105 protein-coding genes and 2 tRNA genes (2 of these 107 cut by a window edge) are annotated in these 111,092 nt (G+C 70.0%); 56 read left to right on the forward strand and 51 right to left on the reverse strand.

Annotated elements, in window-relative coordinates:
* Positions 1-143, forward strand: the 3' portion of a protein-coding gene (locus tag ACYVJJ_RS13385; RefSeq protein ID WP_460834277.1) for a hypothetical protein. The gene continues 157 nt to the left of window position 1, outside the view; the window shows 143 of its 300 coding nt (coding positions 158-300); its start codon lies beyond the left edge, outside the window; its stop codon occupies positions 141-143.
* Between the two features lie 60 nt (positions 144-203).
* Here ACYVJJ_RS13385 and ACYVJJ_RS13390 read toward each other — a convergent pair.
* Together ACYVJJ_RS13390 and uvrB are read right to left on the reverse strand one after the other, a co-directional pair.
* Positions 204-278, reverse strand: a tRNA-Val gene (locus ACYVJJ_RS13390).
* Positions 279-345: 67 nt separating this feature from the next.
* Positions 346-2,373 carry an excinuclease ABC subunit UvrB gene (gene uvrB / locus ACYVJJ_RS13395; protein WP_460834279.1) on the reverse strand — a complete coding sequence of 676 codons (2,028 nt, stop codon included), beginning with the start codon at positions 2,371-2,373 and terminating at the stop codon, positions 346-348.
* 167 nt (positions 2,374-2,540) lie between these two features.
* On the opposite strand from uvrB, the gene ACYVJJ_RS13400 reads away from it, so the two are divergent.
* Positions 2,541-3,059, forward strand: a complete 519-nt coding sequence (locus tag ACYVJJ_RS13400; RefSeq protein WP_460834280.1) for a GspH/FimT family pseudopilin — start codon at positions 2,541-2,543, stop codon at positions 3,057-3,059.
* Between the two features lie 46 nt (positions 3,060-3,105).
* Here the strand turns inward: ACYVJJ_RS13400 and ACYVJJ_RS13405 are convergent.
* From ACYVJJ_RS13405 to ACYVJJ_RS13435, 7 genes are all read right to left on the reverse strand, one after another.
* A tRNA-Asn gene (locus ACYVJJ_RS13405) sits at positions 3,106-3,182 on the reverse strand.
* A 71-nt stretch (positions 3,183-3,253) separates the two neighbouring features.
* Positions 3,254-3,664: a type IV pilin protein gene (locus tag ACYVJJ_RS13410; protein WP_460834282.1), complete on the reverse strand. Its 411-nt coding sequence runs from the start codon at positions 3,662-3,664 to the stop codon at positions 3,254-3,256.
* Positions 3,665-3,666: 2 nt separating this feature from the next.
* The gene (locus ACYVJJ_RS13415; protein ID WP_460834284.1) at positions 3,667-7,236 is read right to left on the reverse strand and encodes a PilC/PilY family type IV pilus protein; all 3,570 of its coding nucleotides are present in this window, start codon (positions 7,234-7,236) and stop codon (positions 3,667-3,669) included.
* Positions 7,237-7,239: 3 nt separating this feature from the next.
* Complete coding sequence (locus ACYVJJ_RS13420) at positions 7,240-7,770, reverse strand: pilus assembly PilX family protein (protein ID WP_460834285.1); 531 nt, start codon at positions 7,768-7,770, stop codon at positions 7,240-7,242.
* Positions 7,770-8,834, reverse strand: a complete 1,065-nt coding sequence (locus tag ACYVJJ_RS13425) for a PilW family protein (protein WP_460834287.1) — start codon at positions 8,832-8,834, stop codon at positions 7,770-7,772. The genes ACYVJJ_RS13420 and ACYVJJ_RS13425 overlap by 1 nt, the downstream gene beginning before the upstream one ends.
* Before the next feature lie 62 nt (positions 8,835-8,896).
* Positions 8,897-9,358, reverse strand: coding sequence for a type IV pilus modification protein PilV (gene pilV / locus ACYVJJ_RS13430; RefSeq protein ID WP_460834288.1), 462 nt, complete (start codon positions 9,356-9,358; stop codon positions 8,897-8,899).
* On the reverse strand, positions 9,355-9,888 hold the full coding sequence (locus tag ACYVJJ_RS13435; RefSeq protein ID WP_460834289.1) for a GspH/FimT family pseudopilin: 534 nt from the start codon (positions 9,886-9,888) through the stop codon (positions 9,355-9,357). The genes pilV and ACYVJJ_RS13435 overlap by 4 nt, the downstream gene beginning before the upstream one ends.
* A 179-nt stretch (positions 9,889-10,067) precedes the next feature.
* Here ACYVJJ_RS13435 and ACYVJJ_RS13440 point away from each other — a divergent pair, with 179 nt between their 5' ends.
* Positions 10,068-11,129, forward strand: coding sequence for a sensor histidine kinase (locus ACYVJJ_RS13440; RefSeq protein WP_460834291.1), 1,062 nt, complete (start codon positions 10,068-10,070; stop codon positions 11,127-11,129).
* A 1-nt stretch (position 11,130) separates the two neighbouring features.
* On the opposite strand, the gene ppnN is transcribed toward ACYVJJ_RS13440, so the two are convergent.
* From ppnN to grxD, 5 genes are all read right to left on the reverse strand, one after another.
* Positions 11,131-12,525, reverse strand: coding sequence for a nucleotide 5'-monophosphate nucleosidase PpnN (ppnN, locus tag ACYVJJ_RS13445; RefSeq protein WP_460834292.1), 1,395 nt, complete (start codon positions 12,523-12,525; stop codon positions 11,131-11,133).
* A 109-nt stretch (positions 12,526-12,634) separates the two neighbouring features.
* Entirely contained in the window at positions 12,635-16,096 is a 3,462-nt protein-coding gene (locus ACYVJJ_RS13450; RefSeq protein ID WP_460834294.1) for a TonB-dependent receptor, read from the reverse strand.
* A 172-nt stretch (positions 16,097-16,268) separates the two neighbouring features.
* Positions 16,269-16,865 (reverse strand): YhgN family NAAT transporter, encoded by a 597-nt coding sequence (locus tag ACYVJJ_RS13455; RefSeq protein ID WP_460834296.1) that lies wholly within the window; start codon positions 16,863-16,865, stop codon positions 16,269-16,271.
* Positions 16,862-17,596 carry an SDR family NAD(P)-dependent oxidoreductase gene (locus ACYVJJ_RS13460; RefSeq protein ID WP_460834297.1) on the reverse strand — a complete coding sequence of 245 codons (735 nt, stop codon included), beginning with the start codon at positions 17,594-17,596 and terminating at the stop codon, positions 16,862-16,864. The genes ACYVJJ_RS13455 and ACYVJJ_RS13460 overlap by 4 nt, the downstream gene beginning before the upstream one ends.
* Positions 17,593-17,913, reverse strand: a complete 321-nt coding sequence (grxD, locus tag ACYVJJ_RS13465) for a Grx4 family monothiol glutaredoxin (RefSeq protein WP_460834298.1) — start codon at positions 17,911-17,913, stop codon at positions 17,593-17,595. The genes ACYVJJ_RS13460 and grxD overlap by 4 nt, the downstream gene beginning before the upstream one ends.
* A 132-nt stretch (positions 17,914-18,045) precedes the next feature.
* On the opposite strand from grxD, the gene ACYVJJ_RS13470 reads away from it, so the two are divergent.
* Positions 18,046-18,624 carry a superoxide dismutase gene (locus tag ACYVJJ_RS13470; RefSeq protein ID WP_460834300.1) on the forward strand — a complete coding sequence of 193 codons (579 nt, stop codon included), beginning with the start codon at positions 18,046-18,048 and terminating at the stop codon, positions 18,622-18,624.
* A 218-nt stretch (positions 18,625-18,842) separates the two neighbouring features.
* Here the strand turns inward: ACYVJJ_RS13470 and ACYVJJ_RS13475 are convergent, their stop codons facing one another.
* Both ACYVJJ_RS13475 and purE read right to left on the reverse strand, forming a co-directional pair.
* Positions 18,843-19,991 (reverse strand): 5-(carboxyamino)imidazole ribonucleotide synthase, encoded by a 1,149-nt coding sequence (locus ACYVJJ_RS13475; RefSeq protein WP_460834301.1) that lies wholly within the window; start codon positions 19,989-19,991, stop codon positions 18,843-18,845.
* A complete protein-coding gene (gene purE / locus ACYVJJ_RS13480) occupies positions 19,988-20,494 on the reverse strand; it encodes a 5-(carboxyamino)imidazole ribonucleotide mutase (RefSeq protein ID WP_460834302.1) in 507 nt (168 codons plus the stop codon). Before purE ends, ACYVJJ_RS13475 begins: the two co-directional genes overlap by 4 nt.
* 55 nt (positions 20,495-20,549) lie before the next feature.
* Between purE and ACYVJJ_RS13485 the strand changes: the two genes are divergently transcribed.
* Together ACYVJJ_RS13485 and nadC are read left to right on the forward strand one after the other, a co-directional pair.
* Positions 20,550-20,813 carry a Trm112 family protein gene (locus tag ACYVJJ_RS13485; RefSeq protein WP_460834304.1) on the forward strand — a complete coding sequence of 88 codons (264 nt, stop codon included), beginning with the start codon at positions 20,550-20,552 and terminating at the stop codon, positions 20,811-20,813.
* Positions 20,810-21,655 carry a carboxylating nicotinate-nucleotide diphosphorylase gene (gene nadC / locus ACYVJJ_RS13490; RefSeq protein WP_460834305.1) on the forward strand — a complete coding sequence of 282 codons (846 nt, stop codon included), beginning with the start codon at positions 20,810-20,812 and terminating at the stop codon, positions 21,653-21,655. Before ACYVJJ_RS13485 ends, nadC begins: the two co-directional genes overlap by 4 nt.
* A gap of 308 nt (positions 21,656-21,963) precedes the next feature.
* On the opposite strand, the gene ACYVJJ_RS13495 is transcribed toward nadC, so the two are convergent.
* A complete protein-coding gene (locus ACYVJJ_RS13495) occupies positions 21,964-22,743 on the reverse strand; it encodes an FHA domain-containing protein (RefSeq protein WP_460834307.1) in 780 nt (259 codons plus the stop codon).
* 62 nt (positions 22,744-22,805) lie between these two features.
* Between ACYVJJ_RS13495 and ACYVJJ_RS13500 the strand changes: the two genes are divergently transcribed.
* Positions 22,806-23,144, forward strand: coding sequence for a DUF3301 domain-containing protein (locus tag ACYVJJ_RS13500; RefSeq protein ID WP_460834309.1), 339 nt, complete (start codon positions 22,806-22,808; stop codon positions 23,142-23,144).
* On the opposite strand, the gene ACYVJJ_RS13505 is transcribed toward ACYVJJ_RS13500, so the two are convergent.
* The 6 genes from ACYVJJ_RS13505 to ACYVJJ_RS13530 all read right to left on the reverse strand — a co-directional run bounded on the left by ACYVJJ_RS13505 (position 23,137) and on the right by ACYVJJ_RS13530 (position 28,295).
* The gene (locus tag ACYVJJ_RS13505) at positions 23,137-23,616 is read right to left on the reverse strand and encodes a ClpXP protease specificity-enhancing factor (RefSeq protein ID WP_460834310.1); all 480 of its coding nucleotides are present in this window, start codon (positions 23,614-23,616) and stop codon (positions 23,137-23,139) included. The two genes, ACYVJJ_RS13500 and ACYVJJ_RS13505, sit on opposite strands and share 8 nt — an antisense overlap.
* A 152-nt stretch (positions 23,617-23,768) precedes the next feature.
* Positions 23,769-24,404 (reverse strand): glutathione S-transferase N-terminal domain-containing protein, encoded by a 636-nt coding sequence (locus ACYVJJ_RS13510; RefSeq protein ID WP_460834311.1) that lies wholly within the window; start codon positions 24,402-24,404, stop codon positions 23,769-23,771.
* A gap of 129 nt (positions 24,405-24,533) precedes the next feature.
* Positions 24,534-25,277, reverse strand: a complete 744-nt coding sequence (locus tag ACYVJJ_RS13515) for a cytochrome c1 (protein WP_460834697.1) — start codon at positions 25,275-25,277, stop codon at positions 24,534-24,536.
* A 49-nt stretch (positions 25,278-25,326) separates the two neighbouring features.
* Positions 25,327-26,616 carry a cytochrome b gene (locus ACYVJJ_RS13520; protein ID WP_460834312.1) on the reverse strand — a complete coding sequence of 430 codons (1,290 nt, stop codon included), beginning with the start codon at positions 26,614-26,616 and terminating at the stop codon, positions 25,327-25,329.
* 1 nt (position 26,617) lies between these two features.
* Entirely contained in the window at positions 26,618-27,238 is a 621-nt protein-coding gene (gene petA / locus ACYVJJ_RS13525) for a ubiquinol-cytochrome c reductase iron-sulfur subunit (protein WP_460834314.1), read from the reverse strand.
* A gap of 118 nt (positions 27,239-27,356) precedes the next feature.
* Positions 27,357-28,295, reverse strand: a complete 939-nt coding sequence (locus tag ACYVJJ_RS13530; protein ID WP_460834315.1) for a lytic transglycosylase domain-containing protein — start codon at positions 28,293-28,295, stop codon at positions 27,357-27,359.
* A 147-nt stretch (positions 28,296-28,442) separates the two neighbouring features.
* Here ACYVJJ_RS13530 and miaB point away from each other — a divergent pair, with 147 nt between their 5' ends.
* Positions 28,443-29,837: a tRNA (N6-isopentenyl adenosine(37)-C2)-methylthiotransferase MiaB gene (gene miaB / locus ACYVJJ_RS13535; RefSeq protein WP_460834317.1), complete on the forward strand. Its 1,395-nt coding sequence runs from the start codon at positions 28,443-28,445 to the stop codon at positions 29,835-29,837.
* Between the two features lie 133 nt (positions 29,838-29,970).
* Here the strand turns inward: miaB and ACYVJJ_RS13540 are convergent, their stop codons facing one another.
* Positions 29,971-31,629 carry an amidohydrolase gene (locus ACYVJJ_RS13540; RefSeq protein WP_460834318.1) on the reverse strand — a complete coding sequence of 553 codons (1,659 nt, stop codon included), beginning with the start codon at positions 31,627-31,629 and terminating at the stop codon, positions 29,971-29,973.
* Between the two features lie 120 nt (positions 31,630-31,749).
* On the opposite strand from ACYVJJ_RS13540, the gene ACYVJJ_RS13545 reads away from it, so the two are divergent.
* The 7 genes from ACYVJJ_RS13545 (at position 31,750) to ACYVJJ_RS13575 (ending at position 39,039) form a co-directional block, all read left to right on the forward strand.
* Positions 31,750-32,733 (forward strand): PhoH family protein, encoded by a 984-nt coding sequence (locus ACYVJJ_RS13545; RefSeq protein ID WP_460834320.1) that lies wholly within the window; start codon positions 31,750-31,752, stop codon positions 32,731-32,733.
* A 12-nt stretch (positions 32,734-32,745) separates the two neighbouring features.
* Positions 32,746-33,216, forward strand: coding sequence for an rRNA maturation RNase YbeY (ybeY, locus tag ACYVJJ_RS13550; RefSeq protein ID WP_460834321.1), 471 nt, complete (start codon positions 32,746-32,748; stop codon positions 33,214-33,216).
* Positions 33,217-33,305: 89 nt separating this feature from the next.
* Complete coding sequence (locus ACYVJJ_RS13555; protein WP_460834323.1) at positions 33,306-34,169, forward strand: HlyC/CorC family transporter; 864 nt, start codon at positions 33,306-33,308, stop codon at positions 34,167-34,169.
* Positions 34,156-35,427 carry a lipoprotein N-acyltransferase Lnb domain-containing protein gene (locus tag ACYVJJ_RS13560; protein ID WP_460834324.1) on the forward strand — a complete coding sequence of 424 codons (1,272 nt, stop codon included), beginning with the start codon at positions 34,156-34,158 and terminating at the stop codon, positions 35,425-35,427. Before ACYVJJ_RS13555 ends, ACYVJJ_RS13560 begins: the two co-directional genes overlap by 14 nt.
* 296 nt (positions 35,428-35,723) lie before the next feature.
* Entirely contained in the window at positions 35,724-36,728 is a 1,005-nt protein-coding gene (locus ACYVJJ_RS13565) for a magnesium and cobalt transport protein CorA (RefSeq protein WP_460834326.1), read from the forward strand.
* 56 nt (positions 36,729-36,784) lie between these two features.
* Positions 36,785-38,839 carry a carbon starvation CstA family protein gene (locus ACYVJJ_RS13570; protein WP_460834327.1) on the forward strand — a complete coding sequence of 685 codons (2,055 nt, stop codon included), beginning with the start codon at positions 36,785-36,787 and terminating at the stop codon, positions 38,837-38,839.
* Complete coding sequence (locus tag ACYVJJ_RS13575; protein WP_460834329.1) at positions 38,836-39,039, forward strand: YbdD/YjiX family protein; 204 nt, start codon at positions 38,836-38,838, stop codon at positions 39,037-39,039. Before ACYVJJ_RS13570 ends, ACYVJJ_RS13575 begins: the two co-directional genes overlap by 4 nt.
* Positions 39,040-39,117: 78 nt before the next feature.
* Here ACYVJJ_RS13575 and ACYVJJ_RS13580 read toward each other — a convergent pair whose 3' ends face one another.
* Together ACYVJJ_RS13580 and ACYVJJ_RS13585 are read right to left on the reverse strand one after the other, a co-directional pair.
* Positions 39,118-40,368: a DUF819 family protein gene (locus tag ACYVJJ_RS13580; protein WP_460834699.1), complete on the reverse strand. Its 1,251-nt coding sequence runs from the start codon at positions 40,366-40,368 to the stop codon at positions 39,118-39,120.
* A 39-nt stretch (positions 40,369-40,407) separates the two neighbouring features.
* Entirely contained in the window at positions 40,408-42,474 is a 2,067-nt protein-coding gene (locus ACYVJJ_RS13585; protein WP_460834331.1) for a S9 family peptidase, read from the reverse strand.
* Between the two features lie 120 nt (positions 42,475-42,594).
* Here ACYVJJ_RS13585 and ACYVJJ_RS13590 point away from each other — a divergent pair, with 120 nt between their 5' ends.
* Positions 42,595-44,415: a peptide MFS transporter gene (locus ACYVJJ_RS13590; protein WP_460834333.1), complete on the forward strand. Its 1,821-nt coding sequence runs from the start codon at positions 42,595-42,597 to the stop codon at positions 44,413-44,415.
* 67 nt (positions 44,416-44,482) lie between these two features.
* On the opposite strand, the gene ACYVJJ_RS13595 is transcribed toward ACYVJJ_RS13590, so the two are convergent.
* The 6 genes from ACYVJJ_RS13595 to ssb all read right to left on the reverse strand — a co-directional run bounded on the left by ACYVJJ_RS13595 (position 44,483) and on the right by ssb (position 50,496).
* Entirely contained in the window at positions 44,483-46,465 is a 1,983-nt protein-coding gene (locus tag ACYVJJ_RS13595) for an alpha/beta hydrolase family protein (protein WP_460834335.1), read from the reverse strand.
* A gap of 76 nt (positions 46,466-46,541) precedes the next feature.
* Positions 46,542-47,459, reverse strand: coding sequence for a dTDP-4-dehydrorhamnose reductase (gene rfbD, locus ACYVJJ_RS13600; protein ID WP_460834337.1), 918 nt, complete (start codon positions 47,457-47,459; stop codon positions 46,542-46,544).
* Entirely contained in the window at positions 47,456-48,013 is a 558-nt protein-coding gene (gene rfbC / locus ACYVJJ_RS13605) for a dTDP-4-dehydrorhamnose 3,5-epimerase (protein ID WP_460834339.1), read from the reverse strand. Before rfbC ends, rfbD begins: the two co-directional genes overlap by 4 nt.
* Complete coding sequence (gene rfbA / locus ACYVJJ_RS13610) at positions 48,010-48,903, reverse strand: glucose-1-phosphate thymidylyltransferase RfbA (RefSeq protein ID WP_460834341.1); 894 nt, start codon at positions 48,901-48,903, stop codon at positions 48,010-48,012. The genes rfbC and rfbA overlap by 4 nt, the downstream gene beginning before the upstream one ends.
* On the reverse strand, positions 48,900-49,952 hold the full coding sequence (gene rfbB / locus ACYVJJ_RS13615) for a dTDP-glucose 4,6-dehydratase (RefSeq protein ID WP_460834343.1): 1,053 nt from the start codon (positions 49,950-49,952) through the stop codon (positions 48,900-48,902). Before rfbB ends, rfbA begins: the two co-directional genes overlap by 4 nt.
* A 43-nt stretch (positions 49,953-49,995) precedes the next feature.
* Positions 49,996-50,496 carry a single-stranded DNA-binding protein gene (gene ssb, locus ACYVJJ_RS13620; protein ID WP_460834345.1) on the reverse strand — a complete coding sequence of 167 codons (501 nt, stop codon included), beginning with the start codon at positions 50,494-50,496 and terminating at the stop codon, positions 49,996-49,998.
* Positions 50,497-50,661: 165 nt separating this feature from the next.
* Between ssb and ACYVJJ_RS13625 the strand changes: the two genes are divergently transcribed.
* A complete protein-coding gene (locus ACYVJJ_RS13625; protein WP_460834346.1) occupies positions 50,662-51,648 on the forward strand; it encodes a polyprenyl synthetase family protein in 987 nt (328 codons plus the stop codon).
* A gap of 134 nt (positions 51,649-51,782) precedes the next feature.
* On the opposite strand, the gene murD is transcribed toward ACYVJJ_RS13625, so the two are convergent.
* From murD to ACYVJJ_RS13640, 3 genes are read right to left on the reverse strand one after another with little or no spacing between them, the layout of a single operon-like run.
* Positions 51,783-53,207: a UDP-N-acetylmuramoyl-L-alanine--D-glutamate ligase gene (gene murD, locus ACYVJJ_RS13630; protein ID WP_460834348.1), complete on the reverse strand. Its 1,425-nt coding sequence runs from the start codon at positions 53,205-53,207 to the stop codon at positions 51,783-51,785.
* On the reverse strand, positions 53,188-54,546 hold the full coding sequence (murL, locus tag ACYVJJ_RS13635) for a UDP-N-acetyl-alpha-D-muramoyl-L-alanyl-L-glutamate epimerase (RefSeq protein ID WP_460834350.1): 1,359 nt from the start codon (positions 54,544-54,546) through the stop codon (positions 53,188-53,190). Before murL ends, murD begins: the two co-directional genes overlap by 20 nt.
* On the reverse strand, positions 54,539-57,130 hold the full coding sequence (locus ACYVJJ_RS13640) for a bifunctional aspartate kinase/diaminopimelate decarboxylase (protein ID WP_460834351.1): 2,592 nt from the start codon (positions 57,128-57,130) through the stop codon (positions 54,539-54,541). Before ACYVJJ_RS13640 ends, murL begins: the two co-directional genes overlap by 8 nt.
* A gap of 168 nt (positions 57,131-57,298) precedes the next feature.
* On the opposite strand from ACYVJJ_RS13640, the gene ACYVJJ_RS13645 reads away from it, so the two are divergent.
* Both ACYVJJ_RS13645 and ACYVJJ_RS13650 read left to right on the forward strand, forming a co-directional pair.
* A complete protein-coding gene (locus tag ACYVJJ_RS13645) occupies positions 57,299-58,156 on the forward strand; it encodes a PhzF family phenazine biosynthesis protein (RefSeq protein WP_460834353.1) in 858 nt (285 codons plus the stop codon).
* A gap of 29 nt (positions 58,157-58,185) precedes the next feature.
* Positions 58,186-59,061, forward strand: coding sequence for a PhzF family phenazine biosynthesis protein (locus tag ACYVJJ_RS13650; RefSeq protein ID WP_460834355.1), 876 nt, complete (start codon positions 58,186-58,188; stop codon positions 59,059-59,061).
* Positions 59,062-59,160: 99 nt separating this feature from the next.
* On the opposite strand, the gene ACYVJJ_RS13655 is transcribed toward ACYVJJ_RS13650, so the two are convergent.
* Complete coding sequence (locus ACYVJJ_RS13655) at positions 59,161-59,592, reverse strand: OsmC family protein (protein WP_460834356.1); 432 nt, start codon at positions 59,590-59,592, stop codon at positions 59,161-59,163.
* A 218-nt stretch (positions 59,593-59,810) separates the two neighbouring features.
* Between ACYVJJ_RS13655 and fusA the strand changes: the two genes are divergently transcribed.
* Together fusA and ACYVJJ_RS13665 are read left to right on the forward strand one after the other, a co-directional pair.
* Positions 59,811-61,850: an elongation factor G gene (fusA, locus tag ACYVJJ_RS13660; RefSeq protein ID WP_460834357.1), complete on the forward strand. Its 2,040-nt coding sequence runs from the start codon at positions 59,811-59,813 to the stop codon at positions 61,848-61,850.
* 73 nt (positions 61,851-61,923) lie between these two features.
* Positions 61,924-62,547, forward strand: a complete 624-nt coding sequence (locus ACYVJJ_RS13665; protein ID WP_460834359.1) for a LysE family translocator — start codon at positions 61,924-61,926, stop codon at positions 62,545-62,547.
* Between the two features lie 56 nt (positions 62,548-62,603).
* Here the strand turns inward: ACYVJJ_RS13665 and ACYVJJ_RS13670 are convergent, their stop codons facing one another.
* Both ACYVJJ_RS13670 and ACYVJJ_RS13675 read right to left on the reverse strand, forming a co-directional pair.
* Positions 62,604-63,293 carry a glycine zipper 2TM domain-containing protein gene (locus ACYVJJ_RS13670; RefSeq protein ID WP_460834360.1) on the reverse strand — a complete coding sequence of 230 codons (690 nt, stop codon included), beginning with the start codon at positions 63,291-63,293 and terminating at the stop codon, positions 62,604-62,606.
* A gap of 111 nt (positions 63,294-63,404) precedes the next feature.
* On the reverse strand, positions 63,405-63,866 hold the full coding sequence (locus ACYVJJ_RS13675; protein WP_460834362.1) for a CHRD domain-containing protein: 462 nt from the start codon (positions 63,864-63,866) through the stop codon (positions 63,405-63,407).
* 133 nt (positions 63,867-63,999) lie between these two features.
* Between ACYVJJ_RS13675 and ACYVJJ_RS13680 the strand changes: the two genes are divergently transcribed.
* The 3 genes from ACYVJJ_RS13680 to ACYVJJ_RS13690 are packed head-to-tail and all read left to right on the forward strand — an operon-like array spanning position 64,000 to position 65,684.
* A complete protein-coding gene (locus tag ACYVJJ_RS13680; RefSeq protein WP_460834363.1) occupies positions 64,000-64,560 on the forward strand; it encodes a DUF1439 domain-containing protein in 561 nt (186 codons plus the stop codon).
* Positions 64,529-65,233 carry a hypothetical protein gene (locus tag ACYVJJ_RS13685; protein WP_460834364.1) on the forward strand — a complete coding sequence of 235 codons (705 nt, stop codon included), beginning with the start codon at positions 64,529-64,531 and terminating at the stop codon, positions 65,231-65,233. The genes ACYVJJ_RS13680 and ACYVJJ_RS13685 overlap by 32 nt, the downstream gene beginning before the upstream one ends.
* Positions 65,234-65,237: 4 nt before the next feature.
* Positions 65,238-65,684 (forward strand): PIN domain-containing protein, encoded by a 447-nt coding sequence (locus ACYVJJ_RS13690; protein WP_460834366.1) that lies wholly within the window; start codon positions 65,238-65,240, stop codon positions 65,682-65,684.
* Here the strand turns inward: ACYVJJ_RS13690 and ACYVJJ_RS13695 are convergent.
* Both ACYVJJ_RS13695 and ACYVJJ_RS13700 read right to left on the reverse strand, forming a co-directional pair.
* Positions 65,666-67,921, reverse strand: coding sequence for a DUF5916 domain-containing protein (locus ACYVJJ_RS13695; RefSeq protein WP_460834367.1), 2,256 nt, complete (start codon positions 67,919-67,921; stop codon positions 65,666-65,668). The genes ACYVJJ_RS13690 and ACYVJJ_RS13695 overlap by 19 nt on opposite strands.
* A 130-nt stretch (positions 67,922-68,051) precedes the next feature.
* Positions 68,052-68,573 carry an SET domain-containing protein gene (locus ACYVJJ_RS13700; RefSeq protein WP_460834369.1) on the reverse strand — a complete coding sequence of 174 codons (522 nt, stop codon included), beginning with the start codon at positions 68,571-68,573 and terminating at the stop codon, positions 68,052-68,054.
* Positions 68,574-68,726: 153 nt separating this feature from the next.
* Between ACYVJJ_RS13700 and ACYVJJ_RS13705 the strand changes: the two genes are divergently transcribed.
* The 10 genes from ACYVJJ_RS13705 (at position 68,727) to ACYVJJ_RS13750 (ending at position 78,746) form a co-directional block, all read left to right on the forward strand.
* Complete coding sequence (locus ACYVJJ_RS13705; protein WP_460834370.1) at positions 68,727-69,176, forward strand: SUF system Fe-S cluster assembly regulator; 450 nt, start codon at positions 68,727-68,729, stop codon at positions 69,174-69,176.
* Between the two features lie 5 nt (positions 69,177-69,181).
* Complete coding sequence (gene sufB / locus ACYVJJ_RS13710; protein ID WP_460834372.1) at positions 69,182-70,630, forward strand: Fe-S cluster assembly protein SufB; 1,449 nt, start codon at positions 69,182-69,184, stop codon at positions 70,628-70,630.
* A complete protein-coding gene (locus ACYVJJ_RS13715; protein WP_460834373.1) occupies positions 70,630-71,160 on the forward strand; it encodes a hypothetical protein in 531 nt (176 codons plus the stop codon). The genes sufB and ACYVJJ_RS13715 overlap by 1 nt, the downstream gene beginning before the upstream one ends.
* Before the next feature lie 12 nt (positions 71,161-71,172).
* A complete protein-coding gene (gene sufC, locus ACYVJJ_RS13720) occupies positions 71,173-71,937 on the forward strand; it encodes a Fe-S cluster assembly ATPase SufC (RefSeq protein ID WP_460834374.1) in 765 nt (254 codons plus the stop codon).
* A gap of 1 nt (position 71,938) precedes the next feature.
* Positions 71,939-73,225, forward strand: coding sequence for a Fe-S cluster assembly protein SufD (gene sufD, locus ACYVJJ_RS13725; RefSeq protein WP_460834375.1), 1,287 nt, complete (start codon positions 71,939-71,941; stop codon positions 73,223-73,225).
* Positions 73,222-74,442: a cysteine desulfurase gene (locus tag ACYVJJ_RS13730; RefSeq protein ID WP_460834377.1), complete on the forward strand. Its 1,221-nt coding sequence runs from the start codon at positions 73,222-73,224 to the stop codon at positions 74,440-74,442. The genes sufD and ACYVJJ_RS13730 overlap by 4 nt, the downstream gene beginning before the upstream one ends.
* Positions 74,439-74,993: a GNAT family N-acetyltransferase gene (locus ACYVJJ_RS13735; protein ID WP_460834379.1), complete on the forward strand. Its 555-nt coding sequence runs from the start codon at positions 74,439-74,441 to the stop codon at positions 74,991-74,993. The genes ACYVJJ_RS13730 and ACYVJJ_RS13735 overlap by 4 nt, the downstream gene beginning before the upstream one ends.
* Positions 74,990-75,322 (forward strand): non-heme iron oxygenase ferredoxin subunit, encoded by a 333-nt coding sequence (locus ACYVJJ_RS13740; RefSeq protein WP_460834381.1) that lies wholly within the window; start codon positions 74,990-74,992, stop codon positions 75,320-75,322. Before ACYVJJ_RS13735 ends, ACYVJJ_RS13740 begins: the two co-directional genes overlap by 4 nt.
* 619 nt (positions 75,323-75,941) lie before the next feature.
* Positions 75,942-78,065: a TonB-dependent receptor gene (locus ACYVJJ_RS13745; protein ID WP_460834701.1), complete on the forward strand. Its 2,124-nt coding sequence runs from the start codon at positions 75,942-75,944 to the stop codon at positions 78,063-78,065.
* A gap of 21 nt (positions 78,066-78,086) precedes the next feature.
* Positions 78,087-78,746, forward strand: coding sequence for a PepSY-associated TM helix domain-containing protein (locus tag ACYVJJ_RS13750; protein ID WP_460834382.1), 660 nt, complete (start codon positions 78,087-78,089; stop codon positions 78,744-78,746).
* A gap of 55 nt (positions 78,747-78,801) precedes the next feature.
* On the opposite strand, the gene ACYVJJ_RS13755 is transcribed toward ACYVJJ_RS13750, so the two are convergent.
* Both ACYVJJ_RS13755 and ACYVJJ_RS13760 read right to left on the reverse strand, forming a co-directional pair.
* Positions 78,802-79,437: a HutD/Ves family protein gene (locus ACYVJJ_RS13755; RefSeq protein WP_460834384.1), complete on the reverse strand. Its 636-nt coding sequence runs from the start codon at positions 79,435-79,437 to the stop codon at positions 78,802-78,804.
* A 227-nt stretch (positions 79,438-79,664) separates the two neighbouring features.
* Positions 79,665-80,036, reverse strand: coding sequence for a ComEA family DNA-binding protein (locus ACYVJJ_RS13760; protein ID WP_460834386.1), 372 nt, complete (start codon positions 80,034-80,036; stop codon positions 79,665-79,667).
* Positions 80,037-80,224: 188 nt separating this feature from the next.
* Here ACYVJJ_RS13760 and ACYVJJ_RS13765 point away from each other — a divergent pair, with 188 nt between their 5' ends.
* Complete coding sequence (locus tag ACYVJJ_RS13765) at positions 80,225-81,715, forward strand: M20 family metallopeptidase (RefSeq protein WP_460834388.1); 1,491 nt, start codon at positions 80,225-80,227, stop codon at positions 81,713-81,715.
* A 121-nt stretch (positions 81,716-81,836) separates the two neighbouring features.
* A complete protein-coding gene (locus tag ACYVJJ_RS13770; RefSeq protein ID WP_460834390.1) occupies positions 81,837-82,100 on the forward strand; it encodes a hypothetical protein in 264 nt (87 codons plus the stop codon).
* 9 nt (positions 82,101-82,109) lie between these two features.
* Here ACYVJJ_RS13770 and cysN read toward each other — a convergent pair whose 3' ends face one another.
* From cysN to ACYVJJ_RS13785, 3 genes are read right to left on the reverse strand one after another with little or no spacing between them, the layout of a single operon-like run.
* Positions 82,110-83,993, reverse strand: a complete 1,884-nt coding sequence (gene cysN / locus ACYVJJ_RS13775) for a sulfate adenylyltransferase subunit CysN (RefSeq protein ID WP_460834391.1) — start codon at positions 83,991-83,993, stop codon at positions 82,110-82,112.
* Positions 83,993-84,901, reverse strand: coding sequence for a sulfate adenylyltransferase subunit CysD (gene cysD / locus ACYVJJ_RS13780; RefSeq protein ID WP_460834393.1), 909 nt, complete (start codon positions 84,899-84,901; stop codon positions 83,993-83,995). The genes cysN and cysD overlap by 1 nt, the downstream gene beginning before the upstream one ends.
* Positions 84,902-84,951: 50 nt before the next feature.
* Positions 84,952-85,698, reverse strand: a complete 747-nt coding sequence (locus ACYVJJ_RS13785; protein WP_460834395.1) for a sulfite exporter TauE/SafE family protein — start codon at positions 85,696-85,698, stop codon at positions 84,952-84,954.
* A 145-nt stretch (positions 85,699-85,843) separates the two neighbouring features.
* On the opposite strand from ACYVJJ_RS13785, the gene ACYVJJ_RS13790 reads away from it, so the two are divergent.
* The 3 genes from ACYVJJ_RS13790 to ACYVJJ_RS13800 all read left to right on the forward strand — a co-directional run bounded on the left by ACYVJJ_RS13790 (position 85,844) and on the right by ACYVJJ_RS13800 (position 90,207).
* Positions 85,844-87,634 carry an assimilatory sulfite reductase (NADPH) flavoprotein subunit gene (locus tag ACYVJJ_RS13790; protein WP_460834396.1) on the forward strand — a complete coding sequence of 597 codons (1,791 nt, stop codon included), beginning with the start codon at positions 85,844-85,846 and terminating at the stop codon, positions 87,632-87,634.
* Between the two features lie 126 nt (positions 87,635-87,760).
* The gene (cysI, locus tag ACYVJJ_RS13795) at positions 87,761-89,464 is read left to right on the forward strand and encodes an assimilatory sulfite reductase (NADPH) hemoprotein subunit (RefSeq protein ID WP_460834398.1); all 1,704 of its coding nucleotides are present in this window, start codon (positions 87,761-87,763) and stop codon (positions 89,462-89,464) included.
* Complete coding sequence (locus tag ACYVJJ_RS13800) at positions 89,461-90,207, forward strand: phosphoadenylyl-sulfate reductase (RefSeq protein WP_460834399.1); 747 nt, start codon at positions 89,461-89,463, stop codon at positions 90,205-90,207. The genes cysI and ACYVJJ_RS13800 overlap by 4 nt, the downstream gene beginning before the upstream one ends.
* 1,197 nt (positions 90,208-91,404) lie before the next feature.
* Here ACYVJJ_RS13800 and ACYVJJ_RS13805 read toward each other — a convergent pair.
* On the reverse strand, positions 91,405-92,391 hold the full coding sequence (locus tag ACYVJJ_RS13805; protein WP_460834401.1) for a LysR family transcriptional regulator: 987 nt from the start codon (positions 92,389-92,391) through the stop codon (positions 91,405-91,407).
* A gap of 251 nt (positions 92,392-92,642) precedes the next feature.
* Between ACYVJJ_RS13805 and cysG the strand changes: the two genes are divergently transcribed.
* The 4 genes from cysG to murU all read left to right on the forward strand — a co-directional run bounded on the left by cysG (position 92,643) and on the right by murU (position 97,050).
* A complete protein-coding gene (cysG, locus tag ACYVJJ_RS13810) occupies positions 92,643-94,088 on the forward strand; it encodes a siroheme synthase CysG (RefSeq protein WP_460834402.1) in 1,446 nt (481 codons plus the stop codon).
* 116 nt (positions 94,089-94,204) lie between these two features.
* Positions 94,205-95,179: a cysteine synthase A gene (gene cysK, locus ACYVJJ_RS13815; RefSeq protein WP_460834404.1), complete on the forward strand. Its 975-nt coding sequence runs from the start codon at positions 94,205-94,207 to the stop codon at positions 95,177-95,179.
* Positions 95,180-95,314: 135 nt separating this feature from the next.
* Positions 95,315-96,328 carry an aminoglycoside phosphotransferase family protein gene (locus ACYVJJ_RS13820; RefSeq protein WP_460834405.1) on the forward strand — a complete coding sequence of 338 codons (1,014 nt, stop codon included), beginning with the start codon at positions 95,315-95,317 and terminating at the stop codon, positions 96,326-96,328.
* Positions 96,325-97,050: an N-acetylmuramate alpha-1-phosphate uridylyltransferase MurU gene (gene murU / locus ACYVJJ_RS13825; RefSeq protein ID WP_460834407.1), complete on the forward strand. Its 726-nt coding sequence runs from the start codon at positions 96,325-96,327 to the stop codon at positions 97,048-97,050. Before ACYVJJ_RS13820 ends, murU begins: the two co-directional genes overlap by 4 nt.
* A gap of 44 nt (positions 97,051-97,094) precedes the next feature.
* Here the strand turns inward: murU and hda are convergent, their stop codons facing one another.
* Genes hda through ACYVJJ_RS13840 form a run of 3 tightly spaced genes read right to left on the reverse strand, consistent with a single transcriptional unit; the run spans position 97,095 to position 100,095 of the window.
* Positions 97,095-97,820: a DnaA regulatory inactivator Hda gene (gene hda, locus ACYVJJ_RS13830; protein ID WP_460834702.1), complete on the reverse strand. Its 726-nt coding sequence runs from the start codon at positions 97,818-97,820 to the stop codon at positions 97,095-97,097.
* Positions 97,821-97,822: 2 nt separating this feature from the next.
* Entirely contained in the window at positions 97,823-98,947 is a 1,125-nt protein-coding gene (locus tag ACYVJJ_RS13835) for an AI-2E family transporter (RefSeq protein ID WP_460834409.1), read from the reverse strand.
* Complete coding sequence (locus tag ACYVJJ_RS13840; RefSeq protein WP_460834411.1) at positions 98,947-100,095, reverse strand: DUF2066 domain-containing protein; 1,149 nt, start codon at positions 100,093-100,095, stop codon at positions 98,947-98,949. The genes ACYVJJ_RS13835 and ACYVJJ_RS13840 overlap by 1 nt, the downstream gene beginning before the upstream one ends.
* A gap of 92 nt (positions 100,096-100,187) precedes the next feature.
* Here ACYVJJ_RS13840 and purM point away from each other — a divergent pair, with 92 nt between their 5' ends.
* Genes purM through ACYVJJ_RS13865 form a run of 5 tightly spaced genes read left to right on the forward strand, consistent with a single transcriptional unit; the run spans position 100,188 to position 103,900 of the window.
* Entirely contained in the window at positions 100,188-101,237 is a 1,050-nt protein-coding gene (gene purM, locus ACYVJJ_RS13845) for a phosphoribosylformylglycinamidine cyclo-ligase (protein WP_460834412.1), read from the forward strand.
* Positions 101,238-101,239: 2 nt separating this feature from the next.
* On the forward strand, positions 101,240-101,860 hold the full coding sequence (locus ACYVJJ_RS13850) for a DUF2238 domain-containing protein (protein ID WP_460834414.1): 621 nt from the start codon (positions 101,240-101,242) through the stop codon (positions 101,858-101,860).
* The gene (gene purN / locus ACYVJJ_RS13855; protein WP_460834416.1) at positions 101,857-102,516 is read left to right on the forward strand and encodes a phosphoribosylglycinamide formyltransferase; all 660 of its coding nucleotides are present in this window, start codon (positions 101,857-101,859) and stop codon (positions 102,514-102,516) included. The genes ACYVJJ_RS13850 and purN overlap by 4 nt, the downstream gene beginning before the upstream one ends.
* Complete coding sequence (locus ACYVJJ_RS13860; RefSeq protein ID WP_460834418.1) at positions 102,513-103,220, forward strand: DUF3108 domain-containing protein; 708 nt, start codon at positions 102,513-102,515, stop codon at positions 103,218-103,220. The genes purN and ACYVJJ_RS13860 overlap by 4 nt, the downstream gene beginning before the upstream one ends.
* Positions 103,221-103,225: 5 nt before the next feature.
* Positions 103,226-103,900: a DUF3108 domain-containing protein gene (locus ACYVJJ_RS13865; RefSeq protein WP_460834420.1), complete on the forward strand. Its 675-nt coding sequence runs from the start codon at positions 103,226-103,228 to the stop codon at positions 103,898-103,900.
* Between the two features lie 68 nt (positions 103,901-103,968).
* Here the strand turns inward: ACYVJJ_RS13865 and murA are convergent, their stop codons facing one another.
* Entirely contained in the window at positions 103,969-105,228 is a 1,260-nt protein-coding gene (murA, locus tag ACYVJJ_RS13870; RefSeq protein WP_460834422.1) for a UDP-N-acetylglucosamine 1-carboxyvinyltransferase, read from the reverse strand.
* Positions 105,228-105,461, reverse strand: coding sequence for a BolA family protein (locus ACYVJJ_RS13875; protein WP_460834424.1), 234 nt, complete (start codon positions 105,459-105,461; stop codon positions 105,228-105,230). The genes murA and ACYVJJ_RS13875 overlap by 1 nt, the downstream gene beginning before the upstream one ends.
* Before the next feature lie 99 nt (positions 105,462-105,560).
* On the opposite strand from ACYVJJ_RS13875, the gene ACYVJJ_RS13880 reads away from it, so the two are divergent.
* The 8 genes from ACYVJJ_RS13880 to ACYVJJ_RS13915 form a co-directional block, all read left to right on the forward strand.
* Positions 105,561-106,559 (forward strand): KpsF/GutQ family sugar-phosphate isomerase, encoded by a 999-nt coding sequence (locus ACYVJJ_RS13880; protein WP_460834425.1) that lies wholly within the window; start codon positions 105,561-105,563, stop codon positions 106,557-106,559.
* A 21-nt stretch (positions 106,560-106,580) separates the two neighbouring features.
* Positions 106,581-107,153, forward strand: a complete 573-nt coding sequence (locus tag ACYVJJ_RS13885) for a KdsC family phosphatase (protein WP_460834427.1) — start codon at positions 106,581-106,583, stop codon at positions 107,151-107,153.
* The gene (gene lptC / locus ACYVJJ_RS13890) at positions 107,150-107,710 is read left to right on the forward strand and encodes an LPS export ABC transporter periplasmic protein LptC (protein ID WP_460834429.1); all 561 of its coding nucleotides are present in this window, start codon (positions 107,150-107,152) and stop codon (positions 107,708-107,710) included. Before ACYVJJ_RS13885 ends, lptC begins: the two co-directional genes overlap by 4 nt.
* A complete protein-coding gene (lptA, locus tag ACYVJJ_RS13895) occupies positions 107,694-108,206 on the forward strand; it encodes a lipopolysaccharide transport periplasmic protein LptA (protein ID WP_460834431.1) in 513 nt (170 codons plus the stop codon). The genes lptC and lptA overlap by 17 nt, the downstream gene beginning before the upstream one ends.
* On the forward strand, positions 108,206-108,925 hold the full coding sequence (gene lptB, locus ACYVJJ_RS13900; protein WP_460834433.1) for an LPS export ABC transporter ATP-binding protein: 720 nt from the start codon (positions 108,206-108,208) through the stop codon (positions 108,923-108,925). The genes lptA and lptB overlap by 1 nt, the downstream gene beginning before the upstream one ends.
* Before the next feature lie 73 nt (positions 108,926-108,998).
* On the forward strand, positions 108,999-110,408 hold the full coding sequence (locus ACYVJJ_RS13905) for an RNA polymerase factor sigma-54 (RefSeq protein ID WP_460834435.1): 1,410 nt from the start codon (positions 108,999-109,001) through the stop codon (positions 110,406-110,408).
* Positions 110,409-110,485: 77 nt separating this feature from the next.
* Positions 110,486-110,812, forward strand: coding sequence for a ribosome hibernation-promoting factor, HPF/YfiA family (gene hpf / locus ACYVJJ_RS13910; RefSeq protein WP_460834437.1), 327 nt, complete (start codon positions 110,486-110,488; stop codon positions 110,810-110,812).
* A gap of 9 nt (positions 110,813-110,821) precedes the next feature.
* Positions 110,822-111,092 carry the 5' portion of a PTS sugar transporter subunit IIA gene (locus tag ACYVJJ_RS13915; protein WP_460834439.1) on the forward strand. It continues 185 nt past the right edge of the window, so 271 of the gene's 456 nt are visible here — the first part of the coding sequence; it begins with the start codon at positions 110,822-110,824; its stop codon lies off the right edge, out of view.

Consider the following 111,092-nt stretch of genomic DNA (forward strand, 5'->3'; position numbering starts at 1 on the left):
CGTGGGCCGCGATGCTGGAGGTCGAGGGGCGGATCGCCGAGCGGGTCGAGCACCTGCCCGGCGCGCGACGCGGCGGGGCGGTCACCGGCGCGCCCGCGCGGCGGCGGCGTCGCCAGCGTGCCGGCCGCAGGAACGCGGCCTAGGACCGCGGATACGAAAACGGCGCGATCCGCGAGGATCACGCCGTCGTCTGTCCACGTAAGTGGTGGGCGGTACAGGGTTCGAACCTGTGACCCCTACCATGTCAAGGTAGTGCTCTACCGCTGAGCTAACCGCCCGTTGCCGGGGCGATGCCTCGGCGAAGGGCGCACAGTGTAGCCAGCCGTCGCGGCCGCGGCAAGCCGGTCAGCTGGCGAAGCCCGCCTCTTTCAGCTTGCGCAGCTGGTCGCGCACCCGTGCGGCCGCTTCGAACTCCAGGTCGCGCGCGTGCTGGTACATCTGCTGCTCCAGCGCCTTGATCTTCGTGGCCAGCTGCACCGGGCTGAGCGCCGCGTAGTCGGTTTCCGATTCGGCCACGCGACGACCCTTGCCCCGGCCCTTGCCCTTCGCATCCTCGGGCTCGGCGCGCGCGCCTTCGAGGATGTCCTTGATCGGCCGCACCACGGACTGCGGCGTGATCCCGTGCGCGAGGTTGTGCTCGACCTGCTTCTGGCGGCGCCGCTCGGTCTCGTCCATCGCCATCTTCATCGAGCGGGTGACGGTGTCGGCGTACAGGATCGCCTTGCCGCGCACGTTGCGCGCCGCGCGCCCGATGGTCTGGATGAGCGAGCCCGCCGAGCGCAGGAAGCCCTCCTTGTCCGCGTCGAGGATGGCGACCAGCGAGACCTCCGGCATGTCCAGGCCCTCGCGCAGCAGGTTGATGCCGATCAGCACGTCGAACTTGCCCAGGCGCAGGTCGCGGATGATCTCCACGCGCTCGACGGTGTCGATGTCCGAATGCAGGTAGCGGACCTTGATCCCGTGCTCGGCCAGGTACTCGGTCAGGTTCTCCGCCATGCGCTTGGTGAGCGTGGTGATCAGCACGCGGTCGCCCATGGCGACGCGCTCGTTGATCTCGCCAAGCACGTCGTCGACCTGCGTGGCGACCGGCTTCACCTCCACGACCGGGTCGACCAGACCTGTCGGCCGCACCACCAGCTCGACGATCTCGCCCTCGGACTTCTGCAGCTCGTACTGGCTCGGCGTGGCGGAGACGTAGATCGCGCGCGGCGCCCGCGCCTCCCACTCCTCGAAGCGCAGCGGCCGGTTGTCCAGCGCCGACGGCAGGCGGAAGCCGAATTCGACGAGCGTCTCCTTGCGCGATCGGTCGCCCTTGTACATCGCACCCACTTGCGGAACCGTCACGTGCGATTCGTCCACCACCATCAGTGCATCCGGGGGGATGTAGTCGAACAGGCACGGCGGCGGCTCGCCCGGCTTCTGGCCGGTCATGTGGCGCGAGTAGTTCTCGATGCCGTTGCAGAAGCCGACCTCCGCGAGCATCTCCAGGTCGAACGTGGTGCGTTGCTGCAGCCGCTGCGCCTCGACCAGCTTGTTCTGCGCATAGAGCTCCTCCAGCCGCTCGCGCAGTTCGGCCTTGATCGTCTCCACCGCCTCCAGCACCGTCTTGCGCGTGGTGACGTAGTGCGATTTCGGATACACGGTGTAGCGCGGCAGCTTGCGCAGCACCTCGCCGGTGAGCGGGTCGAAGCCCGACAACTGCTCGACCTCGCCGTCGAAGAGCTCGATGCGCAGCGCCTCGGATTCGCTCTCGGCCGGATGCACGTCGATCACCTCGCCACGAACGCGGTAGGTGCCGCGGCGCAGCTCGGTGTCGTTGCGGCTGTACTGCATCTCGGTCAGGCGCCGGATCAGGTCACGCTGGTCGATGCGTTCGCCCTTGACCATGTGCAGCACCATCCGGTGGTACTCGGACGGGTCGCCGAGGCCGTAGATCGCCGACACGGTGCAGACGATCAGGGCATCACGCCGCTCGAGCAGCGCCTTCGTCGCCGACAGGCGCATCTGCTCGATGTGCTCGTTCACCGAGCTGTCCTTCTCGATGAACGTATCCGAGGACGGCACATAGGCCTCGGGCTGGTAGTAGTCGTAGTAGCTGACGAAATACTCGACCGCGTTGTGCGGGAAGAACGACTTGAACTCCCCGTAGAGCTGCGCCGCGAGCGTCTTGTTCGGCGCCATGACGATGGTTGGCTTCTGGATCCGCGAGACGACGTTCGCGATCGTGTAGGTCTTGCCCGAGCCGGTGACGCCCAGCAGCGTCTGGTGCGCGAGGCCCGCCTCGAACCCGGCGACCAGGCGCTCGATCGCCGGCGGCTGGTCGCCGGCCGGCGAGTAGGGGGAAACGAGCTGGAAGCGTTGCGATTCGGCCATGGGTGCACCCGTGCGGTCCTCCAAGTCTAGGAGGCTCGCGTCAGCGTTAGGAAAAATCCGCGGGCCGGGGGGATTGAGTCCGACCCGCGTCAGCGCCCCCGCCCGATCGAACGCTCGCCGGGCGCAGCAGAGACTGCTGACATCTTTACGGACATCGGTCTCACGGCATGGAACGCGGATTCACGCTACTCGAACTTCTGATCACGCTCGTGGCCGCGACCGTGCTCGCCGCAGTCACGGTGCCCCCGTTCTCTCGGCTCATCGAGCGTCACCGGACGATGGCCGTCGTGCACGAGGCGACCGGTGCTCTGGCGCTTGCGCGGCTCGAGGCCGTGCGTCGTGGGCGGCCGGTGGCCCTTTGCCCCACCATTGACGGCAAGTCGTGCCGCGACGATCTCCGCTGGGACAGCGGCTGGCTCCTCTTCGTCGACGCGGACCGGAGCGGCCAACCGGAGAGGAACGGCGAAGTCATCCGCGAATTCGAGCCGCTTCGTCATCACCGGATGGCAAGTACCCGCGGCCGGCCGCTCGTCCGTTTCTCACCGAACGGCTGGTCGGCCGGCTCGAACGTCACGCTTTCGCTCTGCGACCGGCAGGGATTGGCGGCGCAAGTCATCGTCAACAACGCGGGCCGGGCGCGGAGCGAGCGCCCCGCCCGTGTTCGTCCCTGCCCGTTCGAGTCATGAGCCGCAAAAAGAAAAAGGCCTGCATTTCTGCAGGCCTTTCGCAATCTGGCGCCCGAAGTTGGACTCGAACCAACGACCCCCTGATTAACAGTCAAGTGCTCTAACCGGCTGAGCTATTCGGGCGGGCCCCGCATTTTAGACGACCTGTGGCGGGGGTCAATCCCCCATTGCGAGGCGACTCCCGCAGCCCCGCATCACCAGCACTCGGTCACGCTGGTCGCGCTCCCCGACTTGGAGCGCGTGCCCACTTGGTTGACGCCGATCGTGCCGCACTTGGCGTCGTTCTGAAGCGCCGTGGGTGCTGCCTGGATCGTGTACGCAGCAGCCGTCGGGGCACCGCTGATCCCGATCGTGTAATGAGGTGCGAGTTCCGTGATGCAGCCCAGGGCAGGCAGCGTCGCGCCGGCATACGTCATCTTCGCCGTGTAATGGCGTTCCATGAACTGAGCCGCCTGCTGCACGCAGGCCGCCGCCGCCGCGCGCCGCGTCTTGACGATGTGCCGCTGGTACGCCGGATAGGCGATCGAGGCGAGGATCGCGATGATCGCGACCACGATCATCAGCTCGATCAGGGTGAATCCACGCTGCATCCGATTAGGGTTCATGTTCAGTCCAATCCAAGGATTTCACGCCAGCCGACCCGTCGTGACGAGGCCGGCGCAGGAACCGGGTCGAGGGCCTCGCAGCGGGCCTGCGAGCCGCAGCTGACGATCTTGCCGCCGCCACGCGCCAACTGGCCGGGCATGCCCACGCCCACGTCGACCGATGTCACGTAGCCGGCACTTCCCGAAGCGCTTTCGCCGTCCAACTTGTCGTCGCCCTTCTTGTTGCCGTTGACGTCAATGAAGGAATACGTGCCGGACGCATTCGCGCCCTTCGCCGGGTTGGTACCGGTGAATGCATCGAGTGCATTGAGATAGCCCGTACCACCCGACTCGCAGCCAACCCCAGGCGACGGAATGATGCTCGCGAACCAGAGCGCGCGACCGATCACCAGCGGCCGCGACACGACGCGCTCGCCCGCCGTCGGCGCGTCGAGATCGACGAACCACCCCTTCTTGCTTCCGATCGTCGCGTACGACTCCCAGGTCCGCGCATTGCGGCCCTTGGAGTCCTTGCCGACCTTCACGATGGTGCGCTCCTGCAAGGCCGTGTCACGGGCACCGATCGGGCCCAGGTCCGCGACGAGGCCGTACATGCTCTGGACGCGGCTGGCCTCGGTGCCGGAGATGTCGTCGGACGAGATGTAGCGACCGGTACCGAAGATGACGAACAGGCGACGCGTCCCGGGCTCGCGGGCCAGCGCGGGCGCGCTGGTGATCGCCTGCGCCTTGCCGTCGGGCCCGACCGCGGCGAACAGTTTGACCGGGGTCTTGGAGCTCCAGCTCGACAGATTGCCGCTGACGTCGAACTTCCACATGTTGCCCTTGAGGTCGCCCGCGAACACGGTGTCGGCCTTTCCGTCACCATCCGTGTCCGCCACGCGCGGCTCGGCGAGGCCATTGCCACCCGTGACGCCCGTCTTGAGCTTGTGCGTGTTCACCACCCAGTTGTTCCCGACCTTGGTCGTCGAGTAGACGAACAGCACTGCCTCGCCGCTCGCGCTCTCGACGCCGTTGCCGACGAACGTCAGGGTCCCGCCGGATCCGTCCGGCAACACCACCGGCGCGCCGAGCACGTAACCGATGTCGGTATCGACCGATGCCGTCTGGTCCCACAGCACCTTGGTGCCGTCACCGCTGGCGAGTCCCGCCGGATCCGTGACGTCGAGCGCGAATACGCCCTTTCCGCCACGACCGAGCGAGGCCACCAGCGTCTTGCGGCCACCCGAGGTGGTTACGTCGATCCCGCCGTCCACGAAGAACCGATGGACGTATTCGGGATGGCTCAGGCTCGCGAGGTCGCTGAAGTTGATGCCTGCCGGGACGTATGAGAAGCGCACTGCACCCGTCGCGCTGTCGATTCCATGCAGCATGCCGTCGTTGGCGCCGACATAGAGCGTTCCGGCACCCGTCGTGGCCACATACACCGGCGTCGAGTTGACAATGTCGCCGATCGGGGATGCACGATCACGCAGCTTGCCGCCGTTGGCGACCTCGCGTGCGTTCGATCCCTTGATGTAGGCGGCGTTATCGTCCCGCGAGACCGGCGCGCCGCCGGTGAGCCGCTCGAGCTGGGCCTTCTGGGTGAGCGTGGGGAACTCGGTGCCGGCGCTGCCGCTCCACGTCAGCACCTTGCGTGACGCGAAGGCCGCACGGTCGAGATTCGCCTTGGCCGCAGCGCTCCAGGAAGTGCCCGAAAGCACGCCAGTGCCGAAATCGATCGATACGACATCGCCCGTCCACTGGCCCGGCGTGTAGGTTGCCTGGAAGATTCGCGAGCCAGCCTCGAGCGCGGGTCCGTTCGACGCCGCACCGGAGCCCGACGCCGGCTTGCCCTTGATCTCGGCCAACGAGGCGCGCAGGGCCTGGGCGAACGCCGAAGGATTCGTCGCCGCCACGAAGCTGCCTCGCCCGTTCACGGCCGAATGCAGCAGGTCATCGATGCGCTCGGAATCCTCCGCGTCGTTCGGATCCGGCCACCCGCCGCTGGTGGCGGCGGTCGCGGGATTGAGCGTGCCCTGCAGGCCGATCGAGATCCCGAAGGTAACCATGTGCTGCCAGAACGCCGGATTCTTCTCGGTCTCGACGACCGAGTTCGCGAGGTCGGGGCGGAGATCGCGCGACCAGTAGTGCATCGCGATGTCGGCGAGCGTGTCGGAGTACGCGTCCTTGAACGGGACGGCCGGCTGGTACTGGTAGGTCTTCTTCCCGTCCGCCGACGTGATCAGGGGCCCGGCCTTGTCGTCGACATTGCCCAAGGCGGTGGTATAGCCGCTCTTGTCGTTCCAATACCCGTCGGTGGTCAGGATCGCGTAGCTCTGGCGGCAGGTCAGCTGCGCGGCCGTGTCCTGGGGACCCCACGGCCCCGAGGTACCGGTCTGCTTCTCGTAGTACTCGCCTGCGCGGGTGAGCGCGCCGTGGAGCGGCGTTCCATTGGAGCCGTCCGCGGCCTGCAGATACTTGAACCAGTTCGCGCGATTGGTGCCTCGGAACAGCCCCCCGTCGTTTCCGACCGGAATCTGGTAGGCGGGAAGCGTCGAGTTCAGGCTCGTCGCGCCGTCACGGTTCCAGATCGAGTCATAGCCAACGCGATAGTTGTCGGACAGCTGGTCGAATGCGTCGGATGCACCGGCCTTGGCTGCCTTCATGCGCGTGCGGTGGTACGAATACCAGGTCGCGAAGTTGGCACGCTCTTCGGCAGCCGTACGGCTGCTCGCGTCCGGCACGGTTGCGCTCGGCGTCCAGAACGACGTGGTATCGACGTTGAGCGTAACGCCGGTGAAGCTGGCGTACGCGTAGATGCTGACGTAGTAGCTGCCCTTCGCGTCGAGGACCGTGCAGGACTCCGCATTGCCGTTCGCATAGGGACGGCAGTCGAAGTTCGTCAGATCGGGGGTCGCGCCCTTCCGGACGTACAGGTCGGCGTCACCGTTTCCGCCGCTGATCGTCACCCGCAACCGGTCGATATCCGTGACGTTGAAGGGACCGTAGTGCAGCCAGCGCGGATTGTTGTTGGTGGCCCGCGCAAGGCCCGTGGAATTCTGGATCGTCACCGGTGTCCCGGCCGAGAAATACGCCTTCTCGATCGTATTGTCCGCCTTGAAGCGGTACCGGTAGTAGTCCGCTTCGGCCGCCGCGTTCCCGTTCGGCTTCAGCATGTAGAACGTCATGTTCTCGTTGGTGAGATCGATGGCGTTCGCCCGCAGGCTCGGGTGGCTGAAGGCAGCGGTGAAGCTCGTGCCGTCGGTGAAACGCTGCCCCGAGGCCTGCATCCACGCTTCGTACTTGGTCTGCGGGTTGTAGGCGAGCGCGTTGCGCGCCACCGTCTTCACCGCGAAATTGAGCGTGGGCCCGACGGCCGGCAGGGGATCCGGCATGTAGTCGAACTCCATCGACCCCGAATCGTCGAGGATGAAGAGGATGTTCGGGGCGACGCCACGGACACCCGTCTGCAACGGGTAATCGGGGAAGCTGGCCGCCGCATGGGCGAGCGTGCCGAGAGCCGCCGTCAGGCAGAGTGCGAGCGCCGATGTAGTGGGCACCGCGATGCGTCGAGTCAAGCTGCGTGCGTTCATCGATTACTCCTTCGAAAGCTCGTACAGCGATTCGAGCTGCACCTGGACGCCGTTGTCGGCATTGGTGCTGGTCACCAGCACGCGGTACACCTTGGACGTCGTCCGGTCCTCCGTGGACTCGATGCGCTCCTTCAGGTCCGGGTTGTCGGCACTGCTGGTGCCACCGGCGCCGGCGCCACCCGAGTTCGCGGCGGGCCCGAGGAGCGTGACGGTGTACTGGGAGGTGATGTCGTTGGCGGTCGTACCCGACGTGAATGCCTGCGCATTGGGCTCCCAGTTCGGGTTCGCCTGCCACGTCTGGGTCACGACGTCCTCCGCCTCGCGCAGCACGGCCTCGGCGGCTTGGAATGCATAGCTGCGTGCGACGGCATTGGCGGCCATACGCTCCTGAAGCAGCGCGCCCCGGATGCCGGCGAGCCCGAGCAGCGTCACCACGAGCAGCAGCAGGAGCACGACGACGAGCGCCGCGCCGCGCTCATGCGCAACCCGCGGTGCCGGTCGCTGCCGTCGACGATCGGTTCGATAGCGTGTCATCAAAGGACTTCCCGATTGCGCAGCGAGACGACGTAGGTGAAGGTCCGCTGCAGTGCCGCATCCTTGTCGGCGTCATTGCTGTCGCTGATCACGGCGACGTCTTTCGACGTCATGCTGCCCGCGACGCCGGTGGTGGTGACGGCGACGCGCACCGCATTCACATTCGGCCACTGCGCCGCAGGGATCGCCGCGGCCTCACGGAAGCCAGCCGCGGGATCGGTCGACAGGCGATAGCGCAGCTGCAGCGCCGTAACGCCCTCGGCGATCTCCTCGCCGGCGCCGGCACTCCACCCGGAGGCATTCAGTGGCGCACGGTAGAGCGATCGACTACCACGCCCGTTGTCGGCGACGTACCAGCGTACTGCGCCGGCCTTCACGAGAATCGGCGAGTACCAGCTCTTCTTGCTGTTCTCCGACGCGTAGCCACCGCACTGGCTCAAGTTGAGGTCGCCGCCGCCGCTCGCCTTGAAGCAGAGGTTGTTCGAGGTTCCGCCCGCTGACCCGGCGCAGTTCGGACCGACGGGTTGGCCCTGCAGATTGGACTCGCAGTTGCCCGGAGTGCCGCCGTTCTTGTGGAACTGGACCTTCTTGTCTGCCGGGGTGCCGGTGATCTGGAAGATCACGCCCTTCTCGCTGTTGCAGGCCATGACGATGTCGCCGTCGACCAGCCCTTCAGGGTCGTCTTCGAGCTCCATCACCGCGGCGGGATTGTCGTATTCCTTGATCTTGTAGCTCTTGCCACCGCCGGTCCCGGCGCTGCCCATCAGGGCGATATCGACGTAGTCGCTGAGGTAGGTACCGCTCGCCGCATATCCGCGAACACCCGTCGTGAAAAGACCCTCGGTCCAGTCCGTCGCCGAGCGCTTGAGCATGTTGACGACGTCGGCGCTGCCACACGGATTGCCGCCCGCCTCGCGGAGATCGCGTGCGAGCAGCTCGAACGAGATGCGCCCGTTCTCCTGCACGCGGTTGAGCGTCTCGCTCGCCGCATAGACCCGGCGATTCGCCAGGAACACGCCGCCGGCCGCGCCGACGACGACGAGGCCGAGCACCAGCGCGATCATCAGCTCGATCAACGAAAGGCCGAGCGCCTTGCGCCGCTGCGGCGCACGAAGTGTCCTACGCATCAGAGCCTGCTCCTCGTCACGATCTCTAGCTGCTTGTCGTCGGCGGCACCGGTGGGTCGGCTGTCATCCCAGCGGATGCCGACCACGCACTCGGCCGCCGTGCAGCTTGCGCGCCCGCAGGCGGAGGGGTCGCCCAGATTCGCCTGCACCTGCGCGAGCCAGCTGTTGAATACGGTGTAGTCGGTCGCGTCGTCGGCCGCCGTCTTGGTGGCGGCCGTGCAGGTCCAGTTCGCAACATTGAACGCGCCTTGGAGCGCGCGCGTGCGGTCCATGCGCATGGTGTCGAACATCGAGTACGCCTGCATGACCGCCTGTGATCGACCCGAGGAACTGTTGCTGTTGCGCAGGGTCACCGACTGCAGCGCCGCCATGCCGAGCATGCCGATCGCCAGCACGAGTACCGCGATCAGGACCTCGAGTAGCGATGTGCCACTCTGCTTGCGTGCATTGAACGATGTCATGGGGGCGTTTCTCCTGCGCACTTCTTGTCGCCGTTCGAATCGCGGCACACGCTGATGCGGCTCGTGTTGACCTCGACGAGGCGCACGCCCTGATTCGCGGGCAACCTAGACGAGACGAAGCCGATGGCCACTGGGAGTGCGGATGCCGCTGTTGCGCGGCCGTCCGGCCGATACGTGATGCCGGTCAAGGCAAGCGCGGCGCCGGCCTGGGTGAACGACGATCCGGAGACGCCGGAATTCGGACGGATAAGTTCCGTTTCACGGATGGGCGCGGCGGACGTCCGCACGACCACGCGGCTCCAGTCCGAACCGCTGCACGTCGCGCCGTCCGCCGTCGGACACACCGTGACGCTGCGATTGCGCCTTACCGCCTCCATGCGGGCCGACTGCAGGACCGCCACGACCTCGTTCGACGCGGCCGCCAGGCGGTTCCGATGCGTCATGGAGACGAACGACGGCACGGCGACGCCGATGATGATCGCCAGCACGGCGATCGTGACCATGAGCTCGATCAGGGTGAAGCCGCGCATGAGCGACTTCTTCGGCGGTGCCGGGGGCGAACGTGGGGGCATGTCGAGCCGCGATGGATTGATCCGACGCCAACATAGCGTGGGAGGTCGTACCGGCCCAGCGCCGACCGATCGACGGGCCCGGCCGGGGCGTGGGCGGCGCCATACCAAGACGGCGGTCACATCGGCATGATGGCCCCATGGCCACGCGATCCCCTCCACGACGTTCGACGCCGTCTCCGAGCCCGCTCGATGCCCTGTGGCAGCCGGACATGCTCGTGCGCGTCGTGCTCGCCGGGGAAGGCCTCGCGCTGATCCTCGCCCTCGCCCCGGCGTCGGGTGCATCGCCGCTGACCTACTTCGGGTCGGCGTCGCTGCTGATCCAGTGGGTGGCGCTGCTCACGCTCGGCGCTCTGTTCGCACTGAGGCGCCAGCTGGCGCGGCTCCCGCCCCAGCGGCTCGCGTGGATCGCACTCGCGCTTCTCATTGCGTCAACCCTTGCCGTGTCGGCCTGGACTGCAAACATCCTCGGGCCGCGATGGCTCGGCGAGGCAGGCGGCTGGTGGGTCTTCTCGCTGCGGATGCTCGCGATGGCGACGACGGTGGGGCTGCTCGGGCTCGTCGCCTTCCAGAACCACTGGCGTGCACGCCAGGCCGCCGTCCGGACCAAGCAGGCCGAGCTGGAGGCGCTGCAGGCCCGGATCCGTCCACACTTCCTCTTCAATACGCTCAACACGGCGACGGCGCTCGTGCATCGCGAGCCGGCACGCGCAGAGGAGATCCTGCTGGATCTCGCCGATCTGTTCCGTGCGGCCCTTGCCGGTCCGCGCGAGATCAGCCTCGATGAGGAACTGCGCCTGGTGCGCCGCTACCTCGAGATCGAAAGCCTGCGCTTCGGCGATCGACTGCGTGTCGACTGGGACCTGCCTGCGTCGATCCCGGCGATCAAGGTTCCATCCCTCTCGGTCCAACCGCTCGTCGAGAACGCCGTCCGTCACGGCGTGGAGCGCGTGGAGCGCGGTGGCCGCATCGAGATCGCGCTCACCACGACCGTCGACCATGTGCTCCTGCGGATCCGCAACCCTCTCGTGCTGGGCGACGCGTCACGACCGACGAGCCACCGCGTCGGCCTCTCCGCATCGCAGGCGCGCATCGAGGCACTCACCGACGGCCGGGGCTCGGTCGAAACCGGCATCCAGGGCGAGCACTACGTCGCGACGATCCGCCTGCCGCGCCCGCGGCCGGCGAATCGCCGCGAGTAACTCAGGTCACCACCCGGTAGCACGGGCGGTAATCGCCGGCGATCTTCATGCGGTGCTGCTGGACGAACGCGCGGAGCAGCGCATCGAGGGCCTGCATCATGTCCGGGTCGCCGTGGATCTCGAAGGGGCCGAATTCCTCGATGCGGCGGATGCCCTCCTCCTTCACGTTGCCCGCGACGATGCCGGAGAACGCGCGCCGCAGGTCGGCCGCGAGCTCGTGCGCCGGGCGGCCCTGGTGCAGGTCGAGCGCGGCCATCGCCTCGTGCGAGGGCACGAAGGGCTGCTGGAAGGCCAGCGGGATGTCGACCGACCAGTTGAAGAAGAACGAGTCGCGGCTCGCGATGCGGTGCTCGCGGACCTTGCGCAGGCCGCGCGCCATGCGCTTGCCGACCTCGGCCGGGTCGCCCACGATGATCTCGTAGCGCGATGTCGCCGCCTCGCCGAGCGTGAGGCGCAGGAACTGGTCGATCTGCTCGAAGTACGGTGCCGAGGCCGTCGGGCCGGTGAGGATCAGCGGGAATGGCAGGCCGGCATTTTCCTCGCGCAGCAGGATGCCGAGCAGGTACAGGATCTCCTCGGCCGTGCCGACGCCGCCCGGGAACACGATGATGCCGTGCGCCATGCGGACGAACGCCTCGAGGCGCTTCTCGATGTCCGGCATGATCACCAGGTGGTTGACGATCGGGTTCGGCGACTCGGCGGCGATGATGCCCGGCTCGGTGATTCCGATGTAGCGCATGCGGCGACGGCGCTGCTTGGCATGCGCGATCGTGGCGCCCTTCATGGGACCCTTCATCGCACCCGGGCCGCAGCCCGTGCAGATGTCGATGCCGCGCAGGCCGAGCTCGTAGCCGACCTGCTTGGTGTAGAGGTACTCGTCGCGATTGATCGAGTGGCCGCCCCAGCAGACGACCAGGTTCGGATCGCCCGGCTGCAGCACGCGTGCATTGCGCAGCAGGCCGAACACAGCGTCCGTGATGCCCTCGCTGCTGTCGAGGTCGCGATTGCAGTGCGGGCCGAGTTCGATCGCCGTGTAGGCGAGGTCGCGCACGACCGCGGCGAGCAGCTCGGCGACGCCCTGGATCAGCTCGCCTTCGACGAAGGCCATGGCCGGCGCCTTGACGAGGTCGATCCGCACGCCCCGGTCCTGCTGCTGCACCTGGATGTCGAAGTCGGGGTATAGCTCGCGCGCGGCGCGCGGGTCGTCGCTCGTGCTGCCGCTGGTGAGCACGGCCAGCGCGCAACGGCGCAGCAGTTCGTGCAGGCCGCCGCTGGAGGCGTCGCGCAGGCGCGCGACCTCCGCGCGGGACAGGATGTCGAGGCCGCCGCGCGGGTAGATGCGCGCATCCACGGTCGGCAGGGTGATCGGGGTGGCGATTTCAGCGGTTACTGCCATTTCTCTGTGTTTCTCTGTCGTTAGTCCCGGGACTCTACCGCGCGGATTCCGCAAAAGAAAACGGCCGGGGCGAGCCCGGCCGTTTCCGTATCGCGTGTCGAGCAGCGGATCAGAACTCGTACTTCAGACCCACCTGGATCGACCACTGCGAGATGCCGTTGGTCTGGCCGTCCGCGTTGGTGGGGATCCCGAGCGAGGTCGTCTGGCCGAACTCCTGGCCGTTCGGACCGTTGCCGCGGTAGCCGTAGACGTACTGGCCCTGGTGGATGCCCACCAGCGTGGCCGCCGCGACGTTGGCATTGAAGCCGTAGTCGACGATGTGGCCCCAGTCCTTGTTGATCAGGTTGCCGACGTTCTGGATGTCCATCCAGATCTTCGACTTGTGACCGCGGAAGAAGCCCGGGAGCTCCTGGCTCACGCGCAGGTCGAACGTGTTCACCCACCCGGCGCGGAACTCGTTCTCCGGCGCGTAGCGGCCGCGGTAGGCCTGCAGCTGCGGCTGGGTTTCGAGCCACGCCCAGAACGCCGCTTCCATCGCCGCGTTCGGGGTGAACGTGCCGTTCGCCGCGATCGAGCCGAACTTGACGTCGCCCGGGCCCTTCGGCACGTAGAACAGGTCGTTGAACGTGCGGTTGTCGCCGTTCGCATCGCCGTTGAAGATGTAGCTGTACGGGCGACCGCTGCGGCCTTCGTAGAACAGGCCGATCTGCGTGGCGTTGTCACCGAAGAACTTGTGCTTCCACTGCAGCACGCCGGTGAAGCGGTCCTTGATCTCGTAGCGCGCCGTACCGACCGTCGGCTCGTTAACGTTGAACGCCAGCTGCGAGCCGAAGCCCGAGCCCGCCGTCGAGCTCGTCAGCGCCGCGACTTCCTCGGCGTTGGTGTACGTGTAGCCCAGCGTCCACGACCAGTCGCTGTCGCGGCTGAAAGGCTTCTCGAGCGACAGGGTCAGCTGCTGGCCACGGCCGTCGCTGGTGTTCTCGAGCAGGTAGACGTCGTTGAAGTAGCTGTTGTTGCCGAAGCGTGCCGGGTTGGCCTGCGTGTTGCCGTTCGCCGCGGCCGGAGCCGCCGTGTTGCCGAACGGACGCGGGCTGTTCGGATTCCAGTACAGCGTGCGGCCGTACGGATCGGTGTAGCCCGGGCCGACGTTGAGCGTGCGGTAGAACAGGCCGTTGCGGACGTCGGTGAGGAGCACCTCGGCCGACGCGACGATGCCGTACCACGGCAGCTCATGATCGAACGCGAGGTTCGCCTTCCACACGGACGGCAGCGCGAAGTCCTCGGCGATCACGTTGACGTTGCGCACGCCCGCGCCACCCGACGGGATCGACGGATTCAGGCCGTTCGCCGTAAACTGCACGCCGTTGTCGCACTGGCCATTGGCCGGGGCGACGTCGACGCAGACGAGGTTCTGGAACGCGACGTAGTTCATGCCCGTGTTGCTGTAGGCATTGCCCACCCACACCTGCGGTGCATCGCCCTGGAACAGGCCGATGCCGCCACGCAGCTGGGTCGGGCGCTCGTAGTCGAACGTGTAGTTGAAGCCGAAGCGCGGCTGGATGACGAACTTGCCGTCATACGTGTTCGTGTTGTCGAGGCCGAAGCCGCCGTTCGGGCAGCTCGCCGGGCCGGTGCCGTTGGCCACGCGCGCCGAAGCGAAGCAGGCGTTGAACGGCGGTGCCGGGTCGGCTTCCGGACGATCACCGCGCACGCCGAGCGTGAGCGTCAGGTTCGGCGTGACGTACCAGGTGTCCTGCACGAACAGGCCGAGGCTCTTGTTCGTGTAGCGCGCCGCGATCGCATCCGGGTTGGTCGGATTGGCCTGCAGGTCGTAGTCGAAGTAGCGACCGTTGATGAGGTTGCTGAAGTTCGACGTGCCGTTCGGCGTGTTCGGAGGCGAGTTCGGAACGTAGAAGCTGTAGTTGCCGTACGCGTCCTGCAGGAAGAAGTTGTAGATCTCGCTGTCGCTGTACTCGGCGCCGAACTTGATGTCGTGGTCGCCGATGGTCCAGGTGGCCGATCCGAAGTAGTTCCAGGTCTCCGTGATCAGCGAGTTGCCGCCCGAGCTGCGCTCGGTGCCGATGCGGATCAGGTCGAGGCCGGCGGTGCTGTTGTTGTTCGTGCCGACGGGGTTGTCATTGCCGTTGACGATGCCGTCGTCGAAGTAGATCTGGATCGTCGGCGCGGTCGTCGGGTTGACGCGGATCGCCGAATAGTCGCGGAAGGAGGCCTTGAACTCCGTCGAGAAGTTGTCGGACCAGTCGCTGAACACCTGGGCGACGTAGCTCTCGACGGTCTTCTCGTGGTTGTACCAGTTCGAGCTCAGCGACAGCGTGCTGGCGCTCGACGCCTCCGGGCGGACGCGGGTCTGCTCGAGCTTGGTGTAGCGGATGTTCGCGCGATGGTCGTCGCTGATGTTCCAGTCGAGCTTGAGGCCGTGCTCCTCAAGCTCCGTATCGCCACCGGCGTTCAGGCTGCCGGCATCGAAGCCCCAGACGTCACGCGCGATGCGCTGCACTTCGGCCACGTCGGCCGCGGAGAAGTCCGCGCCGCTCGCGAGCGGGTTCGTGCCCTGCGTGCCGCCGGCCGGGCCGATGTTGGTCTGGCGCAGCTTCTCGTAGTTCGCGAAGAAGAACAGCTTGTCCTTGACGAGCGGGCCGCCGACGGTCGCGCCGTAGGTCATCTCCTCGGTGAACTCGTCGAACGGCAGGCCGGTGACGTCGAGCGTGCTGCCGGCGATGCGCGCCGGGTAGTCGCCGAACCACTCGCCGTCGCGGTAGCTGCCGTAGACGGAGCCGTGGAACTCGTTGGTGCCCGACTTGGTCACGGCGTTGACGTTCGCACCGGCGGCGCCGGCGATCGTCACGTCGTAGTTCGACAGATCGATGTCGATGGCCTCGATGGCTTCCAGCGAGACCGGCTGGCGCTGGGTCGGCATGTTGTTGCCTTCCAGGCCGAACGTGTCGCTCGCAGAGACGCCGTCGATGGTGATCTTGTTGAAGCGCGGGTTCTGGCCGCCGGCGGAGATGCTGCCCGAGGCCCGATCCGTGAACGCGACGCGCGGATCGGTGCGCATCATGTCCTGGATGTTGCCGTTCATCGACGGCAGCGCTTCGATCGTCTGCTGGTTGACGCTGGTGCCCGAGCCCATCTTCGTGGCGCTGAAGACGCTGGAGCCGCCGGCGACGCCGACGACCGTAACGGTGTCGAGCGTGTCCGAGCCGCCGCCGAGCGCGGCGTCGACCGTGCTGATCTGGTTGAGGTTGAGGTAGACGCCCTCCTCGCGGTCGACGCCGGCGCCGTCCTTGTTCACGACGATGGTGTACGGGCCACCCACGCGCAGGCCGCGCGCGGCGTAACGGCCGCTCGCGTCGGTCACGGCGCGGCTGACGGTGCCGGACTCGACATGCGTGATGGTGACTTCTGCGCCGGCGACCGGTGCGCCCGAGGCATCGGTGACGAGGCCGCCGACACCGGCGGACGTGCTCTGCGCGAAAGCAGGAGCGGCGGCGAGGGCGACGAACAGGCCAAGCGCGAGCTTGGACAGTCGAACGCGATTCGGGTGGGTCATACGAAGGCCTCGATGAGCGGACACGGCAGACGGATAGGCACGACCGGGACTCCCCGCCCCAGCGTGGTTAACATCAGATTAACATGCTATGGCGAATGGATGACAGCGCCATGACACCGGATCTGTTACGGCGGCAGGCGGTCCGACTGAAGTCTTCAGCGCCGGAACCGCGTCACGGACCAGCGGTCCGGAAGTAGGCGCCGAGCCCGTCCAGGAACATCTGGACGGAGATCGCCACGAGCAGCATCCCCATCAGCCGCTCGATCGCGGTCAGCACCCGGCGGCCGAGGAACTTGTAGAGGGCGGTCGCCGAGAACAGGATCGCCGCGGTTGCCGCCCAAGCGATCAGCAGGGCGTAGCTCCACTCGTCCAGTCGTCCCGGCTCGTTGCTGCCCATCAGCATCACGGCCGCCATGCCGGACGGGCCGGCCACGAGGGGGATCGCCATGGGAACGATGAAGGGCTCGCCGTCCGGGATCTCGCCCATCAGCCCTTCCGGCGGCGGGAAGATCATGCGGATGCCGATCAGGAACAACACGATGCCGCCGGCGATGGAGACCGACTCCTGCCGCAGGTGCATCAGCTCCAGCGCGTACTTGCCGCCCCAGAGGAAGGCCATCAGCACGCCGAGGGCGATCAGCAGCTCGCGGGCGAGCACGATGCGCTGGCGCTGCGGCGGCAGAGTGCGCAGCAGGCTCAGGAAGACGGGGATGTTCCCGAGCGGGTCGAGGATCAGGAACAGCAGCAGGGCCGCGGAGGCGATGGTCATGGCGCGGGCACGTCCGGGGTCCAGACCTCGCCGCGTCGCGCCACACCGGCAGGCGAGAGCAGCTCGACCATCGCCGGCGCAAAGGCCGACGGCTCGCGGGCCTGCCGGTCGCCCTCCTCGACCCAGGCACGCGCGCGCAGCGGCGTGCGCATCGGCCCGGGCGCGAGCCCGGCGACGCGGACGGGCCCGTTGGCGAGCTCGCCGTGGAGGATACGCACCACGCCCTCGAGCCCGAACTGGGAGACGCCGTAGCCGCCCCAGTAGGCATGCCCGACCCGCTCCGGGGCATCGAGCGTGAAGACGACGGCCGCATCCGGCGCGCGCGCGAGCAGCGGCAGGGCCGCCTGCGTCAGCCACCAGGGTGCGGTCAGGCCGACGTGCACCGACCGGGCGAACTCGGCGGGATCCGCGTGGACGAGCGGTGTCAGCCCCCGGAACTCGGCCGCGCAGTGCGCGATGCCGTCGAGGCGCCCGAAGCCCTCCTCGATCCGCGCCACGAGGTCCGCGTGGTCGTCCGGCGTGGCGCCCTCGAGGTCCATCGGATAGATCGCGGGTTCCGGCCCGGCCGCGCGCACGCGATCGTAGAGGCGGTTCAGGCGTGGCACCTTGCGCCCGAGCAGCACCACCGTCGCACCCGCATGCGCACAGGCGAGCGCGACCTCGCTGCCGAAGCCGCCGTGCGCGCCCGTCACGAGGACGACGCGGCCGTCGAGCACCCGCCCGGCCGTCACGAGGGCTGCGTCTCGCTGACGATGCGCGCGAGCTCGCCGGACTCCAGCAGCTCGAGCGTGATGTCGCAGCCGCCGATCAGCTCGCCGTGGATGAAGAGCTGCGGGAAGGTCGGCCAGTTTGAGAAGCGCGGCAGGTTCGCCCGCACTTCCGGGTCCTCGAGCACGTTGATGGTGCGCAGCTCCGTCGCGCCCGCCGTGCGTAGCGCCTGCACGGTGCGACTGGAGAAGCCGCACATCGGGAACTGCGGCGTGCCCTTCATGAAGAGCACGACCGGGTGGCGATCGATCTCGGCCTGGATGCGCTCGATCACGTTCATCGCGGGCTCCTGTGCATTGCACCGGCGCGCGGGATCGCGCCGGAGGCGGTGGGGATAGAATGGCGATTGTACGGCCTCGTCCGCCGAACGCCGCGCGCCACCGCTGCCCTCCCCCGCTTTCCAGGAGCCCCCATGGCCATCGAACTGCCGCCCCTCCCGTACGACCGCACCGCCCTCGAGCCGCATATCTCGGGCGAGACGCTCGACTTCCACCACGGTAAGCACCACAAGACCTACGTCGACAACCTCAATAAGATGATCGAGGGGACGGAGTTCGCGGACATGCCGCTGGTCGACATCATCCGCCGCTCGCAGGGCGGGATGTTCAACAACGCGGCGCAGATCTGGAACCACACGTTCTTCTGGAACTGCATGGGCCCCAACGGCGGCGGCGAGCCGACCGGCAAGCTGGCCGACGCGATCAACCTCGCCTTCGGCGACTTCGCCACCTTCAAGGACGAGTTCTCGAAGCTCTGCATCACGACGTTCGGCTCCGGCTGGGGCTGGCTCGTGCAGCGCCCCGACGGCTCGCTCGCGCTGGTGAGCACGCAGAACGCGAACACACCCGTGACCACCGAGGACACCGCGCTGCTCACCTGCGATGTCTGGGAGCATGCCTACTACATCGACTACCGCAATGCCCGCGCGAAGTTCGTGGAGGCGTTCTGGAACGTCGTGAACTGGGACTTCGTGGCCTCGAACATGAAGTGAGCCGCGCGCTCGCGTGTCCGACGAACGGCCGGGGCGACCCGGCCGTTCGTGTTTCGGCCTTCAGGCAAGCCGATGCGCGCGCCCTGGCACGCCGCCATCGATCCCGTCATGCAGGCGTCGCAATGCGCCGCTGCCGCAAGGCCACCCCTCCCCTCGAGGTGCCGTACGGACCGTCACCGCACTCGGAGACGGCCTGCCCCGTCTGGCGGAGCCGTCACTCAGCGCGCTTCGCGCAGCCGCGCGATCACCGGATCGACCTGCCCCTCGCGCCCGAGCGCCGCGCCGACCCTCTGCAATGCGGCAGCGAGCGCCTCGTGCGAGTCCTCGCGGAGCGTGGCATGGCCGACCTTGCGACCCTCGCGCGGCAGCTTGCCGTAGTCGTGCCAATGCCCGCCCGCCTCGTGCAGCACCGCGGCGGCTTCGGGCATCTCACCCACCCAGTTGAGCATGCAGGCCACGCCGCACATGCGCGTGTCACCAAGCGGAAGCCCGAGCACGGCACGCAGGTGGTTTTCGAACTGCGACGTCTCGCTGCCCTCGATCGTCCAGTGGCCGGAATTGTGGACGCGCGGCGCAAGTTCGTTGGCGAGCAGCCCGCCGTCGCGCGCGAACAGCTCGAGTGCGAAGACGCCGACGTAGTCCAGCGCCTCGGCGAGGCGGCGTGCATGGCCGACCGCGAGCGCCTGGGTCGCGTGGTCCACCATCGCGGGCGCCAGGCTCGCCGACAGCACGCCGTCGACGTGCCAGTTCTCCGTGAGCGGCCACGCGCGGAACTCGCCATTGCGCCCGCGCACCGCCACCACCGAAAGTTCGCGGTCGAAGTGCACGAAGCCCTCGAGGATCAGCCCGACGCGCGGCGCCTGTGCACCGAGCGCGGCCCATGCGGTGTCGACGTCGGCCTCGCTGCGCAGACGGAACTGCCCCTTGCCGTCGTAGCCGAGCCGGCGGGTCTTGAGGATGCACGGCGTGCCGATGGCCGCGACGGCCGCACGCAGCTCGTCGAGGCTGTCGACCGCCGCGAACGGTGGCACCGGGATGCCCAGCTCGCGGAAGAGCGTCTTCTCGGCGAGGCGGTCCTGCGCGGTACCGAGCGCACGTGGATTGGGGAACACCGCGACGCGCCCGCTCAGCCAGCGCGCGGACTCGGCGGGCACGTTCTCGAAATCGAAGGTGGCCACGTCGACGCGCGAGGCGAACTCGGCGAGCGCCGCCTCGTCGCGATAGTCGCCGACGACCATTGGCGCGAACTGCCCCGCGCAGGCATCGGCGACATTGTCCATCACCAGGAAGCGCAGCCCGAGCGGTGCGCCCGCCAGGGCCATCATGCGGGCGAGCTGGCCGCCTCCGAGGATGCCGACGGTGGTCATCGGCGCGGGTCGTCGCTGGCCATCACGTCGGCGGTCTGCTTCTCGCGGAACGACTCCAGCGCGGCGCCGACCTCCGGCAGCTCGCGCGCGAGCATCGCCGCGGCGAACAGGCCGGCATTCGCCGCGCCTGCCGCGCCGATCGCGAAGGTGGCGACGGGGATGCCGGCCGGCATCTGCACGATCGAAAGCAGCGAGTCGAGGCCGTTGAGCGCACGGCTCTGCACCGGCACGCCCAGGACGGGCACCGCCGTCTTCGACGCGAGCATGCCCGGCAGGTGCGCCGCGCCGCCGGCGCCCGCGATAATCGCGCGCAGCCCGCGCGAGGCGGCGGTGGCGGCGTAGTCGAAGAGCACATCGGGCGTGCGGTGCGCGGAGACCACGCGTACCTCGTGCGGCACGCCGAGCGCCTCGAGCCGGTCCGCTGCGGGCTTCATCGTCTCCCAGTCGGAACGCGAGCCCATCACGATGCCGATCAGGGGTGGGGCCGACGGAGTCGCTGACATGGTCCTGCCTCGGGGCAAAGACGTATTCTAATCGGCCCGCCCGCCGACGCCGACCATGGACCGCAAACTGCTCGACCTGCTGGCCTGCCCCGTCACGCGCCAGCCGCTGCAGATCCTCGACGGCACGCGCCTGCGCGCGCTCAACGATGCCATCGCCGCCGGCCACGCGCGCCGTGGCGACGGCCAGCCGCAGGCGCAGGCCGTCGACGCCGCGCTCGCCACGGCCGATGGCCGCTGGATCTACCGGATCGACGACGGCATCCCGGTGCTGCTCGCCGAAGAGGCGATCGACGGCGCCGCCTTCGCCGCGCAGCCGTGATCCCGCTGCCGCCCGCGGAGAGCATCGACGCCGACGTGCGTCGCGCGCTCGACGAGGATATCGGCAGCGGCGACGTCACCGCTGCCCTGCTTCCCGACATCGCCGACACCGCCTACCTGCTCTGCAAGGAAGCCGCCATCGTCTGCGGCCGGCCGTGGTTCGACCGCTGCCACCAGGCGCTCGATCCCGACGTGCAGATCGACTGGCACGTCGACGAAGGCGCGCGGGTTCCCGCGGGCACCCTGCTCGCCACCCTTCGCGGCCGGGCGCGCGCCCTGGTCACGGCCGAGCGGGCGTCGCTCAACTTCATGCAGACGCTGTCGGCGACAGCGACCGTCACCGCCGCCTACGTCGATGCGGTGCGCGGCACGCGCGCGCGCATCCTCGACACGCGCAAGACGATCCCCGGCCTGCGCCAGGCGCAGAAGTACGCGGTGCGCGTCGGCGGCGGTTCCAACCACCGCTTCGGGCTTTTCGACGCGGTGATGCTCAAGGAGAACCACATCCGCGCGGCGGGCTCGATCGCGCGCGCCGTCGCGGCGTCGCGCGTGCGCCATGCGGGCGTACCGGTCATCGTCGAGGTCGAATCGATCGAGCAGCTGCGCGAGGCGCTCGACACGGGCTGCGACCGCATCCTGATCGACGATTTCGATGCGCAGATGCGCCGCGAGGCCGTGCGCGTCGCGAACGGGCGTATCCCGCTCGAGGTGTCGGGCGGCGTCGATCTCGCCACGCTCCGCGCCATCGCCGAGGACGGCGTCGACTGCATCTCGATCGGCGCACTGACCAAGCACGTGCGCGCGATCGATCTCTCGCTCAAGCTGGGGCGCAAGCCGGGCTAGAGCGCACCGCGGCGCGGTCCTGCTGCCGGCGCGACGGTCGGGCCGTGCAGAGGTTCGGCGGCTATTGCGTTCGACGCTGCGCTGGCGGCATTCGCGCGCGGAGGATTGGGCTCGGCAATGTGGATGTGTACCGACAGCGGAGGCTCCGCATCGCAATCCGGCTCGTGCGGTCGCACGCGGCGCAGCGATGACGATGCGCGACAGCGAATCACCCACTCGCTCCGCGATTCGCCGCAGTGGGGCGTTGTCCGCCGGGTACTCGCTTCGACATCGGCGACGGTCGGCGTCGCAAGCGCCCGACGATCCGGTTAGAGCGCGAGCACCATCGCACCCGCGAGCAGCACGATGCCGACCACCAGCCCCCACATCAGGCGCGGATCGAAGCGCACGCGCGGGGCCTCGGCCGCGGCCTCGTTGCCCTCTTCCGACAACGCGGTCGCGACGATGCGGAAGCGCAGCGTGTCGAAGCCGATCTCGTCGCCCGCCTTGGCCTCGGCGCGCAGCACGCGCTTGCCGTTGAGGAACGTTCCGTTCGTGGAGCCGAGGTCCTCGACCTGCACCCCGGCGTCGGTCGGGATCAGGCGCGCGTGGTTGCGCGAGATGCCGTTCTCGTCGAGATGCAGCGACGATTCCGGCGCCCGTCCGACGGTCATCGCGGTCGGCAGCGCGAAGCTGCGGCCGAACAGCGGGCCGGATACCGCGCGCAGCATGAACTTCGGCAATGCGGGGCGGACGGTCGTCGCAAACATGTCGTCGTTCGCGGATGCCGCTACGCCACCGCGACCACCCGCACGTGCCGCGGCGACGTTCTCCATCGCCGCGAGCCGTGCTTCGAAGCGGTCGAACGCGACGCGGTCACCGTCACGCAGTGCGATCAGGCCGTTGACCTGTGCGCCGTTGACGTAGACGGCGGCGTCGGCGGGCACGTCGAGCATCACGCCGCCGGGCGTGACGTGCAGCTGCGCATGGCGCGGCTGGACCCCGGGGCGGTCGAGGACGATGTTCGCATCCGGGGCCGAGCCGACGCTGTTCACGCCAGGCTGCAGCACCACCTGCGGATGTTCACCGCCTGGAAAAACCAGCTTCATCGCACGCCCCCTGTCGGCCTGCCGGCCTTGTCCGCGGCCGTTGGAGCCCGCACAGTAGCAAAATGCCGACCGTGATCGTATTGATGGTCGTCGCGGCTCTGGCCGCGGCGTTCTGGAATTCAGCGCGTGCCGCCGCCGAGCGCGCCGGGGTGCTGGGTCGTGATGCCTGCCGCGCCGCCGGCGTGCAGTGGCTCGACCAGAGCGTGCACGCCACCGGCCTGCGCCTGTGCCGCCTGGAGAGCGGTCGGCTGGGCTGGGAGCGCACGTTCCGCTTCGACTACTCGCACGACGGGCTGGACCGGCACTCGGGCCGCCTCGTGCTGCGCGGCGATCGCCTCGTCGGTTTCAGCGGGCCGGTGACGCCGGCGCCCGTCGTTTTCGAGCGGAATACGTCTATTTGACGATGCGCAGGTGGCCGCCGCGCCGGGGCGGCGGCGGCGCGTCGCCACCGTCGTCCGGCGGCGTGTCGTCCGCGGAGCCGGGGACGAGCTCGAGGCCGGGCACGGTCGCCTCGTCGAGCAGTTCCGTGGCGTCGTCCGCTTCGCCCGCATCGGGCGGCAGCGCCATGCCCTGCCCGTTCTCGCGCGCGTAGATCGCAAGCACCGCACCGACCGGCACGTGGACTGCGTGGCTCACGCCGCCGAAGCGGGCGCTGAAGCGGATCGAGTCGTTCGTCATCTCGAGCCCGGCCACGGCCCGCTGGGCCACGTTGAGCACGATGCGTCCGTCCTTGACCGCATGGCGCGGAACCTGGACGCCGGGCCGCGACGCGTCGACCAGCAGGTGTGGCGTGAGCGCGTTGTCGGCGATCCACTCGTACAGCGCCCGCAGCAGGTACGGACGGTGGCTGGTCATCGGAATCTCGTCACTCATGCGCCGCAGTTTAAGCCACGCAGGGCGACCGGGCTGCGCCGGATCGCCGTCGACGCGCCGCCCCGCGCGCATCCGGTCGCGCATCGCGAAGGATCACGCCTTCACTGCACCGGCGCCCGAAGCGACGAACCCGCCTCGCGGCGGGTCCGGGATCAGGCCGGCAGGTCGCGCAGCTTGCGCTCCTGCTCGGTAAGGCTCCGGGCAAAACCGGGATTGCGGAAGATCCGATTGCCGTAGTCCTCGATGACCTTGCCGTCCTTGGGCAGCGGAACGCCGAGCGCCGGCAGGCGCCAGATGATCGGCGCCATCGCGCAGTCGGCGAGGCTCATCTCGGGGTTCAGGAAGAACTTGCTCGCCTTGAACAGCGGGACCGAGGCGGTCAGCAGTTCCTTGAGGCGCTTGCGCCCGGCCTCCTGCTGGGCGCGGTTGCCGAGCTGGATGGCCTGCACCTGCGGCACCCAGTCGTGCTCGAGCCGAAGCATCGCCAGGCGCAGGCGCGCACGCGACAGCGGGTCGACCGGCATCAAGGGCGGGTGCGGATAGCGCTCGTCCAGGTACTCGCTGACGACGCTCGCCGCATAGAGCACGAGGTCGCGCTCGACGAGCGTCGGGACCGACTGGTACGGGTTCAGGTCGACGAGGTCCTCGGGCGGATTCTGCGCATCCACCGGGATCAGGTCGTACGTCACGCCCTTCGCCGCGAGCACGAGGCGCACGCGGTGGCACAGGACGCAATCGTTGGAAGAAAACAGGGTCAGGGTATTACGCATGCGTGGACTCGCCGCCATCGTCGACCTCACGCGACCGGAAACCGCCGGCCGCAAGGCGCCGCCCACCCCGTGCGGGCGGTCGCCAGCGGTCTCGAGCGTTCGACGGGACGTCCCGGCACCCCTGCTCCGGGACATCGATCGTCGACGTCAATGCTCCACGTCGCGCCAGTATTCCTGCTTCAGCAACCAGGCGAGGAACGTGAGCAGAGCCAGGAACAGGATGACCCAGACGCCGATCGACTGGCGCTTGAGCGCAGCGGGTTCGCCGGCGTACTCGAGAAAGGTAGTGATATCACGTGCCGCACGGTCGAAGCCCTCGGCGTCGAGCGTGCCGGGCTGCGAGACCTTGAGGCCCGTGACCGGGCGCTCGCCCGTCTGTGCATTCGCCTTGCCGTACTCGGGATGCTGCAGGCCCTGCAGCTCCCAGAGTGGGTTCGGCATCGAGACGTTCGGGAACAGCGTGTTGTTCCAGCCGACCGGACGCGACTCGTCGAGATAGAACGACTTGAGGTAGGTATAGACCCAGTCGCTGCCGCGCACGCGCGAGATCAGGCTCAGGTCCGGCGGCGCCTTGCCGAACCACTGCTCGGCGTGGTTCGCCGGCATCGGCGACTGCACCGTCTCGCCGAACTTCGCGCCGGTGAAGTTGAGGTTCTTCATGACCTCGTCCTCGGTCAGGCCGAGGTCTTCGCCGATGCGCGAGTAGCGCATGTACTTGAGCGAGTGGCAGCCCGCGCAGTAGTTCATGTAGAGCTGCGCGCCGCGCTGCAGCGACGCCCGGTCACCGATGTCGGTGCCCGAGGCCTGCAGGTTGCCGCCGCCGGCGGCAGCGGCCTGGAAGGAGACGACGGCCCCCAGGAGCAGCGTCGCGAGCGAGAGCAGTGCACGCATCTTCAGAAACCCGGCTGGCTTGGTGGAGGTGGACGGTCGCAGGGCCATATCAGTCATGCGTCGTCACCCGCTCGGGCACCGGCTTGGTCCTGTCGATGCGCGTCCACACCGGCATCGTGATGAAGAACATGAAGTAGAGGAACGTCAGCACGCGGCCGATGATCGTCTCGGTCGGGTCGGTGCCCGGGCCGGCGCCGATCTTGCCGAGCCACAGGAAGCTGATCGCCAGCACGCCGAGCATGATCTTCGAGATCAGGCCGCGGTAGCGGTACGAGCGGACCGGGCTCTTGTCGAGCCACGGCACCAGGAACAGCATGATGATCGCGCCGAACATCACCAGCACGCCCGAAAGCTTGTGCGGGATGACGCGGAGCATCGCGTAGTACGGGGTGAAGTACCACGTCGGCTTGATGTGCTCGGGCGTCACCAGGCGGTTGGCCTCGGTGAAGTTGTCGTGCTCGAGGAACCAGCCGCCGGCGGTCGGCTCGAAGAAAATGATGAAGGCGGCGAGCAGCAGGAAGAAGCCGACGCCCACCATGTCCTTGACGGTGTAGTACGGATGGAAGGGGATGCCGTCCTTGGGCGCCGTCGGCGACCAGCGGTTGCCCTTCGGGCCGTACTTGATGTCGATGCCATCGGGATTGTTCGAGCCGACCTCGTGCAGCGCGCCGAGGTGCAGCACGACCAGAAGCAGCAGCACCAGTGGCAGCGCGATCACGTGCAGCGCGAAGAACCGGTTGAGCGTCGCGTCGCCGGGCAGGTAGTCGCCCATGATCCATTCGGTCAGGCCGTTGCCGATGACCGGGATCGCGCCGAACAGCGAGATGATGACCTTCGCGCCCCAGAACGACATCTGGCCCCACGGCAGTACGTAGCCCATGAAGGCTTCGGCCATCAGCACGAGATAGATGACCATGCCCAGCAGCCACACGAGCTCGCGCGGCTTGCGATACGAGCCGTACATCAGGCCGCGGAACATGTGCAGGTAGACGACGACGAAGAACAGCGAGGCGCCGGTCGAGTGCATGTAGCGGATCAGCCAGCCCCACTCCACGTCGCGCATGATGTACTCGACCGATGCGAAGGCTTCCGCCGCGCTGGTCTTGAAGTGCATCGTGAGGAAGATGCCGGTGACGATCTGGTTCACCAGAACCAGCAACGCCAGCGATCCGAAGTAGTACCAGACGTTGAAGTTCTTCGGCGCGAAGTACTCCGACATGTGCTTCTTGTACGCGACGTTCGCGTTCGGGGCACGGTCGTTGAACCAGTTCACCAGGCCCGTGACGAGGCCCTTGCCGATGTTGTTCGGCGCCGACTTCTGGTCGTTGCTCATGGCCATGTCAGGCGGCTCCCTGCGGATCGACGCCGATCACGATGGTCGTGTCGTTTTCGAAGTAGTGCGGCGGCACGACGAGGTTCGTCGGCGCCGGGACGCCCTGGAACACGCGGCCGGACATGTCGAAGCGCGACTTGTGGCACGGGCAAAAGTAGCCGCCCTTCCATTCCGGATCGAACGGCTCGGGGCGGATCTCCGCCTTCATCTCGGGGGCGCAGCCCAGGTGCGTGCACAGGCCCACGAGCACCGACACTTCCGGCTTGAGCGAGCGGAACTCGGGGTTCTGCTTAAGCACGTAGGCCGGCTGCTGGTCCGGATTCTCGGACTTGGGGTCGCGCAGGTTCGCGTCGAGCGTCGGCAGCACCTTCAGGATCGCCTGCGAGCGCCGCACGATCCAGATCGGCTGGCCGCGCCACTCGAGCACCAGGCGCTGGCCTTCGCCGAGGCCGCTGATGTCGGCCGTGACCGGCGCACCGGCCAGCTTGGCGCGAGCGCTCGGGTTCCACGACTTGATGAAAGGCACCGCGGCGAAGCCGGCACCGACTGCGCCCACCACCGCGGTGGTGGCGGTCAGGAACCGACGCCGGCCCGTGTTGATGGGCTCGTTGACCCCTTCGTTGGCCATCCGGCACTCCGAAAACTGTTCGACGTGGGCCGCGCCGCGCGGGCGCGCGGTGCGGCTGAAAAAGACGCGGAAGTGTAACGGAATGGTGAAGCGGCCGACAATCGCCGGCGTGCCGGGATCAGCGGCTGACGGTCTGCGCGCGGTAGCGGTCGGCCAGAAGCGCGACGCGTTGCACGTAACGCTGGGTCTCGTTGTACGGGGGGACGCCCCGGTACTTGTCGACGGCGCCCTCGCCCGCGTTGTAGCCGGCGGCCGCGAGGGTCAGGTTGCCGTTGAAGCGCTTGAGCAGCCAGGCGAGGTACTGGACGCCGCCGTCGATGTTCTGCACGGGGTCGAAGGCGTTGCGGACGCCGAAGCGGCGCGCCGTCGCCGGCATCAGCTGCATGAGGCCTTGGGCGCCGACACGCGAGAGGGCATTCGGGTTGTAGGCCGACTCGGCATGGATGATGGCCCGGACGATCGCCTCGTCGACGCCGTGGCGGGAGGCGGCGGCCGCGATCTCCTGCCGGTAGGCGTCCTTCAGGCGGATGGTGCCGAAATTGACGCCCGGCTTGGCCGCGCAGGCGAAGCAGGACTCCATGTAGCTGAAGCGGATCGTGCGGACGGCGCCCGCATGGGCGACGCCGGCCGGCCGGCGGCTCGAGTAATGCCGCACGCCGTCCTTCATGTAGGAATAGACCTGCCCCTGCACGAGCCGGGGAGCACCGGCCGTGCCTGACGACACGGGTACCGGCTTCGCGGGCGCCGCCGCGGACGCGGCAGCAGGCGTGGACCCAAAGCTGACTGGCGCAACGCTGCCCGACGCCGGCGACCCGGCGACCGAGGCCGACGCGGTGACGGAGCCCGCGGAGGCGGGGGCGGCGACGACCGTAGACGGTGCGGAGGCCTTGCCGCCGCGCGCGGTGTAGCGGCTGACGACCTGACAGGCTGCGCCCGGGATGCGCTTGCTGGAGTAGCTGCGCCCGTTGGCACCGTCGCAGCGGTAGACCGTGCCCGCGGCAGCCGAGCCTGCGGAGGCGAGGCCCGCGAGCGCCAGGAGAACCGTGATCGTCTTCATGGGACCATCATTCCCCGTTCCCGGATTTTTCACAACCCCTTGATCCGACTCGAATTGTTTATCTGCGGACGCGGTCACTCGGCCTGTTGCAGCGCGGTAAGATGAGCGGCCGGCCCGGACTAACCGCCGCCAGAACCCGGAACTTCCATGACGACCCTGCTCCTCCCGGAGGCCCCCGCGGCCGGTCCGGCCGACCCCGCACCGCGCGGAAAGCTTTTCATCGAGACCCACGGTTGCCAGATGAACGAGTACGACTCGGCGAAGATGGCCGACGTTCTCGCCGCAGCGCAAGGCCTCGAGATCACGACGGACCCGGCCCAGGCCGACGTCATCCTGGTCAACACCTGCTCGATCCGCGAGAAGGCGCAGGAGAAGGTCTTCAGCCAGCTCGGTCGCTGGCGGGCCCTCAAGCAGGGCGGCAAGCCGGTACTGATCGGCGTTGGCGGCTGCGTGGCGAGCCAGGAGGGCGAGGCGATCGTCAAGCGCGCCCCGTTCGTCGACCTCGTCTTCGGACCCCAGACCCTGCACCGCCTGCCCCAGCTGATCGAGGCCCGCCGCGAAACCGGGAGGCCGCAGGTCGACATCTCGTTCCCGGAGATCGAGAAGTTCGACCGCCTGCCCGAGCCGCGCGCCGACGGACCGAGCGCGTTCGTCTCGATCATGGAGGGCTGCTCGAAGTACTGCTCGTTCTGCGTGGTGCCCTACACGCGCGGCGAGGAGGTCAGCCGGCCGTTCGAGGACGTACTGGTCGAGGTGGCGCAGCTGGCCGCGCAGGGCGTTCGGGAGATCAACCTGCTCGGGCAGAACGTCAATGCCTACCGCGGACCGTACGGCGACGGCGAGATCGCCGACCTGGGGCTGCTGATCCGCACGATCGCCGAGATCGACGGCGTCGACCGCATCCGCTTCACCACCTCGCACCCGCTGGAGTTCTCGGACTCGCTGGTGGAGGCCTATCGCGACGTCCCGCAGCTGGCGAACTACCTGCACCTGCCGGTGCAGTCCGGTTCCGACCGCATCCTCGCGGCCATGAAGCGGGGCTACACGGCGATCGAGTTCAAGCAGAAGATCCGCAAGCTGCGCGCGGTACGGCCGGACATCTCGATCTCGTCGGACTTCATCGTCGGCTTCCCGGGCGAGACCGACGCGGACTTCGAAAAGACGATGAGGCTGATCGAGGACGTGGGCTTCGACCAGTCGTTCTCCTTCATCTACTCGCGCCGCCCGGGCACGCCGGCGTCGAACCTCGAGGACGACGTGTCGAGCGAGGTCAAGCACGCGCGCCTGTCGCGCCTGCAGGCCACGATCAACGAGAATGCCAAGCGCATCTCCGAGTCGATGGTAGGCTCGGTGCAGCGCGTGCTCGTCGAGGGCCCGTCGCGCAAGGACCCGGCGGAGCTGACCGGCAAGACCGAGAACATGCGGTCGGTGAACTTCCCCGCCCCGCCACGGCTGATCGGCCAGTTCGTCGACGTGGTGATCACCGGGGCGATGTCGAATTCGCTGCGGGGACGGGTCGCGACGCAAGGCGGCACGGACTGACGCTTCGGCGAGCCGCGCGACGCCGCGACTCGCGTCGCGACTTCGTGGCTTGGTGCGAGCGGCCGAGGGCACATGGCGCGCCGCGCCACCGATGTCGCACGCCGCCGGCTGCGGAATGCGCGGTGTCGCGGCGTCAGCGCCGCGCTTCGTACACCGGTCGGCCGTCGACGTAGGTCGCGCGCACCGTGAGCTCGCGGAGCTTTGCCGGCGCGATCGCGAGCGGGTCTTCCGCGAGCACGACGAAATCGGCCTGCTTGCCGGCCTCCAGGCTGCCGATGCGGGCCTCGTCGACGCCGGCGTAGGCCGCGTCCAGCGTGAAGCCGCGCAGCGCCTCGAAAGCCGTCAGCAACTCCTCCGGGTGCCAGCCACCGGCCGGCGCGCCGTCGAGGTCGGCGCGGGTGGTCGCGGCATACAGGCCCAGCCGCGGATCGACGCTCTCGACCGGGAAGTCCGAGCCGAGCGCGAGCCGCGTGCCCGCGTCGCGCAGGCGGCGCCAGGCGTAGGCACCGTAGATGCGTGCGGGCCCGAGGCGCTGCTCCGCCCATGGCATGTCGCTGGTGGCGTGGGTCGGCTGCATCGAGGCGATCACGCCAAGCTGCGCGAGCCTTGGCAGGTCCTGCGGCGCGAGCACCTGCGCATGCTCGATGCGCCACCGGTGGTCGGCCGTGCCGGTGCCGAGCGCGCGGGCGTAGGTGTCGAGCACCACGCGATTGCCGCGGTCGCCGATCGCGTGCGTATTGACCTGCACGCCGCAGCCGCGGGCGCGGTCGACGATCGCCTGCAGCGCGGCGGGCTCGTGGATCAGCAGGCCGCTCGTGTGCGGCGCGTCGCTGTACGGCTCGATGAGCGCGGCGCCTCGGCTGCCGAGCGCGCCGTCGACGTAGAGCTTGACCGCGCGCATCTGCAGGCGTCCGCCGGGATGCCGGTAGAGGCCGCTGCGGCAGAGCTCGGCGAGCGCGCGCGAGTCGCCGTCGGCCATCGCGGTGATGCGGATCGGCATGCGCCCCGCGTCGGCGAGCCTGCGGTAGCGCGCGAGGTTCTCCAGCGAGACGCCCGCGTCGTGCACGCCGGTCAGCCCGTGCCGGACCGCCTCCTGCATGCCGAGCACGAGCGCGCGCTCGGCGGTGGCATCGTCGAGCGGCGGCACCACGTCCTCGACGAGTGCCATCGCGGCATCGACGAAGACGCCGGTCGGCCGGCCGGCACCGTCGCGCAGGACCTCGCCGCCGGCGGGCTGCCACGTGCCTGCGAGATCACGCTTCACCGCGCGCAGTGCAGCGGTGTTCGCCCATGCAGCGTGGCCGTCGATGCGGCGCAGCCAGACCGGGCGATCGGGGAAGGCGGCGTCGAGGTCCGCGGCGGTCGGGAACTGGGCCTCGGGCCAGTCGTTCTGGTCCCAGCCGCGGCCGGTGAGCCAGGCGCCGGCCGGGAGATCACGGGCGAACGAACGAAGGCGCTCGACGACCTCGCCCTTGCTGCGCGTGCCGACGAGATCGGCGCGCAGCTTCGTCAGGCCGAGGTTGGCCACGTGACCGTGCGCGTCGATCAGGCCAGGCACGAGCGTGGCGTCGCCGAGGTCACGCCGCGCGGCATTCGGATAGCGATGGAGCAGCGCGTCGCGAGTGCCGACCGCGAGGATCCGACCGTCGGCGTCGTCGAAGGCGATCGCCTCGGCGCGCGGGTTCGACGCATCCATCGTGTGGATGCGCGCCGCGGTCACCAGCGTCACGCCCGCGCTCGCGATGCCCGCTGCGGCGAGCCCGAACAGTCCCACGATCCAGCGCATCGCCATCGGTCGGCATCCATCGGAAGGAGCCGGGACTTTGCGAAAACCGGCCGCCGCGCGCAAGCTCACGCGCCGTCACGGCCGCCGGGTGCATCGTCGGCGCCGACGCCACCGCACGACCCGCCCATGACCGACGCCGTCCACCGCGAATTCGTCCTCGAGCCCGCCGATCCCGCGCGCCTCGCCAACCTCGCCGGCCCGTTCGACGCGCACCTGCGCATGATCGAGCTGCGCCTCGGCGTGGAGATCGCCAACCGCGGCAACATCTTCCGCATCACCGGCGCGCCGCCGGCGGTGCTGCATGCCATGCGCCTGATCCACGAACTCTGGGACGACACCTTGAACGAAGTGCTGAGCGAGCCCGCGATCCACCTGCGCCTGTCGGAATCCGGCGTCGAGCAGCGCATGGCCGGCGACGTCGAGCCGCAGGAGGTCGTCATCAAGGTCAAGCGCGGCAACCTGCGCGCGCGGGGCCAGAACCAGGCCAGGTATCTGCACGCGATCGCCACCAACGACATCAACTTCGGCATCGGCCCCGCCGGCACGGGCAAGACCTTCCTCGCGGTCGCCAGTGCGGTCGAGGCGCTGAACAGCTCGCGCGTGCAGCGCATCCTGCTGGTGCGCCCCGCGGTGGAGGCGGGCGAGAAGCTCGGCTTCCTGCCGGGCGACCTGAGCCAGAAGGTCGACCCCTACCTGCGCCCGCTGTACGACGCGCTCTACGAGATGATGGGCGTGGAGACCGTCGCCAAGCTGCTCGAGCGCAATGTCATCGAGGTGGCGCCGCTGGCCTACATGCGCGGCCGCACGCTCAACGATGCCTACGTCATCCTCGACGAGGCGCAGAACACCACCATCGAGCAGATGAAGATGTTCCTGACGCGCATCGGCTTCGGCAGCACTGCGGTGGTGACGGGCGACCTCACCCAGATCGACCTGCCGAAGACGCAGAAGTCGGGCCTGAAGGATGCGCTCGACGTGCTGCGCGGCGTGGAGGGCATCTCGTTCACCTTCTTCGAATCACGCGACGTGGTGCGCCATCCGCTGGTCGCCCGCATCGTCAACGCCTACGATGCGCGCGACGCCGTGGACAGCTCGCCCGGCCGCGCCTGATCCGGAGACCCGATGCCCGCCACGCCCGACCTCGACCTGAGCGTCGCCTACGCGACCGAGCGCCGCGGGGTACCGTCGCCGGTGAGCTTCCGGCGCTGGGTGGCCGCTGCGGTCGAAGGCCGCAGCGGGCCGAGCGAGGTCTCGATCCGCATCGTCGGCGAGGACGAGGGCCGCGCGCTCAACCGGCAGTACCGGGGGCGCGACTACGCGACGAACGTCCTGAGCTTTCCCGCGGAGCTGCCCGATGGGCTGGACCTGCCGCTGCTGGGCGATCTGGTCGTCTGCGCGCCCGTGGTCGCGCGCGAGGCCGCCGAGCAGGGCAAGGCCGTCGGCGACCACTACGCGCATATGACCGTGCACGGCACGCTGCACCTGCTGGGCTGGGACCACGAGGACGATGCGGAGGCCGAGGCGATGGAGGCCGAGGAGCGCCGCATCCTCGCCGGGCTGGGCATCGCCGATCCGTATGTGCCCGCCGCTTGATCGGCGGCCGCGCCGTCCCCACATGAACGGGTCGGTCGCGCCTCCGGGCTAGACTGGCCCCGCCCCCGCGGCCCACCACGAACGAAGACATGTCCGAGGACGACAGTAGTACCCACGCCGACCGCGCCGTCGACCGGCGCTCCTGGTTCGAGCGCATCAGCTCCGCGCTCTCCGGCGAGCCCTCCACCCGCGAGGACCTCGTCGAGCTCCTGCGCGACGCGCAGTCCGACGGGCTGATCGAGGCCGACACCCTGCGCATGATGGAAGGCGCGATCGCGGTGTCGGACATGACGGTCGGCGACGTGATGATCCCGCGCTCGCAGATGGTCTCGCTGCCGGCCGAGGCGCGCTTCCTCGATCTCATGAAGATGGTGGTGGAGTCCGGACACTCGCGCTTCCCGGTCCACGGCGACGATCGCGACGACGTGCTCGGCGTGCTACTCGCCAAGGACCTGCTGCGCGGCGTGGTGTCCGACCACGGGCCTGCCACGATCCACGAACTGCTCCGCCCCGCCCTGCTGATCCCCGAGTCCAAGCGTCTCGACCTGCTGCTGCGCGAGTTCCGCCATTCGCGCAACCACATGGCGATCGTGATCGACGAGCACGGCGGCGTCGCCGGCCTCATCACGATCGAGGACGTGCTCGAGCAGATCGTCGGCGAGATCGACGACGAGCACGACGATGCGCAGGATCCGAACGCGCTCATCGCCGCGCAGGCCGACGGCCAGTTCGTCGTCGACGCGCTCACGCCGATCGACGACTTCAACGAACGCTTCGGGGCCGACTTCGACGACGACGAGTACGACACGATCGGTGGCCTCGTCACCGCCGCGATCGGCCACCTGCCGGAAGCCGGCGAGGAGCTCACGCTGGGCCGGTTCGTCTTCCGCGTTGCCGGCGCCGATGCGCGCCGCGTCCACGCCTTCCACGTCGGCGTGCATGGCGACGACTGACGTGCACCGCGCCGCCCGGCGCGGCCTGGCGATGCTGCTTCTGCTCGTCGCCGCGTTGTTCGCAGGCGCGGCCGCGGCGGCACCGCGTATCGGCGTCGCGACGATGCAGCCGGGCGAGATCTTCTGGGAGCGCTTCGGGCACGACGCGATCGTGGTCGTCGACCCGGACACCGGTGCGGCCACGTCTTACAACTTCGGCTATTTCGATCTCACCGAGCCGGGCTTCGTGGGCAACTTCGTCCGCGGGCGGATGCGCTACCGACTGGTCGCCTTGCCGCTGGAGGAGGACCTCGTCCTCTATCGCGACGAAGGCCGCGGCACGCGCATCCAGTGGCTCGACCTCACGGAGGCGCAAGCCACCGCGCTCGCGCGCGACCTCGAGGTCAATGCGCGGCCCGAGAACGCCGTCTACACGTACGACTATTTCCGCGACAACTGCGCCACGCGCGTGCGCGATGCGGTCGACCGCGCGCTCGGCGGTGCGCTCAAGCGCGCGCTCGTCGCCCGCTCGCAAGGGTCGACCTACCGCAGCGAGGCGGTACGCTTGGCGTCTCCGGCGCCGTGGATGTGGCTCGGCTTCGACATCGGCCTGGGCCCGGCCGCCGATGTTCCGCTGTCGCGCTGGGACGAGGCCTTCGTGCCGATGCGGCTCGCCGCGGCTCTGCGCGAGATCCGCATCGACGGTCGGCCGCTCGTGCGGGAGGAGACGGACGTCCTGCCGCACCGCATCGCGCCGGAGCCCGCGGAGCACGCGCGGCCGGTCTGGCCCTGGCTCGCCGCGGGCCTCGCGATCGCGGCCCTGCTCGTGGCCGGTCGCCGGCGCGCGCCGCGCAGTGTCGCCGCCTTCGCCGTGGCGTTCTGGCTCGTCGCGGGCCTGCTCGGCGCGCTGATGCTGTTCATCTGGGCCGGCACGACGCACCGCTTCGGCTGGGCGAACCACAACCTGTTCCTGCTCAACCCGATCGCCTGGCTGCTGCTGCCCGGTGGCATCGCGCTGCTGCGCGGGGGCACGCCGGGGCCCGTCTTCCGTGCGTCGCTCGCGGCGGTCGCCGCGATCGCACTGGTTGGCGTCTTCGTATCGTGGTTCCCCGGCGCCGTGCAGGACAACACGCGCTGGATCGCGCTGCTCGTCCCCGTGCACCTCGCGCTGCTCGTCGCGCTACGGCGGCGCACGGCTGCCGCAGGCGCAGTGCCTGGGGGCGCCAACGGTGGACATGCGTCGGACGCAGCGATCGCGAGATCGAGCGTGCGATCGTAGAGCGGCGACGCGTGCGGACGAGGCAGTCGTCCGTCACATGATTGCCGGCGTACTCGTTTCTGCATCAGGTCGGGCCGCCACGCGGAACGGGCATTCACCGCGGCGAGCGGAGACTGCGGCACGACGCGATAGTGCCGGCGATCGAAGCACTCCGCGCGCAGTGGCGCACCGTGGCGCGCTGCGAGCGCGGCCTGCGCCGGAGGCCACGACCGGCAGGATGCCCTCCTTTCCCACGGGGCTTGTCCGTCGACGCGCCGTCGCGTGACGGCACGTGGGCGTGTGGCACTCTGCCGCGCATGGACGAGACCCCCACCCGCCTCAACGATCCGCGCTGCGTCGTCAACTGCGCGGCCTACACCGCCGCCGGCGAGCGGCGCGACATCGACCTGGACGCGATCAGCGACGTGCTCGCCGTCGACGACGGCAGCTTCGTCTGGGTCGGCCTGTACGAACCTGGCGCGAAGATCCTGGCAAAGCTGCAGGAGGAGTTCGACCTGCACCCCCTCGCGGTGGAGGACGCGCAGAACGCGCACCAGCGCCCCAAGGTCGAGGCCTACGGGACGTCGCTGTTCATCGCGGTGCACACGGCGCAGACCGTCGACGACGGGATCCGTTTCGGCGAGACGCACATCTTCGTCGGCCCGCGTTACATCGTGACGGTGCGCCACGGTGCGTCGAGCAGCTATGCGCCCGCGCGCGCCCGCCTCGAGCGCGAGACGGAGCTGATCGTCCACGGCCCGGGCGCCGCGCTGTACGCGGTGCTCGACCTCATCACCGACAACCTCATCCCGATCGTTGACGAGTTCAGCCGCATGCTCGGCGAGCTCGAGCAGGACATCTTCGCGGAGGAGTTCCGCAAGGACACCGTGCTGCGGCTGTATTCGCTCAAGCGCGAGCTCACCCGCCTGCGCATGGCCGTCGCGCCGCTGCAGGACATCCTGAGCCACCTGATCCGCACGCGGACCGCGATCGTCGACGAGCATATCCAGCCTTACCTGCGCGACGTGCACGACCATGTGGTGCGCATCGACAGCTCCACCGAGACGCTGCGCGAGATGCTGACCGCGGCGGTCGGGGTGAACCTCTCACTGGTCACCGTGCAGCAGGGCGAAGTGGTCAAGCGCCTCGGTGCCTGGGCCGCGCTGCTCGCCGCGCCCACGCTCATCGCCAGCTGGTACGGCATGAACTTCGAGCACATGCCCGAGCTCGCGGGCCGCTGGAGCTACGCGGGGCTGGTGGTGGTGGTGGCCGCCGTATGCCTGGGCCTGTACTGGAAGTTCAAGAAGGCACGCTGGCTCTGACGATTGACCCGGCGCCGCGCACTGCGCCACCCTCGCGGCGACGGGAGGGAGACGACATGCAGGCACTGGCACGGCTGGGATGGGTGGCGCTCGCGCTGCTGGGGGTGGCCTCGCTCGCCGTCCTCGCGCTGCATCGCGGCGAGACGGTCAATGCGATGTGGCTGGTCACGGCGTCGGCCAGCGTGATGCTCATCGCCTACCGCTTCTATGCGCGCTACGTGGCCCGCGCGGTCGGGATGGACGCGGCGCGCACGACGCCCGCCTTCCGCCGCAACGACGGCCTCGACTACGTGCCCACCGAGCGCAGCGTGCTGTTCGGCCACCACTTCGCGGCCATCGCCGGCGCGGGGCCGCTCGTGGGCCCGGTGCTCGCAGCGCAGATGGGCTACCTCCCCGGCACGCTCTGGATCCTCTTCGGCGTGGTCTTCGCGGGCGCGGTGCAGGACATGCTCGTGCTGTTCTTCTCCACCCGCCGCGACGCACGCTCGCTGGGCGAGATGATCCGCGCCGAGCTCGGCCATGCCGCGGGCGTGGTCGCGATGCTGGGCATCGCCGTGATCATGGTCATCCTGCTCGCGGTGCTCGCGCTCGTGGTGGTCAAGGCGCTCGCGCAGAGCCCCTGGGGCACGTTCACCGTGGCGATGACGATCCCGATCGCGGTGCTGATGGGCGTCTACCTGCGCTGGCTGCGGCCGGGGCGGATCCTCGAGGTCTCGATGCTCGGCGTCGTGCTGCTCGTGGCGTCCATCTGGGCCGGCGGGCACGTGGCCGCGGACCCGGCGTGGGCCGCGGTCTTCCGGCTGGAGGCGACGACACTCGCCTGGCTGCTGATCGGCTACGGCTTCATCGCGGCGGTGCTGCCGGTCTGGCTGCTGCTCGCGCCGCGCGACTACCTGTCCACCTTCCTCAAGATCGGCACGATCGTCGGACTCGCGCTCGCGATCCTGATCGCGCAGCCGGACCTGCGCATGCCGGCGGTGACGCCCTTCATCGACGGCAGCGGCCCGGTGTTCTCGGGCGCGCTCTTCCCGTTCCTGTTCATCACGATCGCCTGCGGCGCGGTATCGGGCTTCCACGCGCTGATCAGCTCGGGCACCACGCCGAAGATGCTGATGAACGAGCGCGACATCCCGTTCATCGGCTACGGCGCGATGCTGATGGAGGGCTTCGTCGCGATCATGGCCCTGATCGCCGCCTGCGTGCTGCAGCCGGGCCTGTACTTCGCGATGAACTCGCCGCTCGCCGCGCTCGGGCCCACGCTGGAGTCGGCCTCCACCGCGGTCTCCGGCTGGGGCTTCGCGATCACGCCGGAGATGCTGGCCACCGCGGCACGCGACATCGGCGAGGAGACGGTGGTCTCGCGCACCGGTGGCGCTCCGACGCTCGCGGTCGGCATGGCGCAGATCCTCGCCTCGCTGGGCGGCGGCACCGGAATGATGGCCTTCTGGTACCACTACGCGATCCTGTTCGAGGCACTGTTCATCCTCACCACGATCGACGCCGGTACGCGCGTCGCGCGCTTCATGCTGCAGGAGCTGCTGGGCCTCGCCTGGGCGCCGCTGCGCCGCACCGAGGGCTGGACGGGCAACCTGCTGTGCACCGCGCTCGCGGTCGGCGGATGGGGCTGGTTCCTCTACCAGGGCGTGGTCGACCCGCTCGGCGGCATCAATACGCTGTGGCCGCTGTTCGGCATCGCGAACCAGATGCTGGCCGGCATCGCGCTCGTGTTCTGCTGCGCGGTGCTGGTGCGGATGAAGCGCGACCGGCTCGTCTGGATTCCCGGCATCGGCGCGGCCTGGGTGCTGCTCTGCACGCTGACGGCGGGCCTGCAGAAGCTCCTCCATTCCGATCCGAAGATCGGCTTCGTCGCCAATGCCCGGCGCTTCGGCGACGCGGCGGCGCGCGGCGAGCTCGTCGCCCCGGCGAAGTCGGTCGCCGAGATGCATCGCATCGCCTTCAACAACTGGCTCGACGCCGGGCTGTGCATCGTCTTCATGGGCGTGCTGCTCGCGACGGTGGGCTTCGCGCTGCGGGCCGTGCTCGCCGCCCGCCGCAGTGCGACACCGACCGCGCGCGAGTTCGACGCCCCGGCCGTGGATTCGGTTGCATGAGCCGCGCGCGTGCGATCGCCGGCCGCATCCTCGCAACGCTCGTGCAGGGCGCGCGCCTCGCGATCGGGCAGCCCGACTACGACCGCTACGTCGCGCACCTGCGCCGCCACCATCCGGACCACCCGATTCCAGCGAGGGAAGCCTTCTTCCGCGAGCGCGAGCAGGCGCGCTACGGTCGAGGCCGCAGCCGCTGTTGCTGACGTCGATCGGATGTGGCCCCTGCCGCGTCCGGATCCGCCGTCCGATCGCCCTTACGCCGACGATCGCGCGGTGGCGCATCAGCCGGCGAGTGACCTCAGGATCAGGCCGAGCGCGTACGCCAGGCCGGTGCCCGTCGCATACCCGAGCGTACCGAGCAGCGCGCCGACCGGTGCGAGCGAGGGGTGGAAGACCGACGCCACCACCGGCGCCGATGCCGGCCCGCCGATGTTGCTCTGCGAGCCGATCGCGAAATAGAAGAACGGCACGCGCAGCAGGCGCCCGATGATCCATAGCAGCAGGATATGGATCGTGATCCAGACGATCCCGAGCAGGAACAGGCCCGGCCGGTCGAACAGGGCGAGGATGTCCATCTGCATGCCGATGCTCGCGATCAGGAAGTAGAGCAGCAGCTGCCCGATCGTCGATGCGCCTGCGCCCTCCAGCATGCGGGCCCGCGTGAAGCTGAGCGCGAGGCCCGCGAACGTCGAGATCGCGACGACCCACACGAACGGCTCGTGCATGCTCACCGCCCGTGCCCAGCTCACGTTCGCGCCGAACCAGGCCGACGCGGGCGCCGCGATGAAATGCGCGAGGCCGACGACGCCGAAGGCGATGCCGACGATGAGCATCAGGTCGGTGAGCGTCGGGATCCGGGCATGCGCCTCGCGGAAGGCGGTAAGGCGCTGCTTCAGCTCCTCGATCGCGCGCGTGTCCGCGCCGCTGCGCGCGTCGATCGCATCGGCCTTGCTGGCGAGGAAGATCAGCACCGACATCCAGACGTAGCCCACGCCGACGTCGACCACCGCGAACTGCCCGAAGGTGGTCGCGTCGACCGCGAAGATCTCCTTCATCGCCAGCATGTTCGCGCCGCCGCCGATCCAGCTGCCGGCGAGCGCTGTCATGCCGGCCCAGGTGTCGCCCGCCACGGTCTGCGGGCTGAGCGTGCGGAACAGCAGGAAGGCGAGCACCGCGCCGAGCATCACGCTCAGCGAGGCCGTCGCGTACATCACCAGCAGCTTCGGCCCGAGCCGCAGCACCGCGCGCAGGTCGATGGAGAGCGTGAGCAGCACGAGCGCGGCGGGCAGGAGCACCCGGCTCGCCACCGGGTTGTAGAGCTTGCTCGCTGCGCCGTCGATCAGCCCGAAGGTGTTGTAGAGCCCGGGGATGAAGTAACAGAGCAGCAGAGCCGGCACGATCGCGTAGAACCGCCGGAACGGGGCCTCGGGCCGCGACGCGGTCCAGAACACCGCGCCGAGGGTGGCGGCGATCAGGCCGAAGACCACGATGTCGTTGGTGATCAGCGCGTCCGACGCGCCGGTGGTCTCGATGGCCAAATGCTCCTCCCGTCGGCGCGATGCCGTGACCGCCTACTGGCCGATGTGCCGCTTCAGCCAGCCGTTGACGGTGTCATGCCACTGCACGCTGTTCTGCGGCTTGAGGATCCAGTGGTTCTCGTCCGGGAAGTAAAGGAACTTGGACTCGATCCCGCGGCGCTGCAGTGCCGTGAAGGCGGCGATGCCCTGCTCCACCGGGATGCGGTAGTCGAGCTGGCCGTGCACCACCAGCATCGGCACGCGCCACTTGTCGACGTGCAGCACGGGATTGAAACGCTCGTAGTTCTGCGGCACCGCCCAGGGCGTGCCGCCGTTCTCCCACTCGGTGAACCACAGCTCCTCGGTGGAGTAGCCCATCATCCGCGTGTCGAACACGCCGGCATGGCTCACCAGGCACTTCCATGGCGTGTTCCAGCGGCCCGCCATCCAGTTGACCATGTAGCCGCCGTAGCTCGCGCCGAGCGCGCAGGCGCGGTCGCCGTCGAGGAAGGCGTACTTCTTCTGCGCGGCGTCCCAGCCCTTCTGCAGGTCCTCGAGCGGACGATCGCCCCAGTGCTGGCTGATCGCGTCGGTGAACGCCTGCCCGTAACCGGTGGAGCCGTGGAAGTCGATCATGACGACCGCGTAGCCCTGCCCCGCGTAGGTCTGCGGATTCCAGCGATAGCTCCAGCCGTTGCCGAAGCTGCCCTGCGGGCCGCCGTGCACGAGGAAGGCGACCGGATACTCGCGGCCCTCCTGGTAGTTCCAGGGCTTCACGACATAGCCATGCACCGTGTCGCCGTTCCAGCCCTTGAAGGAGAACTGCTCGAAGTCGCCGAAGCGCACGTCGGGCAGCATCTGCGAGGCGTCGGCGGAGACCGCACGCACCGGCGCGCCGCCGAGGCCGCCGACGTGCAGCTGATCGCCGGATTTCAGCGTGTTGCGGGCGAAGGCCAGCACGCCGTTCTCGACGTCGAACGCCGAGATGCTGCCGTCGCCGACGATGCGCGTGACCCCACCCGATTCGATGTCGACCGCGAACAGCGGATGCTGGCCCATGTCCTGCGCGGTGGTGTAGATCGTGCGGCCGTCGTCGGACAGCACGATCCCGTCCGCCGAGCGGTCCCAGTCCGGCGCAATCTCGCGGCGCACGCCGCTGGCGAGGTCGAGCTCGATCAGCGCGAAGCGGTCGGCCTCGAAGCCCGGGCGCTTCATGGCGCGGTAGTAGAGCCTGCGGCCGTCGGCGCTGAAGACGCCACCGGTATCCCACGCCGGGTTGCCGGACGTGACGTTGCGCGGCTCGCCGCTGCCGTCGGCCGGCGCGACGTAGAGGTCGAAGTTCGTCGACCACGGTTCCTCGCGGTCGGCATTGCGCGCATTGAAGACGAGCGAGCGCCCATCGGGCGACCAGCCGAATTCGGTCGCGTCACCGAAGGGCCGCGACGGCACGTCGCCGAGCACCTTCTCGCCGATCAGCCGCGCGGTGGTGGCCGTCTTGCCCGCGGCCGGCAGGTCGGCGACGAACAGGCGGTTCAGGCGGCCCTCGTTCCACGCATCCCAGTGACGGATGAAGAGGCGGTCCGACACCACGCCGGTCGTCTTCTTCTTGCCCGCCTCGGCGTTCCGGCGCGTCGTGCAGGCGAGGTCGCCGCCGCAGTCCGGGAAGGCCTCGAGGCCCAGCGCCACGCGGCGCCCATCGGGCGACACCGCGAAGCTTCCGACATCGAGCGGGAGCGCGGTGACCTGACGCGGCGCACCGCCGGCGAGCGGCACGACGTAGAGCTGCATCGAGCCCGACTTGGCGCTCAGGAAGTAGACCGACTTGCCGTCGGCCGCGACCTCCGGCGAATTGATGTTCCAGCCGTCGGGCGTGAGACGGCGCGGCTTCGCGCCGGGCTTCGATGCGTCCTGGGCCCACAGCGCCGTGCTCGACTTGTTCGCGTCGAGATCCGCGGTGCGTCGCGTGAACACCAGCGTGCGGCCGTCCGGGGTCAGCGCCGGCGCGCCAAACCGGTCGAGCGTGGCGAGATCGCGCGGCTGGAGGCCGCGGGGCGCGGCCGTCGCGGCCAGCGGGAGCAGCGCGGCGATCAGCACGGGGAGGACGGCAGGGCGCAGGGACATCGGGACTCCGCATCGGGGGCGAGGGGCCGATGGTAGGTCCACGGCCGGTGCAGACCAAGCGAAGCGGCCGCGACGGGGCCCGTGGCTATACTCCGGCCACTTTCCACGCCGGAGTTCCGCGTGTCGCGAACCGCCGCCACCCTGCCCGCCCACGCGCCCGGCAACGATCTCTTCGGCCATCCGAAGGGCGTCTACGTCTGCTTCTTCACCGAGATGTGGGAGCGCTTCTCCTTCTACGGCATGAAGGCGCTGCTCCTGCTGTACCTGCTGAAGCACCACCTGTTCGGCGACGACGCCGGCTACGACGTGCTCGGCGCGTACGGCGGGCTCGTCTACTGCATCCCGGTGATCGGCGGCCTGCTCGCCGATCGCTTCCTCGGCATGCGCAAGGCGGTGATCTTCGGCGGCCTGCTCCTCGTGCTCGGCCACCTCGGCATGGCCTTCGAGGGCGCGGAAGCACGCGTGATCCAGGGCGCGGTCGTGCGCGACGAGGGATCGCTGCGCATCTTCTACGTCTCGCTCGCGCTGATCATCATGGGCGTGGGCTTCCTGAAGCCGAACATCTCGACCATCGTCGGCCGTCTGTACGCGCCGGACGATCCGCGCCGCGATTCCGGGTTCTCGCTGTTCTACGCCGGCATCAACCTCGGCGCGCTGTTCGCGTCGATCATCTGCGGCTACCTCGGGCAGACGCTCGGCTGGGCCTGGGGCTTCGGCGCGGCGGGCATCGGCATGCTGCTCGGCCTCGCGCAGTTCCTGTGGGGCCAGAAGTACCTGCATGGGCTCGCCGAGCCCGCGCACCCGGAGCGACTGCGCGAGCGGGTGGCCGGCCTGCCACGCGAATGGGCGATCTACATCGGCTCGCTGCTCGCGGTACTGCCGATCGGCTGGCTGATGTGGGCCGTCGCGAACGGTGCGTTCACCCTCGGCGACGAGCTCTCGCTCGCCATGGCGCTCATGCTGCTCGTCATGGTCGCCGTACTCGGCTGGTTCTTCTGGTTCGTCACGGCGCGCTGCACGCCGGTGCAGCGCCACCAGATGCTCGCGCTGATGGCGCTGATCCTGATGTGTCTTGTGTTCTTCACCCTCTACGAGCAGACCTACGGCTCGTGGGTGACGTTCACCGACCGCATGCTGACCAAGGACCTGGTGCCGTCGCTCGTGCGCGACACACCGGCGGTCGACTGGTCCGGCGGACCGGGCGCGGACCTCGCGGCCTTCGCCGGTACCGCCCCGTGGTCGATCCTGTCGCTGCTGCTCGCACCGCTCGCGTTCGTGGCCTCGGCGCACCTCTCGGACCGCGACCCGCGCTCGACGGCGCCGCGCGCGCTGTTCGGCATCGCGATCGTCGCGATGCTGGTGTTCCTGATCCGCGACGTGCTCGTGCTGCGCCAGACCGCGGGCTCGCTGACGTTCCTCGGCGCGATGTTCATCGTGTTGCTTGCGCCGTTGTTCAGCGTGCTCTGGGCCTGGCTGGATCGCCGCGGCCTAGATCCCTCCAAGCCGGTGAAGTCCGCCCTCGGGCTGATGTTCGCGGGCCTCGCCTTCGTCCCGCTCGCGCTGGCGGCGCAGAGCGCGGGCGCGTCCGGCGTGGTCGAGAGCGTCTGGTGGCTCGTGCTCGCCTACTTCCTGCTCGAGCTCGGTGAGATGTGCCTGTCGCCCGTGGGCCTATCGGCGGTCACCCAGCTGTCCGTACCCAGTGTGGTCAGCCTGATGATGGGCACGTGGTTCCTGGCGACGGCCTTCTCCGAGGCGCTCGCGGCGCAGTTCGCGAAGATCGCGTCGCTGGACATACCCGAAGGCACCGCCGTCGACCTCGCGCAGGCCGGCGCGAGGTACGCCGACCTGTTCTGGCTGATGATGTGGATCGGGCTCGGCTGCGCGGTGGTCGCGCTGCTGGTGTCGCCGCTGATCCGGCGCGGCATGCACGGGGTGCGCTGAGCGGCGATCAAGAAAAAGGCGCCCTGCTGGGCGCCTTTTTCATGCCGGATAGCGTTCCCTTGCGCGTCTACTTGCCTGCAGTCGCGTTAGACGCCGTGGGTGTCGATGCCGTCTTGCCTCCGAGGCTTCTCGACAGGAAGGCGAGCAGGCGGCTATAGAACTCACGTTGACGCTCGGGCTTGTAGAAGCCATGGCCTTCGGTGTCGTAGTAGAGCGTCTCGACGGGTACACCCGCAGACCGAAGCGCACGTTCCATCAGCTTGCTGTGCTCGATCGGCGCGACCTGGTCCTCCCCTCCGGCCGCGAGGAACACAGGAACCTTGATGCGATCCGCCATGCGGGTCGGTGACACGGCGGCGAGCTCGTCGCGCTCGCCGATCCACTCGCGTACATAGGTCTTCGACGTCCCGGAACGACGGGTGATTCCGTCGGTATGGAGCGCCGGCAGCTCGTACACGCCGACATAGCCCGCAGCACAGCGGTACAGGCCTGGCTCCTTGGCCACGCCCATCAGCGACGCATAGGCGCCGTAGCTGGCGCCGTACAGGCAGACCCGCGAGCCATCGGCAATGCCTGATTCGATGGCCCATCGCGTCGCGTCGGTGAGGTCGTCCTGCATCGCCAGGCCCCACTGCCGCCCGCCGGCCTGCTCGAACTCGCGGCCGTAGCCGCCCGAGCCCCGGAAGTTGACCTTCAGCACCACATAGCCGGCTGAGGCCAGCATCTGCGCCTCACTATCGAAGCCCCAGGCATCGCGGATGCCGAACGGCCCACCGTGCGGCACGACGACCATGGGCAGCCGCCCCTGCGCCCCCTTGGGCCGCGTGACGTAGCCATGGATGCTCCGGCCGTCGCGCGCTTTGAAGGTGATCGGCTCCATCGGATGCAACGCTTCCGGATCGAGCCAGTCCCTGTTGCTCATCAGGTAGTCGGCCTTCTTCGTGACCGTGTCGAAGAGGTAGTAGTCGCCCGGGTTGCGATCGCTCGACACATGGACGAGCGCGAGGCGCCCGTCGGCCGTCTCGGACGTGATGTCCACGCGGCTCTGCGGGAAGGCGGCCTCGAGCAGGCGCTGCGTCTTCGCATCGGGCAACGCCGGATCGAAGAACCGCGTTGTCGGCCGACCGTCGTAGTAGACCGCGCCGACCGGCACGCTGCTCCGGCTCGCATAGAGCACACCGGCCGGGTCAACCGGCGCGCTCAGCAGCTCGCGGCGCGTGTCCGTCGCCGGATCCCACGACACGATGCGGTCGGCCCCGGCGCGCTGCTCGGCACGCAGATACGCGGTGGCATTGTCAGCGGAGAACCCGATCGGGATCTGGATGATGCCGCTCTTGGATTCGTCGTTGACGAGGGTCCAGCTGTCCTTCTCGCCGGCGCGATAGAACAGCTTGTTCACCAAATCGAATCCGGCGCCCCATGCGAACCGCACGACGCCGGCGTTGTCCGTCAGGAAACGCGAATTGCGCACCGGAACGCTCGCCACCGGCGAACGCCGGCCGGTGTAGATGTCGAGCTCCTCGACGCGCGCATAGGCGTCAGGCGCGAAGGGCTCGACGGAGATCAGCACGCGCTTGTCGTCCGCAGGCAGGTCGTCGATCAGCTGCGCGAAAACCTCCTCTTCCTTCTTCGCCTTGATCCGGGTGCCCGGGCCGCCATCCTGGACGCGGAAGCCGACCAGCATTTCCGGGTTCGTCCCGTCGAAGTTGACCGCGTACAGCTCGCCGGTCGGGACGGGCTCGTCGAGGGCACCGAACTGCTCGGCGATCGAGATCACCAGACGCGTGGGATTCGCCCACACATAGCCGCTGATCTCGGTGTCCTCGCCGAGTGCGAACGTGGTCATGATTTTGTTGTCGCTGCGGCGGAGGACGGCGAGCACCGTGCGGTCCTCCATCGGGACAGTCGCAGCGAGGTATTCGCCCGTGGGCGAGACCTTGATCGACGTGAACTTGTCCTTCTTGATGAACGCGTCGACATCGACGGCCAGAACCGCAGGCGCGGACATCAGCGCCGCCAACAGCAGCGCCGTCTTACCCAGTTTCCTCATGACTCCCCCAACGAAGCGGTGATGCAGGCGGCGGTCCAGCCACGCCCGTAGACGACACCCCATGCGTCGCCTGATGCTAGGTTACCGCGCCGTCCGCGCGCGCGTCGGGCATCGGCAGCGTGCGATCGAGCGCCTCGCGCCAAGTCGGGACCCCCACGCCGAGGGCTTGGAGCGCATCGGTCGCCAGTACCGAGAAGGCAGGCCGCGCGGCAGGCGTGGGATAGTCCGCCGTGGTGATCGGAAGAACCGACGGCATGCGCGCCAAGTGACCGGCGTCCACTGCCCGTTGCAGCAACGCCTCAGCGAAACCGTGCCAGCTGGTCCGGTCGCCGCAGACGAGATGGAGGGTGCCCGTCGGCCCGGCCTCGCGACGCATCAAGCCGAGCGTGACGTCGGCGATAAGCCATGCGGGCGTCGGACAACCGACCTGATCGGCGACCACCCGTAGCGCCTCGCGCTCGGCACCTAGCCGCAACATGGTGCGCAGGAAGTTGTGCCCATGGGTCGCGTACACCCATGCGGTACGCAGGATCAGGTGACCCTCGTGGATTCCACGGATCGCGTCTTCGCCAGCCAGCTTGCTGCGCCCGTAGACGCCCAGCGGCGACGTGGGATCCTCCTCGCGATAGGGCGTAGCGGCGCGGCCATCGAAGACATAGTCCGTGGAGTAGTGCACCAGCCGTGCCCGAGTCGACGCGCAGGCTCGCGCGAGCGCCTCGACGGCCCGCGCATTCACGGCGAACGCCAGCTCAGGCTCGGATTCGGCGCGGTCGACGGCGGTGTATGCCGCAGCGTTGAGCACCACATCGGGGCGCTCGGCGTGAATGAGATGGCTGATCGCGGCGGCGTCCGTGACATCGAGCGCAAGCGTAGGCACGCGTATATCGGAGCACTCCCCGGTACGCGTCGTCGCGACCCAGTCCTCGCCCGGTCCACGCCGGGCGAGCAGTTCACGTCCGACCTGCCCCGCAGCGCCGACGAGGAGGACCTTCATGGCGTCCAGATCGGCAGGCGGTCCTCGGCGACCTCGGCCAGCCGCGGCGCGGCGGCGTCCTTCGGCGAAAGCAAGGGGTCAGCGATCGGCCAGTCGATCGCGAGCGCCGGGTCGTCCCAGCGGATCGCGGCGTCGGCCTTCGGGTCGTACGTCGCCGTGCACAGGTAGGTGAACACCGCGCGCTCGCTCAGTGCGACGAAGCCGTGCGCGAAGCCCTCCGGAATCCAGAAGTGGCGGCGGTTCTCCGCGCTCAGCACGACCGCCGTCCAGCGACCGAACGTGGGCGAACCGCGGCGGATATCGACGGCGACGTCCCAGACCTCGCCCTCGATCACCGAGACGTACTTGCCCTGCGGATTCGGCCACTGGTAATGCAGCCCACGGAGCACGCCACGCTTCGACGACGAGACATTGCCCTGGACGAAATGCGGCGCGATGCCGTGCGGCGCGAGCCGGTCGAGGTTGAACGATTCGAAGAAGAAGCCGCGGTCGTCGCCGTACACCGGGGGTTCGACGACCATGCAGCCCGGCAGATCGGTCTCGATCAGCCTCATGGGACGAAACCGCGCTCCGAAAGGCCCAGCAGGTACTTACCGTAGCCGTTCTTGACCAGCGGGGCGGCGAGCTTGACGAGGTCGTCGTTGGTGATCCAGCCGTTGTTCCAGGCGATCTCTTCGGGACAGCAGACGCGCAGGCCCTGACGGGCCTCGATCGTCTCGATGTAGTTGGAGGCTTCCAGCAGCGACTGGTGCGTGCCGGTGTCGAGCCAGGCGTAACCGCGGCCCAGGCGCTCGAGGTGCAGCGATCCCTCGTCGAGATAGAGGCGATTGAGGTCCGTGATCTCGAGCTCGCCGCGCGGCGACGGCGCCAGCGACTTCGCGAACTCGCTCGCGCGCCCGTCGTAGAAGTAAAGCCCGGTGACCGCATAGTTCGAGCGCGGCTCGGCGGGCTTTTCCTCCAGCCCGATGACGCGTCCGTCCACGTCGAACTCCGCCACGCCGTAGCGCTCCGGGTCGCTCACCCAGTAGCCGAACACGGTCGCGCCGTGCTCGCGCGCGTCGGCGCGCTGCAGCATCGCCGTCAGGCCCGGGCCGTGGAAGATGTTGTCGCCGAGGACGAGGCAGCTCGGTGCGCCGTCGAGGAACTCCTCGCCGATCAGGAAGGCCTGCGCGAGCCCGTCGGGACTCGGCTGCGCGGCGTACTCGATGTGCATGCCCCACTGTGAGCCGTCGCCGAGCAGGCCGCGGAACAGTGCCTGCTCGTGCGGGGTATTGATCACCAGGACGTCGCGGATCCCCGCGAGCATCAGCACGCTGAGCGGGTAATAGATCATCGGTTTGTCGTAGACCGGCAGCAGTTGCTTGCTGATGGCCTGCGTGATCGGATACAGCCGCGTGCCGGACCCGCCGGCGAGAATGATGCCCTTGCGCCCGGTCGTGCTCATGCCTGGCCGATCCGTTCGAGGCGGTAGCTGCCGTCGAGCACGCGGTCCACCCAGGGCTGGTGCTCGAGGTACCAGTCGACGGTCGCGGCAATGCCCTGCTCGAACGTGACGGTGGGCGTCCAGCCGAGCTCGTGCTCGATCTTGGAGGCGTCGATCGCGTAGCGACGGTCATGGCCCGGGCGGTCTGCGACGAACGTGATCAGCGACTCGCGCGCCCGGCCATCGGCCAGCGGGCGGCGCTCGTCGAGCAGCCGGCAGATCGTGCGCACGACCTCGATGTTCTCGCGCTCGGCATTGCCGCCGACGTTGTAGGTCTCGCCGACCCGGCCCGCCTCGAGCACGCGGCGGATCGCGCTGCAGTGGTCGCCGACGAACAGCCAGTCGCGCACGTTGCGGCCGTCGCCATATACCGGCAGCGGCTCGCCCTTCAGCGCGCGGGCGATGATCAGCGGGATGAGCTTCTCGGGGAACTGGTACGGGCCGTAGTTGTTGGAGCAGTTGGTCGTGAGGACCGGCAGGCCATACGTATGGTGGAACGCACGCACTAGGTGGTCGGAGGCCGCCTTAGACGCCGAGTACGGCGAGTTGGGCGCGTAGGGCGTCGTCTCGGTGAACTTGCCCGTCTCGCCCAGCGAGCCGTAGACCTCGTCGGTGGAGACGTGGAGGAAGCGGAACGCTTCGCGCGCTCCGCCCTCGAGCGACCGCCAGTAATCGCGCGACTTCTCCAGCAGCGACAGCGTGCCGACCACGTTCGTCTGGACGAACGCGGCCGGCCCGTCGATCGAACGGTCGACATGGCTCTCCGCGGCGAAGTTCACCACTGCATCAGGCCGGTGCTCGGCGAGCAGGCGCTCCACGAGTGCCGCATCGCCGATGTCGCCCTGCACGAAGACGTGGTTCCCGTCGCCTTCGAGGACCGAGAGCGTGTCCAGGTTGCCGGCGTAGGTGAGGACGTCGAGGTTCACGACGCGGATCCCGCGCCGGACCGCGTCGAGAACGAAATTGCCGCCGATGAAGCCGGCGCCGCCGGTGACGAGCCACGTAGTCAAGCGTGAGATTCCTTGTCCGAAGGAGAGGCGAAGCCGGCTTTGATCAGAACGGGATGTCGTCGTCGGCGAAGTCGTTGCCGAAGTCGTTGTTGCGCGCAACCGGCGCCTCGCGGCGCGGGGCCTCCTGGCGTGCCGGCGCATTGCGCTGCGGGCGATCGCCGCCGCCGCGGAACTCGCCACGGCCCGCGCCGCCGCCGGCACCGCCCTCGCCACCGCCGCCGAGCATCTGCATCTCGTCGGCCACGATATCGGTGAAGTACTTCTCGACGCCGTCCGCGCCGGTGAACTTGTCGTAGCGGATGGAGCCCTCGATGTAGACCTGGCGACCCTTCTTCAGGTACTCGCCGGCGATCTCGCCGAGCTTGCCGAACAGCTTCACCCGGTGCCACTCGGTGCGTTCCTGCTGGTTGCCGTCCTTGTCCTTGCGGACGCTGGTGGTGGCCAGGCTGAGCGTCGTGACGGCCATGCCGCCCTGCGTGTACTTGACCTCGGGATCGTTGCCGAGGTTGCCGACGAGAATGACCTTGTTGACGCCGCGTGCCATGTGTCTAGTCCTTCTGGATCGTGGTTGACGACCGACATTGAAGTATACCCGGGCCTGCCGATCCCTCGGCTGACCGCGCGGGCCCGCGTAGGGTTTCTCCGCGTCCGTGAAGCGCGGGCGCACCGGGTCCCTATAATTCCGGCCCCGCCTGCGCACGAGCTGCCGATGACCGCCATGACCCTCGCCGAAATCCAGGCGCTGGCCCGCGAGCCCATGGCCTCGGTCGACCGCCTGATCCGGGACCGCCTGGCCTCGGACGTGGTGCTCATCAACCAGGTGGCCGAATACATCGTCGGCGCCGGCGGCAAGCGCCTGCGGCCGATGCTGCTCCTGCTCGCGGCGGGGGCCTGCGGCGGGCCGCAGGCCGTGGACGGCCGCGCCCACCAGCTCGCGGCGGTCGTCGAGTTCATCCACACCGCCACGCTGCTCCACGACGACGTGGTCGACGAATCCGACCTGCGCCGGGGCCGTCGCACCGCCAACGCCGTCTGGGGCAACGCGGCGAGCGTGCTGGTGGGCGACTTCCTCTACTCGCGCTCGTTCCAGCTGATGGTCGAGCTGCAGCGGATGGAGGTGATGCAGATCCTCGCCGACACCACGAACCGCATCGCCGAGGGCGAGGTGCTGCAGCTGCTGCACATCCGGAACCCCGACACGGATGAGCCCGCCTACCTGCGGGTGATCGAGCGCAAGACGGCGGTGTTGTTCGCAGCCGCGACGCGCCTGGGCGCCCTGCTGGCCGATGCCGACGCCGCGCGCTGCGAGGCTTTCGAGGCCTACGGCATGGCGCTCGGCTACGCGTTCCAGATCGCGGACGACGTGCTCGACTACGCGGCCGACGCCGATGCGCTCGGCAAGAACCTTGGCGACGACCTCGCCGAGGGCAAGGCCACGCTCCCGTTGATCCATGCGATGGCACACAGCGATGCGGCGACGTCGGCACGCCTGCGCGAGATCGTCGAGGCGGGCGATGCGGGGGCGCTCGATGAAGTCGTCGCGGCGATCCGCCGCACCGGCGGCCTTGACTACAGCCGTGCGCGCGCAGCCGAGTATGCGGACCGCGCCGTCGCCGCACTCGCGGAGATGCCGTCCGGCCCATATGTCGACGCGCTCCGCGCGCTGGCGCGTTACGCCGTGGATCGCGGCGCCTGAGCGGCCTCGATCGGCGACGCGCGACCAATCCCCTCGCAACACAGGGCGCAAGGCCAGGTCGACTGAGCATGCGTGTGCGCTGACGACCCGATCGAGGCGAGGGCCGCAGCACCGTACGGATCCGGCGCCCCGCCTCAGGCGATGCCCAGCCCCGGAATCGAGCTGATCGCATCGGGATCGAAGCCGGCGAGGCGCGCGAAGTGGCGCCCGCGCTCGACGTAGTCGCGGTAGGCACCGAAGCTCGGCGCCCCTGGCGACAGCAGCACGACCGGCGGGCGGGCCGCGTCACCGCCTGCGCCCAGCCACCGGCGTGCGATCGCGACGGCCCCGGCGAGGTCCCCCGCGGCGTCGAGGCGTGCCCCGCCCGCCCGGGCGACCGGTTCCAGCAGCGCGTGGATGCGCGGACCGTTCGCGCCCATCGTCACGATGCCGGCGGGTGCGCGCCGCTGCATCGCAGCCGCGAAGTCGGCCCAGTCCACACCGCGGTCGTGCCCGCCGACGAGCACCACGACCTCCCGATCGGCGAAGCAGTCGAGCGCGGCGAGCGTCGCATGCGGCGTGGTGCTGATCGAGTCGTTGACCCAGGCGAGCCCGTCGCGGACGCCGAGGGTCTGCAGGCGATGCGGCAACGGCCGGAAGTCGAGCGCATGGTGCGCAAGCGCCGCGGCATCGAGCCCCAGTGCTTCGATGGCCGTCAGCACGGCCGCGAGGTTGCCGCGGTTGTGGCGGCCCGGGAGCGGGAGCGAACGCGTATCCAGCACCGCCGCGCTTCCGCGGTGGAGCATGTCGCCGCGCAGGTGCCAGCCACGGTCGTCGCCGAACCAACGCACGTCCGTCGCCGCCGGCAGCTCGAGTGCGGCGAGCCGTGGGTCGGCGGCATTCAGCACCGCGATGCGCGGTGCTGCCGCCGTGACGAGCCGCAGCTTGTCGGCCATGTAGCGCTCGTGCGAGCCGTGCCAGTCGAGGTGCTCGGGAAAGAGGTTGAGGACTACCGCGATGTCCGGGCGGGCGCCGCTCGCGGCGACGTCGCCGGTCTGGTAGCTCGAGAGCTCGATCGCCCAGAACAGCGGCGGCTCGGCGGGATCGAGCACTTCCAGCAGCGGCAGGCCGATGTTCCCGGCCAGGCCGGTGCGATGCCCGCCGGCGCGCAGCAGGTGCGCGAGCAGGGAGGTCGTGGTGCTCTTGCCCTTGGTGCCGGTGACGCAGACGCTGCGATCGACGACGCCGTCCGCGGCGGCATGCTCGGCGAACCAGAGCGCCGTACCGCCGACGAAACGGGTGCCCTGCGCCGCAGCGGCCTCGGCGGCCGGGCCATACGGGCTGATCCCCGGCGACTTCACCACCACATCGAACGCGGAGAGCCGCTCGGCAGTCGCCTCGGTCTCGATCACCAGCCGCGCGTCGCGGAGCGCGCGCGCATCGTCGGCCTCGCCCGCGCCGCAGAACAGCGTCAGCGGAAGATCGGGCAGGCGCCCGCGCAGGACGGCATACGCGGCGCGGCCTTCGCGACCCCACCCCCAGAGCGCGACGTGCCGGCCGTCAAGCTGCGAAACGCGCACGCAGGCGGTTCCAGACATCCAGGGGGATCGCGTGCTCGTCCGACAGCTCGAGCAGCGACGGGACCGCCGGCACGTCGCCGAGCTGCGGCGCGATCTCGCGTCCGAAGCGCTCCACGATCGCGTCCTCGCGCCATTCCGGGCGCTGCGCGAGCGCCGCCATCGCGGCGCGCGACTCCTGGCCCTCGCCCACGCATTCGAACGGCTTGTGGTCGCGGTATTCCAGCAGCGCGTCGAAGCCGGGCGTCTGCTCGGGATCGTCGAGCAGGTTCCGCCCGAAGATGCCGACCAGCCGCGGCTTGCTCATGAACGGGGCGAGCGCGAGGAAGACGAAATGGCACTTCGGGCAGATACCGCACCAGCGCTGCGCCGGGCGTTCGCCGAGGATGTGGAAATTGCGGTTGCAACTGGAGAAGTGCTGGTCGTAGCGGTCGCTACGCGCGAACTGACGGGCGACCGCGAGCTCGCTGAGCGGACGCAGCAGCGAGTAGTAGCGCAGGTCCGCGGCCACGTGCGTTGCGAGGTGCCCGGCGAAGGCCTGCTCGAATGCCCACCCCTTCGACCACTGGTGATTGACCTCGCCGGTGCCCTCGATCATCGAGCCGTAGCTCGCCGAGCGCTCGTTGGAGAACACCACCTGGTCGCAGCCGTGCAGCAGCGCGGCGAGCGCCAGGATCGCCGAGTTCACCGCGGTCACCGGGATATGCCCGTTCCAGGCGCCGCTGCGGTTGTATTCGAACAGCTCCGGGGCGAGCTGGCGGCCGATGTTGAGCGTCGGCAGGCCCGTGCGCGCGGCGCAGGCGGCGATCAGTTGCGAGCCGCCGATCCACGTGACCGTCTGCGCGATGCCTGCGTCACGCAGGGACTCGATGCTCACCAGTGAGTCCTTGCCGCCGCCGATCGCGACGAGCGCGTGCTCGCGCAGGCCCAGCTCGGGCGCCGGCCCCGCGGTGCCGGCGTCTGACGGGAAGCGGATCGTCCCGCGCAACTGCAGCCCGTTGCGATAGGCGAACTCGCCCAGGCCGTTTTCGTAGATCTCGGTCAGGAATGCGGCCGTGCCCGCGTCGATCGCATAGCCTTCGATCGCGATCTCACGCGGCACCGCCGCCTTGTAGTAGCTCACGCCGGCGAACAGGTGCAGCAGCCGCAGCGCGCGCTCCACCGCCTCCGCGCGCGGGCCGTCGAGGTCGAACGGTGCGCCCGGGATCGTCACCGTCTCGGTCAGGACCGGGCCGTCGTCGAAGGCATAGCCCAGCCGCGCGATGCCGGCCGACGCGTCGAAGGCGCAGTCGACGAATCGGAAGCGGCGGATCGCGTCGCGCTCGAAGCGCCAGTCAGTCATCGATCACGTCCTCTGCGGGCAGGTCCCGCAGGTTGTAGGTATTGGCCATCGCCATGCCGTAGGCGCCGGCGTCGGCCGCGAGCAGCACGTCGCCTTCGTGCGTCGCGCGCGGCAGGCGGCGGCCGCGGCCGAGCACGTCGCCGCTCTCGCAGATCGGGCCGACCACGTCGAACGTCGCGACGTCCGCATCGTCGAGCCGCGAGAGCACGTGCAGGCCGTGGTAGGCGTCGTACATCGCCGGGCGGGCGAGCGCGTTCATGCCGGCGTCCACGCCGATGCGCCGCACGCCGTCCTTCTCGACCACCTGCGTCACGCCGAGCAGCAGCACGCCGCTCTCGGCGACGAGGTAGCGGCCCGGCTCGATGGCGAGGCGGAAGCGCGGATACGCCGACTTGATCGACTGCACGCCCGTGCGCCAGGCCTCGACGTCGAACGGTCGCGCGTCGGGGGTGTACGGCACCGGGAACCCGCCGCCGATGTCGATGTGGTCGATCGTGTCGACGCTCTCGGCGAGCGCGGCGAGGGTCGAGTACACCTCGCGCCAGTGCGCGGGCTCGTCGATGCCGCTGCCGAGGTGCGCATGCAGGCCGGTGATGCGCAGTCCGATGCGCTGGGCCTCGCGCATGAAGGCCTCGAAGCGCGCGATCGGCAGACCGAACTTCGCCTCCACGCCGCCGGTGCGCACCTTCTCGTGGTGCCCCTCGCCGTGGCCGAGGTCGAGCCGGAGCCAGGCGCGTCGACCGCGGAAGACATCGGGCCAGCGCTGCAGTTGCTCGATGTTGTCGACGGTGACGTTCACGCCGACGGCGAATGCGGCCTCGTACTCGCGGCGCGGGGCGAAGCTCGGGGTGAACAGAATGCGCGACGGCTCGAGCCCCTGGAGCGAGCGCAGCACGTGCTCCACCTCGCCTCGCGAGACGCATTCGAAGCCGAAACCTTCGGCCTCGAGCGCCTTCAGGATTTCCGGATGCGCATTCGCCTTGATCGCATAGAAGCCGCAGTCGACCGGACCCTGCAGCAGCGACCGCGCGCGCTCGCGCACGGTCGGCAGGTGGTAGACGTAGCGCGGCGTACCCGCCGCCGCGCGCTCGAGCAGCGCCTCGCGACGCACGCGCCACCACGGCGCCGCGCGCTCCGGCGCGCCGTGCACGACATCGCGCCAGGCCGGGCCGAAGACGCTCTCGTCGAGCACCGGCATCGCCCCGCCGCGCACGAGCTCGGCGTGCAGCGTGGGCAGCAGGCCTTCGGCGTCCGCCTCGTCGACGACGAACGTCAGGTTCAGGTCGTTCGACGACTGCGAGATCAGGTGCACGCGCTCGCGGCCGAACGTCGCCCAGACATCCGACAGCTTGTGCAGCAGCGAGCGCATGCCGCGGCCCACCAGCGTGATCGCCGCGCAGGGCGCGATCACCTTGACCCGGCAGACCTGCGCGAGGTCCTCACTGAGCGCGCTCAGCACGTTGGTGGTGACGAGGTTCTCGCTCGGGTCGAGCGAGACGGTGACGTTCGTCTCCGACGAGCCGATCAGGTCGACCGACAGGCCGTGCCGGCGGAAGCGCTCGAAGACGTCGGCGAGGAAGCCGACCTGCTGCCACATGCCCACCGATTCCATCGACACCAGCACGATGCCATTGCGTCGGCTGATCGCCTTGACGCCGGGCACCGTCGCCGCGCTCGCGTCGATGCGCGTGCCGGGCAGATCCGGGCGCTCGGTGTCCAGGATCGCCATCGGCACGCCACCGTCGCGACACGGGCCGATCGAGCGTGGATGCAGCACCTTCGCGCCGGTGGTCGCGATCTCCTGCGCCTCGGCATAGTCGAGGCGCGCGAGCAGGCGGGCGTCCGGCACCTCACGCGGATTCGCGGTGAACATGCCGGGCACGTCGGTCCAGATCTCGACGCGACGCGCGCCGAGCAGCGCGCCGAAATACGCGGCCGAGGTGTCCGAGCCGCCGCGGCCCAGGATCGCCGTGCCGCCGTCGCCATGGCGCGCGATGAAGCCCTGCGTGAGCACGATCGCGGTCGGCTGCGCGGCGAAGCGCGTGGCGAGATCGGCGTCGTGGCGATGCAGGCAGTTGACCGACAACCGGCCCGCCCAGTCGCTCTGGTTGGGCAGCTCGACAGCGCGCAGCCACTCGCGTGCATCGCACCAACCGATGTCGAGGCCCTGCGACTTCAGGTAGGCCACGCCGAGGGTCGAGGACAGCAGCTCGCCCTGCCCCAGCACTTCGGCCTGCCAGTCGAGCACCCGCGTGGCCGCGCGGGGATCCTCGCCGAGCGATGCCAGCCCGGCCAGGCGGTCACCGAGCACCTGGTCCGGATCGAGCCCGAGATCGACGGCGAACTCGCGGTGCCGCTGCACCAGCGCGTCGATGCGTGCCCGCGCGTCAGGCGTGTCGCCGGCCTGCGCGATCGCCTGCAGCTCGTTGGTCACGCCCGAAAGCGCCGAGACCACGACGAGCACGCGTGCCCCCTCCTCGCCGAGGCGTTTGACCGCGATGCGCCCGATGGTGTCCCAACGCGTCCGGCGGGACACCGAAGTGCCGCCGAACTTGAGTACGACCCAGCGCGTCGCTGTTTCCACGATGTCCTCGGGGGTTTGGCCATGCGGCCGGAGGCCGCGGGGCGGCCATCGGAGCATGCGCCCGCCCCGGGGGGCGAATGACGCGTGCTCATGAGAGCCGGCGATTTTATTCGATGACGCCCGCCCCCGTCGGCGCGATGATGCGCGGCCTTTCTTCAAGCCGTCGCCATGGCCGAACGCCGCTACCTGCAGCTCGACGTCTTCGCCGACCGGCCCGGGGCGGGCAACCCGCTCGCGGTCGTCATCGATGCCGAGGGCCTCGACGACGCGGCGATGCAGGCCTTCGCGGCCTGGACGAACCTGTCGGAGACGATCTTCCTGTTCCCGCCGGGCGACGGCGCGGACTACCGCGTGCGCATCTTCACCCCGCGCCAGGAGTTGCCGTTCGCCGGGCACCCGAGCCTCGGTGCTGCCTGGGCGGTGCGCGACGCGGGCCTCGCCGATGCCGCGGCGGACGCACTGCTGCAGCGCTGCGGTGCGGGTGACCTGCCGGTGCGGGTCGCCGGCGACGGCACGATCGCCGTGCGTGCGCCGCGGGCGCGTCGCCTTGCGCCGCCCCGGGCGAGCGGTGTGCACCTCGACGACCTCCTCACGCGCGTGCCGCGCGGCGCCCTGACGCCCGCGCTGTGGGACAACGGCCCACACTGGTGGGTCGTCGAGGTCGCCGACGAGGCCGCCGTGCGCGGCCTCCAGCCGGATTTCGCCGCGATCGAGCGCCTCACCGGCGACGCCGCCGTCGGGCTCTGCGTATTTGCGACGGCGGCCGGCGATGCCGACCTGGTCGTCCGCGCCTTCTGCCCCGCCGATGGCGTCCCGGAGGATCCCGTCACGGGCAGCGCGAACGCGGCGATCGCCGCGGCGCTGGTCGAGGCCGGCCGCGTGCCGGGCACCGACGGCCGCTACACCGCGTCGCAGGGCCGCGAGGTGGGCCGCGACGGCCGCGTCCACGTGCACGTCGACGCCGATGGCGAGGTCTGGATCGGCGGCCGCGTGCAGCCGGTCATCCGTGGCACGGTGGCTTGGTAAGCTGCGCCGCCCCGCGCGACGCCCCGCCCATGAATCGCCGCTACGTCCAGCTCGACGTCTTCGCCGACCGGCCCGGCGCCGGCAACCCGCTCGCCGTCGTGCTCGACGCCGAGGGCCTCGACGACGCGGCCATGCAGGCGATCGCGCGCTGGACGCGGCTGCCCGAGACCACGTTCGTCTTCCCGCCGACGGACGCGGACGCGGACTATCGCGTCCGCATGTTCAGCCCGCGTCGCGAGGTGCCCTTCGCCGGCCATCCGAGCGTCGGCACCGCGCACGTGGTGCTCGAAGCCGGCCTCGCGACGCCGCGTGACGGCGTGCTCGTGCAGGAAGGCGCGGTCGGGCGGCTCCCGCTGCGGGTGGACGGGGAAGGCGCGTCGCGGACCATCGCGGTGCGCACGCCGCGCGCGCGGCTGGTGGAGCGCGTGGCCGCCTGCGACGCGCGCATCGCACCCGCGCTCGCGGGGATGCGACTCGGCGCGTTGCCGCCCGCGCTGATGGACGGCGGGCGCCGCTGGTGGCTCGCCGAGATCGCGAGCGAGGCCGACCTGCGCGCCGCGCAACCGGACTGGAATGCGATCGAGCAGCTCGCGCTCGGCACCGAGACGATGGGCCTGTGCGCGTTCGCACGTGCCGCGGCCGGCCACAGCTACGACATCGTGGTGCGCGCCTTCGTCGGGGCGACGGCGCGCTTCGAGGACGCGGCCTCGGGCGCGGCCAATGCCACGCTCGCCGCCTGGCTCGCGCAGAACGACGCGCTTCCGGGCAAGGACGGCCGCTACCTGGCGAGCCAGGGCCGCGAGGTCGGCTTCGACGCGCGCCTGCAGCTCCACGTCGACGAAGCCGGCGACGTCTGGTCCGGCGGCCACGTGCGCAGTGTCGTCAGCGGACACATCGACTGGTAGACCGCGCGGCCGCGGCGGCTCCATGCGCGGTCGGGCGCCCCCGCGACGGCGCGAGGCAGCACGCAGCAGCGGCGTGCGCCCGGATCGTCGCAGGCCGCGTCAGCCCTCCTGCACCTCGAGCGAGATCGGCACCGCCGCGAGCACCTTCGAGATCGGGCAGTTGGCCTTCGCGTTCTCGGCGTGCTCGCGGAACTGCGCGGCGTCGAGGCCCGGCGCTTCGCCGCGCACCTTCAGGCGGATCTGCGTGATGTGCGGGCCGCCGTCCATCGACATCTCCACGTCCGCGCGCGATTCGATGTAGCTGGGCGGATGCCCGGCTTCGGTCAGCATCGCCGACAGTGCCATCGCGAAGCAGCCTGCATGCGCGGCCGCGACCAGCTCTTCGGGATTCGCACCCTTCTCGTCGCCGAAGCGCGTGTTGAAACCGTAGCGCGTATTCTCGAAGACACCGCTTTGCGGCGTGTCGAGCCGGCCCTGGCCGGACTTGAGGTCGCCTTCCCAGCGGGCGGTCGCATGACGGGTGATGGCCATCGGTTCCTCGCGATCATGGAGTGCGCCGCAGCCTACGGGGCGGCCGCTAAGCCGGCGTGATCGGTCTTCACATGCGGCTTGTGCGATGCAACGGGACGTCCGTGGAAACGCGCGCTAAGGTGGGTCGGCACGCCATGACCGCCCGCCGAGCGCAGCGCTCGGGCGCGTCCGCGGACAGCCATGACGGCTCCCCACCCCCACACACGGGAGACGTCCGCATGTCCTACAGCACCGAACAGATCCGCAACGTGGCCCTCGCAGGCCATCCCGCTGCCGGCAAGACCACGCTCTTCGAAGCCCTGCTGCATGCCGGCGGCGCGATCCAGGCGGCAGGCAGCATCGAACGCGGTACCACCGTGTCCGACTTCGATCCGATCGAGAAGGAGCGCGGGCATTCGCTCGACGTCGCGATCGCCAGCACCGACCACGCGGGCATCCACGTCAACCTGCTCGACACCCCTGGCTACCCGGATTTCCGCGGGCCCGCCCTCTCCGCGCTCGCGGCGGTGGAGACCGTCGCCGTGGTGGTGGCCTGCGACTCGGGCGTCGAATACGGCGCCCGCCGCATGATGGAGCATGCGAAAGCGCGCGACCTCTGCCGCGTGATCGTGGTCAACAAGATCGACCAGGGCGATTGCCGCGGGGTGCTGGATGCCTTGCGCGAGACGTTCGGCCCCGAGTGCCTGCCGCTCAACCTGCCGGCGAACGGCGGTGCGGCCGTGGTCGACTGCTTCGCCGCGAGCGAGGGCGAGAGCGATTTCGGCCCCGTCGCCGACTGGCACCAGAAGATCATCGACCAGGTCGTCGAGATCAACGAGACGGTGATGGAGCACTACCTCGACCTCGGCGAGGATGGACTGTCCGGGCAGGAGCTGCACGATGCCTTCGAGCAGTGCCTGCGCGAAGGCCATCTGGTCCCCGTGCTGTTCTGCTCGGCGCGCACCGGCGTCGGCGTTCGCGAGCTGCTCGACACCGCCGAGCGCCTGTTCCCGCACCCCGGCGAGGCGAACCCCCCGAAGTTCATGAAGGGCGCGGGCGATGCGGCCGAACCCGTCGACGCGCGTCCCGACCCGTCCGCACACGTGATCGCCGACGTCTTCAAGATCGTCAACGATCCTTTCGTGGGCAAACTGGGCATCTTCCGCGTCTATCAGGGCACGGTGAGGCCCGACACGCAGCTGTTCGTCGACGATGGCCGCAAGCCGTTCCGCGTCGGCCACCTGTTCAAGCTGCGCGGCAGGGAGCACGTCGAGATCGGGCAGGCGGTGCCGGGGGACATCGCTGCGATCGCGAAGGTGGACGACGTGCACTTCGACGCGGTGCTGCACGACAGCCACGACGAGGACCACATCCACCTCGCGCCGCTCGATTTTCCGAAGCCGATGTTCGGCCTGGCGGTCGAGGCGGCGAGCAAGGGCCAGGAGCAGAAGCTCGCCACCGCATTGCAGAAGCTCGCCGAGGAAGATCCCTGCTTCCAGGTCGAGCACACCGCCGAGACCAACGAGACGGTGATCCGCGGGCTCTCGGACCTGCACCTGCGCATCGCGCTCGAGCGCCTGAAGACGCGATTCGGCGTGGAGGTGACCTCGCGCCCGCCGCGCATCGCGTATCGCGAGACGGTGAGCACGGCGGCCGAGGGCCACCACCGCCACAAGAAGCAGACCGGCGGCGCCGGCCAGTTCGGCGAGGTCTTCCTGCGCATCGAACCGCTGCCGCGCGGCAAGGGCTTCGAGTTCGTCGACGAGGTCAAGGGCGGCACCATACCGGGCCAGTTCCTGCCGGCCGTCGAGAAGGGTGTGCGGCAGGTGCTCTCGGGCGGCGCGCTCGCGGGCTATCCGCTGCAGGACGTGCGCGTGTCCGTGTTCGACGGCAAGCACCATCCCGTCGACAGCAAGGAGGTCGCCTTCGTGGCCGCGGGCAAGCGCGCCTTCCTCGACGCGATCGCCAAGGCGCGGCCGCAGGTGCTCGAGCCGATCGTCGATCTCGAGGTGACCGCGCCGGAAGCGAACATGGGCGACATCAGCGGCAACCTCGCCGCCAAGCGCGCGCGCATCCAGGGCACCGACAGCCAGCGCGGCGAGGTGGTGGTGCGCGCGCAGGTGCCGCTGTCCGAGCTCGAGGGTTTCGCCGCCGAGCTCAAGTCGATGACGGCCGGCCGCGGCCGGTATTCGATCGATTTCAGCCACTACGAGCCGGTGCCGGCGAACGTGCAGTCGAAGCTCGTCGAGAGCTACCGGCCGCAGCACGTCGAGGATTGAGCACGAGGGGCGCGCCGGCGACCGGCCGGCGCTACCCTGCCCGCCTCATCTCCCGCGCTCGACGGACTCCCGCATGCTGCTGCCCGATGCCACGACCCTGCTGGCCTACCTCGCCGCGGCCACGCTGCTCGTGCTCGTGCCCGGGCCGGGGACCGCCTGCGTGCTGGCGCATGCGGCGTCCGGCGGCGCGCGCAGCGGCATCCGCGCCGGCCTCGGGCTGGAGACCGCGACGTTCGTGCACGCCGCGGCGGCGGGCCTGGGCCTGTCGGCGCTGCTCGCAACCTCGGCGCTCGCGTTCGACGTGGTGAAGTACGCCGGCGCGGCGTATCTCGTCGTCCTGGGGCTGCGCGCGTGGCGCAACTCGCCGGCGGCGTCGCCCCCCGGCGGCAACGCGGCCCCGGACGCCGCGGTCTACCGGCGATCGGTGCTCGTCGGCCTGCTCAATCCGAAGGCGGCGCTGTTCTTCCTCGCCTTCCTGCCGCAATTCGTCGATCCGGCCCGCGGCGCCGTCGCCCTGCAGTTCCTTTTGTTCGGCGCCATGCTGGCGGTAATAGGCTTTTCGCACAGCCTGCTGCTCAGCCTCGCCACCGCGCGGATCAGCCGTCGCCTCGGCAATGCTCACGCGCGCTGGAAGGATCGCCTGCTCGGCACCACCTTCATCGCACTCGGGCTGCGCCTCGCGTTCCAGCCGCGATGAGCCCGTAAACGGAAAAGGCCGGCACAGGGCCGGCCTTTCCATTCACCGCCGCCCGATCACTCCGGGCGCACGTCCACGCGGACGCGGATGCGCTCGCCCGGGTGGTAGCCGGTGCGCGTGGTGTACGTGCGGCCGCCGTACTCGTAGGTGACGTCGTACATCGTGCCGGACCCGCTGCTCCCGTACTGGTTCACGGGCAGCGGATCGCAGACCGTGGCGACACCGACGCGCTGCTGCCGGCTACGCTGCGTCTGCTCGTAGACCTGGCGCCCGGCGATGCTGCCGACCATCGAGCCGATGGCCGACGTGGCATAGCGCGCGCTGCCCCCACCGGCCTGGCTGCCCACGGCCGCGCCGACGATGCCGCCGATCACCGAGGCGACGGTACCGCCGACCTGCGTGCCCCCGCCGTAGCCGCCATACCCCCGGTCGTAGCGATCGTTGTAGCGATCATTCGCATAGCGATCACCGTAGCGGTCCGCGTAAGGATCGCGCCCGTAACGGTCGTCGTAGCGATCGTGGTAGCCACCCGCGTAGGTACGCGACTGCGTGCAGTTGCGATCGGATGTGCGCGAGGCATAGCCGCCACGCGGGTCGTAGACCGGCTGCACGCGTAGCACGCGGGCCCAGTCGTACTGGTCGGTCGCCGAATACGTGCCGCGCGGCTCGAGATACGTCTGTGCGGATACGGCGCCGCTGGCGGCCACGAGGCCGAGGGCGAGGACCGAGGCGGTCAGGTGCTTCATGTGGACACTCCCAGTCGCCGGGGCGGCGTAGGGTCATCCTTGGCGCGAAGGTCTTACCGCTTCCTGAATTTCGTAAAAGATCCGTGAAGCGCTTACCGGCCGTTCACCCGTTCAGGGCCCGACGACGCTTCCCAGCGTGCTCGGTTGCACGCCGAGTTGCGCGCGTACGAAACCGTCCGGATGCTCGTTCGTGCGCAGGACGATGAAGGCATCCCCTGCACGCACGCGCGCCGCGACCAGCGGGGTCAGGTCGGCGGTGCCACCGACGATGCGTGCGACATTGCCGTCCACCACGACGTCGAGCCGGGCGACCTGCTCGCTCGATTCGCCACCGCGACCGAGATGCAGCGTCGCCGACGTGGCGCGCTCGTACATGCCGGACACGACGAGGTCGACGCGCACGTCGCCGTCCTCTTCGACCAGGGCACGCGCCTCGCCGACCGGCGCGCGCATTTCGCCCTCGGGCGCACGCAGCGGCACGAACGATCCGCGCAGGCGAACGTCCTGCTGCGCGAACGATGCGGCGGGCGCAAGCGCGGCCAGGAGCATGACGAGAAGTGCGGTGCGGCGCATGGGAGAGCCTCCGGAATCGACCCGCCGAGCGTCGCGCCGCACCCGCGGCTGCCGCGTGAAAGCGGCCGCGCCGCTGACCCGGCGTTCACCCGCGGCCGCTAGCGTGGTGGCCCCGCCTGCTGGAGAAGCGTACGTGCGCACCGTCGCTCCCCTCGTGTTCGTCGCGTCCGCCGCCCTGCTCGTCAGTACCGCCTGCTCGACCGTCGGTGCCCTGCTTTCCGCGGACACACTGAAATTCAGCGAGCAGGAGATCCAGCAGCGGCTGGTGAAAGGGTTCCCGCGCGACTACGAGAAGCTCGGCGGCCTGGTGACGATCACGCTGATGAACCCGCGTCTGGTGATTCCGCCGGGCGAGCGCCGGCTCCGCGCGGATTTCGACGTCGCCCTCGGTGCGCTCGGGCACGCCGGGCGCATGCCGGAGGGCGCGTTCACGCTCACCAGCTCGCTGCGCTACGATCCCGCCACGCGCGGCCTGCACCTGTTCGAGCCGCGCATCGAGAACGTGGAGGTCGGCAGCCTCGGCGGCCGCATGGGGGACAACCTGCGCGGTGCGCTTAACGAGTGGCTGTCCGACTGGTCGAAGAAGGAACCGATCTACCGGTTCGACGACTCCCTGATCGGGCGCGTCGGCGCGCGGCGGGTCGAGGGGACGATGATCCAAGATGGCCAGGTGGTGGTCCAACTCCGCGACTGACACGCGCCTGCGCAGCGGCGTCCTTGCGCTCGCGCTGCTCGCGACGTTCCTGCTCGCCGCCTGCGACCGCGAGCGCGCCGCCGGCACGCCCGGTGCGGCGGGCGACGACTCGGGCACCCCGGGTGCGCTGCCCGCGCCTGCGGGAACCCCGGGCACGAGCGTGACCGGCATGCCGACGACGCCGCCGGCGCCCGTCGCGACCGCACCCGAAGTGCCCGCGGAGGTCGCGCCGGTCGACCCGGCCCTCGCCGGCACCGATCCGGCTGCAGCGGCGAACGAGCCCGATGCCCTGCCCGTCCCGGTCGACCCTGGCGTTGGCGCGCCCGGCGAACCGGCGCCGGAGGGCACGCCGGCCGACGCCGCCGGTGCATCGCGCGCAATGGTCGAATACATGGCCGCGCTGAGCTCGGGTGCCTTCGCACGCGCCCAGCAGCAATGGGCGGCGACTCCGACCGACGGCGCGATCCTCGATGCCGCGCGGAACCCGGCGTTCGCGGTCGACGTCGGCGCCGCCACGCTCGACGCCTCCGGGCGTGCGACCGTCGCGGCGCAGGTGCGCGGCGTCGGCGGCGACGGCACCGCGCGATCGATCGACGCGGTCTACATCCTGCAGCGCGGCACCGGCAGCGCCTGGCGGATCGTCGGCGCGACCCTCCGCGACGGCCCGCCCTGAGCGCATGCCGGCGGCGATCGTCCTCGACACCAACGCCTGGCTCGACCTGCTCGTCTTCGAGGATCCGCGGATCGCGGCCGTCGAGGCCGCGCACGCCGCCGGCCGGGTGGAGTACCTGCTCGACGAGGCCGGCCGCACGGAGCTCGCGCGCGTACTCGCCTATCCCGCGCTGCGGCTCGATCCCGATGCCGCCGTGGGGCTTCTCGAGCGGGCCTGCACGCTTGCCCGGGATCCCGGCGCGCCAGCGGCACTGTCGGACGTCCCGCGCTGCCGCGATCCGGACGACCAGCCGTTCCTCGACCTCGCCGCTGCCGTGCGCGCGCGCTGGCTGCTCACGCGCGATGCGGAGTTGCTCCGCGTCGCGCCGACGATGCGTCGGCGCTTCGGCGTCGACGTGATCGTGCCGGCCGACTGGTCGCCCGCCCTGCTGGATCAGATCTCGAAGCGGTAGGCGAGCTTCACCAGCAACTGCTCGCTGTCGCGCAGCTCGAAGGCATCGCGGAACTGGTCGGCTGCGCGGTAGTCGCCGTCGAGCGTCTGGTCGAACATCGCGCCGCCGCGGACGTAGGCCACGTAGAGGTGCGAGAGCGGCGCGAGCTCGTAGCGGTAGCGCACCTGGAAGCCGAGGTTGCGCAGCGCGAAGTCGTCGTGCAGGCGCCCTGCCGCGATCGGCGTGCCGTCGGGCGCGAGCGTGTAGGACTGCTCGGCCTTCGCATCGAGCCCGATCGCCTCGAGCCGAACGCGCAGCTCCTGGCGCGTGTCGATCAGCCACGTCGCGCCGGCGTTGAGGAAGATCATGTTCGAGCGGAACGTGCCGAGCTGCGGCGCGGCACTCGGATTCGGCCGGCGCCACAGCAGCCAGTCGGGGTTGTGGCGCAGCTCGAGGCCGAAGCCCACGTTCGCGCGATCGCTGAAGTGATAGCGCGGCTCGATCGTCGCGGTGACCGCACCCTCGTCCCAGCCGCCGAGCCCTTCGGCGTTGTAGCGCAGGTTGCCGTAGAGGTCCCAGTTGCCGCGCCGCGCGAAGCCGCGCTCGACGAAGCCGAACAGCTTCGACGGCACGCGCACCACGCCGTTGCCGCGAGTGATGAGGTCGTCGTGGCCTGCGGTCCACCCGGCCACCTCGAAGAACATGTTGCCGCCGTCGCGGTACTCGCTGGCGCGGTTGAACGCCCAGGCATCGGCGATGTGCAGCCCGTGGTCGTTCATGCGCCGCGACACCGCACCACGCCACTGGTGGCTCGCGAAGCGCGAGTCCTGCGGCAGGTCGGTCACGCGCTTGGCGACCTCGTAGCGTGCGTAGTTAAAGTTGTTGCGCTCGAGGTAGCCGAAGTCGTTGAGCTGCAGGGAATCGCCCAGGTGCACGGCGAAGAGCTGCTGGCGCCAGCCGTCGCCGATGTCGTGGTCGATGCGCACCTGCGCGCCGGTGTCGCGGGTCTGCTGGCCCTGCTGGGTGATGTCCGAGCCGACGACCGCCGAGCGGATCGTCCATGCGGCATTGGGCGTCCAGCGGTGATCGACCGCCGCGACGTTGGCCACGCGATCGAAGTACGGGCGCTCCACGCGCGTGAGCATCGCGCCGATGCCCTGCGTCTCGAAGTCGCGCGTGGCGCGTGCGGCGTAGAACTGGCGGCCGTCGTCGCCGCCCTCGTCGGCGAGGAACAGGCCGTAGTTGATGCCGGCGGCGCTGCCGTTGATCTTGAGCGCGGCGCTGACGTCGCCCGAGCCGTCGCCGTCGTCCTCCGGGCCACCCACGCGGCGCGTGTAGACGAGGCGATTGGCGTTGTTGAGCGAGCCGAAGGGCACGTCGAACATGCCCTGGTTCTCGGTGAAGAACGGGCGCTTGTCGCTGAAGAACGTCTCCACCGCGCTGAAGTTCACGACGAGCTGGTCGCTCTCGACCTGGCCGAAGTCGGGGTTGATCGTCGCGCTGAGCTGGAACTGGCCGTTCGGCTTCCAGAACAGGTCGGCACCGCCGTCGAACTCGCCGTGGTGCGCTACGTTGTCGAACACACCCGCCACGAAGGGCGTGATCGCGAGCAGCGCCTGGCTGTACTTGGGCACCTCGATCTTCGTGAACTCGGAGAGGTAGCGCGGCTCGTTGTAGCTCACGGCCGGCCACGCCGTGCGCTCGTTGGTGGCGCCGATCACGCGGTCGAGCGCGATCGCGATCGTGCGGGTGTCGCCCGCGGCCTGCCGCATGGGCGCGATGTGCCAGGGGATCAGCAGCTCGGCCGACCAGCCTTCCGCATCCTCGCTGACCGCATGGCGCCAGTTGCCGTCCCAGTCGTTGCTGAACTGGTTCTCGTTGGTCAGCGTGCCGTCCTCGATGCTGTCGGACAGCGTGACCATGAAGTTGTAGCCGGTGCGGCCGTCGCCGTCGAAGTCGACGTAGAGGTTCACGCGGTCGACCGGGCCGCCCTGGTCGCGCTGCAGGCGCTGGCGGCGGCGCTCGATGCCCTCGGGCTGCGTCGCGCGGAAGGCGACCGCCAGGCCGTCGGGCGTCGCCTTGATCCAGGCGCGCGTCGGCTGCGTGCCGGGCTCGCGCGTGAGCGGCTGGGTCTGGCGGAAGTCGGTGACCTCGCGCGAGTCGGCCCATTCGGCGGGGTCGATCCGGCCATCGACCTCCACGGCCGAGGCGAGCGACGGGAGGGCCGCGAGGATGGCGAGGGCGAGGCGAGAGTGCATGGGTCACCGGCAGGGCCGGCGCGCGACGGCACCGGACGCCGCGCAGGTTAGTCAGGCGCGTGCACTGCGCCGACTGTCGTAAGTCATGGCAACCGTCCGGGAACTTCGCGCATCCGGACGGGTCGCGCGGTCATGCCGTGCGCTGCGTCCGCTTTTTCGCGGGCTTCGCGTTGGCCGGCTTCGCCGCTCGCTTGGGCTTGAGCATCGTGCCGGTGCAGTTCTTCGCGCCGCACAGGCAGGCCCAGATCCTCTTCATGCGCGGCGTATGGGGCTCGCCGAGGGTGATGCCGTAGTCGTAGGTGAGCTCCTGCCCCGCCTTGATCGCCTTCTTGGCCTCGATGAAGACGCGGTCCTTGCGGCGATCCTCGCCCGGGTGCTCGATGAGCACGGCCTCGCAGTTCGGCGAGCAGCCGTGGTTGATCCACCGCGCCACGCCACCGTTCATGTCGCCGTCGATCACGTACTCGTCGTTGAGCGTGAACAGGAACGTGTGGCCCGATTCGGCCGCACCCGCATCGCTGTTGTCCACGTCCTCGTGCGTCCGCCGCAGGCCCTTGTATTCGATGATCCTTTCGCCCTTGGCGATCGGTGCGACGGCGAAGACGCCGGTTCCATGGATCTTCGAGCGACGGGCGACGACCTTGCTGGGCATGCGGGGGTCCGGGTGCAGGGAGCCGGCATTCTGCCGGCTCGGGGCCATCGCCACCATCACCGAGTGACCACTGAATCCCCGGATTCCCGTCGATGGCGCCGGGCACCCGGGAAATCGTACAATTCCGGTCCTGATTTCCGGACGGGGTGCGCGATGCTCCGGGTCACCAAGCTCACCGACTACGCGACCGTGCTCCTCACGGTGCTCGCCGCCCAGCCCGAGGGCGTCCTGAGCGCCCCGGAGCTCGCCGAGCGCTCGGGGCTCGAGGCGACCACGGTGAGCCGCGTGCTCAAGCCGCTTGCACAGGCGGGACTCGTGGAGGGCTTCCGCGGCGCGCAGGGCGGCTACCGGCTTGCCCGGGCGGCGGACCGCATCCGACTGATCGAGATCATCGAGGCCATGGAAGGTCCGCTCGCGGTGACCGAGTGCAGCGTGCACGACGGCCATTGCGGGATCGAGCGCTCCTGCGGGGTCCGCGGCAACTGGCGGCGGATCAACGACGTGATCGTGCAGGCGCTCGAAGGCGTGACGTTGCAGAAGATGCTCGTCCCGCCGGAGTCCGTATCCCACCGTCGCATCGACGTGCGGCTGGCCGAGGCCTGAGAACCATGAATACCCCCATCGCCAACGCCGAAATCCACGAGCAGCTCGGGCGCCGCTACGCCGCCGGCTTCGTCACGCAGATCGAGTCCGAGTCGCTGCCGCCGGGCCTCGACGAGGCGACCGTGCGCGCGATCTCGGCCAAGAAGGACGAGCCCGAGTGGCTGACCGAATGGCGCCTGGCCGCCTACCGGCACTGGCTCACGATGACGCCGCCGGACTGGGCCAAGCTCGAGATCGCGCCGATCGATTTCCAGGCGCTGAGCTATTACTCCGCGCCGAAGGGCCCGAAGTACAAGTCGCTCGACGAGGTCCCGCAGGAGCTTCTGGACACCTACGACAAGCTCGGCGTGCCGCTGCACGAGCGCGCCAAGCTCGCGGGCGTGGCGGTGGATGCCGTGTTCGACTCGGTCTCGGTCGGCACCACGTTCCGCAAGGAGCTGGCCGAGAAGGGCGTCATCTTCATGTCGATGTCCGAGGCCGTGCACGAGCACCCCGAGTTGGTGCGCCAGTACCTGGGCAGCGTGGTGCCGGCCGGTGACAACTATTTCGCCGCGCTCAATTCCGCGGTGTTTTCCGACGGCAGCTTCGTCTTCATACCCAAGGGCGTGCGCTGCCCGATGGAGCTGTCGACGTACTTCCGCATCAATGCGAGCGAAACCGGCCAGTTCGAGCGCACGCTGATCGTCTGCGAGGACGGCGCCTACGTCTCCTACCTGGAAGGCTGCACGGCGCCGATGCGCGACGAGAACCAGCTGCATGCGGCGGTGGTCGAACTGGTCGCGCTGGAAGGCGCGGAGATCAAGTACTCGACGGTGCAGAACTGGTACCCCGGCGACGAGAACGGCGTCGGCGGCATCTACAACTTCGTGACCAAGCGCGGCGAATGCCGCGGCGCGAAGAGCAAGATCAGCTGGACGCAGGTCGAGACCGGCTCGGCGATCACCTGGAAGTACCCGAGCTGCGTGCTGATCGGCGACGACTCGGTCGGCGAGTTCTACTCGGTCGCGCTCACGCATCATCGCCAGCAGGCCGACACCGGCACCAAGATGATCCACGTCGGCAAGCGCACGAAGAGCAAGATCGTGAGCAAGGGCATCAGCGCGGGGCGCGGGCAGAACACCTACCGGGGCCTCGTGCGCGTGGAGCGGTCGGCGGAGGACGCGCGCAACTACACGCAGTGCGACTCGCTGCTGATCGGCAAGAAGTGCGGCGCGCACACGTTCCCGTACATCGAGGTCCGCCATCCCGGCGCGAAGGTCGAGCATGAGGCGACGACGTCGAAGATCAGCGAGGACCAGATGTTCTATTGCCGCTCGCGTGGGATCTCGCAGGAGGATGCCGTGTCGATGATCGTCGACGGATTCTGCAAATCGGTCTTCAAGGAGCTGCCGATGGAATTCGCCGTCGAAGCCAAGAAGCTGCTGGAAGTGAGCCTGGAAGGCTCGGTGGGTTGATGCGCGCCGCCGTTCTTCTAGCTCTGCTGATCGCAGGCTGTGCTTCGACGCACGGCCCGAACCACACGCCGCGGCCGGTCGCGTCCACGGTCGACTTCACCCTGTGGCTCGAGCACGACATCGATGTCGACGCCGATAAACGGCTGACTGGGTGGTCCGAACATCCTTGTGGCGCCGTTGCACTCGCGACAGGCGACCGACTTCCCGATGACGGGAATGGGGTCAAGGCGGATGTGGTCGCCGAGATCTCGGCTGGTGGCGCGGAGCTCGCTCGCTGGCGCGTACCGGTCGATTACCAAGTCGAGGATCTGCGCGACGAGCATCTCGGCATACGGCTGGCCGATCGGGCGCTGTGGGTCGACCGCGAGGGCCGCTTCTACGAGCGGGACGCGCCGCGCGACCGCGCACGCACCACCACCTGTCCAAGAGTCGCACGGTTTGCTGACTCGGATTACGTCGTCTGTTACGACATCGACGACCGAGAGCTCCGCAAGGCTCGCAAGATTGCTGCCGAAGACGTCTGCACCTGATTGGGATCCGACATGCTGAAGATCGACAACCTCCACGTCCGCGTCGCCGGCAAGGACATCCTAAAGGGCCTTTCGCTCGAGGTCGATGCCGGCCGCGTGCACGCGATCATGGGGCCGAACGGTGCCGGCAAATCCACGCTCGGCAACGTGCTCGCCGGGCGCGAGGGCTACGAGGTGGTCGACGGCAGCGTGGAGTTCGAAGGCCGCGACCTGCTCGCGCTGGCGCCCGAGGAGCGCGCCGCGGCGGGTGTCTTCCTCGCCTTCCAGTACCCGGTCGAGATCCCGGGCGTGAACAACACCTACTTCCTGCGTACGGCGCTCAACGCGCAGCGCAAGGCGCGCGGCGAGGAGGAGCTCGACTCCATGCAGTTCCTCAAGCGCGTGCGCGAGAAACTCGCCGTGCTGCACCTGAAGGACGAGCTGCTGCATCGCGCGGTCAACGAAGGCTTCAGCGGCGGCGAGAAGAAGCGCAACGAGATCTTCCAGCTCGCCCTGCTCGAGCCGAAGCTCGCGATCCTCGACGAGACCGATTCCGGCCTCGACATCGACGCGCTCAAGGCGGTCGCGGACGGCGTAAATGCGCTGCGCGATGCGAACCGCGCGTTCCTCGTCATCACCCACTACCAGCGCCTGCTCGACTACATCGAGCCCGACGTCGTGCATGTGCTCGCCGACGGCCGCATCGTCGAGACCGGCGGCCCCGACCTTGCCCGCCAGCTGGAAGCGCACGGCTATGCCTGGGTCCGCGATCGGATCGCCCCCGGAGCGGCTGCCTGAGATGGGCCTGCTCGATTCCCTGACCGCGCCTTTCGAAGCGCTGCAGCTGCGCGAGGCGGCGGGCCTCGGCGCGGCGCGACGCGAGGCGCTCGATGCGGCTCGCCGCGACGGGCTGCCCAGTGCGCGCAGCGAGGCCTGGAAGTACACGAGCCTGCGTCCCTACGAGCGTCGCAGCTTCGCGGTTCCGGGCGCCGCCACGGTCGATGCCGCCCGCATCCTCGCGCTTCCTGCACCGCGCGTCGTCTTCGTCAACGGTCGCTTCGATGCGGCGCTGAGCGATGCGAGCGGGCTCGACGCAGGCCTGGCGCTGGAGCCGCTGTCGCAGGTGCTCGCGCGGAACGACGTACGCGAATGCAGTGCCCTCGCGCGCCGCTACGACCGCGCCGACGAGGTGTTCGCACGCCTCAATGCGGCGCTTGCGGTGGATGGCCTGGTGCTGCGCGCCGACGCCGGCGTACGTGCCACGCGCCCCGTCCATCTCGTCTGCGTGGGCGCAGCCGGCGGGCCCGATGCGGCATGGCACCTGCGCCATCTCGTCGAGCTGCGCGAGGGCGCGCGGGTCGAGCTGGTCGAGCACGTGCTCGGCGACGGCGCGCATGCCCACCTGTCCAATGCCGTCGCGCAGGTGCACCTCGCACCGCGCGCGCGCCTCGTGCATGCACGGCTGCAGGACGAGTCGACGGGTGCGACGGTGATCGCGCGCACCGACGCCGTACTGGGAAGCGAGTCGACCTACCGCCGGCTCGACCTCGAGCTCGGCGCAGCGCTGTCGCGCCACGAGCTCGGCATTGCCCTGCACGGCCGCGGCGCCTGCGCGCGTGCCAACGGTGTGCTGCTCGCGACCGGCCGGCGCCACCTCGACACCCGCCTCGCGCTCGATCATGCCGGCCCCGACAGCCGCTGCGAACTCGCCTGGCGCGGGCTCGGCGCCGGTCGCGGGCGCGTCGCCTTCCACGGCGGCATCCTGATCCGCGAAGGCGCTGACGGCACGGAAGCCGCGCTGTCGAACAAGAACCTGCTGCTATCGGAAGGCGCCGAGATCGACACCCAGCCCGTGCTCGAGATCCATGCCGACGAGGTCAAGGCGGCGCACGGTGCCACCGTTGGCCAGCTCGATCCCGTGGCGCAGTTCTACCTCCGCTCGCGCGGAATCCCGAGTGACACCGCCCGCGCGATGCTCACGGCCGCCTTCCTGCGCGAGACGCTCGACGTGCTCGGCGACGCCGCCGCCCGCGCGCTGCTGGAGGCCGCGCTCGACGCCGCACTGGTGCGCGAGGCGCTCGCATGAGCGCCGTCGACTGGGCGCGCGTCCGCGCCGACTTCCCGCTGCTGACGCGCGAGGTGCACGGCAAGCCGCTGATCTACCTCGATTCGGCGAACACCGGGCAGAAGCCGGCCACCGTCATCGAGGCCGTCGACGACTTCTACCGCCGCCACAACGCGAATGTCAGCCGTGCGGTGCACACGCTCGGCTCCGAGGCGACCGAGGCCTACGAGGGCGCACGCCGCCGGCTCGCGTCGTTCCTCAACGTGCACCCGAACGAACTCGTGCTGTGCAGCGGCACCACGTTCGCGTTGAACCTCGTCGCCTACAGCTGGGCGCTGCCGCGCCTGCAGCCCGGCGATGCGATCGTGCTCACGCGCATGGAGCACCACGCGAACATCGTGCCCTGGCAGATCGTCGCGCAGCGTACCGGCGCCGTGATCCGTGTCGCGGAGATCGACGATCGCGGCGAGCTGGACCTCGACCAGCTGTACGCGCTGCTCACGCCGGACGTGAAGCTGCTCGCATTCACCCACGTCTCGAACGTGCTCGGCACGGTCAACCCGGTGCGTGAGATCTGCCGCGAGGCGCGGCGCCGCGGCATCGTCACCGTGGTCGACGGCTCCCAGGCCGCGCCGCACCGTGCGCTCGACGTCGCGGGCCTGGGCTGCGACTTCTATGCGATCACCGGCCACAAGATGGCCGGCCCGACGGGCACCGGCGCGCTGTGGGCGCGTCGCGAGCACCTCGAGACGATGCCGCCCTTCCTCGGCGGCGGCGAGATGATCAAGGAAGTTCGCTTCGAGGGCACCGTCTACAACGATGCGCCGCATCGCTTCGAGGCGGGCACGCCGAACATCGCGGGTTTCATCGGCCTCGGCGCCGCGGTCGACTACCTCACCGGCGTCGGCATGGCGGACATCGAGGCGCGCGAGAAGGACCTGCTGGCACACGCGACCGATGCGCTGGAGTCGATCGAAGGCGTGCGCATCTTCGGCCAAGCGCGCGAGAAGGCAGCCGTGATCAGCTTCCTCGTCGAAGGCGCACATGCCCACGACCTCGCCACCCTGCTCGATCTGGAAGGCGTCGCGGTGCGCTCGGGACACCATTGCGCGCATCCGCTGATGCACCACTTCGGCGTGGCGGCCACGTGCCGCGCCTCGTTCGCGTTCTACAACACGTTCGACGAGATCGACCGCTTCATCGACGCCCTGCACAAGGTCCGGAGGCTGCTCGCATGACCGCCCTGCGTTTCCGCGCGGCAACACCGGCGGATATCGACGCCATCGTCGCGCTGGTCGAATGCGCCTATCGCGGCGACGCCAGCCGTGCCGGCTGGACCACCGAGGCCGACTTCCTCGACGGCCGCCGAACCGGCCCCGACGACGTGGGCACCTGCATCGCGCGTCCGCGCAGCATCGTGCTGCTCGCCGAGGACGCGTCGGGCGAGCTGCTCGCCTGCGCCCACGTGGCGGACGACGACGGAGCAGGCTACTTCGGGATGTTCTCCGTGCGGCCCAACCTGCAGGGCGGAGGCATCGGCTCGCGCCTGCTCGAACAGGCCGAACGCCACGTGCGCGAGCACTGGAGCCTGCCGACCATGCGCATGACGGTGATCGACATCCGCGACGAGCTGATCGCCTTCTACGAGCGCCGCGGTTACCGCCGCACCGGTGTGCGCAAACCGTTCCCCTACGGCGATGAGCGCTTCGGCGTGCCGCTGCGCGATGACCTGCGATTCGAGATCCTCGAGAAGCCGCTCGCGGCATCGACGGCGGGCGCCGGCGCATGAGTGTCGACCTCGCCGGCTGGGTGCGCGTCGGCGCGACCTCGGAGCTGCTGCCCGGCGAGAGTGCGGTGGTCTGGGACGGCGCCACGCCGATCCTCGTGGTCAACCTCGAGGGCGACTTCCACGCGCTCGAGGACCGCTGCACCCATCAGGACTACGAGCTCTCGGCAGGCCCGATCGATGCGAGCAGCGGCACGATCGAATGCATCCTGCACGCGGCCCGCTTCGATCTGCGCACCGGCGTCGCGCTGTGCGGGCCGGCCTATGCGCCTGTACCGCGATTTCCGGTGCGCGTCGAGGACGGCGTGGTGTGGACGCGCGACGACCGCTGATGCGGGCGGGCAACTCCGTCGTTCCGCCGTCTTCGTAGTTGCCCTGTCCGGTTGTGGAGCTCGAAGCCTCCGATGCCGTCACCCGTCCACCGCGCGACTTCCGCGGCAGGGGCCGACGAGGCAAGGCACGGGACGAGCGAGGCGTGGGCGGTCGACCTTCGGCCGAGCATCGCGACATGTCCGCATGCGTGTTGGCCCTCGCGGCGACGAGTGTCGACGCGGATCGGATGGAAGCCACGGCGCACCGGCGGGCACGCACGGCTCCGAATGAACGGTCGCCTGCTGACTCCGGTTTCTGGTGGCCGCCGAGCGAGCCGATGGCGTCGACGCAATCCGCGGTAGACGCGGTTCGAGCCAAGCCGCGCGTGGCTGCGCCGGTGACCCGGGGCGGCGCTCGCGCGGCTGTACCAGTTGTGTGGATCCGTAGCGGCCTTCGCCTCGCGCACAAATGCAACCGTCGGCACGGGATCCCATGCCTCGGGCAGGTGCGGCGAACCACTCACTGCGAGCCGACGGGCATCCGCCGCATCTGCCAAGTAATTGCGAATGCGAATGACTCGCATTACTATGCGACCTGCCGCAGCCGCTCGCTGCACCCCTCAGGATCTCGACCTTGAACATGACGTTCCGCGTGGCGCCGCTGACCGCCGCGCTCCTGCTCGCCTGCTCCGCCCCCGTCAACGCCGCACCGGAGCCGGCGCCCGAGCCCGACCCGGCCGCGCGCGAGCTCGATCGCGTGACGGTCAACGGCCATCGCGACGGCTACGGCGTGCGCGCGACGGGCACCGCGACGAAGACCGACACGGCGCTGCAGGACATCCCCCAGGCCGTCACCGTGGTCACCGACGAGGTGATGCGCGACCAGGGCATGACGAGCCTCACGGACGCGCTGCGTTACGTGCCCGGGGTGAGCGTCGCGCAGGGCGAAGGCAATCGCGACACGCCGATCCTGCGCGGCAACAGCACCACCGCGGACCTGTTCGTCGACGGCATCCGCGACGACGTGCAGTACATCCGCGACGTCTACAACATCAGCCGCGTCGAGGTGCTCAAGGGGCCGAACGCGATGATCTTCGGCCGCGGCGGCGCCGGCGGCGTGGTCAACCGCGTGACGAAGGTCGCCGACGGCGAGCGACATCGCGAAGTGCGCCTGCAGACGGGCAGCTTCGAGCGCGGCCGGTTGACGTTCGACGCGGGCCAGGCGCTCGGCGGCGGCCACAGCGTTCGCGTGACCGGCCTTTACGAGGACTCGGGCAGCTTCCGGGATGGCTTCGAGCTGCGTCGCTATGGCATCAATCCGACTTACACGTGGGAGAGCGATGCGACGACGGTGACGCTCGGCTACGAGCGCTTCGACGACGAGCGCGTCGCCGACCGTGGGTTCCCGAGCCTGCGCGCGATCGGCATCGACCGGCCGGTCGATGCGCCGCCGGAGACCTTCTTCGGTTCACCCGAGCTGAGCCCGGTCGCCGCGCGGGCCGACGCGTTCACGGCACTGGTGGAGCATGAACTCGCCGACGGCATCCTGCTGCGCAACCGCACGCGCTGGGCCGACTACGAGAAGTTCTACCAGAACGTCTATCCGACCGGCGTCGTCGTGACGGGCGGCGCGCTGGAGGCCACGCTCGGCGCCTACAACAACGCGACCGATCGCACGAACCTGTTCAACCAGACCGACCTGATCTTCAAGTTCGACACCGGCAATTTGATGCACACGCTGCTCGCCGGCGCCGAGTTCGGACGCCAGGAGACGGACAATCTGCGCATGACCGGTGCGTTCACCTCGCCGAACCGCGTGCCCGTGTCGAACCCGCGCTACACCGGCGGCGTGGTCTTCGCTCCGTCGGCGACGGACGCCAACAACCACAGTGTCGCCCGTGTCGCTTCGGCCTACGTGCAGGACCAGATCGAGTTCTCGCCGCAGTGGCAGGCCGTGATCGGCGCCCGCTTCGACCGGTTCGAGGTGGATCTGCTCAACAATCGCAACGGCCAACGCCTGACCTCGGAAGACGACCTGTGGTCGCCCCGCGTCGGCCTGGTCTGGAAGCCGATCGAGCCGCTGTCGGTGTATGCCAGCTACAGCATGACCTACCTGCCCCGCGGCGGTGAGCAACTGTCGTCGTTGAGCGCGTCGAACCGCTCGCTCGAGCCGGAAGAGCTGCGCAATTACGAGATCGGCGCGAAGTGGACGCTGCGTCCCGGCCTGATGCTGAGCGCGGCGGCCTACCGCCTCGACCGGACGAACGTGGTCGCGCCGGACCCGGCAGACCCGTCGCGCTCGATCCTCATCGACGGCCAGCGCAACGAAGGCCTCGAGCTCGAGCTCGCAGGCGAGCTGACGGACATGTGGAGTGTGTTCGCCGGCTATGCCTACCAGGAGGGCGCGACCGGCCGCGACCTGTCCTCGCGCGGCACCCGCCTCGGGCAGCTGCCGCGGCACAGCGCCTCGCTATGGAATCGCTTTGATCTCAACCCGCAGTGGGGCCTTGGGCTCGGCGTGACATACCGTGACGAGATCTACGCCGCGCTGCCCTCGGCCGGCCCCGCACCCACGCGGACGGTGCTCGACAACTACACGCGCGTCGACGCGGCGCTGTTCTACACGGTGAACGAGAACGTGCAGTTGCAGCTCAACATCGAGAATCTCCTCGACGAGGAGTACTTCATCAGCGCGCACAGCAATGACAACATCTCGCCCGGCTCGCCGCGCGCGGCCTACCTCGGCGTCACGCTGAAGTTCTGAACCCCCCACCCGGACCTGCCCATGAATGCCGCCGCCGCACCCGCTGTCGCCGCCCGCCGCACCTCCCGCGCGTCGACCTACCGGATCGTCCGGCAGGTCCATCTCTGGGTCGGGGCCTGGGGGGCGCTCGCGGCGATCCTATTCGGCGTGACCGGGCTGGTGATGAACCACCGGTTCGGCGATGGTGCCTGGCCGCAGGGCGAATCACAGGAGACAGGGCGCCTGCTACTTGAGGTGCCGGAGGCCGCACGGACGTCGCCCGATGCCCTCAAGGCGTGGCTCGCGAGCGAGCACTCGCTCGTGCCGCAGACGTTCAAGAAGGGCAAGCCGGACAAGGCGAAGCTCGGCGGGCGTGCCGTCGAGCAGCCCCCGCGCTGGAACCTGTCCGGCGGCACCGCGGGGCGCTCGTGGGCGATCGAGTATGTGCCGGGCAACGCGACCGCGGAGGTCAAGCAGTCGCGCCATTCGACCCTCGCGGCGCTGACGCGGCTGCACAAGGGCGTGAACGGCGGCGGGCTGTGGACGCTGCTGGTCGACAGCTTCGCGATCGGCATGCTGCTGCTCGGGCTTTCGGGCATCTGGATGTGGGCGCGCGGCCGCTCGCCCAAGGAGATGTTGCTCAGCGTCTTCGTGCTTTCGACGGCCGTCTTCGGCGCCGTGGTGGCGCTCGCGCTCGCCTGAGGCGCAGCAGCCGTCGGCTCGCCGACCTGGGGCGCGGCGCCGCGGAGGATCCACCTCAGGGCGCTGCGTCGAACTGAAGGCCCTCGGCGGGCTGCGCGTCGATCGGCGAGAGCCGGATGAGGAGCGCCTCGCCACCGCCGTCGAGCACATGGCGCAGGCGCGTGCCGCCCGCCTCCAGCAGCGCGGTGTCGCCCATCGCGAGGTCCGGCAGGCCGCTGCCGTCTGCAAAGCGCGCCTGGCCGGCGAGCAGGTGCACGATCCACCTGCTGCCGGGCTCGGCGAAGATCACCATCGCGCCCACCAGCGGGCGGTGCCAGAGATCGGCGGTCCACGTGCCGCGCCGCCACATCAGGTTGAAGTCCTGCGTCGGGCCGCCGACGAGTTCGCCCGACACCGCGGCCTCGCCGGCGAAGCGGTGCCGGCCGTGCGGCGGTGAGAGTTCGACCACCGCATCGTCGAAGCGCAGGCGCATGCCCTCGCCCGACAGCAGCACCAGTTCGCGGTCGATGCCCGGGAAGGCGGAGAACGGCGCGTCGGCCGTGATCTCGGCGATCGACAGCCGGTAGCTCCAGTCGTCCCCGCCGCCGCCGGCCATCGGCTCGGCGTGGATCTCGCGCGTCCAGCCGGCGCCGTTGCGCCATCTCGTGCGCCGGTACTCGTACGACGGGATGACGCGGGATGTCGGGGTCATCGGAGCGCTCGCGGTGTCGACGCGCCAGTGTAGGTCGATCGCGTCGGATCGAGCCGGAGCCCGAGCGCGTGTCGCAGGCCGAAGCACGACCGCAGGCGGGTCGAAAAAAACCGCCGACGGGCTTCCGGTCCCGTCGGCGGTCAAGACATCCGTGTGGAGAGCGTCCGGCTCCCGGTTCCGCGGGCATCCGGCCCGCCCCGTCGTCATCCGTGCGACGGGTGTATCGGTCAGCGCTGCAGGTTCGCGGCGCGCGACGGCAAGCGCGCGGCGCCCCCGGCACGCGGGGCCGCGGCGGCGGTCGGCGCGCGGCCGGCGGCCGGGGCGATCACGATGCGATCGCGATTGCGCTCGATCGTCTTCAGGCCGATGCCCTTCACCAGCGCGAGTTGGTCGATGCTGCGGAACGGGCCGTTGGCCTTGCGGTAGTCGACGATCGCCTGGGCCTTCGCCGGGCCGACGTTCACCAGCACGCGGTCGAGCGTGGCGGCGTCGGCGGCGTTGACGTTCACGCGCTGGGTCGGGGTGCCGGCGGCGTAGGCCGGGCCGATGAGCGCGAGGGCGAGCACGAGGGTCTGCAGGCAGCGGGTGACGAAATTCATGACGAGGTCCTTGTCGGTGAGGGAAACGGCCGCGGTCCCGGCCGGTGGAGACAGTATCGACAGCCGCCACGCCCCCCGGCATCGCCGTCGCCCGGCGTCCCTGTCGGGAAACGGCGCGTCCTCGCGTAGGAAAAGTCCGACACACGGCCGGCGGTAGAATCGTCGCCCCCACTTTGATGAGCCCGCCGATGGACGTGCGTCGCGTCGAACAGTTCGTAGCGCAGAAGTGGGACGACGAGATCGTCCCGCGCCTGGTCGAGTACATCCGCATCCCGTGCAAGTCGCCGATGTTCGATGCCGACTGGGTAGCGAACGGCTACATGGACCAGGCCGTCGCGCTGATGACCGGCTGGGCGAATGCGCAGGGCCTGGACGGCATGCACCATGAAGTCGTGCGCCTGGAAGGCCGCACGCCGCTGATCTACATCGAGGTGCCGGCGGCGAACGGCGGCTCGGATGACGACTGCGTGCTGCTCTACGGCCACCTCGACAAGCAGCCGGAGATGGTGGGCTGGGACGAGGACCTGGGCCCGTGGGAGCCCGTGATCAAGGGCGACCGCCTCTACGGCCGCGGCGGCGCGGACGACGGCTATGCGATCTTCGGCTCGCTCACCGCGATCCTCGCACTGCGCGAGCAGGGCCTGCCGCACTCCCGCTGCGTGATCATCATCGAGGCCTGCGAGGAGTCCGGCAGCTACGACCTACCCGCCTACGTCGACTTCCTGGCCCCGCGCATCGGCCGGCCCTCGCTCGTGGTCTGCCTGGATTCGGGCTGCGGCAACTATGACCAGCTCTGGTGCACGACCTCGCTGCGCGGCCTCGCCGGCGGCAACCTCACGGTGAAGGTGCTCGAGGAAGGCGTGCATTCGGGCGACGCCTCGGGCGTGGTGCCCTCGAGCTTCCGCCTGCTGCGCCAGTTGCTCTCGCGCATCGAGGACGAGGCGACCGGCCGCATCCTGCTGGACGACCTGCACGTCGAGATCCCCGCCGAGCGCATCGAGCAGGCCGCGAAGGCCGCCGAGGTGCTCGACACGGCGATCTACGACAAGTTCCCGATGGTCGAGGGGCTGCGGCCGATGCACGACGAGCTCGCCGAGCTCGTGCTCAACCGCACGTGGCGCCCGGCGCTGTCGATCACGGGCGTGGACGGCATGCCGCCGCTGTCGTCGGCGGGCAACGTGCTGCGACCGCACACGTCGGTGAAGCTCTCGCTGCGCCTGCCGCCGACGCTCGACGGCAAGCGCGCGGGCGAGCGCCTGACCGAGGTGCTGCTGGCCGAAGCGCCGAACGGCGCACAGGTCACGCTCGACCTCGAGAAGGCGAGCAGCGGCTGGAACGCGCCGGCGCTCTCGCCGTGGCTCGCCGACGCGATCGACGCCTCGAGCCGGCAGTTCTTCGGGCGCCCGGCGATGTACATGGGCGAAGGCGGCAGCATCCCGTTCATGGGCATGCTCGGCGAGAAGTTCCCGGGCGCGCAGTTCATGATCACGGGCGTGCTGGGCCCGCATAGCAATGCGCACGGTCCGAACGAGTTCCTGCACATCCCGATGGGCAAGCGCGTCACCGCCTGCGTCTCGCACGTGCTGCACCAGCACCACCTCGCCTCGCAGCGCGGGGAGACGCAGGGCGTGGCCGCGGTCGCGGGCGGCGAGCAGCACGGGACGCACGGCTGCTGCTGAGGCGATCCGCACGCCGTGCACGAAGGCCCGCTCCGGCGGGCCTTCGCGTTCCCGGCCGGCGGCTCGACACGCTGCGCACACAGCGGGCGCGAGGATCGGCCATCCCCGCGGAGACGCTCCCATGTTCGAAGGCTTTTTCGGCTACCTGTTCGGCGGTGCGATCGTCGGCATCCTCGCGCGCATCCTCAAGCCCGGCCCCGAGAACGTCGGGCTGATCATGACGATCGTGATCGGCGCGATCGGCGGCGCGGTCGGCGGCCACTTCGCCGGCGACGGCTGGCGCGCGTGGGCCGTCGCGATCGCCAGCGCGATCGCCCTGCTCTACCTCTACCAGCTCGTGTTCAAGGCGCGACGCCGCCGGCGTACACCGGCGGATCGGCGCTGAAACGCCGCGTCAGCCGAGCAGCCGATCAACGACCCGCTGCGCGAGCGCCTCGGCGGTCTCGCCGACCGTGTCGAGCACGAGCTCCGCCGCCTCCGGCGCCTCGTACGGCGAATCGATGCCGGTGAAGTTGGGGATCTCGCCGGCGCGCGCCTTCGCGTAGAGGCCCTTGACGTCGCGCGACTCCGCGACCGCGAGCGGCGTGTCGACGAAGGCCTCGACGAACTCGCCCGGCGCGAACAGCTCGCGCGCCAGGCGCCGCTCGGCGCGATACGGCGAGATGAAGCTCACCAGCACGATCAGGCCGGCATCGGTCATCAGCTTCGCGACCTCGGCCACGCGGCGGATGTTCTCGACCCGATCCTCCGGCGTGAAGCCGAGATCCTTGTTGAGGCCATGGCGGACGTTGTCGCCGTCCAGGATGTAGGTATGCAACCCCATCGCGTGGAGCTTCTTCTCCACCAGGTTGGCGATGGTGGACTTGCCGGAGCCGGAGAGGCCGGTGAACCAGACACAGCGCGGGGTCTGCGTCTTGATGCGGGCGCGGGCCGCCTTGTCGACGTCGACATGCTGCCAGTGGATGTTCGCCGCGCGGCGCAATGCGAAGTCGATGGTGCCGGCGGCGACGGTCGCATTCGTCTGCCGGTCGACGAGTACGAAGCCGCCCAGCTCGCGGCTCTCGCGGTAGGGCTCGAAGGCGATCGGCTGGTCGAGGTAGAGGTTGCAGACGCCGACCTCGTTCATCTCGAGGTGCTTGGCCGCGAGCGGCTCCTGCGTGTTCACGTCGACGCGGTGCTTGATCTCGGTGACGCTCGCGCCAACCTCGCGCGCGCCGATGCGAAGCCAGTAGGGGCGGCCCGGCAACAGTGGCTGCTCGCCGAGCCACAGGACATGCGCGGCGACCTGGTCGGTGACTTCCGGCGGGCCCGCGACGGCGGCGATCACGTCGCCGCGGGAGATGTCGAGCTCGTCGGCGAGCGTCAGCGTGACGGCCTGGCCGCGGTACGCCGCGTCGTGGTCGCCATCGGCCGTGACGATGCGCGCGACCTTCGAACGCCGGCCCGACGGCAGCGCGACGACCTCGTCACCCGGCTGCACCGTGCCGGCTGCAATGGTGCCCGCGAAGCCGCGGAAATCCTGGTTTGGACGCGCCACCCACTGCACGGGCAGTCGGAACGGCCGGGCAACATCGACATCGCCGACCGGTACCGATTCGAGGAATTCGAGCAGCGTGGGTCCGTCGTACCACGGCGTCCGCGTCGAGCGCTCGATCAGGTTGTCACCCTCCAGCCCCGACAGCGGCACGGTCGTGACCTGCTCGATGCCGAGCGACGCCGCGAGCTCGCGGTAGTCCGCGGCGATGCGCTCGAAGACCCCGTGATCGAAGTCCACGAGGTCCATCTTGTTCACCGCCAGCACCACGTGGCGGATGCCGAGCAGCGCCGCGATATAGCTGTGGCGGCGCGTCTGCGTAAGCAGGCCCTTGCGTGCGTCAACCAGCACCACCGCCGCATCGGCGGTGGATGCCCCCGTCGCCATGTTGCGCGTGTACTGCTCGTGCCCGGGGCAGTCGGCCACGATGAACTTGCGCTTGGCCGTGCCGAAGAAGCGGTAGGCGACGTCGATGGTGATGCCCTGTTCGCGCTCGGCGGCGAGGCCGTCGAGCAGCAGCGCGTAGTCGATGCGCTCGCCCTGCGTGCCATGGCGGCGGCTGTCGGATTCCAGCGTGGCGATCTGGTCCTCGAACAGGCCACGCGTGTCGTGCAGCAGTCGGCCGATCAGCGTGCTCTTGCCGTCGTCCACGCTGCCGCAGGTGATGAAGCGCAGCAGGTCGCGCGATTCGTGGTCGGCGAGGTAGGCCGCGACGGTCGCGGCGGCATCGTCCAGGCGCGTCATCAGAAGTAACCTTCCCGCTTCTTCTTTTCCATCGAGGCCGAGGGATCGTGGTCGATCACGCGGCCCTGGCGTTCGGAGGTGGTGGCGACCAGCATCTCGGCGATGATCTTCTCGAGCGTGTCGGCCTCGGACTCGATTGCGCCGGTGAGCGGATAGCAGCCGAGCGTGCGGAAGCGCACGCGCCGGGCCCGGGGTACCTCGCCCTCGCTCAGCGGCAGGCGCTCGTCGTCGACCATGATCAGCGCGCCATCACGGTCCACCACGGGACGCTCGGCGGCGAAGTACAGTGACGGCACGTCGATGCCCTCGCGGTAGATGTAGAGCCAGATGTCGAGTTCGGTCCAGTTCGACAGCGGGAACACGCGCACCGACTCGCCGGTGTGAACGCGCGTGTTGTACACGTTCCAAAGCTCCGGGCGCTGGCTCTTCGGGTCCCAGGCGTGCTGGCGGTTGCGGAAGGAGAAGATGCGCTCCTTCGCGCGCGACTTCTCCTCGTCGCGCCGCGCGCCACCGATGGCCGCATCGAAGCGGTAGTGGTCGAGTGCCTGCTTGAGCGCCTGCGTCTTCATGACGTCCGTATGCACGGTCGCGCCGTGCGAGACGGGGCCGATGCCCTGCGCAACGCCTTCGGGATTGGTGTGCACGCGCAGGTCGACGCCGGTCTCGGCGGCGCGTCGGTCGCGGAAGGCGATCATCTCGCGGAACTTCCACGTAGTGTCCACGTGCAGCAGCGGGATCGGCGGCTTGGCGGGATGGAACGCCTTGAGCAGCAGGTGCAGCAGCACCGAGCTGTCCTTGCCCACGGAATAGAGCATGACGGGGTTGCGGAAGCCGGCCGCCACCTCGCGCAGGATGTGGATGCTCTCGGCTTCGAGGCGGTCGAGATGGCTGAGGCGGCGCTGGGGCATCGGCGGTGTTCCGCAGGCGGACGACGGATTGTGGCGCGGGACGGCGGACATCAGGCGAACGTCCTCCACAGCGTGCGGATGCTGAGGCCGACGACGAGCAGGCCGACCGCCGCCAGCAGCGGCCGCGCCGGCACGCGGCCCACGAGCCAGGCACCGAGCGGCGCGGCGAGCACGCCGCCCACCGCGAGCGCGAGGATCACGTCCCAGTGGCCGGTGCCGAGCGTGACGAGGAAGACGATCGAGGCGGTCAGCGTGACGAAGAACTCCACCGCGCTGACACTGCCGATGGTCAGCCGCACTTCGCCGCCACGCGCGAGCAGGTGGCTGGTGACGATCGGTCCCCAGCCGCCCCCGCCGATCGCATCGACCAGCGCCCCGAAGAAGCCCAGCGGCGCGATATGGCGCCGCACTTCCCGCGGCTCGACGCGCAGCACGGCGCGCCGCAGCAGCACCAGCCCGAGCAGCAGGAGGTAGCCGGCGATCCACGGTGCGATGGCATCGCCGTCGATGCGCGTGAGCAGGTAGGCGCCGATCGCAGCGCCCGCTACGCCGGGGAGCAGCAGGCGCATGAAGAGCCGGCGGTCGATGTTGCCGAACGCCCGGTGCGAGATCGCCGAGACGCCGGTCGTGAAGCATTCGGCCGCATGCACCGTCGCGCTCGTCACTACGGGCGGCAGGCCCGCGCCGAGCAGCATCGTCGATGCCGTCACGCCATAGGCCATGCCCAGCGCGCCGTCCACCAGCTGGGCGGCGAAGCCGATGAGCACGTACAGCAGGAAGTCGGTCGACGGGTCCATCACGGGGCCGGATCGGGGGCGGGCAGTCTCCGGTACCGCCGGCGGCGGCGGTAGCGCGGTCCCGGCATGAGGCCATAACGACGCGTCCTTTCCGCGAGAACGCCCGCGTCGGGATGCTGTCACGGCCACGAGAGCCGGGTCCATCATGTCGTCCGCCGCCGTTCCCCTCCCCACGCACCCGCTGCCCGATGATCGCGCCGACCTGCTCGATCGCCTCACCGACGGGCTCGGCGACGACGCGCTCTGGTGGCTCTCCGGCTACGCCGCCGGGCTTGCCCGCGGCCGTGGAAGCCCCGCCACCGTGCCGGAGCCTGCGGCCACACCGCCGCTACGCCTGACCATCGTCTACGGCAGCCAGACCGGCAACGCCCGTCGCGCCGCCGAGCGTGCCGCCGCGCGCCTTGGCGAGGCCGGGCTCGCGGTCAGGCTCGTCGGCGCGGCCGACTATCCGCTGCGCGAGCTGAAGTCCGAGGCGCTCCTGCTCGTCGTCATCAGCACCCAGGGCGACGGCGATCCGCCGGACGACGCCCGCGCCTTCGTCGAGCACGTGCTCGGCGCGCGTGCCCCGAAGCTCGACGGCCTGCGTTTCGGCGTGCTCGGGCTCGGCGATTCGAGCTATCCGCAGTTCTGCGCGATCGGGCGTCGGCTCGATGCGCGCCTGGCCGAGCTGGGCGCCGAGCGCTGGCTCGCGCGCGCGGACGCCGACCTCGACATCGACGAGGTCGCCACGCCCTGGATCGACGACGCCGTCGGGAAGGCGCGCGCCCTTGCGCCCGCCCGTGCGCTCGCCAGCGTCACGCCGCTGCGCCCCACCGCGGTGAGGGCGCACGATCGCGACGCGCCCTTTGCAGCGCCGGTGCTGGCGGTGCAGAAGATCACCGCCCGCGATGCGGCGCGCGACATCCGCCATGTCGAACTCTCGCTCGAAGGCTCCGGACTGACCTACGAGCCCGGCGATGCGCTCGGCGTGTGGCCGCGCAATCCGCCGGCGCTGGTCGACGAATTGCTCGACGTGCTCGCGCTGGACGGCGATGCGCCGGTGGCGCTCAAGGACCGCGAGCAGCCGCTGCGCGAGTGGCTTGCAGGCGGCCGCGAGGTCACCCGCATCGCGCGGCCCTTCCTCGCGCGGCAGGCCGAGCGCGCGGGGGATGCGGGCCTCGCCGCACTGCTCGAGCCCGGCCGCGAAGCCGAGCTCGCACACCTGCTCGATCGCGTGCAGCTGGTGGATCTCCTGCGCCGCCATCCGGGCGCATGGCGGGCGGACGAGTTCGTCGCTGCGCTGCGGCCGCTCATCCCACGCCTCTATTCGATCGCCTCGAGCCCGCTCGAGGTCGGCGATGAGGTGCACCTCACGGTGGCGCACGTCGAATACGCGTCGGACGGCCGCACGCGCTGGGGCACTGCGTCGAGCTTCCTCGCGCGCGCCGCGGGCGGCGATGCGCTGCCCGTTTTCGTCGAACGCAACGAGCGCTTCCGCCTGCCGCACGACACGTCCCGCGACGTGCTGATGATTGGTCCGGGCACCGGCGTCGCGCCGTTCCGCGCCTTCGTCCAGCACCGTTCGCACACGGGCGCGAGCGGCCGCAACTGGCTGCTGTTCGGTGCGCCGCACGCGCGCACCGACTTCCTCTACCAGCTCGAATGGCAGCGGGCGCTCAAGCGCGGGCAGCTGCACCGGCTCGATGTCGCCTTCTCGCGCGACCAGCGCGACAAGGTCTACGTACAGCACCGCCTGCGCGAGCACGGCCGCGAGGTGCATGCCTGGCTCGAAAGCGGCGCGCACCTGTACGTCTGCGGCGCGATCGCGATGGCGAAGGACGTGCATGCGGCGCTCGTCGAGATCGCCGCGACGCATGGCGGCCGCAGCCCGGAGGACGCGGCCGCATGGCTCGATGCGCTGATCGCCGCGGGTCGCTACGCGCGGGACGTGTACTGATGGCCGACTTCTCCCCACGCCCGGGCATCACCGCCGCGGGCGAAACCCGCACCACCCTGCCGACCGGCCGAATGCGTTGTCGACGCTGAGTCCCGCCCGCCTCGAAACCGCATTCGGAGACACGCCATGGCCGCCCAGTCGGTCGAAGACATCAAGAAGAACAGCCGCGCCCTGCGCGGCACCCTCGTCGAGAGCCTCGGTGATGCGCTGACCGGCGCACTGGCCGACGACGACCAGACGCTGATCAAGTACCACGGCAGCTACCAGCAGGACGACCGCGACCTGCGCGAGGAGCGCCGCCAGCAGAAGCTCGAGCCGGCCTACCAGTTCATGATCCGCACGCGCACGCCGGGCGGCGTGATCACGCCGTCGCAATGGCTGAAGCTCGACGCCATCGCATCGACCCATGCCGAGCGCGGCCTGCGGATCACCACCCGTCAGGCGATCCAGTTGCACGGCATCGTCAAGCACGAGCTGAAGGCGACGATGCAGTCGATCAACGCCGCGCTCATCGACACGCTGGCCGCCTGCGGCGACGTCAACCGCAACGTCGCGATCGCGGCGAACCCGTTGCAGTCGCAGGTGCATGGCGCGGTCTACGCCACCGCTGCCGCGCTGTCGGAGCACCTGCTGCCGAACACGCGGGCCTACTACGAGATCTGGCTCGACGAGGAGCGCGTAGCCGGCACGCCGGAGCACGAGCCGATCTACGGCGAGGCCTACCTGCCGCGCAAATTCAAGATCGGCTTCGCGATCCCGCCGACCAACGATGTCGACGTCTTCGCGCAGGACCTCGGCTTCGTGGCGATCGTCGAGGACGGCCGCGTGGCCGGCTACGACGTGGTCGTCGGCGGCGGCATGGGCGCCACGCATGGCGACCCCGAAACGTATCCACGCCTGGGCGACGTGATCGGCTTCGTGGCGCCGCAGGACGTGATCGCCGTCGCCGTCGCGGTCGTCACCACGCAGCGGGACTGGGGCAACCGCGCGGTCCGCAAGCGCGCGCGGCTCAAGTACACGATCGACGACCGCGGGCTGGCGCCGTTCAAGGCCGAGGTCGAGCGTCGCGCCGGGTTCGCGCTCGCGGCGGCACGTGGCTTCACCTTCGACCACAACGGCGACCGCTTCGGCTGGGTCGAAGGCCACGACGGCCGCGGGCACCTCACGCTTCGCCTGCTCTCGGGTCGCGTGCAGGACGGCGCAGACGGTGCGCTGCAGACGGGCCTGCGCGAGGTCGCGCGCCTGCTGCGCGAGGTCGACGGCGCGCAGATCCGCCTCACGCCGAACCAGAACCTCGTGATCGCGAACGTCGACGCGGCGCATCGTGCTGCCGTCGATGCGCTGGTCGCGACGCACGGGTTGGGCCTGCATGCCGGTGCGTCGCCCGCAAAGCTGGCGGCGCTCGCCTGCGTGGCCCTGCCGACCTGCGGGCTGGCGATGGCCGAGGCCGAGCGCTACCTGCCGGCGTTCCTCGATACCTTCGAGGCCCTGCTCACCCGCCACGGCCTGCGCGACGCGCCGATCCACGTGCGCCTGAGCGGCTGCCCGAACGGCTGCTCGCGCCCCTACCTCGGCGAGATCGCGCTCGTGGGGAAGGCACCGGGCCGTTACGCCCTGCGGCTGGGCGCCGACCATCGCGGCCAGCGCCTCAACAGCATCTATCGCGAGAACGTGGACGAGGCCGGCATCGTCGAGGCACTCGATCCGCTGCTGGCGCGCTACGCCGCCGAGCGCGTGCCCCACGAGCGCTTCGGCGACTTCCTGCTGCGCGTGGGCATCGTGCCGGCGCCGCGCCCGATCGCGATCCGACTGGAGGAGGTGGCCGCATGAGCGCTCCCGATCCGCTGACCGCCGCGGAATCCCCGCGCGCACTTGCCGAGCTCAACGACTGGCTCGGCACGCAGACCGCCGAGGCGCGTGTGGCCTGGGCGCTGGAGCACCTTGCCGGCAGCCATGCGCTGTCGTCGAGCTTCGGCGCGCAGGCCGCCGTCAGCCTGCACCTCGCCACCCGCCAGGCGCCCGACCTGCCGGTAATCCTCATCGATACCGGCTACCTGTTCCCCGAGACGTACCAGTTCGTCGACGCGCTGACCGAGCGACTGTCGCTCAACCTGAAGGTGTATCGCCCGCAGATCGGCATCGCCTGGATGGAAGCGCGCTTCGGTCGGCTGTGGGAACAGGGCGTCGACGGCATCGAGCGGTACAACCGCCTGCGCAAGGTCGAGCCCATGCAGCGCGCGCTAGACGAGCTCGGCATCCGCTGCTGGATCGCCGGCCTGCGCCGCAGCCAGTCGCGCAGCCGCGCCGCCGTGCCGTTCCTCGAGCTGCGCGATGGCCGCTGGAAGCTGCATCCGATCGCGGACTGGACCGACCGCGACGTGCATCGCTACCTCGAGGCGCACGGGCTTCCGTATCACCCGTTGTGGCACGACGGGTATGTGTCGATCGGCGACGTGCACACGACCCGTCGGCTCGAAGCGGGGATGACGGAGGAGGAGACGCGCTTCTTCGGATTGAAGCGCGAGTGCGGCCTGCACGAGTTGTGGGGCGACGCGGCGGGGCAGGCGGCGTGATGCACCGGGTCGCGGGTCGTCGCGGCGATGGCTCCCACGCCGGCCGGTGAATTACGTCGGCTCTTGATGCGTCGCATCGGCGAGCGCGTCGGTGTTGTCGTTCCCAGCCGTTACGAAAATGCATCTCCGAGCCAAGCAGGTTGTTCCAGGAAGCGACGGCTCACGGCCTGAGGTGGGCATGCCGACGGTTGCACTCGCCGCGTGAGCCGGCGCCTGTGCGCTTGGGCCACGCGCGCGCAGGCGTGTTGTGCGGACGCGCCCGGGCACGCAGAGTGCTACGCAGTAGGAGAGCGTTTCGTGCGCTGTCGCGCCCGAGTCACTTTTCTTTGCGGCTGCAAAGAAAAGTAACCAAAAGAAAGCAGCTTCCCCGACGGATCTACAGCTCGCGATCGGGCGAGTACGTCCCGGATCGCCACACTCGGCATCCTGCCTCGGGTGGCGACGGCGCGCGTCCTGCGCGCCGCCCTTCGGGTCTCACGATTCGCATCCGCGCGCGAGGTTCGCATTAGAGCTGGACGGGAGGCCACGGGCTTCGGGCGGTCCAGTTACAGCGCTGGCAAAAATTGGGGCTCGGCTTGCATCGATGATGCGCGATGCAGCTTGCGCTTGATATGCAGGAGTGCCCTTTGCGTCCACGCGCAATGGGCGCTCGCCTGCGCCCGGGACGATTCGGTTGCCTGCGGACCGCACGGACCAACGCCTTCATGAGCCACGACTCTGGCTGGCTCCGGTCGATGCCCTTACCTAGAACACAGCTTTGGCTGCTATCCGCCATCCGGCGAGCGGAGGCACCTGAAGGCCCGGAGGGCGGCGGCCATGGATTGCCGCCGCGGTCACCCAGCGATCCGGCGCCGCTTGCGAACCGCAGGTTCGCGCCCCGGTGAGCGCCCGCCGCGCTGCGGCGGGCCTAAGGATGCCGAGTGTGACCGCCGCCCGCGTGGCATCCAATCGCGAGCTGTGGGCTTCACCCGGGGAAGGCCGTTTCTTTTGGTTCCTTTTCTTTGGGCCGGCAAAGAAAAGGAACTCGGGCGCGCAAGCGCACGAAACGCCCGTGCTCAGCGAGAGTTCGACCGTCGCGAAGAGACTCCAGGCGGCAAGCGCGCCACTGCAGCACCGCACCACGCAACCTCACCTCGCGCGACGCCTTACCCCACCACCGCCACCGCTACCGCAACCCACCACCCGTCACACAGCACGTCACACCGCCACCATCCCTCGTAACGCCCCCCACCCCGGCGCCTCCGGCCACACCGGATCGTCATGCCCCGCCACCGCGCGCCGCAGGTCCGTGCGATCCAGCTGCGGCGCAACGGCGGTCAGCAGCGACAGCGTGTAATCGCGCAGCACCCGCTCGCGCGGCAGCACCGCCCAGGCAGTGCATTCCGGCACCACGTCCGGCGCAGGCAATGCAGCCAGCGCAGCCAGGTCGTCGGCGCCCACCGCCATTTCCGCGAGCAGCCCGACACCGAGCCCGGCCCGGACGTACGTCTTGATCAGGTCCGCATCGCGCGCGGTCATCGCGATCCGGGGCTCCAAGCCGGTGCGTGCGAATGCGCAGCGCAGCGACGAGTCGGCCCGTACCGACGATTCGTAGCTCACCAGCGGCACCCCTGCGAGTTGCTCGAGCGTCGGGCCCTGTGTCGACGCGGCGAACGCGTGCTCGCGCGGCACCAGCACCACGCGGCGCCAGCGGAAGAGCGGCACCGCGATGCCGCCGGCCGGCGTCTCGCCCGACGTGCTGATGACGGCGACGTCCGCCTCGCCGCGTGCGAGCAGGTCGAGCACTTCGCCCTCCCCGCTCGGCTGCAGGTGCACCGACATCTGCGGGAATTCGCGACGCACCGCCGCGATCGCCGACGGCAGCACGTGGCGTGCCTGCGTGTGTGTCGTCGCGATGACCAGCCGGCCCTGCGCGTCGCCGCGCACGTTCGCCGCGTAGGCGCGGATGTTCGCGGCCTCCGACAGCAGCCGGCGCGCATGCGCCAGCACCTGCTGGCCCGCGGGCGTGATGGAGTCGAGGGAACGGCCCTTGCGGGCGAAAAGCAGGAAGCCGAGCTCGTCCTCGAGCTGCTTCAACTGCTTGGACAGGCCCGGCTGCGTGGCATGCACGCGCTCGGCGGCCAAGGTGATGTTGAGGCCGGAATCGGCAATGGCGACGAAATAGCGGAGCTGGCTGAGGGTCATGGCGGAGGCGTCGCAGGCGTTCGTGGCGGCGGAATGGCGGGGCTCGGGGCGGTCGGGCGCATGCGGGCATGTTTAGGATGACAGATCATATTCATCTCTCGATACGTATTGAAGGATGCCTACGCTACCGGCCGGGGACGCCTGTGTCCACCGCGCTCATGCCGCCCGGGCATGTCGCTACCGCGATCGATCATTTCGACCCGTCGTTCCATGTCGCTACGGTGCGTCCACATCTCCACGTCGTCAGGGCCATGAGCGAAACGCTGTTTCCGCTGTTCGTCGATCTGCGCGGTCGCCGGGTGCTGGTCGTGGGTGGTGGCCCGGTGGCGCGGCGCAAGGTCACCGCGCTGCTCGACGCCGGCGCCCGGGTGCGGATCGGCGCGACCGCGGTGATGCCCGAGCTGCAGGCCCTGATCGACGACGGCCGGATCGAGGCCATCCACGGCCGCTTCGACCGCGTCTGGCTCGACGATGCCTGGCTGGTCGTGGCCGCGACGGACGACCTCGCCGTCAACCGGCGCGTCGCCGAGGCCGCCACCGAGCGCCGCATCTGGGCCAACGTCGTCGACGATGCCGCCCTCTCCAGCGTGCAGGTTCCGGCGCGGGTCGAGCGCGGACCGCTGCAGATCGCGATCTCGAGCGGCGGCGCCGCGCCGATGCTCGCGCGGCACCTGCGCGAAACCTTGGAGGCGCAGGTCGACGAATCCTGGGGCGCACTCGCCACCTTGCTCGCCCGCTACCGCCGCCTGGTCCGCGCGCGCTTTCCCGACCTCGCGGCGCGGCGCGACTTTTTCGAACGCCTCCTCGCCGGCGACGTGCCCGCGCTGCTGCGGGCCGGCCAGCCGGCGAAGGCGCGCGATGCGCTGCGCGCGCACCTGCAGGCCGCGCCCAGCACGCGGCGACGCGGCCGCGTCGCGCTCGTCGGCGCCGGCCCGGGCGATGCGGGCCTGCTGACGCTGCGCGCCCTGCGCGTGCTCGGCCAGGCCGACGTGGTCCTCTACGACGCCTTGGTGAGCGACGACGTGCTCGCGCGCATCCGCCGCGATGCCGAGCTGGTCGACGTCGGCAAGCGCCCGGGGGGCCCGGACGGCGCCGACGGGCACCATGCCACGCAGTCGCGCATCCACGCGCTGATGATCGAGCACGCGCGCGCCGGTCGCACCGTGGTGCGCCTCAAGGGCGGCGACCCGTTCGTCTTCGGGCGCGGCGGCGAGGAGCTCGAAGCGCTCGCGGCCCACGGGATCGACTTCGAGGTGGTCCCCGGCATCACCGCCGCGCTCGCCTGCGCGGCATATGCCGGCATTCCGCTCACCCATCGCGAGCACGCGCAGTCGGTGCGCCTCGTCACCGCGCACACCCGCGAGGCCACGGGCGAGACGGACATCGCCACGCTCGCACCGGCCGACCAGACGCTCGTCTTCTACATGGGCGTCGCGTCATGCGCCCGCGTGCGCGAGCGGCTGCTCGCCGCCGGCCGCGACGCGTCGACGCCCGTCGCCATCGTCGAGAACGCCTCACGCGCGTCGCAGCGCACGATCACCGGCCGCCTCGACGAATTGCCGGACCTCGTCACGCGGCATGCGGTGCGCTCGCCCGCCCTCCTGGTGGTCGGCGACGTCGCCGCACTCGCGCAGCGGCTGCACTGGTTCGGCACGCTCGTGCCCGCGCATGCCGCCGCGCTCGCGGAGGCCGCATGATCCGACCGCATCGATGCCGCGGGCGCGCCGACGGACGGCGCGTGCAGTAATCCCCTCGTCCCCCATTCCGGTGCAGGCTTGCGGTCCACGCGCCTGCCCGACCCTGTGGAGCAACCATGGCCCTGTACGACAGCATCCTCGACACGATCGGCGGCACGCCGATCGTCCGCCTCCATCGCCTCGCGCCGGCGCACGTGCAGCTTTACGCGAAGGTCGAGGCCTTCAACCCCGGCGGCTCGGTCAAGGATCGCCTCGCACTCGCGATCGTGCTCGACGCCGAGCAGCGGGGCGCGCTCAAGCCGGGCGACACGATCGTCGAGGCGACGTCCGGCAATACCGGCATCGCGCTCGCGATGGTGGCCGCCGCGCGCGGCTACCGGTTCGTCGCGGTAATGTCCGACTCGTTCTCGGTAGAACGCCGCAAGCTGATGCGCGCCTACGGCGCCAAGGTGATCCTCACGCCGGCCGCCGAGCGCGGCACCGGCATGGTGCGCAAGGCGAGGGAACTCGCCGAGAGGCACGGCTGGTTCCTCGCGCGGCAGTTCGAGAACGAGGCGAACCCCGCCTACCACCGCAGCACCACGGGCCCGGAGATCCTGCGCGACTTCGCCGGCCGCCGGCTCGACGCTTTCGTGAGCGGCTGGGGCACGGGCGGCACGATCACCGGCGCGGGCCAGGTGCTCAAGCTCGCGCGCCCGGGAATCCGCGTGATCGCCGCCGAGCCCGCGGGTGCCGCGCTGCTCTCGGGCGATGCCTGGCAGCCGCACAAGATCCAGGGCTGGACGCCGGATTTCATCCCGGACGTGCTCGATCGCTCGATCGCCGACGAGGTGCTGAAGATCGACGACATCCTCGCCCGTGACACCGCCCGCCGGCTCGCGGCGGAGGAAGGCATCTTCGTCGGCATCTCCGCCGGCGCCACGGCCGCGGCGGCGCTGCAGGTCGCCGAGCGCGCGCCCGAAGGCTCGGTGATCCTCACGATGCTGCCCGACACCGGTGAGCGCTATCTCTCCACGGTGCTGTTCGAAGGCGTCGCCGAAGGCTCCGACGACGACTGGCTCGGCTCGCTCGGCGATACCAGCCTGCCCTGACGGAACACCCCTGCGACGGCCGCCGCGACCGCCCACCGGCCACGGCGGCCGTGCTTTTTTTCGTCGGCGGCGATTCAACGCCCGCGCCGCGACCGCTACCCTGTCGGGCCGCGGCCCCCGCCGCATGGAGCCCGCATGACCGCCAGCCCCACCGACGATCCCCGCGAGCAGGAGCGCCTCGAGTGGGCGCGCGCCGCCACCGGCAATGCCGACATCGCCCTCGCCGCCGCCTCCGCCGACGCCGGCTTCCGCAGCTATTGGCGCACGTTCAACGAATCGCCGCAGCGCATCGTCATGGACTCCCCGCCCGACAAGGAGGACGTGCGCCCCTGGCTCGCCATGCGCGACGTGCTCGAAGCCGGCGGCGTGCGCGTGCCGCGCGTGATCGCGCGCGACGTCGACAACGGCTTCCTGCTGCTGGAAGACCTCGGCGCGCAGACACTGCTGCACGTCATCACCGAGACGAACGCCGACGACTGCTTCGAGGCCTCGATCACGCAGCTCCTGCGCATCCAGGCGATCGCCCCGCCGGCCGGGCTGCCGGCCTACGACGAGCCCCTGCTCGCCCGCGAGCTGCGCCTGTTCGACGAATGGTTCCTCGCGCGCCACCTCGGGCACGCGCTCGACTGTGAGGACATGGAGCAGCTCGACCTCGCCTACCGCATCCTCATCGACGCCGCGCTCGCCCAGCCACGGGTGCTCGTGCACCGCGACTTCATGCCGCGCAACCTGATGCCGACCGACGACGGGGACGGCCCCGCGGTGCTCGACTTCCAGGACGCGGTCGTCGGCCCGATCGCCTACGACGCGCTGAGCCTGTTCAAGGATGCGTTCCTCAGCTGGCCCGAGGCGCGCGTCGATCACTGGCTCGCGCGCTACCACGCGCGTGCGCTCGAAGCGGGCCTTCCGGTGCCGCCGCCGGAGCGCTTTCGCCGCGATGCGGACCTCATCGGCATCCAGCGGCACCTCAAGGTGCTCGGCATCTTCGCGCGCCTGAACCATCGCGACCACAAGCCGAAATACCTTGCCGACGCGACGCGATTCGTCGCCTACCTCGATGCCGTGCTGCCGCGCTATCCTGAACTCGCGCCGCTCGCGGCGGTGATCGAGCGTCGCGTGCGGCCGCACATCGCGGGAGCATCAGCATGAAGGCGCTCGTCTTCGCGGCAGGGCTCGGCGAGCGCATGCGCCCGCTCACGCTCACCACGCCCAAGCCGCTGCTCCTGGCCGGCGGCGAGACCTTGCTCGGCTGGCACCTGCATCGCCTCGCCGCGATCGGCGTCGAGGAGGTGATCGTCAACACGAGCTGGCTCGCGCGGCGCTTTCCGGAACTGCTCGGCGACGGCGCGCGCTACGGGCTGCGCCTGCATTTCGTCGACGAAGGGCCGACGCCACTGGAGACCGGCGGCGGCATGTGGAACGCGCTCGATCGCCTCTCGCCCGACGGCGCACCGTTCGTCGCCGTGAACGGCGACGTCTGGACCGACTACGACTTCGCGCGCCTGCCGCGCGAGCCGAGCGGCCTCGCGCACCTCGTGCTCGTCGACAATCCCGCGCACAACCCGTCGGGCGATTTCGCGCTCGTCGGCGATCGCGTCGAGAGCGAGGGCGGCTCGCGACTCACGTTCTCGGGCATCGGCATCTACCGCCCCGGCCTGTTCGACGGCTGGCGCGAGGTGATCGGCGACCGTCCCGGCGCCGACGAGACGCCGCCGCGCTTCAAGCTCGCCACGCTGCTGCGCGCGGCGATGCATCGCGGGCTGGTAACCGGCGAGCACCACGGCGGACGGTGGACCGACGTCGGCACGCCGGAACGACTCGCCACGCTCGATCGTGAACTGCTCGCCGATGCCGCGGGTGCGGGCGCCTGACGGCAGTGCAACGTAAGGCTCCGCAGCGCGACGACGCGCCTCGATCAGGCCTCGCCGGGTGTCGCACCCAGCACCTGCCGCAGGAACGGCACGGTGAGCCGCCGCTGCGCGGCCAGCGCCTCGCGATCGAGCCGGTCGAGCACCGCCGTCAGGCTGCCAAGATCGCGCTCCACGCGTCGTAGCAGCCAGTCGAGCGCCGTGTCGTCGAGCGCCAGCCCACGCCGCGCCGCACGCTCGCGCAGCACCTCGCGCCGGCCGGTCTCGTCGAGCGGCGCGAGCACGATCGCGCTGCACTGCGCGAGGCGCGAGCGCAGGTCGGGCAGCGAAAGGCCGAGCGATTCCGGACGCGCCAGCGCCGCGTAGACGAGCGCGCAACCGGCAGCGCGCGCGCGGTTGTGCAGGTCGAACAGCGCGACCTCGTCGTCGCGACGGCCGGCCACCGCATCGAGGTCGTCGAGGGCGAGCACGTCCATTCCCTCGAATGCCTGGAGCGCCTGTGAGAGGCGGCCGACCAGCGGCGCCAGTCCCACGTAGGCGGCGCGTCGGCCTGCAGCCTGCGCCGCGGCGCACGTGCCCAGCAGGAGATGCGTCCGCCCGGACCCGGCCGGGCCGCTGACGTAGGTCGCATCCGCCGACCGCCCCAGCGCGAGCGCATCGAGCTGCGCGATCGCGCCGCTGGGCGCGCCGACGAACGTCTCGAGGCGCTGGTCGGGCGAATGCCGCAGCGCGAGGGGCAACTGCGGGACCGCCGGCGTCGGGCCGGCGGGCATCGTCACGCGCCCGGGCCCGGATCGGGCATCACGACCGCCGGCGCATCGCCCGCATACAGCCGGCTGTGCGTGTAGCGGTCCTGCGCGTAGCGCAGCAGCACGTTCGCCACGGCCGCGACCGGCAACGCCAGCAGCATGCCGAGGAAGCCGAATAGCTGGCCGCCGGCAAGCACCGCGAAGATCACGGCCATCGGATGCAGGCCGATGCGATCACCCACGAGCTTGGGCGTGAGCCAGTAGCTCTCGACCACCTGGCCGACGCCGAACACGATCAGCACGCCGACGACGTGCTGCCAGTCGCCGAACTGCACGAGCGCCGCGATGCTGCCGAGCACTAGCAGGCTCGCCGGCCCGACATACGGCACGAACGTCAGCAGGCCGGCGATCAGGCCGATCAGGATGCCCAGGTCGAGCCCGACGATCTGCAGGCCGATCGCATAGCCGATGCCGAGGATCAGCATCACCATGAACTGCCCGCGCAGGAATCCGCCGAGCACGGCTTCGGACTCGTGCGCGAGGCGGCTCACCGTCGGCAGGTGGCGCGGCGGGATCAGCGCGGCGATCCGCGCGACGAGCGCGTCCCAGTCGCGGAGGAAGAAGAAGGCGAGCACCGGCACGAGCACCGCGTTTACGGCCAGCCCGAGGATCATCGAGCCCGAACGCGCCACGTAGCCGAGCACGGTCTTGGCGACGCCGCCCGCGCTCTCCCAGTGTTCGCGCAGCATGGTGGTCGCGTAGGTGACGTCGAGATAGCGGTCCACGTCCAGCCGCGTGCGCGCCTCCACCCACGGCAGCAGCGTCTCGCCGACCCAGGCGCTGTAGCGCGGCACGGACTCGATCAGCGTCACGACCTGGCGCTGCACCATCGGCAGCAGCAGGAGCAGGAGCGCGACGAAGACCAGCGTCATCACGCTGAAGACGAGCGCGACGGCCGTGCTGCGCGAGCGGCCCGAAGCCTCGAGCCGGTCGACGACCGGATCGCCGAGCCAGCCCAGCATCGCGGCGATCACGAACGGCGTGAGCACCGGTGCGAGCAGCCAGAGCAGCCACAGCGCGCCGAGCACGACCGCCGCCCATTGCACGCGGCGCAGGAACCGCGCGATGTCCTCCAGCGGCGCGGCCTCCATCAGCGCAGCCGGTAGGTGGTCGCGGACTCGCCCTCGCCGGCCGGCTCGATCACGCCGTCCTTCGCCGCGATCTTCGCGAAGCCCGCGAGGCCGGTGGAGAGCTGCACCTCGTAGACGAGGGCGTCGGGCGTCGCGCGGATCGGCGTGGCGCGCTTCACGACCGAGGCGCGCTCGAGGTAGGCCGCCAGCCGCATGAAGTCGTCGGTGCTGTTGACGCCGACGAACGTGAGCGTGAAGTCGCCGGGGGGCGAGAGCGGCTTGCCCGGCTTGGCGTACTTGCGGATCAGCGCGTCGGCCGCGCCGTCGGCGCCCGCGGACATCGCGCGGCGGGCGTCGGTGTCGCTGCTCGTCCAGCGCGAGAGCACCTTGCCGTTGTCCTGGAAGATCCAGTCCACCTGCCAGCCGCCCTTTGCACTGCGGTACATCTTGCCGACCAGCTGGATCGGCGGGCTGTACTTCGCCGAGGCACGCGCGATGGCCGCGCTGTCGCCGCGCCAGATCGCGCCCACGAGGGCCTGCTCGGCGGCATTGCCCGCGGGCAGGCCGAGGCGGTAGCCGCGCTGCACCGCGCGATCGAGCACGGGACGGGCCGCGTTCGACTTGCCCACGCCCACCAGGCGCGGGCCGGCGCCGGTGCCGTCGTCGATAGCGAGCCACAGCACCGGCTTGGGCCGCGGCTGCGGCCACGTCGGCAGGCCGAGCGTGGAGACGATCTCGTTGACCTTCGCCGCGTCGTACTGGATGACGAGCGTGGTCTTGAAGCTCGGCGCGCCGCTCGCGCTGACCCCCTCGTCCTGGCGGTAGTCGTACTTGTCGACATAGTCCTTCGCGCGGCGCAGCTCGTCGCCGACGCCGGGGCGCTGGTTGATGCCGCGATCGCCGGTCAGGCGCGTGAGCACCTGCAGCAGGCCGCGCGCGAACGCGCCGTTGCGCTCGCCGGGCCCCTGCCCGTTGACGACCACTTCGGCGCCGTACAGGCCCGTGGCCTGCGCGCGGTCGCCCTCGACGCGCTGCGCCAGTGCGACGGTGGTCGTGGCCATCAGCACGGCCGCGAGCAACACGCGCGCGACGAGCGACGGACGGATCGAGAGCTTCGAGCGGATCGCGAGCGGCATCGCGGCCCCTGCGGACATGGACAGGCCGGACATGGTGCCGCAGGGCCGCCGGGCCGTCCATGCCGGGCAGGTGAGGGGATCGCGGCTGCTAGAATTGCGGGCTCTTTCGCCCCGTCGAGGCTGCCGTGTCCCAGTCGAACCCGCCGTCCCGCGAGCCGCTGACCTACCGCGACGCCGGCGTCGACATCGATGCGGGCAACGAGGTCGTCGAGCGGATCAAGCCGCTGGTCAAACGCAGCTTCCGGCCGGAGGTGATGGGCGGCCTGGGCGGCTTCGGCGCGCTGTTCGACCTCTCGGGCAAGTACAGGGAGCCGGTGCTCGTGTCGGGCACCGACGGCGTGGGCACCAAGCTCAAGCTCGCCCAGCAGCTGGGCCGGCACGACACGATCGGCATCGACCTCGTCGGCATGTGCGTCAACGACGTGCTCGTGCAGGGCGCCGAGCCGCTGTTCTTCCTCGACTACTTCGCCACCGGCAGGCTCGACGTCGAGACGACGGTCGCAGTCGTCGGCGGCATCGCGAAGGGCTGCGAGCTCGCGGGCTGCGCGCTGATCGGCGGCGAGACGGCCGAGATGCCGGACATGTACGCGCCGGGCGACTACGACCTCGCGGGCTTCTGCGTGGCGGCGGTCGAGAAGGCCAAGCTGCTCGACGGCGCCAAGGTGCGTGCCGGCGACGTGCTCATCGGCATCGCCTCGAGCGGCCCGCATTCGAACGGCTACTCGCTGATCCGCCGCATCTTCGACCGCGCGGGGCGGCCCGGCGACGTCGAGGTCGGCGGCGTGAGGCTCGTCGACGCGCTGATGGCGCCGACCGCGCTCTACGTGAAACCGGTTCTCGAGCTGCTCGCCAAGCACGACCTGCACGCGATGGCACACATCACCGGCGGCGGGCTGACCGAGAACATCATCCGCGTGATCCCCGAAGGCCTCGGCCTCGACATCGAGGCCAGCGCGATCGTGCTGCCGCCGGTGTTCGACTGGCTGCAGCGCGAAGGCGCGGTCGCGGACGCGGAGATGTGGCGCACCTTCAACTGCGGCGTCGGCTTCGTGCTGGTGGTCGCACCCGCCGACGTCGCGGCCGTGACGGCGGACCTCGATCGCCTCGGCCTCGCGCAGCGCCCGATCGGGCAGGTCGTCACGGCGACCGGCGACGAGCGCGTCCGGATCGGCTGAGCATGGCGTCACGGCCCGCGCCGCGGCTCGCGTTCGGCGCGGTCGTCGGCCTCTTCGTGCTGACGTGGATCCACCCGCGCTGGCCGGTGGACCAGGCGCTGCACAGCTCCCTGACGGTCGTGGCGCTCGTGGCGCTGGGCCTCGAACTCAAGCGGCACACGCTGCGCGATCGCGACTACGTGCTGCTCTGCGTCTTCCTCGCGCTGCATTGCATCGGCTCGCGCTGGCTCTACACGAACGTTCCCTACGATGCCTGGGCACGCACGCTGACCGGCACGTCGATCTCCGACCTGTTCGGCTGGACGCGGAATCACTACGACCGGCTCGTGCACCTCGCCTACGGCATCTGCCTGACCCCCGCGCTGGCGGCGACGCTCCGGCGTCGGCGCGGCCTCGACGCGACGGACGCCTTCATCGTGGCGGTCCTGCTCGTGATGGCGAGCAGCCTGGCCTACGAATGGGCCGAATGGAGCGTCGCGCTCGTGCTCTCGCCGGAGGCCGCCGAGGCCTACAACGGCCAGCAGGGCGATCCCTGGGACGCGCATGCCGACATGCTGCTCGCCACGCTCGGCGCCCTCGGCTGGGCGCCCCTGCGCCCCCAACGTGCGGTGCAGCCCGCATGAGGCTCGCCGTCCTCGCTTCCGGCCGCGGCAGCAACCTGCAGGCGATCCTCGATGCGATCGCGGCCGGTCGGCTGGACGCGGAACTCGTCGGCGTCTTCTCCGATCGGCCCAAGGCGGCCGCGCTGGACCGCGCGCGGGCCGCCGGGCTGCCGGCCGTGGCCGTGCGGCCTGCCGACTTCGCTTCGCGCGATGCCTTCGATGAAGCCCTGTTCAGCCGGATCGAGGCGGTTCACCCGGACCTCATCGTCTGCGCCGGATACATGCGCCTGCTCGGCGAGGCCGCCGTGAATCGCTGGCTCGGACGCATGATCAACATCCATCCTTCCCTGCTGCCGCTGTTCAAGGGCCTGCGCACGCACGAGCAGGCGCTCGCCGCGGGCGTCGCCGAACATGGCGCAAGCGTCCACTTCGTGACGTGCGAACTCGACGGTGGCCCTGTCGTCGCACAGGCCCGTGTTCCCGTGGCGCCGGGCGACGACCCCGCGACGCTCGCCGCCCGGGTGCTGGAGCGCGAGCATCCGCTTCTGCTGGCGACCCTGGAGCTGTTCGCCGCCGGGCGCGTGGCGCTGGAGCCCGGCGCCCTCCGCGTGGACGGCCGGCCGCTCGCGGCGCCGCTGCAGCTGGGCGCCGATGACCGCCTGGAGCTGCCGGCATGAAGCGATTCGCGACCCTGCTCCTCGGTGCGCTGCTGCTGGGCGCGGCCACGGCCGCTGCCGCGGTGGAGCCCTTCCTCGCCCGCTACGACGTCTACAAGGGCGACCGCCGGTTGGGCGTGGCCACGCTGCAGGTGGTGCCCACCGCGGGCGGCCGCTGGCGCGTCGACCTGCTCATGGACGGCAAGGGGCTGGTCGGCCTCGCCGGCCTGCACGCCGAGCAGAGCACGGTGTTTGAGGACGTCGACGGCGCGTACCGTCCGGTGTCGCAGAGCACGGTCCGCCGGGTCCTGTTCACGCGCAGGCAGAGTACGGGCGTCTACGATTGGTCGACCCGGAAGGCACGCTGGACGGGTGACGTGAAGGAGACCCGCCGCGCACCGGTGGATCTCCAGCCGGGGGACATGAGCGGCCTGCTGATCAACCTCGCGGTGATCCGCGATGCGCAGCCGGGCCGCACGCTCGAGTACCGCTACGTCGACACGGGCCGTGCCCGGCCGCATCGCTACGTGGTGGCGGGCGTGCCCGAGCCGGTGACGGTCGGCGAGATCGGCTACGACGCGCTGCGCGTGGACCGCGTGCAGTCCGGCAGCGAACAGACATCCATCTGGGTCGCGGAAGGCGTTCCGACGCCGATCCGCATCCTGCAACGCGAGGACGGTGCGGACGGGTACGACCTCCGCCTCGTCGAATACAAGGGAGCCTGAACCACATGACGACCACGAAGATCCTGCGCACCGCCCTGCTCGGCGCCACGCTCGCGCTCGCCAGTGGCGCGGCGCTCGCGACCAAGCCCTTCAGCGCGAACTACCAGGCGAACTACATGGGCACGGCCGCGACGGGCCGCATGAGCCTCGAGGCCGCGGGCCCGGGCCGCTGGAAGTACACGCTGCAGGTCACCAACCGCCTCGGCAACCTGGTGCAGTCGACGGTGTTCGAGGAAGTCGACGGCCAGTTCCGCCCGCTCTCCGGCAGCGACACCGCGAGCGTGCTGATCAAGCGCAAGAAGAAGAACGCCACGTACGACTGGTCCAAGGGCGTCGCGACGTGGTCCGGCGACGTCAAGGCCGACCGCGCGGGCCCCGTGAAGCTCCAGGCGGGCGATCTGGACGCGCTGCTGGTGAACCTCGCGATCGCGCGCGACGCCGCGGCGGGCAAGCCGCTGCGCTACCGGATGGTCGACGACGGCCGCGTGCGCCAGCTCAGCTACACGATCGCCGGCCGCGAGGCGGTCAGCGTCGGCGGCAAGAGCCAGCAGGCGATCAAGGTCGTCGGCGCGTCCGGCGAGAAGAAGACGACGCTCTGGGTCGTGCCAGGCGTACCGCTGCCGGTCCGCCTCGTGCAGGACAACGGCGGCGACACCATCGAGCTGCGCATGAGCGAGTGACGCACGCGCGTCCTCGCAACGAAAAAGCCCCGCTCATGCGGGGCTTTTTGCTTTCCGATGCGCGTGTTTCAGCGCACGCGTTCGATCCGCGCGCCGAGCCCGGAAAGCTTCTGCTCGATGTTCTCGTAGCCGCGGTCGAGGTGGTAGATGCGGTCGATGACCGTCCGCCCGTCCGCGACGAGGCCGGCGAGGATCAGCGAGGCCGACGCGCGCAGGTCGGTGGCCATCACCGGCGCGCCGCCGAGGCGCTTCACCCCGCGCACGACCGCGGTGTGACCGTCCACGCGGATGTCCGCGCCGAGGCGCAGCAGCTCGTTGACGTGCATGAAGCGGTTCTCGAAGATCGTCTCGTTGATCACCGCCACGCCGTCGGCGATGCAGTTCAACGCCATGAACTGCGCCTGCATGTCCGTCGGAAAGCCCGGATGCGTGGCCGTGGTGATGTCGACGGCGCGCGGGCGCTGCCCGCGCATGTCCAGCGTGATCCGGTCGCCGTCGCAGTCGAGCTCGGCGCCCGCCTCTTTCAGCTTGTCGAGCACGGCGTCCATCGTGTCGGGCCGCGCGTGCGTGAGCGTCACGCGGCCTCCGGTCATCGCCGCGGCGACGAGGAACGTGCCGGCCTCGATGCGGTCGGCCACCACCGCGTGCTCGGCCGCGCGCAGCGCATCGACGCCGTGTACGACGATACGTCCCGTGCCCTGCCCCTCGATGTTCGCGCCCATGGCGATCAGGCACTCGGCGAGGTCGACGATCTCCGGCTCCATCGCGGCGTTCTCGAGCACCGTGCGGCCCTCGGCGAGCACCGCCGCCATCAGTACGTTCTCGGTCGCACCCACGCTCGGGAAGTCGAAGACGTGGCGCGCGCCGCGCAGCTTCGCGGCCCGGGCCTTTATATAGCCGTTCTCGACGCTGATGTCCGCACCGAGCGACTGCAGGCCCTTGATGTGCAGGTCGACGGGGCGCGAGCCGATCGCGCAGCCGCCCGGCAGCGAGACCTCCGCATGCCCGTACTTCGCGAGCAGCGGCCCGAGCACCAGCACGGAGGCGCGCATCGTCTTGACCAGTTCGTAGGACGCCACCTGGCTGTGCACGCTGGTCGGATCGACGGTCACCACGCCGGGCCCGCCGTCACCGACGCGTGCGCCGAGCTCGGCGAGCAGGCGCGCGGTGGTGTGCACGTCGTGCAGGTGAGGCACGTTGCGCAGCGTCATCGGGCCGTCGGCGAGCAGCGTGGCGCACAGGATCGGCAGCACGGCGTTCTTCGCGCCGGAGATCTGCACCTCGCCGCGGAGGACGGCGCCGCCTTCGACCTGGATCTTCGCGGCCATCAGCGCGCGGCCTCGTCGGGGGTGAACGTCTTCAGCGCCAGCGCATGGATCTCGCCGCCCATGCGGTCGCCGAGCGTCGCGTACACCATGCGGTGGCGCGCGAGCGGGAGCTTGCCCCGGAAGGCCTCGCAGACGACGGTGGCTTCGAAGTGCACGCCGTCGTCGCCGACGACCTCGGCGCGTGCGCCGGGCAGGCCCTGTTCGATGAGGTCGCGGATGATCTGGGGATTCACGGGATCGCCTGTGCGGCGGCGCGGCACGCGACCGGGCGTGCGCGGCCTGAACCGCTTAAGATGGGCGGATTAGCCTAGCGGAAAGGACCCCCGTCCGAAATGGCGGATCACGCGACCGGGCCCGCGCCCGACACCGATTTCCTGGCCAGCGGCCGCCGCGTCTTCGCGGTCGAGGGCGAGGCGCTCGCGGCCGTCGCGGCCCGCCTCGACGAGCCCTTCCGAGCCGCGTGCCGGCTGATGCTGGCCGCGCGCGGGCGCGTGGTCTGCATCGGCATGGGAAAGTCCGGCCACATCGCGCGCAAGATCGCGGCCACGCTCGCCTCGACCGGCACGCCCGCCTTCTTCGTCCATCCCGGCGAGGCCGCACACGGCGACCTCGGCATGATCACCGATGCGGACGTGGTGCTCGCGCTGTCGTACTCGGGCGAGAGCGACGAGATCCTCACCCTGATGCCCGTGCTCCGGCGGCAGGGCAATCCCGTCATCACGATGACGGGGCGGCCCGCGTCTACGATGGCGCGCGAGGCCGACGTCCACCTCGACGTCTCCGTGCCGGCCGAGGCCTGCCCGCTGCACCTCGCGCCGACGTCGAGCACCACGGCATCGCTCGCCATGGGCGATGCGCTCGCCGTCGCACTGCTCGAGGCACGCGGCTTCACCGCTGACGATTTCGCGCGCTCGCACCCGGCCGGAGCGCTCGGCCGGCGCCTGCTCCTGCACATCGCCGACGTCATGCATTCCGGCGAGGACCTGCCCTGCGTGGGTCCGGACGCCTCGGTGAGCGAAGCGCTCGTGGAAATGAGCCGCAAGCGGCTGGGCCTGACCGCGGTCGTCGACGACAACGGCCGCCTGCTCGGCGTCTTCACCGACGGCGATCTGCGCCGCACGCTCGACGATGCGCAGCTCGACCTGCGCGCCACGCCGATCCGCGACGTGATGAAGCGCGATCCACGCACCATCGGCGCAGACGTGCTCGCGGTCGAGGCCGCGCACGTGATGGAGACCCACAAGATCAACGGGCTTCTCGTGATCGATGCTGACCGGCGGGTGGTGGGCGCGCTCAACATTCACGACCTGTTGCGCGCGCGGGTGGTTTAACCGCCCGACGATCGAGATCCCATGTCCTCCAACGATGCCACGCCCGACGAGCTCCATGCCCGCGCCCGCGCCATCCGCGTGGCGTGCTTCGACGTGGACGGCACCCTCACCGACGGTCGCCTCGTCTTCGACAGCGAAGGCCGCGAGCTCAAGGCCTTCCACGTGCATGACGGCCAGGGCCTCGTGCTGCTGCGTCGCGCGGGCCTCGCGGTCGCGCTCGTCACCGCACGCAAGAGCAGCATCGCCGAGCGCCGTGCAGCCGAACTCGGCGTCGAGGCCTGTACGGGCGTCGGCGACAAGCTCGCCTGCGTCGAAGGCATCGCCCGCGCGCACGGCGTGGCGATGGAGCAGGTCGCGTTCATGGGCGACGACCTCCCGGATCTGAAGGTCATGCTGCATGCCGGCCTGTCCGCCTGCCCGGCCGATGCGCATCCGTGCGTGCGCACGCAGGCGCACTGGCGTTCCGCGTTCGACGGCGGTCGCGGCGCGGCGCGCGAGTTCTGCGATGTCCTGCTGCAGGCGCAGGGCCGGCTCGACCGCGTGCTCGACGAGCTGCTGGGCCGCGAGCCCGCAGCGCTCGGGGTGCAGTCGTGAACTGGCGCGTGGTGCTCACCCTCGCGCTCGTCCTCGCTGCCGCGGCGACGGGCTGGTCGGTCTGGCGCCAGCGCACGCCCGCGCCGGCGCCGGTGCAGGGCGGTCGCGCGGATTACGTGCTCGAGGACTTCGAGCTGGTCGCGCTCGACGCCGAGGGCCGCGAATCGTTCACCCTGCGCGCGCCGCGGCTGGCGCGTGATCCGGCGGTGCGCACGCTCGACATCGCGACGCCGCTGTTCGTCATCCCGCCGCGCGCGGGCTCGACCGCGTCGCCCTGGGAGATCCGCTCGCGCACCGGCTGGGTGTCGGCGGAAGCCGACGAGATCCGGCTGCGTGGCGACGTGGTCGCCACGAGCACGAACGAGAGCGGCGCGCCGATGCGCATGCAGACGCAGCAGCTCAACGTCTTCCCCGAGACCAAGCGGGCGAATTCGCCCGTTGCCGTGAGCATCCGACAGCCCGGCTTTACAATCGACGGCCGCAGCATGACCGCCCGGCTCGACACCAAGCACGTGCTGCTCAAGAACATCAAGGCCCGCTATGAACGTACGCCGTGACCTCGCGCTCCTCGCCGTCCTTGCCGCGCTCCTCGCCAGCGGCCCGGCGTCGGCGCGTTCCTCCGACCGGCGCCAGCCGATGGATATCGACGGCGGCTCGGCCGAGTACTCGGTCGATGACAACCGCCCGACGGTCATCAGCGGCGGCGTCACCATCCGCCAGGGCACGCTCGCCATCCAGGCCGCACGGGCGGAGATCACCATGCGCGGCGGCGATCCGACGCGCGCGGTACTGACCGGCTCGCCCGTCCGACTGAACCAGCAGCTCGACGACGGCACCCCGATGAACGCGGTGGCCGCGCGGGTCGACTACGACCTCAAGAGCGAGATCGTCGTGTTCACCGGTGGCGTGAGCATCTCGCAGCCGCGCGGCTCGCTGTCGGGCGAGCGCGTCACCTACAACATGCGCAGCGGGCAGGTCACGAGCGGCGGCGGCCAGGGCAGCGGCCGCGTCAAGATGCGCATCCAGCCGCGCGGCGCCGCGGGGTCGAACTGATGCTGCGGGCCGAGGGCCTGCGCAAGAGCTACCGCTCGCGCGAGGTCGTCCGCGATTTCGGGCTGAGCCTGGAGGCCGGCGAGGTCGTGGGCCTGCTCGGCCCGAACGGCGCCGGCAAGACGACCTGCTTCTACATGATCGTCGGGCTGGTACCGGCCGACGCCGGGCAGATCCTGCTCGACGGCAAGGACATCACCGCGCAGCCGATGTACGCGCGTGCCAAATACGGCGTCGGCTACCTGCCGCAGGAGCCCTCGGTGTTCCGCCGCCTCAGCGTGGCCGACAACATCCGCCTCGTGCTCGAGCTGCGCAGCGACCTGGACCGCAAGGGCCGCGAGCGCGAGCTCGCCTCGCTGCTCGACGAGCTGCAGGTCGGGCACGTCGCCGAGCAGGCGGGCGCGAGCCTGTCGGGCGGCGAGCGCCGTCGCGTCGAGATCGCGCGCGCACTGGCCGCGCGGCCGCGACTGATGCTGCTCGACGAGCCGTTCGCGGGTGTCGACCCGATCTCCGTCGGCGAGATCCAGCGCATCGTGCGCCACCTCACCGAGCGCGGCATCGGCGTGCTGATCACCGACCACAACGTGCGCGAGACGCTCGGCATCTGCGACCGCGCCTACATCCTCAGCGACGGTGCGGTGCTCGCGCAGGGCTCGCCCGAATCGATCCTCGCGAACCCGGACGTGCGCCGCGTGTACCTGGGCGAAACATTCCGGCTGTAATGTGCACCGCATGCCGACCGGCGGCCGCGTCGACTCCGCAGTCGGCATCGCCCGCCGTGTACCTTGGTAGCCGATGAAAGCACGCCTCCAGGCCTCGCTCGGCCAGCATCTCGTGATGACGCCGCAGTTGCGGCAGGCGATCCGCCTGCTGCAGCTCTCGGCCGTCGAGCTCGAGGTGGAGATGACCGAAGCGGTGGAGACCAATCCGCTGCTGGAATGGGACGAAGGCGACGGCGTCCTGCAGGTCGAGGACGCACCCGCGCCGGACCAGGCCGAACGCTTCGAGGAGGCGATGCTCGACGCGCCGGAAAGCTGGTCGGACCACGAGCTGGACGGCTGGGCGGAACGCACCGCAGGGGCCGGCGCGGACGATGGCGCCGCCGAGCAGGTCGCCGAGCCGGAGACGCTGCAGGACCACCTGCTCTGGCAGCTGCACCTGAGCCACCTGTCGCCGCGCGACCGCGCGATCGGCGTGGCGATCATCGACGCCATCGCCGACGACGGCTACCTGCGCGAGCCGCTCGAGGCGATCGCCGCGAGCCTCGGCGACCCACGGCCGACCGAGGACGAGATGCTGCCGGTGCTGCACTGCATCCAGCATTTCGACCCCGTCGGCGTGGGCGCACGCTCGATCGGGGAATCGCTGCAGGTCCAGCTCGGCGCGCTCGATCCCTGCACGCCGGGGCGCGACCTGGCCCTGCGTATCGCCGCGAGCCTCCTCGATCGCCTGCCCCGCCTCGGCGCGGCGGGCATCGCGTCCGAGCTCGCCGAGCCGGTCGACGCGGTCGAGCGCGCGATCGCGCTGCTGCTGTCGCTCGATCCGCGCCCGGGCGCGCAGCTCGGCGGTGTCTCCACCGACACCTACATCGCGCCCGACGTGGTGATCTGGCGCGCGCAGGGCCAATGGCGCGTCGCGCTCGCCGAGCACAGCCGCCCGAAGCTGCGCATCAACCGCAGCTACGAGGCGCTGATCGCCCGCACGTCGAGCACCGATGCCGCCTACCTGCGGGGCCACCTGCAGGAAGCACGCTGGCTGCTCAAGAACCTGGAAGCCCGCGGCGATACGCTGCTGCGGGTCGCGCATTGCCTGGTCGAGCGGCAGACGGCCTTCCTCGAACAGGGCGAGGCCGGCCTGCGACCGCTGACGCTGCGCGAGGTCGCCTCCGAACTCGGCCTGCACGAGTCAACGATCTCACGCGCGATCGCGCGCAAGTACGCGCGCACGCCGCGTGGCACGCTTCCGCTGCGCGCATTCTTCGCGTCGGGCGTGGGCGCGGGCACGGCGGAGGAGACCTCGAGCACCGCGGTGCAGTCGATGATCCGCCAGCTGATCTCGGACGAGAACCCGCGCAAGCCGCTGTCGGACGCGCGCCTGGCGGAGATGCTGCAGGCCGCCGGCGTACCGGTCGCCCGGCGCACGGTGGCAAAATACCGTGAAGCACTGAGCATTCCGTCGTCCCAGGAGCGCGTGCGCATCGCCTGAGCGTGCCGACCGGCCCCGGGCGTGCCATGCTGGGGTCGCCGCCTGCCGGCGGCCCTTGATCACACCTGGAGGCGCCCATGCAGAACGAGATCCATGGCCAGAACCTCGACGTCACCCCGGCCCTGCGCGACTACGTCGCGACGCGCTTCCAGCGCCTGGGACGACACTTCGAGCAGCGCGCGCAGCTCCGGACGATCCTGTCCGTCGAGAAGTCGCGCCACTGTGCCGAGGCGACGGTGAACGTGTCCGGCCGCACGCTGCATGCCGACGCGGAAGGCGTCGACATGTACGCGGCGATCGACCTGCTCGTCGACAAGCTCGATCGCCTCCTGCTCAAGCACAAGGAGAAGGTCGTGGACCACCACCGCGGCGAGACCCTCGCCTGGCCCGACGCCGTCACCTGACCGGATCCGATGCCCTTCACCCACCTGCTCTGCCCTGAGCGCATCGAGGCCGTCCCCGACGGCCTCGACCGCGATGGGGTGCTCGAACGCGCCGCCGCCCTGCTCGCCTCGCCGGTCGACGACCACGGCCTGCCGGGCGGCGAACTCGCCGACCGCCTGCGCGAGCGCGAGGCACTGGCGAGCACCGGGCTGGGCCACGGCGTCGCGATCCCGCACGCGCGCGTGGGCGGGCTCGATCGCGCGCGCGGGGCCTTCCTGCGGCTCGCGGCGCCTGTGCCGT

Source organism: Lysobacter humi (ex Lee et al. 2017), from assembly GCF_054781815.1.

Coding starts and splice junctions, on each gene's coding strand:
- uvrB (WP_460834279.1), bottom strand. CDS start 2,373: ATGGCCGAATCGCAACGCTTCCAGCTCGTTTCCCCCTACTCGCCGGCC.
- ACYVJJ_RS13400 (WP_460834280.1), top strand. CDS start 2,541: ATGGAACGCGGATTCACGCTACTCGAACTTCTGATCACGCTCGTGGCC.
- ACYVJJ_RS13410 (WP_460834282.1), bottom strand. CDS start 3,664: ATGAACCCTAATCGGATGCAGCGTGGATTCACCCTGATCGAGCTGATG.
- ACYVJJ_RS13415 (WP_460834284.1), bottom strand. CDS start 7,236: ATGAACGCACGCAGCTTGACTCGACGCATCGCGGTGCCCACTACATCG.
- ACYVJJ_RS13420 (WP_460834285.1), bottom strand. CDS start 7,770: ATGACACGCTATCGAACCGATCGTCGACGGCAGCGACCGGCACCGCGG.
- ACYVJJ_RS13425 (WP_460834287.1), bottom strand. CDS start 8,834: ATGATCGCGCTGGTGCTCGGCCTCGTCGTCGTCGGCGCGGCCGGCGGC.
- pilV (WP_460834288.1), bottom strand. CDS start 9,358: ATGACATCGTTCAATGCACGCAAGCAGAGTGGCACATCGCTACTCGAG.
- ACYVJJ_RS13435 (WP_460834289.1), bottom strand. CDS start 9,888: ATGCGCGGCTTCACCCTGATCGAGCTCATGGTCACGATCGCCGTGCTG.
- ACYVJJ_RS13440 (WP_460834291.1), top strand. CDS start 10,068: ATGGCCACGCGATCCCCTCCACGACGTTCGACGCCGTCTCCGAGCCCG.
- ppnN (WP_460834292.1), bottom strand. CDS start 12,525: ATGGCAGTAACCGCTGAAATCGCCACCCCGATCACCCTGCCGACCGTG.
- ACYVJJ_RS13450 (WP_460834294.1), bottom strand. CDS start 16,096: ATGACCCACCCGAATCGCGTTCGACTGTCCAAGCTCGCGCTTGGCCTG.
- ACYVJJ_RS13455 (WP_460834296.1), bottom strand. CDS start 16,865: ATGACCATCGCCTCCGCGGCCCTGCTGCTGTTCCTGATCCTCGACCCG.
- grxD (WP_460834298.1), bottom strand. CDS start 17,913: ATGAACGTGATCGAGCGCATCCAGGCCGAGATCGATCGCCACCCGGTC.
- ACYVJJ_RS13470 (WP_460834300.1), top strand. CDS start 18,046: ATGGCCATCGAACTGCCGCCCCTCCCGTACGACCGCACCGCCCTCGAG.
- ACYVJJ_RS13475 (WP_460834301.1), bottom strand. CDS start 19,991: ATGACCACCGTCGGCATCCTCGGAGGCGGCCAGCTCGCCCGCATGATG.
- purE (WP_460834302.1), bottom strand. CDS start 20,494: ATGTCAGCGACTCCGTCGGCCCCACCCCTGATCGGCATCGTGATGGGC.
- ACYVJJ_RS13485 (WP_460834304.1), top strand. CDS start 20,550: ATGGACCGCAAACTGCTCGACCTGCTGGCCTGCCCCGTCACGCGCCAG.
- ACYVJJ_RS13495 (WP_460834307.1), bottom strand. CDS start 22,743: ATGAAGCTGGTTTTTCCAGGCGGTGAACATCCGCAGGTGGTGCTGCAG.
- ACYVJJ_RS13500 (WP_460834309.1), top strand. CDS start 22,806: ATGCCGACCGTGATCGTATTGATGGTCGTCGCGGCTCTGGCCGCGGCG.
- ACYVJJ_RS13505 (WP_460834310.1), bottom strand. CDS start 23,616: ATGAGTGACGAGATTCCGATGACCAGCCACCGTCCGTACCTGCTGCGG.
- ACYVJJ_RS13510 (WP_460834311.1), bottom strand. CDS start 24,404: ATGGCGGCGAGTCCACGCATGCGTAATACCCTGACCCTGTTTTCTTCC.
- ACYVJJ_RS13515 (WP_460834697.1), bottom strand. CDS start 25,277: ATGCGTGCACTGCTCTCGCTCGCGACGCTGCTCCTGGGGGCCGTCGTC.
- ACYVJJ_RS13520 (WP_460834312.1), bottom strand. CDS start 26,616: ATGGCCATGAGCAACGACCAGAAGTCGGCGCCGAACAACATCGGCAAG.
- petA (WP_460834314.1), bottom strand. CDS start 27,238: ATGGCCAACGAAGGGGTCAACGAGCCCATCAACACGGGCCGGCGTCGG.
- ACYVJJ_RS13530 (WP_460834315.1), bottom strand. CDS start 28,295: ATGAAGACGATCACGGTTCTCCTGGCGCTCGCGGGCCTCGCCTCCGCA.
- miaB (WP_460834317.1), top strand. CDS start 28,443: ATGACGACCCTGCTCCTCCCGGAGGCCCCCGCGGCCGGTCCGGCCGAC.
- ACYVJJ_RS13540 (WP_460834318.1), bottom strand. CDS start 31,629: ATGGCGATGCGCTGGATCGTGGGACTGTTCGGGCTCGCCGCAGCGGGC.
- ACYVJJ_RS13545 (WP_460834320.1), top strand. CDS start 31,750: ATGACCGACGCCGTCCACCGCGAATTCGTCCTCGAGCCCGCCGATCCC.
- ybeY (WP_460834321.1), top strand. CDS start 32,746: ATGCCCGCCACGCCCGACCTCGACCTGAGCGTCGCCTACGCGACCGAG.
- ACYVJJ_RS13555 (WP_460834323.1), top strand. CDS start 33,306: ATGTCCGAGGACGACAGTAGTACCCACGCCGACCGCGCCGTCGACCGG.
- ACYVJJ_RS13560 (WP_460834324.1), top strand. CDS start 34,156: ATGGCGACGACTGACGTGCACCGCGCCGCCCGGCGCGGCCTGGCGATG.
- ACYVJJ_RS13565 (WP_460834326.1), top strand. CDS start 35,724: ATGGACGAGACCCCCACCCGCCTCAACGATCCGCGCTGCGTCGTCAAC.
- ACYVJJ_RS13570 (WP_460834327.1), top strand. CDS start 36,785: ATGCAGGCACTGGCACGGCTGGGATGGGTGGCGCTCGCGCTGCTGGGG.
- ACYVJJ_RS13575 (WP_460834329.1), top strand. CDS start 38,836: ATGAGCCGCGCGCGTGCGATCGCCGGCCGCATCCTCGCAACGCTCGTG.
- ACYVJJ_RS13585 (WP_460834331.1), bottom strand. CDS start 42,474: ATGTCCCTGCGCCCTGCCGTCCTCCCCGTGCTGATCGCCGCGCTGCTC.
- ACYVJJ_RS13595 (WP_460834335.1), bottom strand. CDS start 46,465: ATGAGGAAACTGGGTAAGACGGCGCTGCTGTTGGCGGCGCTGATGTCC.
- rfbD (WP_460834337.1), bottom strand. CDS start 47,459: ATGAAGGTCCTCCTCGTCGGCGCTGCGGGGCAGGTCGGACGTGAACTG.
- rfbC (WP_460834339.1), bottom strand. CDS start 48,013: ATGAGGCTGATCGAGACCGATCTGCCGGGCTGCATGGTCGTCGAACCC.
- rfbA (WP_460834341.1), bottom strand. CDS start 48,903: ATGAGCACGACCGGGCGCAAGGGCATCATTCTCGCCGGCGGGTCCGGC.
- ssb (WP_460834345.1), bottom strand. CDS start 50,496: ATGGCACGCGGCGTCAACAAGGTCATTCTCGTCGGCAACCTCGGCAAC.
- ACYVJJ_RS13625 (WP_460834346.1), top strand. CDS start 50,662: ATGACCGCCATGACCCTCGCCGAAATCCAGGCGCTGGCCCGCGAGCCC.
- murL (WP_460834350.1), bottom strand. CDS start 54,546: ATGACTGACTGGCGCTTCGAGCGCGACGCGATCCGCCGCTTCCGATTC.
- ACYVJJ_RS13645 (WP_460834353.1), top strand. CDS start 57,299: ATGGCCGAACGCCGCTACCTGCAGCTCGACGTCTTCGCCGACCGGCCC.
- ACYVJJ_RS13650 (WP_460834355.1), top strand. CDS start 58,186: ATGAATCGCCGCTACGTCCAGCTCGACGTCTTCGCCGACCGGCCCGGC.
- ACYVJJ_RS13655 (WP_460834356.1), bottom strand. CDS start 59,592: ATGGCCATCACCCGTCATGCGACCGCCCGCTGGGAAGGCGACCTCAAG.
- fusA (WP_460834357.1), top strand. CDS start 59,811: ATGTCCTACAGCACCGAACAGATCCGCAACGTGGCCCTCGCAGGCCAT.
- ACYVJJ_RS13665 (WP_460834359.1), top strand. CDS start 61,924: ATGCTGCTGCCCGATGCCACGACCCTGCTGGCCTACCTCGCCGCGGCC.
- ACYVJJ_RS13670 (WP_460834360.1), bottom strand. CDS start 63,293: ATGAAGCACCTGACCGCCTCGGTCCTCGCCCTCGGCCTCGTGGCCGCC.
- ACYVJJ_RS13675 (WP_460834362.1), bottom strand. CDS start 63,866: ATGCGCCGCACCGCACTTCTCGTCATGCTCCTGGCCGCGCTTGCGCCC.
- ACYVJJ_RS13685 (WP_460834364.1), top strand. CDS start 64,529: ATGGCCAGGTGGTGGTCCAACTCCGCGACTGACACGCGCCTGCGCAGC.
- ACYVJJ_RS13690 (WP_460834366.1), top strand. CDS start 65,238: ATGCCGGCGGCGATCGTCCTCGACACCAACGCCTGGCTCGACCTGCTC.
- ACYVJJ_RS13695 (WP_460834367.1), bottom strand. CDS start 67,921: ATGCACTCTCGCCTCGCCCTCGCCATCCTCGCGGCCCTCCCGTCGCTC.
- ACYVJJ_RS13700 (WP_460834369.1), bottom strand. CDS start 68,573: ATGCCCAGCAAGGTCGTCGCCCGTCGCTCGAAGATCCATGGAACCGGC.
- ACYVJJ_RS13705 (WP_460834370.1), top strand. CDS start 68,727: ATGCTCCGGGTCACCAAGCTCACCGACTACGCGACCGTGCTCCTCACG.
- sufB (WP_460834372.1), top strand. CDS start 69,182: ATGAATACCCCCATCGCCAACGCCGAAATCCACGAGCAGCTCGGGCGC.
- ACYVJJ_RS13715 (WP_460834373.1), top strand. CDS start 70,630: ATGCGCGCCGCCGTTCTTCTAGCTCTGCTGATCGCAGGCTGTGCTTCG.
- sufC (WP_460834374.1), top strand. CDS start 71,173: ATGCTGAAGATCGACAACCTCCACGTCCGCGTCGCCGGCAAGGACATC.
- sufD (WP_460834375.1), top strand. CDS start 71,939: ATGGGCCTGCTCGATTCCCTGACCGCGCCTTTCGAAGCGCTGCAGCTG.
- ACYVJJ_RS13730 (WP_460834377.1), top strand. CDS start 73,222: ATGAGCGCCGTCGACTGGGCGCGCGTCCGCGCCGACTTCCCGCTGCTG.
- ACYVJJ_RS13735 (WP_460834379.1), top strand. CDS start 74,439: ATGACCGCCCTGCGTTTCCGCGCGGCAACACCGGCGGATATCGACGCC.
- ACYVJJ_RS13740 (WP_460834381.1), top strand. CDS start 74,990: ATGAGTGTCGACCTCGCCGGCTGGGTGCGCGTCGGCGCGACCTCGGAG.
- ACYVJJ_RS13745 (WP_460834701.1), top strand. CDS start 75,942: ATGACGTTCCGCGTGGCGCCGCTGACCGCCGCGCTCCTGCTCGCCTGC.
- ACYVJJ_RS13750 (WP_460834382.1), top strand. CDS start 78,087: ATGAATGCCGCCGCCGCACCCGCTGTCGCCGCCCGCCGCACCTCCCGC.
- ACYVJJ_RS13755 (WP_460834384.1), bottom strand. CDS start 79,437: ATGACCCCGACATCCCGCGTCATCCCGTCGTACGAGTACCGGCGCACG.
- ACYVJJ_RS13760 (WP_460834386.1), bottom strand. CDS start 80,036: ATGAATTTCGTCACCCGCTGCCTGCAGACCCTCGTGCTCGCCCTCGCG.
- ACYVJJ_RS13765 (WP_460834388.1), top strand. CDS start 80,225: ATGGACGTGCGTCGCGTCGAACAGTTCGTAGCGCAGAAGTGGGACGAC.
- ACYVJJ_RS13770 (WP_460834390.1), top strand. CDS start 81,837: ATGTTCGAAGGCTTTTTCGGCTACCTGTTCGGCGGTGCGATCGTCGGC.
- cysN (WP_460834391.1), bottom strand. CDS start 83,993: ATGACGCGCCTGGACGATGCCGCCGCGACCGTCGCGGCCTACCTCGCC.
- cysD (WP_460834393.1), bottom strand. CDS start 84,901: ATGCCCCAGCGCCGCCTCAGCCATCTCGACCGCCTCGAAGCCGAGAGC.
- ACYVJJ_RS13785 (WP_460834395.1), bottom strand. CDS start 85,698: ATGGACCCGTCGACCGACTTCCTGCTGTACGTGCTCATCGGCTTCGCC.
- ACYVJJ_RS13790 (WP_460834396.1), top strand. CDS start 85,844: ATGTCGTCCGCCGCCGTTCCCCTCCCCACGCACCCGCTGCCCGATGAT.
- cysI (WP_460834398.1), top strand. CDS start 87,761: ATGGCCGCCCAGTCGGTCGAAGACATCAAGAAGAACAGCCGCGCCCTG.
- ACYVJJ_RS13800 (WP_460834399.1), top strand. CDS start 89,461: ATGAGCGCTCCCGATCCGCTGACCGCCGCGGAATCCCCGCGCGCACTT.
- ACYVJJ_RS13805 (WP_460834401.1), bottom strand. CDS start 92,391: ATGACCCTCAGCCAGCTCCGCTATTTCGTCGCCATTGCCGATTCCGGC.
- cysG (WP_460834402.1), top strand. CDS start 92,643: ATGAGCGAAACGCTGTTTCCGCTGTTCGTCGATCTGCGCGGTCGCCGG.
- cysK (WP_460834404.1), top strand. CDS start 94,205: ATGGCCCTGTACGACAGCATCCTCGACACGATCGGCGGCACGCCGATC.
- ACYVJJ_RS13820 (WP_460834405.1), top strand. CDS start 95,315: ATGACCGCCAGCCCCACCGACGATCCCCGCGAGCAGGAGCGCCTCGAG.
- murU (WP_460834407.1), top strand. CDS start 96,325: ATGAAGGCGCTCGTCTTCGCGGCAGGGCTCGGCGAGCGCATGCGCCCG.
- hda (WP_460834702.1), bottom strand. CDS start 97,820: ATGCCCGCCGGCCCGACGCCGGCGGTCCCGCAGTTGCCCCTCGCGCTG.
- ACYVJJ_RS13835 (WP_460834409.1), bottom strand. CDS start 98,947: ATGGAGGCCGCGCCGCTGGAGGACATCGCGCGGTTCCTGCGCCGCGTG.
- ACYVJJ_RS13840 (WP_460834411.1), bottom strand. CDS start 100,095: ATGTCCGGCCTGTCCATGTCCGCAGGGGCCGCGATGCCGCTCGCGATC.
- ACYVJJ_RS13850 (WP_460834414.1), top strand. CDS start 101,240: ATGGCGTCACGGCCCGCGCCGCGGCTCGCGTTCGGCGCGGTCGTCGGC.
- purN (WP_460834416.1), top strand. CDS start 101,857: ATGAGGCTCGCCGTCCTCGCTTCCGGCCGCGGCAGCAACCTGCAGGCG.
- ACYVJJ_RS13860 (WP_460834418.1), top strand. CDS start 102,513: ATGAAGCGATTCGCGACCCTGCTCCTCGGTGCGCTGCTGCTGGGCGCG.
- ACYVJJ_RS13865 (WP_460834420.1), top strand. CDS start 103,226: ATGACGACCACGAAGATCCTGCGCACCGCCCTGCTCGGCGCCACGCTC.
- murA (WP_460834422.1), bottom strand. CDS start 105,228: ATGGCCGCGAAGATCCAGGTCGAAGGCGGCGCCGTCCTCCGCGGCGAG.
- ACYVJJ_RS13880 (WP_460834425.1), top strand. CDS start 105,561: ATGGCGGATCACGCGACCGGGCCCGCGCCCGACACCGATTTCCTGGCC.
- ACYVJJ_RS13885 (WP_460834427.1), top strand. CDS start 106,581: ATGTCCTCCAACGATGCCACGCCCGACGAGCTCCATGCCCGCGCCCGC.
- lptA (WP_460834431.1), top strand. CDS start 107,694: ATGAACGTACGCCGTGACCTCGCGCTCCTCGCCGTCCTTGCCGCGCTC.
- lptB (WP_460834433.1), top strand. CDS start 108,206: ATGCTGCGGGCCGAGGGCCTGCGCAAGAGCTACCGCTCGCGCGAGGTC.
- ACYVJJ_RS13905 (WP_460834435.1), top strand. CDS start 108,999: ATGAAAGCACGCCTCCAGGCCTCGCTCGGCCAGCATCTCGTGATGACG.
- hpf (WP_460834437.1), top strand. CDS start 110,486: ATGCAGAACGAGATCCATGGCCAGAACCTCGACGTCACCCCGGCCCTG.